Genomic DNA, 115,343 nt, shown 5'->3' on the forward strand with positions numbered 1-115,343 from the left:
CGGCGCCTCCGCTCACGACCGCCGAAGCCGCCACGAGCGCCCCGGTGACCTTGTCGAATCGTCGGATTCCGAGGAGTCGATCGAAGATCGGACACATCGTGGTGACCCCCACCGGGGTCTTCGTGATCGAGCAGTGTCCGACGGCCGGTGTGGTGACCGTCGCGAAGCGACGAGGATCGGAGCGCGTCCATGTCGACGGCGTCGATCAGGCCACGACCGTCAAGCGGATCCGGACCGCACGCAGAGCGGTCACCGGCACCCTCGGGCGGGTGGGCTCCGACGGCGTCGAGGTGCGTTGCGTGCTCATGGTCGCCGGACGGAACGAGGCGGCGATGACGAGCGATGCGATCGAGATCCTGTCACCCGAGCAACTCGACGCGACCCTCGATCGTCGGGGACCACTGGACCCTCACGCCATCTCCGAGATCGCCCGACACCTCTCCGAGCGTTTCGTCCAGAGCTGACGACGGGTCCGTCCGGCGTCGCCGACCTTCCGCGCGGTCGATCAGCCGCCGCGCTGGTAGTTGGGCGCCTCGGCGGTGATGGTGACGTCGTGAGGGTGCGACTCCTCGCGCCCGGCCGTGGTGACCCGCATGAATCGGGCCTGTCGCAGACCACCGAGGGTCGAGGCCCCCGCGTACCCCATGCCGGAGCGGAGACCACCGACGAGTTGGTACAGGACGTCACCGAGCGGCCCCGCATACGGCACCCGCCCCTCGATGCCCTCGGGCACGAGCTTCTGACTCGCGGCTCCCACGGCCGACCGGCCCGACTCGGTCTGACTCGTGGCGTACCGGTCGGCGCTGTCGCCGGTCATCGCCCCCATCGAACCCATGCCTCGGTAGCTCTTGTACCGGCGTCCGTCCATGAGTTCCATCTCGCCGGGGGACTCCTCGGTCCCTGCGAGGAGCGAGCCGATCATCACCGTCTCGGAGCCGGCGGCGATCGCCTTGACGATGTCGCCCGAGAACGTGATGCCGCCGTCGCCGATGATCGGCACGCCGAGTTGCTGGGCACGGCGCGTGGTGTGCCAGATCGCCGACAGTTGCGGCATGCCGGCGCCCGACACCACCCGGGTCGTGCAGATCGAACCCGCACCGACGCCGACCTTGATCGCGTCGGCTCCGGCCTTCACGAGTGCTTCGACGCCCTCCTCGGTCACCACGTTGCCGGCGGTGACGGGCAGCTCCGGCCAGGATCCCTTGATGCGCTCGATCGCCTTCACGACGTTCGCCGAGTGTCCGTGGGCGGTGTCGATCGACACCGCGTCGACACTCATCTCGACGAGCGCGGCGACTCGCTCCTCGAGGTCGGCTCCCACGCCGACGGCCGCTGCGGCCCGCAGACGACCACGACCGTCGCGTGATGCATTCGGGTAGTCCAGACGCTTCTGGATGTCCTTCACCGTGATCAGCCCGGCGAGGACGCCCGCACCGTCGACCAGCGGGAGCTTCTCGATCCGGTACTTCTGGAGGATCGCGCGAGCTTCGTCGAGTGAGGTGCCCACCTCGGCGGTGATCAGGCCGCTGGGCCCGTCGCGGGTGGTCATGAAGTCCGAGACCGGACGATCGAAGTCGACGCCTTCGCAGAAGCGGATGTCGCGGTTGGTGAGGATGCCGACCAGGTGGCCGTCGTCGTCGGTGATCGGCACGCCCGAGAACTTGAACCGGTTCATCAACGACTCGGCCTCGTGCAACAGGGCGGTGGGCGGCAGCGTGACGGGATCGGTGATCATCCCCGACTGGGATCGCTTGACCTTCTGCACCTCGGCCGCCTGGTCGGGGATCGACATGTTCCGGTGGATCACGCCGATCCCGCCGTGACGGGCCATCGCGACGGCCATGCGTGCCTCGGTCACCCTGTCCATCGCTGCCGAGACGAGAGGCACGGCGAGCTCGATGTCGGCGGCGAAGGTTGCGCTCGTGTCGACGGCGTCGGGGAGGGTCTCGGACCAGCCGGGGATGACCACGACGTCGTCGAACGTCAAGGCCTCGAACCGGTCGAAGAAGTCGTCGTTCACGTTGTGGTGTGCACGAGGCGTGTCGGTCATGTCGGGGGACCTTCCTGATCAGTCGTCGTCGGTGCGCACAGGGACGCGAGCACCTCGACGAGCAGCGCGTGCTCGGCGTCGTGGACGTCGGTGGCGAACTGCTCCAGTGTGCCAGAGGTGTCCACGGGAACGACCCGTGAACCGAGCGTCGGGCCGTCGTCGACGCCTTCGTCGGGGACGAGGTGGACCATCACGCCGGAGCTGGAGCGATCGCCTGCGAGCGCCTCGGCCCAGGCTCGTTCGATCGATCGGGTCCCGGGGAGCTCGCCCGGCAGTGCGGGGTGCAGGTTGACGACCACGCCGGTGAAGCGGTCGAGGAACGCCATCGTGAGGAGTCGCATCCAGCCGGCCAGCAGCACCCAGTCCGGATCGAACGACGCCACCGCGTCGGCCAGGCGCGTGTCGTACGCCTGACGACTCTCGTCGGCGTGCGCCACGACGAGTCGGGTGTCGATCCCGGCGGCGTCCGCTCGGACCAGTCCGTACGCATCGGAATCGTTGGACACGACGCCCACCACGTCGGCGCCGATGTGGCCCGCCGCGCACGCGTCGACGACGGCCTGGAGGTTGGAACCGGTCCCCGAGATCAACACGACGATCCGCGGGCGACCCATCACCCGACATTACCGACGAGCGATGGGCCGACGCATCGGACCGAACAAACCGTTCAGCCGGAATCCGTGAGCGTCACCAGCGCAGGATCGCTGCGACCCCCTGGTCGAGGAGGGCGACGTTCGGGACGACGCGTATGTCGGCATCGGTGGCGAGCGCCGCAGCGATGCACCGGTCGATCAGGCGGTCGTCGCCGCCGTCCGACGGCTCGCCGGAATCGTGAACGAGCAGGGTCTGGACTCGCCCCTCGGCGAGCGCGGACTCGACGTGGCGAGCCGAGTCGGCCCGATGCTCGATGCGTTCCTTCGCCTCATCGAGGACCGCCACGGTGTCGGAGGCGTGCACGTCGGCCACGCGCCGGACGATCTCGTCGGCCATTCCGTCGGGGTCGCCGGCGTCGATCGCCCGCACGGCCACTCGCTGCAGCTCGAGGAGTGAGACGAGCATCGACTGGGCTCGTGTCGGGCCGGTGACGAGAGTCAGACGTGCGCCGACGGACTCGACCACGGCCCGCACCGACTCGGACACCTCACGTGCGTTGTCGTCCCACGTGTTCTCGGCTCGCTGCTGGTAGCGACGCTGCGACCACCCGCCCGGATGTCCGCGATGGATGTGGGTCGTGTCGCCCTCCACCTGCTGTTGCGTGACAACGTCGCCGCCGTCGAACGCGGTGATGTCGGCCCCGGCCAGGTCGGTCTCGACGACCACGTGGGGAATCGTGCGCTGGCGGGCTTCCAGGAGGGGAGCGAGGCGGGGGAGAGGCCCGACCGACACCGACGGTCGGTGGACAGCGTCGGCGACGAACTCGTAGAACGTGGGTCCGCCACGGGGCCGGATGGCGATCAGTGCCGCTCCGTCGCCGTGGTGGAGGTCGGCGATCTCGGACTCCATCGCTCGGACGTCGTCGGACCATTCGGACGGAGCGTCACGAAGCGCACTCCCGGTCTCGACCCGGAGACGGTCGGAGGCGTCGGCCACATCGCTGCGTGCGGGAACGATCGCCGTGAGGAACGGCCCGCTGCGTTCGACGAGGTCACGAAGATCTGCGAACACGCCGCTGCGGTCGGTGGTCTGGACATCGGGGGAATCCATGATCTGAGTCGTACCCGACCACGCTCCGTGGTAAACGTACGCCTGGGAGTGACATCGACCGTGTGGTCAGCGCAGGGTGACCGACCGGTCGCCTGTCACGAGGCGCCCGATCCGCCAGGTGGTCTCCGGGATCGAGGCCTGGACCGTTTCGGCGTCGCTCTCGCTGCAGATCACGACCATGCCGATCCCCATGTTGAGGGTGCGGTACAGCTCGTCGGTCGACATCTGCGGTGTGAGTTCGCGCACCAGGCGGAACAGGGGTGGTATCGGCCACGACGCCAGATCGATCTCGGCTCCGACTCCGGCGGGCAGCACGCGTGGCAGGTTCTCGGGGAGTCCGCCGCCGGTGATCTGCGCGAGGGCCTTCACGTGACCGCTGTCGAGTGCGCTGCGCAGCGGGTCGAGATAGTTGCGATGCGGTTCGAGCAGCGCGTCACCGAGAGAGCGGTCCATCCCGGCCGGAACGACGTCCATCGGCGCCCAGGCGAACACCGTGCGCAGCAGCGAATAGCCGTTGGTGTGCGGTCCCGAGGAAGCGACGCCGATCAGGACGTCGCCGGCGGCGACGTCGGTGCGGGGGAGCAGCTCGGAGCGCTCGGCGACGCCGATCAGCGTGCCGGCGATGTCGAACGCTCCCGGTTGGTAGACCCCGGGCATCTCGGCGGTTTCACCACCCAGCACGGCGCAGTTGGCGACTCGACACGCTTCGGCCATCCCGGAAACGATCTCGGCGACCATGTCGGCGTCGAGCACGCTCGCCGCGATGTAGTCGAGGAAGAACAGCGGTCGCGCGTTCTGCACGAGCACGTCACCGATGCAGTGGTTGACGATGTCGGTGCCCACGCCGCGCACCCGCCCGAGTCGTGCGGCGAGTTCGACCTTCGTTCCGACGCCGTCGGTCGACGCGACGAGGACGGGGTCGTCGAGTTCCTTGATCGCGGCGCCGGAGAACACGCCGCCGAAGCTCCCCACGCCGTGCAGGACACCACGCCCCGACCCGACGTCGTGTGTCGACTCGACGGCGGCGCGCATCTCCGCGACCGCCCGGGTCCCCTCGTCGATGTCGACGCCCGCGTCGGCGTACGACACGAGGGCTGCACCCGGAGCGCGCCACGCGATGTCACGACGGACCTGCATCCCGTCGAAGGCGATCGCATCCATTCGCTCGTACGCGAGTCGTCGCGCCTCGGAGAGATCGTGTCCGATCCCGGTGACCGCCAACACCCTGCCGCCGGCGGCGGTCCGGTCGGGCGAGACGCCGGCATCGAACCGCAACGCCACACCGCCGGACAGGTCGTCGAACGACGTCGCCGCCTCGACACGATCGGTGATCACCGCACCGAACTGCGGCGAGTTCGGATACCCGGAGGCGGCGGCCACGACGGTGACAGCGAAGCGCGATCGAGTCACGACCGGAACGGTCGAGAGGTCGCCCTTCGTCGCCGCGAGAGCGAGTTCTGCGAGGTCGGTCTCGAGCAACGGAAGCACCGCCTGGGTCTCGGGGTCCCCGAATCGTGCGTTGTACTCGATCAGACGCGGTCCCTCGGCGGTCAACATGAGCCCGGCGTACATCACGCCGACGTACGGCGTTCCGGCTCGAGCGAAGTGGTCGATCACGGGTTGGACGAAGGTGGCCAGGAGGTCGTCGGGGTCGAAGGGCACCGGCGCCGGAGCGAATGCACCCATCCCGCCGGTGTTCGGTCCGGTGTCACCCTCGCCGATCCGCTTGTGGTCCTGTGCGAGGGGCAGCGCGACGGCCCGTGTTCCGTCACAGAGAGCCACGAGTGAGAACTCGGGGCCGGAGATCCGTTCCTCCAACACGAACGCGCCGGCCGACGCGGCGTCGATGATCGCGGCATCGGTCTCGCCGTCGGAGTCGGGGACGACGACGCCCTTGCCGGCGGCGAGCCCGTCGAGTTTGACCACGACGGGGCGCCCGAGCTCACGCCACCAGGCGCGGGCATCGTCGACGATCTGGCTCGAGGTCGACGGATCGAACCGGGCGAATACCGGACCGGGGATCCCGAGATCGGATGCGAGTCGACGGGCGTAGCCCTTCGAACCCTCCAGCTTCGCCAGTTCCGCAGTCGGACCGAAACAGGGGATTCCGCGCACCGCACACTCGTCGGCGGCGCCTGCGACCAGTGCCGCCTCGGGGCCCGGGATCACCAGATCGGTGTCGGTCGACGACGCGTCACCCAACTCGGGCGAGATCCGCACGTCGTGCCCCGATCGCCTGCACGCCCATGCGATGGCCTGTTCGCGGCCCCCGCCGCCCAGGATCAGGACACGCATCGGACGAACCCTTCGGAGACGGAGCGGTGCACTGCCGCAGACGCACGGCGTCGGCCCGGCCCCCGAGCCGGACGGGTGAATCCGAGCGTCAACTCAACACGCCTTCGAAGGCCAGTTTGGCCTGTGCGTCACCGACGGCGATCGGATAGTCGCCGGTGAAGCACGCGTTGCAGTACCCGTCGTCGGAACCGCTCTCGCGCCCGGCGACGGCGCGCATCATCCCGTCGAGGGAGAGGAATGCGAGGCTGTCGGCACCGATGTGCTCGCGCATCTCCTGGACGGACTTCTGGGCCGCCATGAGATCCCCGTCGTGGCCCATGTCGACCCCGAAGTGGCACGCGTGCGTGATCGGCGGGCACGTGATCCGCAGGTGCACCTCGCTGGCGCCTGCGTCGCGCACGAGCTTGACGAGCGGACCGGCGGTGGTGCCCCGCACGAGGGAGTCGTCGATCATGATCACCCGCTTGCCCTGGAGGTTCTCGGACAGCGCGTTGAACTTCAGGGCGACCCCGCGCTCGCGGATGTCCTGGGTCGGCTCGATGAACGTGCGGCCGATGTAGCGGTTCTTGATCAGCCCGTCGTTGAACGGGAGGCCGGTCTCGTTCGCGAACCCGATGGCGGCAGGGATCGAGGAGTCGGGCACGGGGATGACCACGTCGGCCTCGACGAAGGACTCGCGGGCGAGTTCACGCCCGAGTTGTTGGCGAACGTGGTGGACCGACTTGTCGTCCCACACCGAATCGGGTCGGGAGAAGTAGACGAACTCGAACGTGCAGCGTGCACTGTTGGTCTGCGGGGCCAGCACCTGCTGGCGCTCGATCTCGGCACCGCGCAGCGTGACCATCTCACCCGGCTGGATCTCGTCGATGTCGACGCAACCGAGCGTGGACAGGGCGCAGGTCTCGGATGCGACGGCGTGACCACCGTGTGGCAGGCGACCGACCGACAGCGGACGGAAGCCCCACGGATCGCGGACGGCGATGACCTGATCGGACGCCAGGATGACGAGCGAGAATGCACCCTTCCATGCCGGGAGCGTGCGCTCGATCCGCTCCTGCCAGGTGCGTCCACCGGCGGCGGCGAGCATCAGGGTGAACACCTCGGTGTCGCTCGTCGCAGTGAGTCCGAAGCCCTTGTGCAGCAGTTCGTCGCGTAGCGCGGTGGCGTTGACGAGGTTGCCGTTGTGGGCGACCGACAGCGGACCGTGCATCGTCTCGACGAGGAACGGCTGGATGTTGCGCTCGGCGTTCGAGCCGGTCGTGGAGTACCGGGTGTGGCCGATCGCGTGGTAGCCGGTGAGCGGCGCGAGCGCCTCGGGCGTGAACACGTTGGCGACGAGGCCGGCCTCCTTGTGCATGCGGGTGCGCTTGCCGTCGCTCACCGCGATCCCGGCCGCTTCCTGGCCACGGTGTTGCAGCGCGAACAGCCCGAAGAAGGCGAGTTGCGCCACGCCGTCGCCGTGAGGCGTGGACAATCCCAGGACGCCGCACTCGTCGTGGGCCACGTCGTCCCCGGTCGGATCGGTGGCAGTGAGCGGGTGATCGGAGACGGCGGGTACGGCGTGCACCGGGATCGAACGTTTCATGTCACTCCAGGGTCGACACCGCACGGGCGATGCGTGGTGCTGCGGGGTAGTCGGCGTATGCGAACGTCGCACCGGTGAGACGCTCGTAGGCGTCAACGTAGCGCGCGGTCGTGGCCGACCAGACTTCTGGGGGCAGGTCGGGGACGTCACCGTCGCCTCGGAAGTCCACATCGGCGAGCGCTCGACGCACGACCTCCTTGTCGAGGCTCTCGGGTTCCTCGCCGGCAGACACCCGCGCGGCGTACGTGGCGGCGACCCACCAGCGCGACGAGTCAGGGGTGTGCACCTCGTCGATGAGCAGCAGCGTGCCGTCGTCGGCCAGGCCGAACTCGTACTTCGTGTCGGCGAGGATCAGGCCCGAGGCCCGCCCACGGTCGACGCCCCGTGTGAACACGGACAAGGCCGCCGCCTGGACCCGGTCCCACAGTCCCGGCTCGACGAGCCCGCTCGCGGCGACGTCGGCGCAGGTGATCGGGGTGTCGTGCGTACCGGCTTCCCCCTTGGTCGTGGGCGTGACGATCGGCTGGGGAAGCGGATCGTTCTTCGCAAGGCCGTCGGGGAGGTCGTGCCCGTAGATCGTGCGCTCCCCGCGTGCGTACGCCGTCCACAGCGCAGTGTCGGTGACGCCGGTGATGTGCCCACGCACGACCACTTCGACGGGAAGCGGCGTGGCGCTGCGGGCGATGGTGACGTGCGGGTCGGGGATGTCGACGATGTGGTTGTCGACGATGTCGGCGGTCTGCTCGAACCACCACGCGGACAGTTGGTTCAGCACCTGACCCTTGTAGGGGACCCCGGCGATGATCCGGTCGAACGCCGACAGGCGGTCGGTCGTGACGAACAGACGCTGACCGGCGCGGTCGCCGCCCAGTGCGTACGAGATCCGGACCTTGCCGTCCCGACGGTCGGCGAGGGGAAGGTCGATGTCGGTGAGCGGTTCGATCACGGTCACCTCGGATCAGAGCTTCTTGGCGTGCGCGACGCCGGCTTCGAAGATGCGCAGGCCCAGGTGTGCGGGACCGCCTCCGCCACGGCGATGGTGTGGGTGCTGGCGCAGCACGATGTGGTTCTCGGGGTGAGGCATCAGCCCCAGTACGAGCCCGGTCGGATCGCTCACGCCGGCGATGTCGTCGACGGACCCGTTCGGATTCGTGCTGCGATATCGCAGGGCCACCTGGCCGGCGGCCGCCAACGACTCGGGATCGGGGTGGACGTAGCGACCCTCTCCGTGGGCGATCGGGCAGTGGATCGGATCCTCGATGCCCTTGGTCCAGATGCTGTTGCTGCGTTCGACGCGATCGAGCACGACCCAGCGGCAGTCGAAGTCGCCCTGCGCGTTGTGTCCGAGCGATCCGGGGAGGAGGCTCGTGCGACTGAGTACCTGGAAGCCGTTGCAGATGCCGAGCAGGGGGCGGCCTCGGTCGACGAAGTCCTGCAGTCGGTCGCCGAGCCCGAGAGTGAGGTCGAGCGCGAGCATCCTCCCGGCTCCGAGCGAGTCGGCGTAGCTGAACCCGCCGGCGACGACGGCGAGCCGTGCGTCGCCGAGATGGCTCGGGCGGTCGACGAGCGCACGCGAACTCACGATGCGGACGTCGGCACCGGCCAACTCCAGTGCCGCGGCCACGTCGTGGTCACGATTGGTGCCCGGCCCCGTGATCACCACGGCAGGAACTCGACTCATGGGAACACCTTCCGGGTGGCTCGGCTGTTGAAGGCGTCGGCCAGGTCGGACACGGCGACGGGTTCGACTCCGGCGATCGTGAGCGTCCCGGAGTCGGACACCACCCCGAGGCGGAAGGCGTCGTGGTCCATGATCCGCAGGAATGCCGGAACGCTGCGCTCCTCGACCTCCACCACCAGTCGTCCCGCCGACTCGCTGAACATCGCGGTGACGAGGTCCTCGTGGGGGAGGTCGTCGACGGTGGCGCCGAGCCGTCCGGCGATGCACATCTCGGCGAGAGCCACGGCGAGCCCGCCCTCGCTCACGTCGTGACACGACACGATCAGACCCGCCTGGATGGCGGCGTGGAGGTGGCGGTAGTGCATCGCCGCGTCGGGGTCGGGCGCTGGTGCCACGCCCGGGTCGTCGGGCTCGCCCTGCAGGAGGTCGAGGTGGGATCCGGCGAACTCGGTGTTCGTGGAGCCGATCAGCATCAGCACGTTGCCGGGACCGAGCAGGTCGGGGGTCACGCAGCGATCGGCGTCGGGCACGTGGCCGACGGCGGTGATGACGAGGGTGGGCGGGACCGCTCGGCGCTGTCCGTCGGCGCCGACGTACTCGTTGTTGAGCGAGTCCTTGCCCGACACGAACGGGGCGTTGAACATGTAGGCCGCTGCGCAACACCCGTCGACGGCGGCGGCGAGATCGCCGAGCGTCGATTCGCGACGTGGATCCCCCCACGAGAAGTTGTCGAGGAGCGCGATGCGGTCGGGGTCGGCTCCCACCGCCACGACGTTGCGGACCGCCTCGTCGACGGCGTTGAACGCCATGCCTTCGGGGTCGTGGAGGCCGTGCCACGGGTTCACCCCGATGCCGATCGCGATGCCGTGCGTGTCCAGCGGGTTCGCGAGCACAACGCCGTCGGCGGGGCCGTCGGACGCGGCGCCGATCAGCGGTCGGACCACCGTTGCTCCGAGGATCTCGTGGTCGTAGCGGTGGATCGTGGCGGCCTTGGACGCGATGTTCGGGTGTCGCAGGAGCGACAGGAGCGTGGCCGCAGGGTCCTCGACGGTGCGCGTGGTGGCACCACTGCGTTTCGGGTCGGGCATGGCCGCCTTCATCTCGCGCTGTGGTCGGCCGTCGTGGAGGAACGCGGTGTCGAGTTCGGCGACCGTCTCGTCACCGTTGCGCACGACGAGCACGCCGTCGCCGGTGAAGGACCCGATGTCGGCCCAGGCCACCCCCGCCTGTTCACAACGCTTCGCCAATGCCGAAACGCCCCGTGGTGGGACCGAGACCACCATGCGTTCCTGGGCTTCGGACAGCCACACCTCCCACGGCTCGAGACCCGGGTACTTGCGCGGCACGAGGCCGAGGTCGACGTCGGCGCCGACGCCTTCGGCCATCTCACCCACGGCCGACGACAGGCCGCCGGCACCGCAGTCGGTGATGCCGGTATACATGTCCTCGGCGCCGACGAGCACGTCGATGAGCAGCTTCTCGACGATCGGGTCGCCGATCTGCACGCTCGCGCCGGCGACCTCACCCGTGGTGGCGTCCATCGTGGCCGACGAGAAGGTGGCGCCGCGGATGCCGTCGCGCCCGGTCGCCCCTCCGAGCAGGATCACCCGGTCGCCTGCGTGTGGTCCGTCGTGGAGCGCCCGTGTCGGTGCGGCACCGATGCATCCGGCGAACACCAAGGGGTTGGTCGTGTAGGCCGGGTCGTAGAGGATGGCCCCCGCCACGGTCGGCAGCCCGATCTTGTTGCCGTAGTCGGCGACGCCGTCGATCACACCCTCCTGCACCCGACGCGGGTGCAGCGATCCGTCGGGGAGATCGTCGAGGGGAAGGTCCGTGGGCCCGAAGCACAGGATGTCGGTGATGGCGATCGGCTTGTGGGCGATGCCGAGGACGTCACGGATCACGCCGCCGACACCGGTGTTCGCACCGCCGAAGGGTTCGACCGCCGACGGATGGTTGTGGGTCTCGGCCTTGAGCGCGAGCGTGGTGCCTGCGACGAACTCGATCACGCCGGCGTTCCCGACGAAGGCCGAGCGGACGAACGGAGCGTCGATCTCTTCGGTGCAGGACCGCAGCTGCTTCATCAGTGGTTCGCGGCGGGTCGAGGAGGAACCGCCCGGTTCGGTCGCGTCGATGACGGCACGGAACGTCTTGTGGGCGCAGTGCTCGCTCCAGGTCTGCGCCAAGGTCTCGATCTCGACGTCGGTCGGATCGCGCCCGATCGACTCGAAGTGATCGCGTATCGCCCGCAGCTCCTCCGGGTCGAGGTACAGCGAACGCGACGCCCCGACGGCCGCCAGGCCCTCGTCGTCGAGACCTCGGACCTCGATCACGCGTGCGGTCACGGACGGGTCGTGGTCCTCGGCTGCCAGCGGCTCGATCGTTCCCATCGACGATCGTTCGATGATCGGGTTCATCAGCAGTCGCTCGACGAGCGCATGGACGAGGGTGTCGTCGAGGTCCTCGCGGAACTCGACGCGCAGACCGGTGGAGGCGGAGTCGACGCCGAGCCCGAGCATGGCGGCGGCGGTCTCGACGGCATCACCGGCGGTGTCGGTGACCCCGGGCAGGAAGGCGATCTCGACGGCGCGACCGGTGGGAACGGACCAGGTGCCCTTCTGGAGGAGCGGATCGACGAGGAGGCCGTGGAGCTTCTGGCGGTCCTCGTCGGTGAGATCTCCACGGACGTGGACCAGATCGGCCACCTCCACGTCGCCGACGGGCGGCAAGCCGAGTGCGGCAGCGCCGTCGCGGATTCGTCGGACGCGCGGATCGGGATCGATCGAACGGATGGTCATGCGATGCCAGACGGACACCGACGCGACCATACGGACACGAAGCCGGGCCGACGAGCCTTCGCTGGAATTGTCACAGAGCCGTCGCGCACGGAGCCGGGCACGCCTCGTCGATCGACGACCCGAGCGCGGGCCGGTTCAGAGTCCGAGGTCGACCAGTGCGGAGGCGGTGAGTGGTGCGATCTGTTCGGCCGGGGGGTACGTCGGGATCCAGGAATCTGGGCTGGTCCGCACGATGGTGATGGTCTCGGCTCCGAGTCGGGGCGGTGCGCCCGTGACCTGTCGCACGAGTCCGTTCCCGTCGATCCACAGCTCGATGTCGATCATCGCTCCCGGGGTGGCGGCAGGCGTCGACGTGTCGGCCTCGGTCGGCACGCTCTCCGTGGCCGGGGCGAGAGGTTCGACCGGCGCTGGTGCGTCCGTCGCGGTGACGGGAGCCGGTGCGGGGCCGAACAGTGCGGGATCGATGCTGAGCGTGAGGCGCCGTGTGGCCACACCCGAGATCGTCGATTCGGTGGAATCGGTGATCACGGCGCCTCCACGGACGCTGCTCGGGAGGAGTTCGTCGAGCGTGCGGACCCAGTCGGATCGCGCGAGTCGACCGTCGAGCGGGAACTGACCGCGGTCGAGGAGATACCACTCGTCGGCATCGGCACGGCGGATCATCGCGTCGTCGCCGTAGGTCAGGATCTGGAGCGCAGGGCCGTCGTCGCTGGTGATGTCGACCTGGCTCACGGCCGTCTCGAAGTCGGTGACGATCCGGTAGGTGTCGCCGGGGGACTCCGGGAGGCCGACGAGTACGAACTCGGCGGTGCGGATCGGGGCGTCGACACCGGACGCCGTCGGGAACGCCAGCGGCGCAGCGACCTCGTCGGTGCCACGCCCGTCGCCGGCGTACTCGTCGTACAGGCCGGGTCCGTAGGTGAATCCTGCCCAGCCGACGGCGCCGAGGGCTGCGACGAGCACGAGCCGACGGATGCCTCGCCCGCGTGGCTTCGTGGGCGCCTGGCGGCCCGGGCCCGGTGTGGCCAGGAACTCACTGATGTCGAACGCCGGGCCCGTCCCGGGTCCGGAGGGCGGTGCGGTCCGCACGATCGGCGCAGGGCTCGGCAGCATGGGCACGCCGAAGCCGGCAGGGACCAGGGCCACGTCCGCCGAGAACATCGTCGACGGTCCGGGAGCGACGGCGACGACCGGTGCGCTCGGAGGGGAGTCGACCACCGGCGGGGCCTCGACCGGGGGTGGAGGCGCCGTGAGCGCGCTCGGGAGCCCGATGGGCGGGGGCAACAGCACCGGCAACTCCGTGACCGGTGGAAGCAGCAGACGAACGGGTGTGTCGTCGCACGGTTCGGTGCGATCAGGCTCAGCAGTCGTCGCTTCGATGGTGGTGGACATCACAGTTCCATCGGTCGATCCGGCGGCTTTCTTGAGCCGCGCACGCGGAGCGCGCGTCGTCGTAGCAGGACGCTGCGAGTGGTGACGGGCGTCGACGTCCGGAGTGGTCGACGCCGTCGAGACCACCTACGCTCCCGTCGATGGTGGACCCGAGACCGATCGACGCCGATGCCGACGATCGATCACAGAGCAGCTCGGCCGACCGACCCACCGAGTCCGGCGGGCGGACGACGATCACGTTGATCCGCCACGGCGAGTCGATGGTCACGGTCGAGCGGATCATCGGTGGGAAGCGGACCTGTCGGGGCCTGACTCCGCTCGGCCGGCGCCAGGCCGAGCAACTCCGCGACCGTCTCGACCGGGAGGGAGCCGAGGTCGACGCGTTGATCACCACCGACTTCCCACGCGCACTCGAGACCGCCGAGATCGTGCGGCCCGCACTCGTCGGCGTCGACGCGTCACCCGAGATCGAGCAGTGGCCCGACCTCGGCGAGCACGATCCGGGTCCGGAGATCGACGGGATGACCTTCGACGCCTACGTCGAGCGGTACGGCACGCCGGACTGGGCCGGTGACCGCGACATCGACATCTTCCCCGGGGGCGAGACGCTGCGGCGGTTCCACGAACGCGTCGAGCGCGGACTCGCAGCGCTGTGCAGTGAGTTCGCAGGACGCCACGTGGCCGTCGTGTGCCACGGTGGCGTGGTCGACGCCGTGTTCCGGATCCTGCTCGGCGTCCCGATGGCCGGTGGCTTCGAGCTCCGCACCCTCAACACCGCGATCACGTCGTTCAGTGGTCCCTCGTCCACCGCAACGTCGTCTGCACCCGGTTCCTGGCGCCTCGACCGGTACAACGACGCCGCGCACCTCGTCGGGCTCCCTGCGGCGACCGTCCGGTGACCGGATGAAGTGGGTCGTCGTCGGCGCCGGCTCGGCCGGATGCGTCGTGACGCGCCGCCTCGTCGATGCGGGACACGACGTGACCCTGGTCGAGTCCGGCCCGGCGCTGCGTGCGGGAGCGGTACCCGCGTCGATCAGCGGCGCCGACAGTTTCCTGGCGCTGGCCGAGCCCGGCCGGACCCACGACGGTCTGACGGCACGTCGCATGGCGACCACACGACGCGTGCCGTACCCACGCGGTCGGGGTGAGGGTGGTTCGAGCGCAGTGAACTCGATGGTCGCACTGCGCGGCGACCCGGCGCTGTACTCGTCGTGGGGTTGGCACGATGCCGCCGACATGTTCGATCGGGTCCTCGTGCCCGTCGAGACCCCGCACACCGACGAGGTCGGTCGCCTCGCTCGCATCCTGCTCGAGGCCGACGCGCGCACCCGCTTGGCACCGCTGACCCGACGCCATGGCCACCGTGTGACCGCTGCCGAGGCGTACCTGTGGCCGGTACAGGACCGGTTCGAGGCGCGGCCGCACGACACGGTCGACGTGGTCGAGTTCGACGACACCGGCTGCGCGAGCGGGATCAGACTCGCCGACGGTACACGGATCGACGCCGATGCCGTGGCGCTGTGCGCCGGCGCGATCCACACGCCGGCGATCCTGTTGCGCTCCGGCATCACCGACCCCGATGTCGGCAGGGGTCTCACCGATCATCCGGCGGCGGCGCTCACGCTCCGGCTGCGCGATCGCTCGGGTGCGGACGGACTCTCGGTGAGTGCGCTGCTCGAGATCGACCCGGTGCAGGTGCTCGCCCTCGACCACCTCGGACCGGGCGCGCCGCCCGACATCGCAGTGCTCCTCGTGGCACTGATGCGTCCGGTCGGTGCTGCGGGCGCGGTGCGACTCGCCTCCGACGATCCCCATGTCCACCCGATCGTCGACCTCGACATGCTCGAGGACGAACGGGACGTCGCCCGTCTCTGCGATGGCGTCGAGGAGGCGATCGTACTTCTCCGCTCAGCGGCGTTCTCCGCTGCCATCGACGGGATCCTGATCGACGACGTGGGGACGCCCGTCGACGCGCTCGACGGCCGCGACGCGATCGAGTCGTGGGTGCTCCGTCGTGGCGCCGACTACGTCCACGCGGCGTGTTCGACGGCCCGAGCACTCGACGACCACGGGCGGGTCCGGGGGTGCGAACGCCTGGTCGTGGCCGATGCCTCGGCCTTTCCGATCATCCCCGACGTCAACACGCACCTCCCCACGATGATGCTCGCCGAGCGCTTCGTCGGGCACTGGCTCGACGCGGATGCCGACGCGTCCACCTGAGATGATGATGTGATGAGTTCCTACACCCTCGGTCTCCACGAAGTCGGCAACGACTGCCACGCGTATCTGCAGCCCGACGGCGGCTGGGGTTGGAGCAATGCCGGACTCATCCGCGGCGACGGTGTGTCGCTGCTCGTCGACACGCTGTTCGACCTGAAGCTGACCGCCGACATGCTCGATGCCATGCGGTCGATCACGAGCGGGGCACCGATCTCGTCGCTGGTCAACACCCACGCGAACGGCGACCACTGTTACGGCAACAGTGCGGTGCGAGACGGATGGCCGGAGGTGGAGATCATCTCGTCGAGTGCGGCCGCCGAGGAGATGCCCCACGTTCCACCGGCGATGCTGCATGCGCTCAACCAGGATCCCGGCGACGTCGGCGACCTCTTCCGGAGCTTCTTCGGCGAGTTCGACTTCGGCGGCATCGAGTTGGAGTTGCCGTCGCGCACGTTCGACGATCGTCTCGACATCGAGGTCGGGGGACGGCGCATCGAGTTGATCGAAGTGGGGCCTGCTCACACCGAGGGCGACGTGATCGTGCACGTCCCCGATGCGAACACGGTCTACACGGGCGACATCCTGTTCGTCGGCGGGACGCCGATCGTGTGGGCCGGACCGCTGTCGAACTGGATCGCGGCGTGTGACCTGATGTTGGGGATGGACGTCACCACCGTCGTCCCCGGCCACGGTCCGCTCACCGACCGTTCGGGCATCGTCGCCTCACGTGACTATCTCTCGTTCGTCGAGAGCGAAGCTGCGGGTCGACGGTCGGCGGGGATGGACGCATTCGACGCCGCTCGGGAGATCGGCGTGCTGATGGCGGCCGACGAACGCTTCGAGGGTCTCGGCGAGTTCGGCCGGATCGCCGTCAACGTCGACACCGTGTACCGCTCGCTCGATCCGGCACACGAGACGCCGGACGTCGTCGAACAGTTCCGCCGCATGGCCGAACTCGAGGCCCGTTGACCGACGACGGGACCGTTGCGGGCGACGCCCTGCGCGGCGATGTCGCCGTCATCGGCGACGGCCCCGCCGGGTCGGCCCTCGCTGCCGCTCTGCGGCGCCACGGGATCGACGCCGTCCTGGTCGGACCCGACGAGCCGTGGACGGCCACCTACACGACCTGGGCCGACGACGTCGACGGACTCGATCTGCTCGCCGGCGCCGACGTGTGGGCACACCGTTTCGGCCGGATCACGGTGCGCTTCGGCCGCACACACGAGGTGGAGCGGCCGTACGGCGTCTTCGACAACGAACTCCTGCGTCGCCATCTGCGGAGCGGCGTCCGTCACGTGACCGCGACGATCGACGACGCATCGGTCGTGGGGGCGCGTCTCGTCGTCGACGCCACCGGCTGGCCGTCCAAGATCTCCGGACCGACGGGTTCGGCCTCGGGGGAGGAGCCGGCGTGGCAGACGGCAATCGGCATCGTGCTGCCGGCCCCTCCACCCGGAGCACTCGGGGTGCCGACGATGATGGACTTCTCCGATCCCGGGGCGACGATCGTCGGGCGTGCGACCGTGCCGACGTTCGCGTACTCGCTGCCGGTCGCCGGCGGGTGGCTGGTCGAGGAGACCGTGCTCAGCGCATCGCCACCGGTCGACCCCGAGGCGCTGCTCCCGGTGCTCGCGGCGCGCCTCGACACGTCGGTCGGCGAACTCATCGACGCCGCCGTGTCGATCGAGCGGGTGCGCATCCCGATGGGGGCGCAGCCGCCCGGTCGCTCCGAGAGCGGCCCGGTACGGTACGGCGCCTCGGCCGGGATGATCCACCCGGCGACGGGGTACTCGATCGCCTCGGCGCTGTCGGGTGCGGATCGGGTGGCCACGGCGATCGCCGACCAGATCGCTCGAACGGATCCGACGGAGCCGATCGACCCCGCCCCCATCCGGCGCGCCGTGTGGCCGGACCCGTTGAGGCGCAGCCGACACCTCCACGACTACGGCCACGATGTGTTGACCGGGCTGGATCGCAACGGGATCCAACGGTTCTTCGACGCGTTCTTCGACCTCCCGGTCGACACGTGGTCCCCGTACATGAGGATCGACACGCAGCCCCGACGGTTGGCGGCGGTGATGGTGAGGATGTTCGCGGTCGCACCGTGGAGTCTGCGAGGCCGGTTGATGACCGGCGACCTCCGGCGGTTCAGCCGCTTGCTTCGGCCGTGAGCCGCGTCTTCAGTGATCGTCGGACCGCCAGCACCCAGCCGACGACGACCGCGAGCGAGAACGTGAACCACTGGATCGCATACGACAGGTGCGGCCCGTTGCTCAACTCGGGCAGTACCACCGGTTCGGGATCGCCGACGGCGATCGGCGGGTCGGACGCGATCAACTGCACGTAGACGGGCGCGACGTCGCCGGGGAACTGTCGGGCGAGCCGTTCCAGGTCGACGCGACGGATCTCGGTGAGCGGCTCACCGTCGTCGGTGTCGGTCACGCCACCGCGTTCACGTACCTCGGACAGCCTGACGTACCCGCGTCCCCGGACCGCCGTGGCGGGAGCGGCAGGGACGTCGATCCCGAGGGGGATGAACCCCCGGTTCACGATCACCGTGTCGCCGTCGTCGGTGACCGCTGCGGTGAGCACGTTGTCGCCGGCCCGGCCCCCCTGGGATTTGTTGAAGTTCAGCACCTGGTCGGGGAGGTAGGTGCCGTCGACCACGACGGGCAGCCACTCGGCCTCGTCAGGTGTCAGCGAACCGTCCTCGATCCGCGACAACACCGAGCGCAGCGACGACGGTTCGGTCTGGGAACGCTCGATGACGCGCGCGTTGAACTCCTTGCGCTCCGACAACCGATCGAGCTGCCAGAATCCGGCGAACATCATGGCGGTGATGCCGGCCACGACGACGACGTGGAAGAGGAGCCACCTCGGACGGAACAAGAAGCCGTACATCTGCACTCGACGGTATCGGCGCGTCGGCATCGGCGGGACTGCAGGTGACGAACTACGGTCCCGACGATGACGCCCGAGGAGATCACCCCCACCTGGCTCTCCGAGATCCTCGGAGCCGATGTCGTCGCTGTGCAGGCGGAACGGATCGGTGACGGCCTGGTGGGGCTCAACCTGAGGGTCGCCATCGAGTACGCCGATCCGGCGTCCACCGACGGGCTGCCGTCCTCGGTGGTGATCAAACTCCCCTCGCTCGACGAGACCAGTCGCGCCACCGGCATCGCACTGCGCAACTACGAGCGGGAGGTGAAGTTCTACGACCACATCGCGGCAACGGTGGCGATCAGGGTGCCGCACTGTCACCACGCGTCGTGGAGCGAGGACACCGGCGACTTCGTCCTGGTGCTCGAGGACATGGCACCGGCGGCACAGGGGGATCAGGTGTCGGGCTGTGGAGTCGAACAGGCGCACAGTGCCGTCGTCGAACTCGCCCAGCTGCACGGCCCACGGTGGGACGACCCGACGCTGAACGACCACGAGTTCCTCACCCGCCGTACGGGGCCCGAGGACGCGCAACAGCTCGTGGGCCTCTGGTCGATGTTCCTGCCCGGGTTCCTCGCCACCTACGAGACCTACCTCACCGAGCCCGGTGTCGCGCTGCTGCACGCGTTCGGCCCGAAGCTCGCCGCGTGGATCGACGGCCGCACGGGTCCCGCCACCGTGGTCCACGGCGACTACCGGCTGGACAACCTGCTCTTCGCGACGCCCGACGGTGGGCCGCCGGTCACGGCGGTCGACTGGCAGACTCCCGGGCACGGAGCCCCGGTCGGCGACCTGGCCTACTTCTGCGGTGCCGGTCTCGTTCCGGCCGAGCGACGTGAGCACGAGGCTGCGCTCGTCTCCTCCTACCGACAGGCTCTGTCCGCGTACGGAGTCGGCGTCGAGACCGCGTGGTTGGACGCCCAGTACCGACGCGAGGCGTTCGCCGGTGTGGTCATGTCGGTGGTCGCCAGCCAGATCGTCGGCTCGACCGCACGCAGCGAGGCGATGTTCGCAGCGATGGCGTCACGTCACGTGCAACATTGTCTCGACCTCGACTCCCTCGACGCGATCGCCTGACGACCGTCACGACCGACCAGAGAAGGACCCACCTCCCATGGAGCTGCCCGACTTCCACATCCCCCACGCCGAGAAGATCGAGTGGATGATCGACACGAACGGGTGGGCGCTGGAGCCGGTCGCCGCCGACCCCTCGACCGTCCCTCCGACCCCGGGCTACGCCTACTCGATCGGGATGCGCGAGGCGGTGGGATTCCCCGACGTCGCCGTGTTCGGTCTGACGCCGGTGGCGGCGAACGGCCTGGTCACACTGGTCGCCGATGCCTGCCGAGGCGGCACCGAGATCCCGTTGGGGGTCGAGCTCGTCGGATTCCTCGACAACGAACTGCGATGCATGTTCGCTCCGATCGACGCCGAGGTCTGGCCGACGTGGTTCGCCACGGCGATGTCGTGGTATTCGGGCTCGCCACCCGGATTCGTGCAGTTGCTCTATCCCGACCGCAACGGAGTCCTCCCGTACGAGACCGGCTTCGAACAGCGACTCGTCCTCGCGCAACCCGTCGTCGGTTCTGTGCCCGACTGAACGCACCGGGTGAGGATTTCTCGCAGATCTTGACGCCTGCGAGGCCGAGCGGTCACCCGATCGTTGCTACGTTGCGGCGACATGGACCGGCCTCGCATCACGTCGACCGGTCGGACACGCACAGGGAAACCGATCCCGACCAGGCCGGGTCTGCGGACGGGTTTCCCGCCACCGACGCCTTCGTCGAGTCCGGTGGAGGGGCTCGAGGCGCCGATCGTGTCCACCCGTGAGATCGTCGACGCCAAGCCGGTCGCCCCGCAACTCTCGATCACCACGCGCCTCCGGGTGGAAGGCGAGGACGCCGAGGCACTGTGGGAGCTGTACCGGGCGGCGATGGGCCCGCTCGATCAGGTCGCGGCGATGATCCATCTCGAGTCCCGCGAGTTGATGATGCAACGGTTCGCGGATCCGAGGATCACCAAGGTGGTGGGATGGGACGGCGTCGAGCCCATCGGACTCGGGCTGATCACCAACGACTTCTCGGCCGTCGACGACATCTCGGCGGACTTCTTCGTCAACGCCTATCCCGAGCATGCCGAGCGCGATGCGATCTTCTACGGGATGGCCGTTCTGGTGAAGCCGACGCAGCGCGGGATGACCATGTTCTCGAGGATCTACATCGAGATGTGGCAGATCCCCGCCCGGGTGGGTGGCGTCCTGATCTTCGACACCTGCAAGTTCAACCGTGACAACTTCGGCGCCGACGACATCATCGCCCACATCGCGTCCAACTTCCCGAACTCGTCGTGGTCGGTGATCGATCAGCAGACCTGGTACGCCGCCGAGCTCCCCGAACCGCTTCGCTGAGTCGTCGAGCGCGCACGCCGACCGCCCGTCGGTGTGCTGCCCGAGGCGTCAGGGTGTCGCCGTCGGTCGTCGGGTGTGTCGACGATGACGATGCTGGCGTGCTTGGCGACGGTCGAGTCGTGCATGGATCGCCGGCACCTCGTCGGCGGGGACGGGGCGCGAGAACAGGAAGCCCTGGATCTGGGTGCACCCCAGTTCGTGGAGGGCCGCGAGTTGCTCACGCGTCTCGACGCCTTCGGCGACGACGTCGAGGTCGAACGAGGCCGCCACCGCGGTGATGCACCGCACGAGCTTGTCGTTCGAGGTGTCCGAGCCGAGCCCGGCGACGAACTGACGGTCGATCTTGAGGCGGCTCACGGGCAGGTACTGCAACCCCGACAGGCTCGAGTAGCCGGTTCCGAAGTCGTCGAGAGCGAGGCGGACTCCCAGCAGACGGAGACCGGTCATCGCAGCGGCGGTGACAGCGGTGTCCTCCGTCATCACCGACTCGGTGATCTCGAGCCACAGTGCCGAGGGGGCGAGGCCGTGACGCTGCAGACAGGAGGCCACGGTGTCGACGATGTCGGACGATGCGATCTGTCGGGCCGACACGTTGACCGAGACGTAGAGGTCGTCGGCGTGGTCGATGTTGGCACGCCACCACGCGGCCTGGCGGCACGCCTCGTCGAGGACGAACGCACCGATCGCCACGATCATCCCGGAGTCCTCCGCGATCGGGATGAACTCGGCCGGGGAGATCTCGGCACCCAGAGCCTCCCAGCGCAGCAGCGCTTCGAACCCGGCGACGCACCCTCGTTCGGTGTCGACGATCGGCTGGAACCACGTGGTCAGGTTCGGTGCCTCGGTCTGGTGCCGCAGCAATCGCTCGATCTCCATGCGACGTGTGGAGCGGTCCTGCATCGACTGGTCGAACACGGTCGTCTCGTTGCGTGTGGACTTGGACTCGTACATGGCCGTGTCCGCTTCGCGGATCAGCGTCGCCGGTGTCACGTCGTCGCCGGCGCGCGCCGTGCTGACACCGATCGACGCAGTGCAGAACACCTCTCCACCCGTCAGCGCGAACGGCTCGCCGACAGCGCGACGGATGCGATCCGCCAAGGCGATCCCGGACGATTCGTCGAGTCCCTCGGCGAGCACGACGAACTCGTCGCCGGAGATCCGTGCGACGAGGTCGCGGGCGCGAACGGTCGCCACCAGACGTTCCGAGACCCGGACGAGGAGTTCGTCACCCGCGTGATGTCCCATCAGGTCGTTGACGTTCTTGAAGTGGTCGAGGTCGATGAACAGCAGTGACAGCGGCCCGTCGGACGTGTGCAGGACTCGATCGATCTGGTCGATCAACAACGACCGGGACGGGAGATCCGTCAGGTCGTCGTGTGCCGCGCGGTACATCAACTCCGCGCGCGACCGGTCGTCTCGGCTCATCGCGTGCGCGACCCGTAGTGCCGAGGTCGCGCACAGACCGATCGACAGCAGAACGGTCATCGGTGTGATGCGGCCGGGGAGGACGAGCAGGACGGGTGGGACGATCAGCGCCGACGACACCACGAGGGACCGACTGGTCGACCGGACGCGCGGCTCGTCTCGAATCGGCCGGACGACGTGGCTGGCAGAGGGGTGCATCATCGCCACGCTGATGGCGCTCGGCACGATCAGGAACGGCGCGTCGACGACGTGGGGCGCGAAATCGAGACGACCGATCTCGCCGAAGGCCCAGACCACGTCCCCGACGGTGAGGGCGAAGACCCCGACGAGCAACAGGCCGAACGCGGGGGAGCGGCCTCCGACGAAGACGAGCTGCACGGCGATCCCGAACAGGACCAGTGCACTCGCCGGATACGCCGCGACCACGAGGCGGGCCGGCAACCAGGTGTCGGCGAGCGCCAGGGTGGGCGTGAGCAGCGTGTGGTTGACGGCGAGTGCTGCGCCGAAAGCGAGCACGATGCCGTCGAGCGCGAGGGTGATGTCGCGATTCGGTCGACGTTCGCGCAGCAGCCCGAGGAAGGCGAGCCCGAACAACAAGTACCCGGGCATCGCGACGAAGTCGACGGTCAGGTCGCGCGATCGGCTCAGATCCCCGAAGTCGTCGTACGACGACAGCGAACTCGCGACGCCCCAGAGGACGGCGGTGCAGACGAGCAGGACCCACGGCCACAGCGCACGTGGACGGTTCCGAACGAGCCCGACGAGTCCGACGACCAGCGCGACGGCGATGGTGAGCGTGTAGGTCGAGTCTCCGAAGCGCCCGGTGGCGTGCACACCGATCAGTGCGACGAATCCGCACGCTGCGACCCAGCACGGACGGGCGGTCGGTCCGGGAGTCGGTCCGGGAGGCCGCTTCGGTCGCTCCGCCGCACGCGATGGCTGTGCGCCCGCACGTGTGGAGGTCGCGAAGGTCACCACTCTCCTTCGTCCGCTCCGGTGTGGACCTTGAGCGGGCACCGGTCAAAGGCCACCGGTCCTCCGCAGTCGCGCTGCTACCGTCCAGCGAGGTCACGCGCACGACGTGGCCCCGTTCACCCCATGCCTCCCGACCCCCTCCCCGTGACCGGCGCCTGGCGCGACGGCGACCCCGTCGGCCAGCGCCGCTTCTTCACCTTCGCCACCGATCGGCGGTTCGCGCTCGACTCCGGGGTCACCCTCACCGACGTGACCGTCGCGTACGAGACGTGGGGCACACTCGATTCCGACGGATCGAACGCGGTCCTGCTCTGCCACGCCTGGACGGGTGACAGTCATGCGGCCGGCCCGGCAGGGCGCGGTCACGACGAGGCCGGCTGGTGGAATGCGATGGTCGGTCCCGGCCTCCCGATCGACACCGATCGGTACTTCGTGGTCTGTGCCAACGTCCTGGGCGGCTGTCAGGGCTCGACGGGCCCGGCGTCTGCGCATCCCGACGACGGCCGCCCGTACGGATCCCGGTTCCCGGTCGTGACGATCCGCGACATGGTCCGGGCCCAGGCCCGGCTCGCCGAACACCTCGACGTCGACCGTTGGATGGCGGTGATCGGCGGGTCGATGGGCGGGATGCAGGCGTTGGAGTGGGCCGTGATGTACCCGCGGCGGGTCCGATCGCTGGTCGCGATCGCCACGTGCATGCAGGCGACAGCGCAGCAGATCGCGTGGGGTGGCATCGGTCGTCAGGCGATCCGGCTCGATCCCAGGTTCCGCAACGGCGACTACTACGACGCGCCCGACGGCGAGGGTCCGTCCGCCGGTCTCGCGATCGCACGACAGATCGCCCAGGTCACGTTCCGCAGCGACAACGTGTTCACGGACCGCTTCGGTCGCGACTTCTCCGGCCGCGCCGAGGCCGGTGACATCCTCGGCATGTGGCAGCAGTACGAGGTCGAGCGCTACCTCGAACACCACGGCAACAAGATCGTGCGCCGCTTCGACGCCAACAGCTACCTCGCGATCGGCAAGGCCATGGACCTGCACGACGTCGCCCGTGGGCGTGGCAGCCTCGAACGGGCGATGGCACGGGTCCAGATGCCGACGATGGCCGTGGGCATCTGGAGCGACATGCTCTACCCCGCGTACCAGCAGCGCCAGATCCACACAGCGGTCGAAGCAAACGGCGTCCACGCCGAATTCCACGAGATCGACTCGCCGCACGGGCACGACGCGTTCCTCATCAACGGCGATCAGATCGCCGCCCCGCTCGACCGGTTCCTCGGCGGCGTCTTCATCGCGTCCTGACATGCCCGAGGGACTCGAAGCGGAGATCTGGCGCCGCGCCGCGAGCGTGCTCGTCGGACGGCGCATCACCGATGTCTGGTGCGACCCTCGCATCTCGCCATTCGGTCTCGAAGAGATGTTGAGAGGCGCGCGGATCGACGGCGTCGACCGGATCGGCAAGGTCGTCCGTGTCGTCACCGATCGTCCGGCTCTCGACGGCGGAGTCCCGGGTGCTGGGTCGTCGGGTGGGGGCGCACTGGGTCTGCACTTCGGCATGACGGGTCGCCTCGAGATCGACGGCATCGCTCCGATCCCGCGGCTGGAGTACGCGTCCGGGGCGGACCGCCCCGAGTGGGATCGGCTCCGGGTGTCCACGCAACCGTCCTCGATGCTCGACGGCAATGCGGTTCCCGCTCTTCGGATGAACGATCCGCGACGTCTCGGTCGGCTGTCGTTCGACGAGCCGATCACGGTCGGACCGGATGCGCTCGGCCTGACGGCGAGGCAACTCCGGCTCGCTCTCGACGGGCGGACCGCGAGGATCAAGACGCTGTTGCTCGACCAGTCGGTCGTCGCCGGTCTGGGCAACCTGTGCGCCGACGAAGTGCTGTTCACCGCCGGAATCGCTCCGCACCGACGGGCGGACGAACTGGCCCGGAGCGAGGTCACGGCCCTCGCCCGGGCGTGCCGGCACCGGTTGAGGTCGATGCTGGCGGCGGGCGGATCGACCCACGGCGTGCTCTCGCCGGCACTGCGCGTCGGTCCGGGGACGTGCCCACGAGACGGGACGCCACTGGCTCGGACCACACTCGGCGGTCGCACCGCCGTGTGGTGCCCCGATCACCAGTCGTGAGTCGTTCCGGGAAGCGATCGTGGCGATCCTCTGGCAGACTCTCGCCCCAGTGCTGGTCGCATCGATGTCTTCAACAGCTCCTCGAAGTACATCGGTGATCACGGTCGCGGCGGACGTCGGTGACCCCTCGGCCACACGCACCGTGTACCTGACCGTGGTGGTCCTGGCAGCGCTGGGCGTGCTGCTGGCGGGCTTGGCGGTCTGGGTGCTGCGCCGCACCAAGCCCGAGCCCGAACTGCTCTCGCCGTTGGAGACCATGGACACCCGCAGTTGGCGCAAGCTCGACCCGGCGGCTCAGCGGCGCCTGCTCGACGAGGCACGACCTCCCGGGGCGTCGCCGCTGCGGCGCGAGGCATCGGAGCCAGCGGTCGACACGTCGTTCGCCACCGTGGCTCCCGTGGCGTCGTTCGACGACCTGTCCGAGGACCTCGCGCACGCCGACGATCCCGCGGATCCGGCCGACGACCAGGCCGATTCCCGCGGCGCCGCCGGCGTCGACGACGAGATCGACCCAGAGCGGCTCGACGAGCCCGAGGTCCGAGGGAACGCCTCCGGGCAGGGTCCGACACCGGAGGACGAGCCCGAGCCCGGCGGCGCCGAGGACGACGAGACCGAGGAGACGGCGCGGGTCGCCGTTCCCGCCGACGGCGATACCGATGACCACGACGATGCCGACGGTGACGGAACGTCCGGAGCCGACGGCGATGACGACGCCGATCACGAGGTCGACGATGCTGTTTCGATCGACCCGCTGCTCACGTCGCAGGACCGATCGTCCGACGTGACGAACTGATCGCCGCTCCTCGACGGCCACGCCACCGCCATCGACTGGCCCGACGGAGTCGCGATCGCTACGCTCCACCGCGTGGCCGAACTCGACATCGACGCAATGCTCCAACGTTTCCGTGATCGCGCTGCGGCGGTGAAGAAGCGTCCCCTCCCACCGGTGGAGGGCGAAGGACGCAAGGCCTTCATGGAGCAACAGCAGAACGACTACATGGACTATGCCATCATCGCCGACGCCGACATCGAGCTCGTCGACGGTGTGCTCACCCTGCGGATCGACCTGCGTCCCACGGGCGACTGACGCCGTCGGAGCGGTTGGGGCCCGCATGGTTCTCGAGCGATTGCAGGCGGAACACACGACGAGGTTGTCGGCTCCGCATCGGGCGGTATCATCAGGTCTCCTCGCGGATGTGGCTCAGTTGGTAGAGCGTCACCTTGCCAAGGTGAAGGTCGCCGGTTCGATCCCGGTCATCCGCTCCACGAAGGCCCCGGCGCACGCCGGGGCCTTCGTCGTTCTCGCTCCGGTCGACCACGGACGCACTGTCAGAGGTGAGCCATCGTTCGCGGCGTCACCTACAATCGAAGTCTCGCCGTCACGTCGCCCGTCGGGCGCATGAAAGGATCACGCATGGCCGCAAATTCGGTACTCACCCACCGCAATGTGGGCGTGTTGACCGTCGCGGCCGTCGCAGCACCCGAGATCGTCACCTCAGCGTGGATCGACCAGCAGCTGGCCGAGACCTACGCTCGCAACGGGTTGAGCCGCAACATCCTCGCCGACCTCGCCGGCATCGAGGCCCGCCGGTGGTGGCCCGAAGGCGTCACGTTCGAACAGGCTGCAGCGCACGCCGGCCGCAAGGCGTTGGACGAGTCGGGGATCGATCCCGAGGGTGTCGGGATGCTCATCTCCACGTCGGTGTGCAAGCATCACCTGGAACCGTCCGTCGCGTGCGTCGTCCACCACGAGCTGAGCCTGCCCACCAGTTGCCTCAACTTCGATGTCAGCAACGCCTGTCTCGGGTTCATCAACGGCATGCAGATCGCCGCAGCGGCGATCGACGCCGGCTCCATCGACTACGCCCTCGTGGTCGACGGCGAAGGCAGCCGGCACACCCAGCAGGCCACGATCGCGCGACTGCAACAGCCGGGAGCCACCTCCGCCGACGTGTTCGACGAGTTCGCGTCGCTGACGCTCGGTTCCGGTGCCGCCGCCGCCGTGCTGTGCCGCATGGACAAGCATCCCGAGGCGCACCGCCTGATCGGAGGCATCGCTCGGGGAGGAACCCAGCACAACGCGTTGTGCGTCGGCGACCTCGACCAGATGCGCACCGACTCACACGGGCTGATGCTCGCCGGGCTCGACCTCGCCGAAGCGGCGTGGAAGCACAGTGGCCACGACTTCGACTGGGAAGTCGGCATGGACCACTACATCGTCCATCAGGTGAGTCAGCGCCACACCGACCTGCTCTGCGAACGACTCGGCATCGACCCCGACCGGTGCCCGCGCACGTTCCCGCACTACGGCAACGTCGGGCCCGCTGCGATTCCGATCACGCTCGCCGAACACCAGGACCGGATCGCACCGGGCGAACGGGTGCTCTGCATGGGGATCGGTTCGGGCCTCAACACGAGCTTCACCGAAATCGTCTGGTGAGTCAGGCTCCCGACCGACCGGACGGGGCGACGTGGCGAGGATGGGGAATCGACCCCTCGTGGTCGCGGATGCTCGACGTCCCCAGCCACGACGGCACCACGCACCGATGGCACGTGCTCGACACCGGCGAGGTCGAGGGCACGGCGCCGACCGCCACGATCGTGTGCGTTCACGGCAACCCCACCTGGGGATACGCCTGGAAGTCCTTCCTCGCCGAGTTCTCGGGCCGCCACCGGGTGATCGCGGTCGACCAGCTCGGCATGGGGTACAGCGACCGTGTCGGACTCCGCCGGTACGCCGACCGTGTGGCCGACCTCGGCGACGTGGTGGACTCGCTCGAGGTCGCCACCGATTCGCCGCTCGTCCTCGCTGCGCACGACTGGGGTGGCGCGGTGGCGATGGGTTGGGCGGTGGACCACGCCGACCGGGTGTCCGCGATGGTCCTGTGCAACACCGGCATCGGCGTCCCCGAGGGACGCGGAGCGCCACGCATCATCCGCCTCGCGGCGTCACGCGCGCTGCGCGACCTCGTGTGTCGCCGCACGAACGCTTTCGTCGAAGGCACCGTGCGGCTGTCGGGGTCGCGGATCACCGCGACCGATCGACGTGCGTTCCGCGCCCCGTACCGACGCGCCGAGCACCGTGGAGCGATCGCTGACTTCGTGGGCGACATCCCGCTGGCCTCGACCGTTCCTCCCCACCCGAGCGAGGCGGCACTGCGACGTGTGTCCGATCTCCTCCCGACGATCGAGGCACCGGTGCTCCTCGCGTGGGGCGCCAAGGACATCGTGTTCGACGACGACTTCGCCGACGATCTCGCCAGACGGCTCCCGAACTCCTCGCTCCAGCGCTTCCCCGACGCCAATCATCTCGTCATGGCCGAGGCCGACGTGGCCGGAGCCGTCGACACCTGGCTCGACGATCTTCTCGGCGGGCAGGTCGAGGAACGACCCGTAGCGGACGCTCCCGCCACCTCGGTGTTCGCCGGGATCGAACGACGTCGCGACGAGCACGATCTGATCGCCGTCGCTGATCTGGCCGCTCGCGACACGATCGACTTCGCCACGTTCGCGCGCCGGGTCGACGGGGTCGCGGCGTCGTTGATCGAGCGGGGCCTGCGAACCGGCGACCGCGTCGCCATGCTCACGCCTCCCGGCATCGACCTGCTCGTGGCCGTGTACGGAGTGTGGCGAGCCGGCGGCGTCACCGTCGTGGCCGACCGCGGACTCGGGCTCTCGGGCCTCGGTGGGGCGGTGAAGTCCGCGCAGCCCGCCTGGACCATCGGACCCCGGCAGGCAGCGCTGGCGAGTTCGATCCTCCGGTGGGCGCCTCGGGGCGTCCACGTCGACGTCGGCGAACTGATGGGCGACGCCGGTGCACCGACCTCACGACCATCGCTTCCGCCTCCACCGGACGCGTCGTGCGAGGCCGCCGTGCTGTTCACGTCGGGGGCGACCGGTCCGGCCAAGGGCGTTCGGTACACGCACGCGCAACTGGCTGCGCAGCGCGACGCACTGGCGTCCACGTATGCGATCACCGACGACGACCGACTGGTCGCCGCCTTCGCTCCGTTCGCGCTCTACGGCCCGTCGCTCGGAGTTCCGACGGCACTGACCGACTGCGACGTCACGTCGCCGGGTGACCTCACCGTCGATGCGCTCGACGAGGCGTGCCGCAGCGTCGGCGCCACGATGGCCTTCGGTTCGCCTGCGGCACTGGCGAACGTGGTCGAGACCGCTCGTTCGTCGACGACTGCGTCCGCCTCCACGTCGTGGTCCGGGATCGCCGGGCTGCGTCTCGTGTTCAGTGCGGGGGCACCCGTGCCGGTCGAGATCCTCCGCTCGATGGCGCGCCTCGCCCCGGCCGCCGACATCCACACGCCCTACGGCATGACGGAGGCGCTGCCGGTTGCGGACATCACGCTGACCGGGATCGGGGCCGCCGAGGCCGATGCTGCGGGTCGGGGGTCGGGTGTTCCCGGAGTGTGCGTCGGTCGCCCGGTCCGAGGTTCCGACGTCCGTGTCGCCGCACTGGGTTTCGACGCGATCGCCGGGGTTCCAATCCCGTTGGACCCCGGGCAGACCGGCGAGATCCTCGTCCGGGCTCCGTGGGTGAGCGAGGGCTATCTCGGGCGGTGGCAGGCGCAACGCCTCGCACGGCCCGGCGCCGGGTGGCACCGCACCGGTGACGTCGGGCGACTCGACGCCTCGGGCCGGCTGTGGATCGAGGGCAGGAGCGTCCACGTCATCGACACCGTCGACGGCCCCGTCACCCCGGTACCGGTCGAACGTGCCGTGGAGCGGTCACTGGCGGGTGACGGACTGGTGACCGTGGGCCGGGTCGCCGCAGTGGGTGTCGGACCCGCCGGATGTCAGCAGATCGTCGTGGTCGTCGAGGCGTCGGTCCCGCCCGGACTCGCCCCGAGCGGTCTGACGCGTGCCGTGCGCGAGGCGGTGGGTCGTCCCGTTGCTGCGGTCCTGCGCACCACCACGATGCCCGTGGACATCCGACACAACGCCAAGATCGATCGTGCCGAGGTCGCCGCCTGGGCCTCTGCCGTCCTCGCCGGCGAGGCGCCGAGACGCCGCCTGGTCGATCGGGTTCGTCGCGTCGGGCGGAACTAGGCCCACCGTGCGCGTCTTCGTCACAGGTGCCTCGAGTCTGATCGGGGCCGGGGTCGTTCAACGACTGGTGACGCGTGGTGATCGAGTCGCCACCCTCCAGCGCCGTCGTGCGCCCGGCCTTCCCGACGTGGTCGAGCAACATCTCGGTGACGTCGCCGACGCAGACGTCGTCCAGCGTGCGATCGAGGGATGCGACGGGATGATCCACCTGGCGGCCAAGGTCGGCGTGGTGGGCGATCGGTCCGACTACGCGTCCACCAATGTCGAGGGCACCCGGAACGTGCTCGACGCCGCACGACGCCACGGGGTGCAGCGGGTCGTGCACGTGTCGTCGCCGTCGGTCGCTCACGACGGAACGCCGATCATCGGTGGGGGAGCCGACACCGCTCTGAGGCAGCACGGTTCGGCGTGGTACCCGGAGACCAAGGCGATCGCGGAAGAGCTCGCTCTCGACGCCAACGACGGCCACACGGCGGTGACGGTGATCCGACCACACCTCGTCTGGGGTCCGGGTGACACACAACTCGTCGGGCGGATCGTCGAACGCGCCGCCCAGGGACGCCTGGCACTGGTCGGCGGCGGTGCCGCGCTGGTCGACACGACCTACATCGACAACGCGACCTCGGTACTCGTGGCGGCCATCGACGCCGTCGGGCCGGGGGAGCGGTGCGCCGGGCGCGCATACGTCGTGTCGAACGGAGAACCGCGACCGATCCGCGAACTCGTCGAGGGCATCTGCCTCGCCGCCGGTGTGCCGTTCGCACCTCGTGACGTCCCACTCGCCGCCGCTCGTCGGATCGGGTCCGTGATCGACCGAGCGTGGCCGCGCCTCGGGCGAACCGACGAACCACCGTTGACCCGCTTCCTGGCAGACCAGCTGGGGACGGCGCACTGGTTCGATCCTCGGCCGGTCCGTGACGATCTCGGCTGGGCACCCGAGGTGTCGATCGACGACGGGCTGGCCGAGCTCGCTTCGTGGTTCGATCGGAGCGGCCGCAGGGGGAGTGACTCCCGCTAGAGTCAGGCGTCCTGGCGACGTGGCCGAGTGGTTTAGGCAACGGCCTGCAAAGCCGTCTACCCGAGTTCGATTCTCGGCGTCGCCTCCAACCCCTGAGCAGGGAACATCCCTGCTCAGGGGTTCTTTTCGTTCTGTCAACGTTCGCCGCTGGTGCATCGGCGGTCACCGGTGGAAATCGGGGAGGCGTCGTCAGTCACCGTTGTGCGTCGTCGGGTCGAGCGACGACTCGCCCAGGACGTTCGCGAACTCCGGCCAGTCGCTCAGGCCGTCGAGGGCGGCGATCGTGGAACGCATCGCCTCGGGCGGGATGGGCCGGGAGATCAGGAAACCCTGCGCCTTCGCACAGCCGAACTGTCTCAGCATCCTGAGCTGGACGACGTTCTCGACGCCTTCCGCGACGATGTCCACGCCCATCGAGGCGCCGAGGCCGACGACGGTGCGAACGAGGGTCCGATCGTTCTCGCTCTCGGCGAGCGCACCGACGAATGCCTGGTCGATCTTGATGCGCTGGATCGGAAGGCGCTGCAGCAGCGCCAGCGACGAATAGCCGGTGCCGAAGTCGTCGAGCGCGATCCGGACACCCGTCGCCTGGATCTGTTCGAGCACGACCCGTGCCAGTTCGGCGTTGGCCGCCATGACGCTCTCGGTCACCTCGAGCCAAAGCAGGCGCGCCGGCATCCCGGAGCGTCGCAGTGCCTCGCGCACCACGGATCCGAACTGGTGATCCGCCAGCTGGCGAGGCGACACGTTGACCGACATCGTCGTGTCCGGTGAGACGACCCCGTCGTCGATCCAGCCTCTCAGTTGCGTCAGGGCCTCGAGGATCGCCCACGCCCCGATCTCCTCGATCTGCCCCGTCTCCTCGGCGACCCCGATGAAGTCGATCGGCTGGACCATCGCGCCGTCGGGTCGCCGCCATCGGATCAGTGCCTCGAGCCCACTGACGCTGCCGTCCGCCACGTTGATGATCGGCTGGTGGAACAGGTGCATCTCGCGCCGGTCGATCGCGCCGCGCAGGGCGTGCTCGATCTCCAGGCGTTCGGTCACCCGCTCCGACATCGATGCATCGAACGCGACGATCCGGTCACGCCCCGTCGCCTTGGATCGATAGAGGGCGATGTCGGCGCGCCTGAACAGTTCGGCTGCGTCGGTCGGTTGGCCTGCGGCCATCGTCGACACCCCGCAACTCGCCGTGACGACCAGGTCACCGCCGCATGTCTCGAAGGCCTCGCGGAAGATCGAGAACAGGGCGCTCGCATGTTGCATCGCCTGGATCTCGTCGGTCGGCGTGGGGTCGAACACGAGGAACTCGTCGCCGGACGGCCTCGAGGCCGTGGCCCCGATCGAGGTCGCGGCGGCATCGAGTCGGCACGCGATGTGGACGAGGAGATCGTCGCCGACGTCGTGACCGAGCGAGTCGTTGATGTTCTTGAAGCGGTCGAGGTCGAACAGGTACAGCGACGGGCGGTGCCCGCTCTCCCAGAGATCGTCGATCGAGTCCGCGGCCGTCTCGAGCAGCGACCGCTTGTTGGGCAGGTCGGTCAACTCGTCGGTGCGGGCGGCGCGGGCCAAGTGCTCCTGTGCGCGCACCTGGGCACGAGTGGCCGTGTACAGACGGACCCCGACGAGACCCATGATCACGAACGCCGACGCGGTCCGCACGATCCGATCGACCGGCGTCGCCGCGGTGATCAGAGTCAGCAGACCGAGCGGGATGATCTGGGACACGACGACAGCCGAGAGTCGACCCGGAAGGGTGACTCGGCGGCTGTGCGGACGGTGACCCATCAGCGTGGGGGCGGTGGGATGAACGAGCCCTGCAGCGCACGACGCCACCGAGAAGATGTAGAGGACGTCGGCTGCCGTGTACGACCACGCGCCGAGGTCGCGGGCGTCGTCGAGGGCGTAGAGGACGTCGCCGACGACGTTGCACATCAGTCCGACCGAGATCGCCACCGTCGCAGGCCGTGGGCGCCCCCCTCCGAAGAGGATCACCGCGGCCAACACGATCAACGGCATCGCCGTCGGCAGGTACATGCCGTTCAGCACGACCGACACGACCGTGCGATCGGCACGCTCGATCAACGGCTGGACCAGCAGGATCCACGACACGAGCCAGGCGCCTGAACCGATGATCAGTCCGTCGAGGAGGTCACCGAGGGTGAGTCCCCCGCTGCGACGACGCACGAGGTAGGCCGCGAGTCCGATGATCACCAGCGTGGCGAGCAGGTCGATCGAGTCGGCGACGTCCTGCGCGGACGACCCGCTGATGGCATCGGCCGCGAGGGCTTCGAGCACGTAGGACGACCCGACGATGGCGAGCCCGACGGAGAACAGGCGTGGAAAGCCGTGGATCCGCCGCGCCACGAAGCCGGCCGGGACCACCGAGAGCATCATCGCCGCAGCGATCGACGTGCGTTCGGCCGGGCCGGAGAGGAGGAACAGCACCGACATGACGACGGCCGCGACGAGATACAGGCGAGCCATCACCGTCAGTCGTCGTCGACCCAGATCCATCGAACTCGCTTCCCGATTCCTCGTCTCCGTGTGACGCCGAGGCCTCGGCGCCGTTCGGTGAGTCGCAACCACGAACGGTGGCGACACCTGGGCTTTCGGCAGGACGCTGCGAGTACTGAAGTGATTTCGAGCGGCTCTCATCGTTACGATCCGGAACGAGATGTCGAACTCCACCACGACCACCGTCGTCGTTCCCGGAACCCACCTGATGACCGCACTGCTCGGCCAGCAGGATCAGTACCTCCGTCGGATCGAGCGTGAGTTCCCCCAGTTGCTCATCACCGTGCGTGGCAACGAGGTCCGTCTCGAAGGCGAGGACACGATCGGCGTCGCGAACGCCGCACGATTGTTCGAGAGCGTCGTCACACTGCTGCAGACCGGCCAGACCCTCGACGAGTCGACACTGGAGCGGATCTTCGCCATGGTGCGCGCCGACGAGAACCCGTCGGAGATCCTCGGTCACAACATCCTCAAGGGCGCCAAGGGCCGCCAGATCAAACCGAAGACCGGCGGCCAGAAGCGGTACGTCGATGCGATCTCCAACAACGTCATCACCTTCGGCATCGGTCCGGCCGGCACCGGCAAGTCGTGGCTCGCCGTCGCCATGGCGGTGCGCGCGCTCCAGGCCAAGCAGGTGCAGCGGATCATCCTCACCCGGCCGGCCGTCGAGGCGGGGGAGCGGCTCGGTTTCCTTCCGGGCGACCTGATGGCCAAGATCGATCCCTACCTTCGCCCGCTCTACGACGCGCTCTACGACATGCTCGACCTCGAGGTGGTGACCCGGATGACCGAGAAGCAGGTCATCGAAATCGCACCGCTCGCGTTCATGCGCGGCCGGACGTTGAACAACAGCTTCATCATCCTCGACGAGGCCCAGAACACGACGCCCGAGCAGATGAAGATGTTCCTCACGCGCATCGGCTTCGGTTCCCGGGTCGTCGTCACGGGCGACGCCACGCAGGTCGACGTCCCGAACGGCAAGAGTGGATTGGCGGGACTGGAGCGCACGCTCGCCGGCATCGACGACCTCGCGTTCGTCCACCTGCACGGCTCCGACGTCGTGCGCCACAAGATCGTCGCCGACATCGTCGCCGCCTACGAACAGCAGAGCGAAGCGGCCTCACGTCCGTGAGCACCGAGTCCGGGGTGCCGGTCGTCGCAGACGACGTCCGGTCGCTCGACGCGAAGGAATCGGTGCCGGTCGACCTGGAGCGCTGGTCGCTGCTCGCTTCGAGGTCGGCGGAGTCCGAAGGCGGTGTCGGTGAACTCACGTTGACCTTCGTCGACGAGGCCGAGATCGCCGAACTGAACGCCGAACACATGGGAAAGACGGGCCCGACCGATGTGCTCTCGTTCCCGATGGACGACGACTGGGTTCCCGGCGTGCCGACCCTGCTCGGTGACATCGTCATCTGTCCCGAAGTGGCCGCGACCCAGTTCACCGACCATGCGGGCACCTTCGACGACGAGATCGGACTGCTCGTCGTGCACGGCGTGTTGCACGTGCTCGGCCACGACCACGCCGATCCCGCCGAGGCGACCCTGATGCGCGGACGCGAACTCGCGCTGCTGCGCGCCCACCACTGGCACGGCCACGAACCCGCGGGATTCCGCCAGACGCACGACTGACCGAGTCGGCCCGATTCCCGCCAGCGAGCCATCCGCACGTACTGTCCCTGCGATGCAGATCTCTCTGAACGGCAAGGTCGCCCTGGTCACCGGCGCATCACGGGGCATCGGCAAGGCGATGGCCGCGACGATGGCGGCATCGGGCGCGAAGGTGATGCTGAACAGTCGCAAGCAGGACTCGCTCGACGCGGCGGCTGAGGAGATCCGCGCCGGCCTCCCCGACGGCTGTGAGGGCGAGGTCGACGTCTTCGCTGCCAACGCGGGCGACGACGACGCCGGTGAGCGAGCGGTACGCGCCACCATCGAGCGCTTCGGTGCGCTCGACATCCTCGTCAACAACGCCGCCACGAACCCGTACTTCGGCGCGACCATGGAGGTCGACAAGCCGCGTTACGACAAGACCTTCCAGGTGAACCTCGATGCGCCGATCTTCTGGAGCCAGGCGGCCTGGACCCATGCGTTCGCGGAGCGTCCCGGTGTGATCCTCAACGTGGCCTCGGTCGGAGGGCTCCGCGCCGAGTTCGGCCTCGGCGTCTACAACCTCACCAAGGCAGCGCTGATCCACACCACGCGTCAGTTGGCCTCCGAGATCGGCCCGACACGGGTGGTCGGCATCGCACCCGGTCTCGTGAAGACCGACTTCGCCGCCCACCTCGTCGACAACTTCGGCGACACGCTGGCGGCACGTCTGCCGACGAAGCGTCTCGGTGAGCCGCAGGACATCGCCAATCTGGCCACCTTCCTCGTCAGCGACGCCGCGAGTTGGATCACCGGCGAGACCTACGTCGTCGACGGGGGCGCCGGGGTGGCCGGCTCGGCCTGACGCGCGGCTCCCTGCGTTCGCACAGGGGACCCGATCACGTCGGGCGCGCAGCTCGGATCGGTTTGCCGAGTGCGGTGCGAGGAATCCGCTCCACGAGCGTGAGCCGCTTGGGAGCCATGAACGACGGGGCCGACCGCTTGACGTGGACCCGGAGTTCGTCGAGCGAGGGCGGCGGTCCGGCGGGCACGACCAGCACCTCGACGACGTGGCCCCATTCGGGGTCGGGTGCACCACGAACCAGCACGTCGCCCACGGCGGGATGGGTGAGGAGCAGTCGCTCGACCGCGTCGGGCCAGACGTTCTCGCCGCCGGTGATGATCAGATCACCACGGCGTCCCTCGACGTGCAGGCGACCGTCGTCGAGCCATCGCCCCAGATCACCGGTGGCGAACCATCCGTCGGCGTCCTTCGGATCGATGCCGCTGCGGTACTGCCGGAGCAGCATCGGGCCTCGGAGACGGATCTCGCCGTCGACGACGCGGACCTCCACGCCGTGGAGTGGCATGCCGTCGTAGACCACGCCGCTCCCCGTCTCGGTCATCCCGTAGGTGGTCACGCAGTTCTCGGGTCGATCGATCGGTGGGCGGCTGCCCCCGAGCACGATCGTCCGGAACCGTGTCGGGTCGATGCGGGTCAGCGCCGTCGAGACGAGTGACACCATCGTCGCTCCGCTGGCCATCGCGGCATCGGCGTCGAATCCCGGGTGCACGGTGAGAGCCGTGCCGGCGTGCACTGCGCGGGTGACCACGGACAGCCCGCCGACGTGTGACAGCGGGAGGCAGGCGAGCCAATGATCGGTCGGCTCGACCGAGAGACGTGCGTTGGTCGCCTCGGCCGACGCAGCCACGGCGTCATGGGTGAGCACGACACCCTTCGGGTCGCCGGTCGATCCGCTCGTCGCGATGACGAGGGCATCACCCGGCTCGACGGGTTCGCCGACCCGCATGACCCTGCACAGATCCGACCTGGCCGCGGCCGGGAGTCGCTGGTCGACCGGGAACGCAGCGTCGCCGGCATCCCAGATCCGGTGCAGTTCGCGGACGAACTCGGGGCCGCCCGGCAGGTCGAGTGCGACCAGGTGCGCCATCAGTCGGCACTCGCTGGTTGGAGTCCGATGGTCATCGGGACCATCATGGCGCAGACATGAACCGTTGGATCATCGGAGCACGTCTCCGCACCCTGCCCGCTGCCGTCGTTCCCGTCGCGCTCGGTGCAGCCTGTGCCGTGAGCGTTCCGCAGGGGTTGGGCTGGTGGTCTGCAGGGTGGGGTGACGACGGGGTCGTCGTCTCGGCCGATTCGATCTCGATCGTGTGGTGGCGGGTGTTCGCCGCACTGATCGTGAGCCTCGCGCTGCAGATCGGGGTGAACTACGCCAACGACTACAGCGACGGCGTCCGTGGCACCGACGACGTGCGCGTCGGCCCGCCGCGTCTCGTGGCCAGCGGCCTCGCTCCGGCCCGCCACGTCAAGTTCGCCGCCTTCGCGGCTTTCGGGGTGGCTGCGTTGTTCGGGCTGGCCGTGGCGCTGTCCACTTCGCCCTGGCTCCTGCTCGTCGGTGTCGCCGCGATCGCCGCCGGGTGGTTCTACACCGGTGGACCCAAGCCGTACGGCTACCTCGGTCTGGGAGAGGCGTTCGTGTTCGTCTTCTTCGGGCTGGTCGCCACGGCCGGAACGACCTACGCGGCGGTCGAGACGATCACGCCGCTCACGATCGTGATCGGGAGTGCCGCGGGCTCCCTTGCCTGCGCACTGCTGGTGATCAACAACCTGCGTGACATCCCCACCGATCGCGAGGTCGGCAAGAAGACGCTCGCGGTGCGCCTGGGCGACGTGCGGACGCGATGGCTGTACGTCGCGCTGATCGTGCTCGCATTCGCGCTCGTGGTCGTCGCGGCCTTCGACCGTCCGCTGGCATCGATCGGACTGCTGGCAGCGCCGCTCGCCGTCATGCCCGGCCGCGCCGTCCTGAAGGGAGCGAACGGGCGGAGCCTGATCGACGTGCTCGGGGCCACCGGAAAGCTGCAGTTGGCGTTCGGTCTCGCGACCACGATCGGCCTTTCGATCGGCTGAGGCGTCAACCCAGGAAGTCGGCGATCGCTGCGACGGTGGACCGCGGCTGTTCGAGGTGGACACTGTGACCGCTCGCAGGCACGACCACCAAGCGCCCGTGGTCGACGCTCTCGACGATGCGTTCGCCGAGAGCGGTGAACTTCGTGTCCCGCTCGCCGACGATGACGAGCACCGGGCAGCGGATCGCGCCGAGCCGGTCCCACAGCGGCTCCTGGGTGCCCGTGCCCGTCAGGCGCAGGCTCGACGCGAGGCCGCTCGCCGTGTTCCGCAACCGGTCGTCGCGCATCGCGGTCGCCTCGGTCAGTCCGGCGAACAACGGGTTGTCGAGCCACTCGTCGATGAATGCCGGCACGCTGCGACGGATGATGTGGTCGGCGAGTTCGTTGTCGCTCGCACGTCGTGCGGTGCGTTCGTCGTCGTCGTCGATGCCCGCCGTCGCTCCGATCAACACGAGGCGTTCGACCGAGTCCGGGTGCCGGAGAGCGGCGTGCAGTGCGATGCGGCCACCCATCGAGTAGCCCACGTACGTCGCTCTCGCGCCGACCGCGACGAGCGCATCGGCACACTGCCACAGATCCTCGCGTCGTTCGGAGGCGTCGCCGTGACCGGGGAGGTCCGGAGCCACCGCGTCGACCTCGCCGATGGACTCGACGAGGGCGTCGATGAACGGGCCCCAACTCCGCCCGGTCTGGGTGAACCCGTGCGCGAAGACGATCCGTGGGGGTCGGGTGGTCATCCTGCGTCGGCGGCGGCGAGTGCGTTGGCGGCCATCTTGCACAACACCTTGGCGAACGTGTCGGGGTCCTGGGCCCCGGGCACCGCCCATTCGTCGTTGAACACGTAGGTGGGCACGGCGGTGATGCCGTTGTCCCGCGCCTGGTCCAGTTCGGCCTGGACCTCGGCGGTTCCCCGACCGGATTCCAGGAACTGCCGAGCGGTGTCGGCGTCGGCTCCCACGTCGACAGCACAGTTCACGAGGGCGTCGACGCTCCCGATGTGCTCGCCGTCGACGAAGTACGCCTGCAGCAGTCGCTCCTTCATCGCATCCTGCGACAGCTCGTTGTCGGGCTGGTCGGCCCACCAGATCATCCGGTGGGCGAGCAGGGTGTTGGCGCGCAGTGCGCGATCCATGTGGAACTCCAGGCCATCCCCGGCCGCGGTGGTGGTGACGTGTTGGAGGATCTCCTGGGCCTTCTCGAGCCCGCCGAACTTCTTGGCGTAGGAGTCGATCACGGGACCCGCGGCACCCGGGGCCGCGGTGGGGTCCAACTGGTAGGGCTTGAAGGTGATGTCGAAGTCGACGCCGAGATCGCCGTTGGCGGTGGCGGCGGCGAGCCCGGCCTCGAAGCGTCGCTTGCCGATGTAGCACCACGGGCAGACGACGTCGGAGAAGATGTCGATCGTGACCGTCGGTCGGTCGGCGGATGTCGGGGAGGCGGTGTCGATGTCCACCTCCACCACCGTAGGGCCGGCCGCCGTCGATTCGCCGTATCGTCGTGATCGATGGCTGCCACCGACGTGACCCCACTGTCGGCGGCCTCTGCGCCCGACGTCCAGGCCACGTTCTGTTCCACGCTGGTCGATCAGTGGTTGCGTCTCGGCGTGCGCCACGCCGTCGTCGCACCCGGCTCGCGATCCACACCGATGGCACTCGCGCTGACCGAGCGCGACGACATCGCCGTGCACGTGGTCCATGACGAGCGCGTGGCGGCGTTCACGGCTCTCGGCCTCGCCGTGACGGAGCCCGGCGGGCCGCGAGCAGCGCCGGCGTTGTTGTTGTGCACGAGCGGCACGGCCGCTGCGAACTTCCTTCCTGCGATCGCCGAGGCGGGCCTGTCCGAGATCCCGATGATCGTGCTCACCGCCGATCGGCCCGAAGAACTGCGCGGCGTGGGTGCACCTCAGACCATCGACCAGATCGAGCTGTACGGCAGCCACGTCCGGTGGTTCCACGACCCCGGTGTCCCCGATGCCGCCGGCGCCGGCGAGTGGAGGACACTCGCAGCCACCGCGTTCTCCCGCTCGGGGCGGGGGCCCGTGCACGTGAACCTGCCGTTCCGAGAGCCGTTGGTCGGCGCTCCGCTCGCTCTTCCTGCGTCGATCGATGCAGGTGGTCCGGACGAGGAGGACGGACGGGTCGACCGCGACGCGTCGCTCCTCGACCGTGTCGACGCCGGGACCTGGAAGTCGGCGGTGTCGACCGCCGAACGTGGTCTGATCCTGGTCGGCGGGATGCACGGCATCGATCTCGCCGACGTGTCCGAACTGGAGGCGGCGACCGGTTGGCCGGTGGTCGCCGATCCCCAGTCCGGGCGGCGCCGTCACACGGGCGTGGCCAGCATCGACGCCCTGCTGCGCGTGGACGGTGCGTCGGAGGAGTTCTTGCCGGACGTGATCGTGAGGATCGGCCGACCGTCGGCGTCGAAGCTGCTCGCCCAGTGGACAGCACGCCCCGAGCCGCTGCTGATCCAGGTCGGCGGCCCCGGCAGGATCGACCCGTCGGGCTCCGTTGCCGCGACGTCCTCGATGCGTGAGTTGATCGATGCCGCTGCGGGCCGTCTCGTGTCGGGGGAGTGGCGGTCTGCTCTCGAGGCAGCAGGTCGCCGCGCCGATGCGGTCATCGAAGCGGAACTGGCGAAGCAGGAGGCGCTGACCGAGCCCTCGACCGCCCGGACCCTCGTCGACCATCTGCCCATCGGTGCGCAGTTGACCGTGTCGTCGTCGATGCCGGTGCGTGACGTCGAGTGGTTCGGGGGCCGCACCGGATTCGTCCACGCCAATCGAGGGGCGAACGGAATCGACGGGGTGGTGTCCACGGCGCTCGGTCGCGCGTTGGCTCGTCCGGTCGGATCACCACCGTCCTTCGTACTGATCGGCGACCTCGCCTTCGTTCACGACTCGAATGCACTCGTCGCGCTGAACCGCCGTGGCGTCGACCTGCGCATCGTGGTGATCGACAACGACGGGGGTGGCATCTTCTCGTTCCTGCCGCAGTCGACCCTGCTCGCCCACGAGCGGTTCGAAGAGCTGTTCGGCACGCCGCTCGGAACGGACGTGCTGGCGCTGGCGGCAGGCCACGGAATCGACACGTCCACGGCCGGGACGGTCGCCGAACTCACCGCCCAGATCGTCCGACCCGGACCGTGGGTGTGCCGTGTCCCGTCGGACCGCGAACGCAACGTCGAGGTGCACGACGCCATCCACGAGGCCGTTCGCCGGGCGTTCCGCGATGCCGGACGCTGATTCGCCCGCCGCCCGACGGGTACGTTGCGACCATGCGTACGCAACTGTTCATCGGTGGTGAGTGGCGAGACGGATCGGACGGCGTCACGTTCGACGTGATCGACCCGGCGACGGAAGCGATCGTGGCGTCCGTCGCCGCTGGCACGCCGTCGGATGCGACAGCGGCTTGTGAGAGCGCGTCGGCGGCACAGCCGGGTTGGGCCGCCACCGCGCCGCGTGAGCGAGCGGAGATCCTGCGGCGCGCATGGCAGCTCCTGATGGAGCGACAGGACGAACTCGCCCGACTGATCGTGCTCGAGAACGGCAAACCGCTCGCCGATGCGAAGGGCGAGGTCGCCTACGCCGCCGAGTTCTTCCGGTGGAACTCCGAGGAAGCGGTCCGGATCCACGGGTCCATCGGCACGGCTCCGTCCGGTTCGAACCGGATCATCGTCCACCATCCGCCCGTCGGGGTGGTGGTGATCGTCACGCCGTGGAACTTCCCTGCCGCCATGATCACCCGCAAGCTGGCACCCGCACTCGCTGCGGGGAACGCCGTGGTGATCAAGCCGCCCACGGAGACGCCCCTCACGGCGCTGCGCATCGCCGACCTGCTCTCGGAGGCCGGCGTGCCCGACGGGGTCGTCAACGTCGTGCCGACCACCGACGCCGAAGCCTGGTTCGACGCCGCCGTGGACCATCCGGGGATCCGCATGGTGTCGTTCACCGGGTCGACGGGGGTCGGTCGCAACCTGCTCAAACGCAGCGCCGACCGGGTGCTCAAGACCGTCATGGAGTTGGGTGGCAACGCCCCGTTCGTGGTGTTCGCCGATGCCGACCTCGACGCTGCGGTCGAAGGAGCGATGACCGCCAAGATGCGTCACTCGGCCGAGACATGTACCGCCGCGAACCGGTTCTTCGTCGAGGCGTCGGTCGTCGAGGAGTTCGCTTCCCGGTTCGCCGCCGCGATGGGAGCCGTGACGCTCGGTGTCGGAACCGACGACGGCGTCACGTGTGGTCCGCTGATCCACGCCGGGGCCCTCGATCGGGTCACGTCGCTGGTCGACGATGCGGTCGCCGCCGGCGCCCGGGTGCAGGTCGGCGGGAAGCGGAGCGACCGGGCCGGATACTTCTACGAGCCGACCGTCCTCAGCAACGTCGCCCACGACGATCCGATCACCCGCGAGGAGATCTTCGGTCCGGTGGCCCCGATCATCGCCTTCACCGACGTCGACGACATGATCGATCAGGCGAACGACACCGAGATGGGCCTGATCGGCTACGTGTTCACGTCCGACCTGGCGAAGGGACTGCGTGTGAGTGAGCGGATCCAGGCGGGAATGATCGGGCTGAACCGCGGTGCGGTCTCCGACCCGGCGGCGCCGTTCGGCGGCATGAAGCAGTCAGGACTCGGCCGCGAGGGCGCCAGCGACGGCATCTACGAGTTCTGCGAGACGCAGTACATCGCCACCGACTGGTGACGGTCGGCCGGGCTCCGGTCTCGACCGACCTAGGCGCGCACGACCGCCGAGAGCATCGCCTGGAACTTGGCCTGCGTCTCGGCGAGTTCGGCGAGGGGGTCGCTGTCGGCCACGATCCCTCCACCCGCGACCATGCGGGCCGATCGTCGGTCGTCGGCGAACTCTGCGCAGCGGATCGCCACAGCCCAGGTGCCGTCACCGTGTGCGTCGACCCAGCCCACGGCACCGCCGTACCGGCCGCGTTCGAACCCCTCCACCCGTTCGATCAGTTCGATCGCCGCGTCACGGGGATGACCACCGAGTGCCGGGGTGGGGCACAGCACGCGCACGAGGTCGATCGCCGACGGCGACGGTTGGGACAGCATCCCCTCGAGCCGGGTCCCGAGATGTTGGACGTTGGCGACCGTGACGATCGACGGCTCGGGCTCCTCGTCCAGATAGCTCACGAACGGCAGGAGTCGGTTGTGGACGTCGTCGATCACGACCCGGTGCTCGATCTGGTTCTTCGCGCTCGCCTGGAGTTCGGCGGTCAGCCGTGCGTCGTTGTCAACATCGCCCGTGCGCGGCGTGGTGCCGGCGAGTGGATGGGAGCGCACCACTGCGCCCTCGACCTCGACGAGCAACTCGGGCGATGCGCCGATGAAGCCGTCGACCGAGAACCGGTAGCTCGACGAGAACGTCGCCCGCAGTCGTCGCAGGACCGCATGGATGCTGATCGGCGAATCGGCGCCGACGCGGATCGGTCGGGCGATCACGGCCTTGGTCAGGTCACCGGCCCGCACGGCGTCGCGAGCGGCCGCGACCGCTGCGAGGTAGTGGTCGACGCTCACCTCCTGATCGAGGGTCCACCGTGGTGCGGTGGCCTCCGGCTCGACCGGGGCAGCGAGCGCCTCGGCGACGTCGGCGCCGTCGATGGCGGTCACCCAGGAGGTGCCGTCGCGCTTGACCACGCACACCGCGGGGACCAGGAGCTGGGCCGGGGATCCGGGACGGAACGGGACCACGCCCATGGCGAGCGGTGCAGCCTCGTCGACGGTCGTGTCGTGCTCGATCGAATCGAGTGCCTCGACGGCAGTGTCGGCCGAGAGCCGCACGGCGACGCCCCGACCGGCCAGGCCCACCCCACCACGCACGAACAGCACGCCGTCGTCGGCGGCGATGTCGTTCAGGTCGGGGACTTCGTCGACGAATTCCGACAGCGGGCGGGTGACGGCGCGCATGGTCGCAGCGTCAGGCGTCTCGCGTGGCGACCATCAACTGCGTGAGCCCGCCCGTCAGTTGATCGTGCGATGCGTCGCCGAATCCGGCCGAACGGAGCATTGAGCGCAACTCGGCCGGATTGGGAAGGTAGGCCACGCTCTTGGGGAGGTAGGCATACGCCGCCCCGTCGGACAGGGCTGCGCCGATCTTGGGCACGATCTTGCCGAAGTAGATGTCGTTGCCGAATCGCAGCACCCGGTTCGGCGGCGTGCTCACGTCGAGGAGTGCGATTCGGCCTCCCGGACGCACGACCCGGGCGAGTTCGGTGAAGAAGTCACCGAGATCGAGCAGGTTGCGCAGTGCGAACCCGCACGTGACGCCGTCGACGGCGCCGTCGGGAACCGGCAGTCGGAGGATGTCGGTCTGCACGAGCGGAGCGCCCGAGCGGTCGGCGGCGAGCATCCCGAAGCTGAGGTCCATCGACATCGGGCGAAGCCCCGCTTTGGCCAGATCGATGCACATGTCGCCGGTGCCACTCGCCAGATCGAGCACGGTGGAGCCCGCAGGCAGCGAGAGGTCGCGTATCGCCCGCTTGCGCCAGCGCACGTCGAGACGCAACGAGATGATGCGGTTGAGCCGGTCGTATTTCGGCGCGATCGCGTCGAACATGTCGCGTACCGCTGCGACCTTCTCCTCCCCTTCGGGGAGTTGTTCGGTGTCCCAGCGGCGCGGCGACGATGACTTCACGCGCTCAGGCTACGAGCGGAGACGGCCCCGATGACCGATCGGACCCGGTCGCGGTGAGTCTGGGTCGCGCCCGGGGCGACGAAGGCTCACCGATCGGACCCACCTGTCGGTCGGACACGGTTGCGGTGAGTCTGGGTCGCACCCGGGGCGACGAAGGCTCACCGACATCGGGGTCGCGATCGGCGCGACCGATCAGCCGGTGGAGGTTCCCGGCTCGGGTGGGGGGAGCGGCCGGACGGCCGCCTCGGTGACCTCGGTGCCGGACACGAGACGATCCAGACGCTCGACCTCGGCGCGGGCCTCGGCCAGTGCCTGCAACTTGATGTCGGCGGCGGACACCGCCGTCTCGAGTTGCGCCCTCGAGTCCGAGACGCTGATGCTGGTCACGAGTTCTGCGATCGTGGCTTCGAGGTCGACCACGTGCTGCTCGAGCGGATCGATCGCGGCGTCGCGGTGCGCGGTGGGGAGCGCCGCGGCTGCCACGAGGCGTTCGTCGATCGCCAGGGCCTCGGCCTCGATCGCATTCATCTGCGCAGCGAGACCCAGTTCCACGAACCGTGGGTTCTGGCGAGCGCCCTTGACGGCGTCGCCGAGTCGGCGGTGGAGCCTCGCTTCACGCGAATGTGCTCCGGCCCAACTCGCCGGGGCCGGGGAGGGTCGCCCGGGGACGACCTCGTTCTGCTCGGCGAACTCCCGCTTCGAGCGCACCGCCAACATGACCCCGAAGGTGACGACCGCACCGACCGCGACGACGAGCAGTGCTCCGATCAACAACCCGAACACGTCAACCTGACCCTCCGCCACCGGCTTGAACGGCGACGATCACGATGATCACGAGCAGGATCGCCACGGTCACCGCCGCGATGATCTTGACCTTGCTGTACGGACGGGCGCCGTGGACCTCGCCGGTCACGCCGTTGATGTACACCTGGAACGGCCGTTGGTCGTAGATGACGGTGAGCAGCCAGAGCGGCAACAGGATGTGCTTGTAGGTCATCTCGCGCCAGGAGATGTCCATGTGCGAGATGCGCTGTTGGTCGCCTCCGATGTCGCGGTGGATCGTGGATCGGATCTCGCCTTCCATGATCGTGGTCGCCTCACCGAGGCACTCCTCGACGTCGTTGTCGTACGTGCGCGCGAGGTGCCCCGCCGCGTACTCGGCCGAGTACGGCTTGGCGTCGTGCGTCGGCCACGGCTCGAGCTTGTCGATGCGCTTCTTCTCGAAACCCTCGTTGGCCAGGATCGGGATGTCGTCGAACGAGTTGCTCACGGCGCCACGGACGTTCGCCCACGTGGTGTAGGTCTCGGTTCGCCGGTTGTCTCCGCTGCCCACGGTGCGGGTGCGCGTCGTGCCTCGTTGGCCGCTGTACTGGGTCGTGGTGTCGGCGTCGTAGGTGAAGTACGCCATGTAGACGCTCTGGAACGAGCCGGTCCGGTTGTAGGTCTTGAACTCCGACGGTGCGAACCACCGGCCGTTGATCCACTTGTCGATCAATCCCTCGGCGGACTTGCGGTCGACGGAGAAGGGGAGGACGGCGTCGACCGGGAGTCGATCGGGAGCGGCATGGACGTCGTCGCGCTGGATGGGCGTGGCGCAGTACGGGCACTTGTCGGCGGTCAGGGTGCCCGTGAACGTGGTGTGTCCACCGCAGTTCTGACACACGACCTCCTTCTCGCCGTCGAGGAAGGTCGCGGTGCGTGCGACCTTGCCCTCACGCACGAGACGCAGCGCATCGCGCAGGTCGCGTTCACGCACCTCGCCCGTGGCCTCGGCCAGTTCGTGGGTGTTCCCGCAGTGCTCGCACTTGAGCAGTTGTGTCGCGATGTCGAAGTGCAGTTCGCCTCCGCAGGCCGCGCACGGATAGGTCCGCGACTGCTCGGTGGCGTGCTTCATCGCCAGCGACTCCTGCTCGTGGGCGTCGGAACCCCTGCGCAGCGTCGCACCGGGATCGAATCCGTCGGCCGGCGGTGCCGCCGGGGGCGGTGGAGGCTGCAGCGGAGGTGGTGGCTGGGACCCGGGTGGTACCGGCGGAGGTGAATCGCTCATGGCCTACTCGCCGGCCGGGTCGGATGCCGGCGCGTCGGGTGTGGAATCGGGCGCAGGAGATTCCGGCGACGGTGGGACCGGCGGAGGTGTCGCCGAGGTCGGGGGCATGGGGGGCGGAGCGGCGAACAACGCCTGCAGTTCGGGTACCGCCTGGGCAGGAGCCCATGCGGCCATGCCCTGCGCCCACACGAGTGTCTGACCGGTGACCTGGCCGCCCTGGATGCCCTGCTGCATCTGAGCCATGTTGTACGGGCCGCCGGGGTTGCCGCCGTGGTCCACGTGGTACATCGTCTGGCCGGGGAGCGGGGGCGGGGCTCCACCCGGGTTGACCACCACGGCCGGCTGCGCCGCAGCCGGTTGACCGATCCCGCCCATCTGGTTCGCCATCTGCCCGGCCATCGCAACGCCCATGCCCATCTGCATGATGTCGCCCATCACGCTGCCACCCTCGTTCTGGGCGGCGGCGAGCATGGCGTCGGCGGCTTGGGCCTGCTGGTACTTGTCCAGATCGACGTTCTCGACGAAGCCCGAGGCCTCCACGCCCTTGGCCACGCCACGCGTCATCGCCTGGGTGATCTCGTCGGGCAAGGAGATGTTCATCGTCATCTCGGGGATCGCGAGGCCGAACTCGTCGTCGACACGCTCCTGCACGAACTCGGCGAGGCGACCCGACAGAGCGACCTGCTGGCCCTGCAGGTCGATCGCACCGAGCCCGCTCTGGGTCACCATGTCGGAGAACGCCATGGAGATCACCCGACGGAGCAACTCCGCGATCTCCTCGACCTCGACCGCCGAATCGGTGCCGATGACCTCCTTGAGGAAGATGCCGACGTCGACGATCTTCACCACGCACAGGCCGTTCGCGCGCACCTGGACCATCTTGAAGTCGGGGTCGCGCACCGTGACGGGCTGCGGGGTGCCCCACCGGAGGTCGGTGACCGGGCGCGTGTTGATGAAGTACACCTCGGAGCGGAACGGGCTGTCGAATCCGTGCTTCCAACCCTGCAGGGTCGACAGGATCGGCAGGTTCTCGGACTTCAATTCGTAGTGGCCGGGTTCGAACTGGTCGGCCAGCGCACCGCGGTAGACGAACACCGCCTTCTGCCCCTCGCGGACGATCAGCTGTGCGCCGTTCTTGATCTCGTTCTGGTAGCGGGGGAACCGCCATGCGAGCGTCGAGCGGGAATCGTCGATCCACTCGATGATGTCGACGAGTTCGCCCTTGAGTTTGTCCATGAGACCCATCAGGTCCGCCTTTCGCACTGTTCGTTGAAGTCCTGGTCAGACCATAGATCAACGATGCGCCGAGTGCAGAGAAAATGGCGCCGGTGAGTCTGGGTCGGTGTGGGGGCGACGCAGACTCACCGCTCGAGGGCGTGTGTGTGGGTCGGTGAGTTTGGGTCGGTGTGGGGGCGACGCAGACTCACCGCTCGAGGGGGCGTGGGGCGCGAACGCGGCACGTGCGGGTACGGCGGCGACGTCGTCCTCAGACGTTCACGAGGTTGCGACGCTTCGGGCCCATCGGTAGTCGGCCTTGCCGCTCGGCGATCGCACGATCTCGTCGACGCGGACGATCGCCTTGGGCAGCTTGTAGCGGGCGATGTGCTTCTGGGCCTCGGCGAGGAGGTCGTCGTCGGTGGCCTGATGGTCGGCACGGATGCGCACGACGGCCACGACCTCGCTACCCCAACGTTCGCTCGGTCGCCCGGCCACGACGCAGTCGTAGATCGCCGGGTGCGCCTTGATCGCGGCCTCGACCTCCTCGGCGAAGATCTTCTCGCCACCGGAGTTGATGGTGACCGAGTCGCGCCCGTGCAACTCGACGATTCCCGGTCCGCCGGCACCGTCGTCGAGCAGCCGGGCGCGGTCACCCGGCACCGCGTAGCGGACACCGTCGACGACGGGGTACGTGCGAGCGGTCTTGTTCGGGTCGCCGAGGTATCCCAGCGCCAACCGTCCGGTCTTGGCGAGCCAACCGATCTCGTCGGACCCCGGCTCGAGTACGGCATCGAGGTCGGCCGACAGGACGACGTTGCCCGGCGACATCTCGAAGGTTCCGGTCGAGGCTCGCCCACCGGCGGACACGTGCGACACCTGCCCACCCGCTTCCGACGAGCCGAGGCCGTCGATCACCATGAGCGTCGGAAGGTGGGCGAGGAACTCCTGTTTGAGGGGTGCCGACAAGGCTGCACCCCCCGACAGGATCACCGCGAGCGAGCCGAGGTCGCGATCTGCGCCCGTCCGGTCGAGTTCGTCGAGGAGCGGGCGCGCGAAGGCGTCGCCGACGATCAGCAGGAAGTTGAGTCCTTCGCGCTCGACGGTGGACCAGACGTCGTCGGGGTCGAGACGTTCGGGGATCGACGGCACGAAGACGGTGCCACCACCGAGCCAGGTCCGGAATGCGATCCAGTGTCCGGCTCCGTGCATGAACGGCGGGCCGATCAGCGACCTGAGTCCAGTGGTCGCCTCGGCCACGAACCCCTCGACCGTCGTGGCCGTGGGCGAGCCGCCGAAGCAGGACCTCATCGCGTCGCCGTTGCGCCACATCACGCCCTTGGGCATTCCGGTCGTGCCACCGGTGTACAGCATGTAGAGGTCGTCGGGGCTCCACTCGACGTCCGGTCGCTCACCCGACGAAGCGGCGAGCGCATCCTCGTACCACTCGGCCCCCGGGAGCAGGTCGTTGCCGGACTCGTCGGGGACCTGCAGGATCGTGCGGATCGACGTGCCGTCGTCGAGCACTTCGGCGAGCGTCGGTGCGAACGCGGAGTGCACGACGATCGCCGTTGCGCCGCTGTCGGCGAGCAGGTAGCGCAGTTCTTCGGCGACGTATCGGTAGTTGACGTTCAGCGATGCCACACGAGCCTTGAGCGACCCGAGCATCGCCTCGAGGTACTCGTTGCCGTTGTGCAGGTAGATCGCGAGGTGATCCTGGCCCGACACGTGGCCCTCGAGTTCGCCACGCTCGGCGGAACAACCGTGACCGCGAGCGATCAGGTGGTTGGCGAGGCGCCGGGTCCGGTCCTGGACCTCTGCCCACGTGAAGCGGCGGTCCCGGAACACGAGGCACTCCTCGTCGGGCCGCGTGGCGCCGATCGCTTCGTGGACCTCGGCGAGCGAGATGTCGGGCACCGTCGTCACTCTCTCGTGTCCTTCCCGGGCGGGAGCGTGGTCGGACCCACGATCAGGAGTAGTAGCGGAAGATGACCTCGGCGACGCACGACGGCTTGGGCGCGCCCTCGACCTCGAACACGAACACCATGGTGACCTGCGCGCCGCCGTCGACGTCCTCGACGGACTGCAACGTGGCCCCCAGACGCAGCTTGGATCCGACCGGGACGGGGGAGGGGAAGCGCACCTTGCCGGCGCCGTAGTTGACGCCCATCGAGATGCCCGACACACCGAAGATCTGCGGCGAGAGCATCGGTCCGAGCGACAGGGTGAGGTAGCCGTGGGCGATCGGGCCGCCGAACGGGCCGGCGTTCGCCTTCTCCACGTCGACGTGGATCCACTGGTGGTCACCCGTTGCCTCGGCGAACGTGTTGACCTGCTCCTGGGTGATCTCCACGTAGGGGGAGTACCCGAGGTGCTCGCCCACGAGGGCCTTCATTCCGTCGATTCCTTCGATCATGCGCGTCATGGATCGCAGCTTGCCAGACTGGGCGAATGGCCGACGAAACGCACACGACCGACGAGTCGGCTCCTCCCTCCGATCCCGCGTGGCCGGCCGATGACGACGACGCCACGTTCCGTTCGGGATTCGTCACGTTCGTGGGTCGACCCAACGTCGGCAAGTCGTCGCTCGTCAATGCGATCTGTGGCCGCAAGGTGAGCATCATCAGCGACAAGCCCCAGACCACGCGCCACCGGATCATGGGGGTGTTCACCCGTGACGACAGCCAGATCGTGTTCGTCGACACGCCCGGCATCCACAAGCCGGTCACCGCTCTGGGTGCCAGAGTGAACGCCACCGCCCTGGAGAGCGTGACGCGTGACGACGAGGAGGCCGGGGTCGACGTCGTGGCGTTCGTCCTCGACGCGACCAAGCCGTTCGGCAAGGGCGACCGGTGGGTCGCGTCGAAGCTCGACCTCGCGGAGACGATCGTCGTGGTCAACAAGATCGACCGGGCCAAGCCCGGCCAGGTCCTCGCGATGCTCACGGCAGCGAGCGAGCTGGGTGCCAAGGAGTACTTCCCGGTGTCGGCGCTCACGAAGGACGGCCTGGCCGGTCTCGTCGACCACCTGACCGCTGGGCTGCCTCTCGGCCCCCGGTACTTCCCCGACGATCAGGTGAGCGACCAGCCCGAGGAGCGATGGGTCGCCGAACTCGTCCGCGAGCAACTGCTGGCCGTGACGCACGACGAACTGCCGTACTCGATCGCCACACAGGTCGTGGAGTGGGAGTGGCCGCGGATCCGCGTCGACATCATCGTGGAACGTGACAGTCAGAAGGGGATGGTCATCGGCAAGGGCGGCAACATCCTCAAGCAGGCGGGGGAGCGAGCCCGCAGACAGCTCCCCGACGGCGTGTACCTCGAACTCCGGGTGAAGGTCGACAAGGACTGGCAGCGCAAACCCGAACGCGTCGAACGCCTCGGATACTGACGTGAGCGATGTCCCGCTTCAGGGTGCGGACGTCGACACGTCGTCGACCGGGTCGGTCGTGGTCACCGGTTCTTCGACACCGACCTCGCGATCCGCGTTGACGAGCATGCTCGTGTAGTCGTCGCGCGAGACCGGTTCATCGCTCACCTGGCCCTCGTCGATCGGAACGGTCTGGCGCACCCCGTCGATGGTGAACACGGCCGTTCCGACGCCGCGCAGGTTGTTCAGGAACGTCAACACCATCTGAGCGATCGCTTCACGCTGGTCGCGTACCGCGATGCGATCGAACTGCGCTGTGTTCAACTCGATGGTGAGGATCCCGTCGGCCACGGAGGTCGTCTCGATCAGATTCGGGAGGATCTCGTTGTCGAGCAGTCCGGCATCCAGGCCGGGCCCGGCTTCGAGCAGGTCGATCAGTTCGTTCGGACTCACCGGGGCCAACACGGTGAACGGCTTGGCCGTGAGTTGGCCCCGTGAGACGAAGAAGATGTCGACGATCTCGGTGGGCGCGGGAGCTTCCGTCGTGGTCGTCGTCGTCTCCGGGGTGTCGAGCAGCGTCGTCGTGGTCGTGGTCGGTGGCACCGTGGTGGTGGTCGTCGTGGTCGTGGTCTCGTTCAACCGGTTGGGCACATCGGCGCCGTCGATCTCCTGGAAACTCTCCGGACCGGTGGGAACGCCGCAACCCGACGCGACGCCGACCGTCAGGGCGAGCGCCGCAGCCGTGGTTCGGATTCGATTCATGCTTCGGCCTTCCTGATCGGGATCTCGAACACGAATCGGGCGCCTCCGCCGGTGCGGTCCTCGACCCAGATGGCGCCACCCATCGCGATGCTGTGCTCCGACGCCAGTGCGAGGCCGAGGCCGGTCCCGATGCGGTGGCGCGCCGCACTTCCGCGAGCGAAGCGCTCGAAGATCCGATCGCGTTCACTCCGCGCGACGCCCGGTCCTCCGTCCTCGACCGCGAATCGCAGCATGCGGTTCCGCGACGGGACCACTTCGACGCGCAGCGCTCCGCCGCCGTGGTGGTTGGCGTTCTCGATCAGGTTGCCCAACACCCTCTCGAACCTCACCTTGTCGACATTGAACTCGCGTGGCGTCCGCTTGTGGACGTCGACGTCGATGTCGGGGCTGCCGAACCGGGCAGCCACCCGATGTGTGAGATCGATGATGTCGAGCGTCTCGACGTTCAGGTCGGTCGCCCCTGCGTCGAGTCGGGACAGTTCGAGCAGGTCGATCACCATGCTGTCGAACCGGCGCACCTGGCTCACGACGATCTCCAGCGCCTGCTGAGTTCGTTCGGGAATGTCCTCGCGACGGGCATCGAGCACCTCGACGGCTGCGGTCAGCGCCGTGATCGGTGAGCGGAGTTCGTGGCTCACGTCGGAGGCGAACCGCGCCTCGCGCTCGAGTCTGGTCTGGACGGCATCGGCCATCTCGTTGAAGGAACTGGCCAGCCGGTCGAGATCGGGGTCGCTCTCGCTGTCGAGGCGGGTGTCCAGACCGCCGGACGCGATGTTCTCGGCGGCGTCGGCGACTCGGCTGAGCGGGCGGAGCAACCGGCGACTGGTCGAGAAGCCGAAAAGCGTCGCGAGGACGAGCGTCCCGAGCCCGCCCAGCGCGAGGGCGGTCAGGAGGGCCGTGAGCGTGGACCCTTCGTTGTCCGCCGGGAAGGCCTCGAAGTAGCCGGTGTCGTGGCGGCGGATGTAGACGCCGACGACGACGAACACGGCGCCGTCGATGCTCGTGAACTCGAGCCCGGATTCGCGCGAGCGGACCTGGTCGACGAGTTCGGCCGGCAGGTCCGAGAAGGAGAGGATCTCGGTCTGGGCCCGGGTCGAGTCGCGTTCGGGGTTGCTGAGAACGGCGAATCCGCCCGGCTCGGTTCTGAGCACGTTCTCGAAGTACAGCCCGATGTTCACCTCATCGGGGGAGAGGAGCATCGAATCGAGCTGTTCGGCGACCAGTGACGCGTTGTCGAAGGCCTGGTCCTTGGCCGACGTCGTCCTCTCCTCGAGCAGGTTGTTGCGGGCGAAACCGTAGGTGACGCCGATCAGCACGAGACCGGCGAAGAGTGCGATCAGGGCGAAGAAGAGCGTGACCCGGGTCCGGAGTCGAAGTGAACGGTCGCGGGCCACGGGGTCAGTGTTGCAGAGGGGAGCGGAACTCCGGGAGCGTCGCCGACCGGCGTGTCGCTTCGGGGAGGGGTTCACCCGCTGCCGGTGAGGTACCAGGGGGAGGGAGGTACCTCACCGGGGCAGCGTGAACAATGAACATGTAACCCCTCGTCTGTGACGGGCACCCACCGGTCATGTGCGCTTCGTGTAACGAAGATCGATGTGGCGCGCCGGCCTCGGCGCATGCCGCAACCAGGGGATACGTCGGAAGCGACGGATTTCGACGTCGTCGTCGCGAGCGCCTGAGTTCGACCACGACTCGATGGTTCGTCTCGCGACCGCAACAGAAGGACGTGACGGCCACGAGCGACCTACAGTCGTGTCGACATGGAATCGCTGCTGTTCATCGAAGACGACGACGCCATCCGCCTCGCGCTCTCCCTGGCGCTCGAGGACGAGGGGTATTCCGTACGCGAGGCACCCAACGGCACGGAGGGACTCGCGTCGTTCGACCGCCAGCCGGTCGACCTGGTGCTGCTCGACCTGCGCCTCCCCGACATGTCGGGCTTCGAGGTGTGCCGGGCACTGCGCTCGAAGAGCATCGTGCCGATCATCATCATCACCGCACAGACCGACACCGTCGACATGGTGGCGGGTCTCGAAGCCGGCGCCGACGACTACGTCACCAAGCCGGTCGTGCCCAAGGAACTCGCTGCGAGGATCCGTTCCCTCCTGCGGCGCGTCCACCTGCAGGACACCCCGCAGCACCCGCAGGCGTCCACCTTCGGTGACGTCGAACTCCGCCGGGAGCAGGGCATCGTGTTGAAGGGCGGTGCCGAGTTGAACCTCACCAAGACCGAGTTCCGCCTGTTGTGCGAATTCGCCGACCACGCCGGCGCCGTGCTGTCGCGAGACCAACTCCTCGAACGGGTGTGGGGGTACGAGTACCTCGGCGACTCGCGGCTCGTCGACGCCCACGTGCGCCGCCTGCGCGTCAAGATCGAGGATCAGCCCGACGATCCGCAACTCATCGTCACCGCACGAGGAGTGGGCTACCGCCTGATCGCCTGATCGCCTGATCGAGGACGAGGCCGGGGCCTCGACCCGCGTCGGCTACTTGGCGTAGAGGGCGTCGATCTCGTCGGCGAAGGTGGCGAGGATGCCGCGCCGCTTGAGCTTCGACGTCGGTGTGAGGAGTTCGGTGTCGGGCATCCATTCGGCGCCGAGCACCTTGATCTTCTTGACCGACTCGGCACCGTTGAAATCGGCCATCGCCTCGGCCAACCCCGCTTCGACCTCGGCGACGACCTCGGGGTTCTGCGCCATCGCCTCCATGGTCGCGTCGTCGCCCTCGAGGCCGTGTTCTGCCGCCCACGCTGCCGACGCATCGGGGTCGAGCACGACGAGCGCCGCCACGAACGGCTTCTGCTCGCCGACGGCACAGGCCTGCCCGACGAGCGGGATCATCTTGAGCGCCGCCTCGAGGTTCGCCGGGCTGATGTTCTTGCCTCCGGCGGTGATGATCAATTCCTTCTTGCGGTCGACGATCTTGAGGTAGCCGTCGTCGTCGATGACGCCGATGTCGCCGGTGTGCACCCAGCCCTCGTCGTCGATCGTCTCGGCGGTCTTGTCGGGCAGACCCAGGTACCCCTCGAACATGTTGCCGCCGCGTGCGAGGACCTCACCGTCCTCGGCGATCTTCATCTCGACGCCGGCCGCGGCGCGCCCGACGAATCCCGGCTTGGCCGCAGCCGACCAGGACAGGACGGCGGTCGTCTCGGACATCCCGTAGCCCTCGGACAGGGGAACGCCGATGGCCCGGAACCACTCGAGGATCTCGGCCGGGATCGGGGCCGCCCCCGAGATGCCGATCTCGACCTCGTCGAGCCCGATCAGCCCGCGCACCGTCTTGAACCCGACCTCGTCGAGGAAGTTCCAGGTGGCGATCTCCTCGTCGGTGGCCGTGCCGTCGGTCATCTTCTCCATGATCGGGATCGCCGCGGCGACGCCGTCGGCGAACTGCTTCTCCTTCTCGGGATCGGCGGACAACGCCGCGTTCACGCCGGCGTACATCTTCTCCCACACCCGAGGGACGCCGATGAACACGTTCGGCTTCGTCTCGCGCACCACGGCGGGCATCTGGGCGGTGTCGGGGCAGCAGTAGACCTTCGTCGCGAAGTCGACCATGTAGTAGTGGCCGAGCAGGCGTTCCATCACGTGCGCCATCGGGAGGTACGAGACGTGGCGCTTGCCGGCGAAGTCGTCGATGTCGGTCTGGGTGCGCATCGACTCACCCACCGATTCGAGCGTCCATGCGACGTTGCTGTGGCTGAGCATCACGCCCTTGGGAGGGCCGGTCGTTCCCGAGGTGTAGATGATCGTGGCGATGTCGGACAACTCGGAGTTCGCGGCGGCGGTCGCGAGCTCGGCGGGCTCGGCAGCGATCATGTCGCTGTACTTCACGATGTCGTCTCCGGCGCCGTCGCTCTCGATCAACACGATGTGCTCGATCGTGGGGATCTTCTCCCGCACCGCCTCGAAGCGACGCAGGAATGCATCGTCTTCGAGGATCGCGACCGAGGCCCCGCAGTCGTTGATCAGGTACTGGATCTGGTCGGGCGCCGAGGAGTTGTAGATCGACACCGGTGTCGCGCCGCAGAAGAGCACGGCGAGGTCGATCGCGTGGAACTCCTGACGGTTGCGGATCATCATCACGACCTTGTCGCCCTTGCCCACGCCGAGGTCCTGCAGCGAGGTGACGAGGCGGGCCGCGTCGTCGGCGAGCTCGTCGAGGGTCCTGGAGACCCAGTCGCCCGCCGAGTTCTTCCAGTTGACGACCTCGACCGAACCGTTGCGTTCGACGTTCTCGAGGAAGCGTTGCGGGAGGTTCCTTCCGGCCATCCGTTCGTACAGGTCTGCGCTGGTCGTCATGTGCCCATTGTCTCACGCGAGTCGCAGGGTGGTGCAAACCCTCCCCGACCGAACGGCGGTGGTGGTCAGCCCGACGCGAGGAAGTCGACGACGGCGTCGGTGAAGACGTCGTTCTTGTCACCGGCGATCATGTGGGCGGCGTCCTTCACGTCGACGTACCGGGCGTGGGGCACCATCTGCAGGAACGCGTCGACCTCGTCCTGGGTGACGAGGTCGGAGAGCCTGCCGCGTACCAGCATCGTCGGCAGCGTGAGACGACGGGCGATCCCCACGAGTTCGTCGTGGTGTCGATCGCGGGCGTGCTCGCTGCCGGGGGCGCCGCGCACCGACAGGAACGCCGGGTCCCAGTGCCAGAACCAGCGACCGTCGCGCTGGCGCAGGTTCTTCGCCAACCCGGACAGATCGGTCGGACGGGTGCGGTGGGGCTGGTAGGCCGCGATGGCGTCGGCCGCCTCGTCGAGGCTGGCGAAGCCCGCGTGGGCCCTGTCCGCCATGAACTCGAGGATCCGGCTCACCCCCGCCGCAGCCGGTCGTGGCGTGATGTCGACGAGCGTCAACGAGGTGAACCCGCCCGGTCGGGCGTCGACCGCGTGAAGGCCGGTCATGCCACCGAGCGAGGCTCCCACCCAGGCCGTCGGTGCCCCGACCCAGTCCACGACGGCCAGTGCGTCAGCGGCGTACGCACCCATCGAGTAGTCGCCATCGCTCGACCAGTCCGAGTCACCGTGGCCGCGCAGGTCGATCGACAGGACACGATGCCCGTGCGCGGACAGGGTCGCGGCGGTGCCGCCCCACGAGTGACGGGTCTGGCCGCCTCCGTGCGCGAGCACGACGGCCGAGCCTGTTCCCGGCCAGTGATCGACGGTGAGCACGACTCCGGACGGTGTGGCGATCCGCTCGGTCCGTTGCTCACGCATCGAAGCTCGACCAGTCGACTCGGCGCTTCTCGCGGAAGGCCGCCATGCCCGCCGCAGCCTCTCGGCCGCCGAACAACTCGTCGGACAGCGTCCCCATCCTCCGGAAGGCCGCATCCCGGTCGAGGGTCGGGACCGTGCGCAGGAGGGCCTTGGTCTCCCTCACCGCTCGGGGCGCACCGGCACGGATCCCGTCGAGCAGTTCGCCGACCTGGGAGGCGACGTCGTCGGTGACGTGGGTGACGAGGCCGATCGATCGGGCCTCGGCGGCGTCGAACGTCTCGCCGGTCAGCATGGCGGACGCGATCTTCCCGGGTGGGACACGTCGCAGGATCGGCACGGAGATGATCGCCGCCGCCACACCGATCCGGACCTCGGTCAACGCGAACGTCGTGCCGGTCGCGACGACGACCAGGTCGCACGACGCCATCAGCCCGATCCCCCCGGCGCGCACGGCACCGTCGACTGCCGCGATGGTGGGCCGGGCGGTGTCCATCAGTCGTTCGAGGACGGACACGAAGGGACCCGAATCGGCGGGCTCGTCGGAACGCTCCTTGAGATCGGCTCCCGCGCAGAACGCCGGCCCTTCGTGACGGAGCACGATCGCCCGGGCGTCGGATTCCTCCGCGATGTCGATGCCGGAATGCAGCTCGGTGAGCAGTTGGCGCGAGAGCGCGTTGCGGTTGTGCTGGGAGTCGAGGGTGAGCGTGACCACCCCGTCCGACGTCTCCTGGTGGACGAGTTCGGCCATGGCGCCGACCGTAGTCAGCGGGCGGTCAGCCGATGCGATCGCGCCAGGTGTGGCGCGGTGCGAATCCGACGAGCTGCTTCGCCTTGTCGTTGGCGTAGAACGTCTCGTACGTCCCCATCTCGCGTCGGCGCGCAACGCCGGCGTAGAACCGGTCGGCGATCTCGTCGCTCGGGAGCGCGACCGACGTGTCGTCGTTCGCGACGTTGAAGACCTGGTAGCCGAGTCCGTCGGTGCGCAGACAGCGGTCGACCATGTGGCCGAGGTCGCGAGCATCGATGTACGCGAAGATGTTCCTGCGCCGGAGCGCCGGGTCCGCGACGTAGGCGGGGAAATCGGTCTCGTACTCGTGGGGTTCGATGACGTTGTTGATCCGCAGTCCGTAGACGTCGATGCCCGATCGGGCCTGGAACGAGCGGGCGGTGGCCTCGTTGACGACCTTGGACATCGCGTAGCTGTCATGGGGCACGGTGGGGTGGTCCTCGTCGACGGGGACGTAGTCGGGGCGAACCTCGCCGTCGGCGAAACAGACGCCGTACGTCGTCTCGGAACTCGCGAAGATCACCTTCGGGATGCCGAGCTTCACGGCGGCCTCGAGCACGTTGTAGGTGCTGAGTGCGTTGACCCGGAACGTCTCGTTGTCCGGGCGCACGAGGATCGCCGGGATGGCCGCGAAGTGCACGACGGCGTCGTAGCGCGGCACTCCGGTTCCGGACTCGAGTTCGTCGAATCCGGCGTACGCCGAGAGTGCGTTGAAGACCTGTCCGGAGTCGGTGAGGTCGAGACGGAGGTCGGCGACGTCGGGATGACCGAGCGGCACGAGGTCGCCGTTGACCACTCGATGGCCCTGCTCGACGAGGTGCGGGATCGCGTGACGCCCCGCCTTGCCACTGCCACCGGTGAAGAAGACGCGCATGGGTCGATCGTAGGGTCGCCCGGCGGCGGCGGCAGGTTCGTGTCGCGAGCCGACGGCTAACATCGCGTGCGTGACCGAGCTCAAGAACGACTTTCCCGCCGGCGTCCTCACCGGAGAGGCGGTGAACGAGGTCTTCGCACTCGCCAAGGACCAGAAGTTCGCTCTTCCGGCTGCGAACTGCATCGGCACCAACTCGATGAACGCCGTGATGGAGACGGCGGGCAAGTTGAACAGCCCCGTCATCGTGCAGTTCTCCACGTCGGGCTCGGCGTTCGTCGGCGGCAAGAACGTGCCGGTCGACGGCTCCAAGGCGTCGATCCTCGGGTCCGTGGCCGGCGCCCGGCACGTCCAGACCATGGCCGAGGCGTACGACGCCCGCGTGATCCTCCACACCGACCACTGCCCGAAGAAGAACCTGCCGTGGATCTCGGGCCTGCTCGACGTCGGCGAGGAACACTTCGCCCAGACCGGAGCGCCGCTGTTCAGTTCCCACATGCTCGACCTGTCCGAGGAGCCGATGGAGGAGAACATCGACATCTGCGTCGACTACCTGAAGCGCATGGAACCGATGGGCATGACGCTCGAGATCGAACTCGGCATCACCGGCGGTGAGGAGGACGGGGTCGACAACTCCGACGCCAACCCGGAGGACCTGTACTCGAAGCCCGAGGAGGTGGCGTACGCCTACGAGCGACTGCTCGAGGTCAGCCCGAACTTCACCATCGCAGCGGCGTTCGGCAACGTGCACGGCGTGTACAAGCCCGGCAACGTCAAGCTCACCCCGACGATCCTGCGTGACGCCCAGGCACACATCGCCGAGAAGTACGGCACCGAGTCGGACAAGCCGGTGAACTTCGTGTTCCACGGTGGTTCGGGCTCGACCGCAGCCGAGATCGAGGAGGCGCTGAGCTACGGCGTCATCAAGATGAACATCGACACCGACCTGCAGTGGGCGTTCTGGGACGGAGTGCGCGCCTACGAGGCCGACCGGCACGACTACCTGCAGGGCCAGCTCGGCAACCCCGACGGAGCCGATGCCCCCAACAAGAAGCACTACGACCCGCGGGTGTGGCTGCGCAAGGGTGAGGAAAGCTTCGTCGCCCGCCTCGAACAGGCCTTCGCCGAACTGAACAACGTCGGAACCCTCGCCTGACGACCGATTCGATCGTTTCCCCGTGACCCCGGGAGAGGCCGCCATCGCCGCGGCCGCCGGTCTCGCTGCCGGACTGATCAACGCAGTCGCAGGCGGCGGGACACTCGTGTCGTTCCCGGCCCTCGTGGCGCTGGGCGTCCCTGCCGTCGCCGCCAACGTCACGAACACCGTGGCACTCGTCCCCGGCTACCTCGGCGGTGCCGCTGCTCAGCGCAGGGATCTCGTCACCTATGCGACGCGTCTGAGGGCGTTGACCATCGCAGCGGCCATCGGTGGGTTGATCGGGTCGATCCTGCTCGTGAACACGTCGGACGACGTGTTCCGCGTGCTCGTCCCGTTCCTGATCCTCGCCGCCTGCGCTCTGCTGGGTTTCCAGGACCGGATCAAACGGTGGTACTCGAGTCGGCGACCGTCCGCGCAGGACGCGGAGCGGCGACCCGTCCTGCTCGTCGCTGCCGTGTTCGTGGGGGCGATCTACGGGGGCTACTTCGGAGCGGGACTCGGGATCATGCTGCTCGCGATCCTCGGTCTGGCGCTCGACGACCCGCTGCCGCGCATCAACTCCCTGAAGACGGCGCTGTCGCTCGTGATCAACGTGCTCGCCGCCTGTTTCTTCGTGTTCAGCGGCAAGGTCGACTGGCCGTTCGCCGCCATCATCGCCGTCAGCAGCCTCGCCGGCGGGGTCATCGGTGGGCGACTGGCCGGACGTCTGGACCCGCGCATCCTGCGCACCGTCGTGATCACCTTCGGCGTGATCGTCGCCGTCCGCTTCTTCGTGACCTGACCCGACGCCGACCTGCGGCGGCGGCCGCAGGGTCCGACCCGGTCCGACCGCTCAGGCGGTGATCTTCCTCAGGAACGCTTCGACCTCGGCGCGGTGACGGGTGCGCTTCATCGGGGGGAGCGCCTTCACGATGTCCCACCGGTAGTTCGCCGTGCCGAGTCGCGGGTCCATCACGGCCACCACGCCGGTGTCGGTCGACGAGCGGATCAGGCGTCCGGCTGCCTGGGCGAGCATCATCGATGCACGTGGGATGTCGATCTCGCTGAACGCCGTCCGTCCGAGATCCTCACGCCGCGCCGACAGCAGCGGATCGTCGGGACGCGGGAACGGGATCCGGTCGATCACCACGAGCGAGAGCGTCTTGCCCGGCACGTCGACCCCTTGGAACAGGCCGGCCGTGGCGAACAGACACGTGGCGTCGTCGTCGGCGAACGCCTTGACGAGCGCCGTCTTGGGGAGGTCGCGCTGCGTGAGGATGGGGTTGTCGAGGCGCCCTCGCATCGCCTCGGCGGCTTCGTCCATCGCCCGGTAGCTCGTGAAGAGTGCCAGCGTGCGCCCGCCTGCAGCGCGGATCAGGGCGTCGAGTTCGTCGTTCGCCTTCGCCCGGAAATCCGGCGAGTTCGGATTCGGCAGGTGGATCGCGCAGTACAGCATCGAGTTCGACTCGTAGTCGAACGGGCTCCCCACGTCGTGGACGTCGACCCGCTCGGTGGCGATCCCGAGCCGGTTCGCCAGTGACGACGGGATGGTCGCACTGGTGAGGATCGCCGTGCGTTGCTTCCAGACCGCTGCGTCCATCGTCGGACCCACGTCGAGCGGGGCGACCTCCAACCGTGGTGAGTCGCGGGAACCCGAGACGAAGGTGACGTAGCCCTCACGACCCTCGATCGCGATGTCGAGTTGCTGGATCGAGCGACCGGTCATCGTCTGCGCCCTCAGCTTGCGCTGCTTCGCGTCCTCGTTGGTCGTGTCGATCGCGAGGAGTTCCTCGTTGGCCGACGCGAGCGTCATCCGAGCATGCGCCAGCGGTTCCTGGATCGAGTCGGGGAGTGGACTGCTCAACCGTTCGCCGACGTGTTCGGACAAGGCGTCACGCAGGGTCTCTGCGAGGCTCGCGACGTCGCCGGTGGTGGCGGGATCGTCGAGGATCTTGCGGATCGTGGCGGACAGGGCGATGAATCGGCCCGGTGAGATCTCGGCTCCCACCGTGTCGCTCATGATGTCCTCCAGCACGTGAGCCTCGTCGAAGATCACGACCTCGTGGTCCGGCAGGATCGCGTTCTCCGACGCCACGTGCAGGCCGTACAGGTGGGTGTTGACCACCACCACGTCGGCCTCCTTCGCCGCACGACGCGCTCCCTCGGCGAAACAACCCGCACCCTGCGGGCACTGCTCGGCGCCTGGGCACTCGTCGGAGCCGACGCTGACCGCACGCCACGCGTTGTCGGTCGGCGTCCAGTCGAGTTCGGCCACGTCGCCGGTCGGCGTGGTGGCGGACCAGTCGGCCAGCTTCTTGATCTCGGCCTTGGTGTTGACCGCCATGGTGTCGAGTTCGAGCGCGCCCTGGTCGGGGTTCGCCATCTCGCTCAGCCGCTGGAGGCACACGTAGTTGCTGCGCCCCTTGAGGACGGCCCAGTCGAAGTCGATGCCGAGGTGCTCACCGAGGAACGGCAGGTCCTTGGTGGCGAGTTGGTCCTGGAGCGCCTTCGTGGCGGTCGCCACCACGACCGTCGACCCCGAGGCGAGAGCGGGGACGAGGTACGCGAGCGTCTTGCCCGTGCCGGTGCCGGCCTGCACGACGAGGTGCCGCTCGTTCGCGATGGCCGCCTCGACCAACGACGCCATCTCGTGCTGCCCCGCGCGCACCTCGCTCCTGGCGAGCGCCGCGGTGACGGTGTCGAGCGCTGCGATCGTGTCGATGGCGGGCCGGTCGGACGAATCGCCGCTCATGTGGGGGCGTTCATCGGGCGACGACCAGGTCGAGCGCCGCGTCGAGTTCGGCGGCGTCGAAGTCGGGCCACGGCGCGTCGGTGAAGTAGATCGCCGCGCCGGCGGCCTGCCAGAGCAGGAAGTTCGACACGCGACGCTCGCCGCTGGTGCGCACGAGGACGTCGACCGGCGGCAGGTCGGGGAGGTAGAGGTGCTCCGAGATGGACTCGGTGGTGATGCCGGCGGGCGAGGAGCGTGCCTGCTCGACGGCGCTGACGAGTTCGGATCGGCCTCCGTAGTCGAATGCGACCGTGAGCATCATCCCGGTGTTGTCGGCGGTGTCGGCGATCGCCTTGCGGATCGCGCGCTGCACGTAGCGCGGGGTCCGTGCCTCGCGTGAGTCGAACGGCCGCCCGATCCACCGGATCCTGACGTTCAGTTCGTTCAACTCGGCGACCCGTCCGAACAGCTTCTCGTGCAAGCCGAGGATGTGGCGAACCTCGGGACGGGGTCGACGCCAGTTCTCGGTCGAGAAGCCGAAGACGGTGAGGTGGCCGATGTCGCGCTGGACGGCCACGCGGACGAGTCGGGCCAGGTTCTCCTCGCCCTCGGTGTGGCCGTCGGTGCGAGGCAGGCCGCGTGACCCGGCCCATCGTCCGTTGCCGTCCATGATGCAGGCCACGTGGAGACCGCGTCCGCGGCTCGACCCACCGGGTCTCGGGTCGTCTGCTTCGATCGGCACGCCGTCGACGCTACTGGTTCGTGAATCACCCGACGGGGCACGGATTCGCCGGTGGAGCGTGGAATGATGGTGACGTGCCGATCACCCCCTCCACGGACGCGCCCACCGCGACCGATCCGGACGCGGCCCCGGTGATCGACCCGACACAGCAGTTCCTGCGCCACGTGATGATCGTCGGCGGCACCCTCGGTGACTGGGACGACCTCGGCGTTCAGCGGTGGGATCAGCGGGTCACCGAACTCGGCGTCGTGGCCGCGAACGCCGGCGCCTCGTTCCTCACGTTGCGGGCCTTCGAGGACGGCGTCCGACCGAGCGACAGCACCCGCTGGGAACGCAAGGTCGACACGTGCCACGTGATCATCGACCCCTGCGGCGACGGACGGGCGCGGTTCGCACAGGCGATGGCCGAGCTGCCGGCCGACGAGCCGATCAACGAGGCCACGGTGTCGGAGATGCTGTACGCGCCGGCCGACTACGAGCCGGACCTGATCGTCGTGCTCGGCGAGCCGACCCGACTTCCGCCGTCGCTCGTCTGGGAACTGGCGTACGGCGAACTGGTCTTCCGGCCGATGGCGTGGCACGAACTGTCGACCGAGCACCTCGTCGAGGCGATCGCCGACTTCGCCCGCCGCGAGCGTCGCTTCGGCGGACTCGACGACTCCGACGAGTCCGTCGGCTGACGCGTGGGCTGCTGTCGAACGGCGTCGCCACGATGAGCGGCCTGTACCACGACGTCGGCGTCGTGCTACGCACCTACAAGCTGGGCGAATCCGACAAGATCGTCGTCATCCACACGCTCGAGAACGGCAAGGTGCGTGCGGTCGCGAAGGGCGTCCGCAAGACGCGATCCAAGTTCGGTGCGCGGTTGGAGCCGATGAGCCACGTCAAGCTGCTGTTGTACCGCGGCCGTGAACTCGACATCGTGAGCCAGGCCGAAGCGGTCGAGTCCCTGTCGCCGATGCTGTCCTCGCTCGACCGCGCGTCGCAGGGCCTCGCGGCCGTCGAGGCCGTCGACCAGCTCTCGCTCGAACGCGAACCGAACGCAGCGCTCTACCGCAGCGCAGTCGGCGTGCTGCGCACGATCGCCGCGACGCCGTCGCCGCTCAACGTGCCCGCCTTCTACTGGAAGTTGCTGGCTCGGGAGGGTTTCCGGCCCGAGCTGCACTCGTGCGTGCGCTGCGAGGAATCGGAGCCGGCGGTGCAACTCGTCGCATTCGACCTGTCCGAGGGCGGTGTCCTGTGCCGGTCGTGTCGTTCGGGGCAGGCGATCAGCACACCTGCGCTGGGTCTGCTGCGCGACATCCTCGGTGGACGTCTGCAGCACGCGCTCGACCAGGAGGAGTCGTCGGTGACTCACGAGGTGTCCGCCCTGGCCACCAAGGCGCTGGAGTACCAGATCGAACGTCGGTTGAAAGCCGTGGCGATGTTCGAGGTCCACTGACCGGCTCACGTGTGGTCCGGCAGGCCGCCCGGCGTGTGGTCGGTAGCTTGCGGGGGTGACGACGAGCAGCGACCCCGGCGACGACGTGCGACGCCGCCTGCTCGACGCGATGGCCGTCCTGCACGACGTGACCGAGGCTCCCGAACTGCTCGACGAACTCGACGCACAGGACAGGGCGGCGTTCCTCAACGCCGCGGGTGACGTGTTCTGCCCGGACCCCGAGATCCGACGCCGCCGGACCAAACTGCTCCAGAAGCGACGCCGCAGCGAACGCATCAGACGCGACGACGAGACGCTCGAGCAGACCGGCATCCGCACGCTGCGCAGCAAGCCGGTGTTCGCGACACCCGACGTGTTCGCACCGACCGGGTTCGACCAGACGACCGTCGACGACGATCCCGACGCTGCCCCGTTCCGGGAGAGCACCGAGGAGCAGCACTGCTACGTCTGCAAGTCGCTGTATCGCGAGATCCACCACTTCTACGACCAGCTCTGCCCGTCGTGTGCGTCGACGAACTACGCCAAGCGCAGCGAACTCGCCGACATGACCGGCATGGTCGTACTGCTGACGGGTGGCCGCGTGAAGATCGGCTACCAGGCGGGCATCAAGCTGCTGCGCTGCGGCGCGGAGCTGATCGTCGCCACGCGCTTCCCGCGCGACGCAGCGCGCCGCTACGCGGCCGAGCCCGACTTCGCCGACTGGGGGGATCGCCTCGAGGTGTTCGGCCTCGACCTGCGGCACACGCCGAGCGTCGAGGCGTTCTGCTCACACCTCGCGCTCAGCCGGAGCCGACTCGACGGGATCGTCAACAACGCCTGCCAGACGGTGCGGCGGCCGCCGGGGTTCTACGAACACATGATGGAGAACGAGACCGCGTCGCTCGCGTCGCTCCCCGACGAGGTGCTGCAACTGGTCGGTTCGTACGAGACACTGCGCAACCGTCGCGTCGAACTGGACGCACCGGGACGCGCCCGTTCCGTCGCCACCACCGACTCGGCGGGCGATCCCGCCCGCGACCTGGTCGGCTTCACACACGCCGCGGAACTGTCCCAGGCCGTCCTGCTCTCCGACGACGCGATGTCGGGCGACACGCTCTTCCCGACGGGGCAACTCGATCAGGACCTCCAGCAGATCGATCGGCGTGGACGGAACTCGTGGCGACTGCAACTGCACGAGGTGTCGTCCGTCGAGTTGATCGAGACACAGTTGGTCAACGCGATCGCGCCGTTCGTGATCAACGCCCGACTCAAGCCGCTCATGCAGGCCACCCCGGGGACCCACAAGCACATCGTGAACGTCTCGGCGGTCGAAGGGCAGTTCTACCGCCGACGCAAGACCACCCGTCACCCGCACACGAACATGGCGAAGGCAGCGCTGAACATGATGACGCGCACGTCGGCCACCGACTACCACGACGCGGGGATCAACATGAACAGTGTCGACACGGGGTGGGTCAACGACGAGGACCCAGCGGACATCGCAGCGTCGAAACGTACCGAGCACCGGTTCCATCCGCCGCTCGACATCGTCGACGGTGCGGCTCGCATCGTCGACCCGATCATCGACGGTCTGAACACCGGCACCCACGTGTGGGGGCAGTTCCTCAAGGACTACGCACCGACCGACTGGTAGTTCCGTTCGCGACTTCTCGGCCCGATCGGGAACCGGTTGTGCGTTCGTGGCGTCCAACGTGGCATGAGACACAGCAACGTGAACAGAACGCTGGCGGCTGTCGTGGCCGTCGGCACCATCCTCGCGGCGTGCGGCAACGACGACGACTCGGGGGCCGACGAGTCGTCCACGGAGATCGAATCCGGTCGTGACGGTGCGGCGCAGGACGCAGAGGGGGACCTCGTCGAGACCGCCGACACGCAGCCGCCGACCGGCGTCTTCGAGGACGACACGGACGCAGCCGACACGGACGCTTCCGACGAACCGGCGACGACCGACGCCATGGCGGAGGCGACCGAGGATGCGGGGGGCGACACAGCGCCGGAGTCCGAAGGCGGCCTCGACTCCGGCGAAGCAGCCGATCCCGCCGACGATGCGGAGGCACCGCTCGACGACTCCGAGGTCGACCCCGACGACACCGGCGACCGATCCGGCGACGAAGCCGGCGACGACTCGGAGGGAGGACTCTTCGAGGAGGACGGGCCCGCACCCGAACCGAGCACCGACGCCGAGGACCGTCTCGACGACAACCGCTTCGAGGACTACGGCTACCGCGACTTCGTCGAGGCTGCCACCGACCCGTTGTCGACCTTCGCACTCGACGTCGACACGGGTTCCTACTCGGTGGGTCGCCGATTCCTCGCCGAGGGCTCCCTGCCCCCACGGGAGTCGGTGCGCCCGGAGGAGTACGTCAACGCGTTCGACTACGACTACGACGCACCACGCGACGGTCTCGAGATCGGTGTCGACGGCGGTCCGTCTCCCTTCGACGAGGACAACGTCCTGGTCCGCATCGGAGTCCAGGGCGAGGTGGTCGACGCCGACGACCGTGGCGACGCGACACTCACGTTCGTGATCGACACGTCGGGCTCGATGGACCGCGACGATCGGCTGGGCCTCGTCAAACAGTCGCTCACGATCCTCGTCGACGAACTGGAGGATGACGACCGTGTCGCGATCGTCACCTACAGCGACAGCTCCGGCATCGTGCTGGAGCCGACCCGGGTCAGCGACCGCGACACGATCCTCGACGCGATCGACGGGCTCGAGTCGGGGGGCTCCACCAACCTCGAGTCGGGCCTGCGCGAGGGGTACGAACTGGCACGTAACGCCTTCAACGAGGGCGGCATCAACCGGGTGATCATCGCATCGGACGGCGTGGCCAACGCCGGCATCACCGATGTCGATGCCCTGGGCCGGTTCATCCGGGACGACGCCGACAACGGCATCGACCTCGTCACGGTCGGCTTCGGTCTCGGAAACTTCAACGACGTCCTGATGGAACAGCTCGCGGACAACGGCGACGGCTTCTACGCCTACGTCGACACACTCGACGAAGCCGAGCGACTGTTCGAGGACGAGCTGACGTCGACGCTCCTCACCGTTGCGAAGGACGCGAAGATCCAGGTCGAGTTCGACGACCGGTTCGTCGATTCGTATCGACTGATCGGCTTCGAGAACCGTGGCGTGAGGGACAGCGACTTCGACAACGACGCCGTCGACGCCGGCGAACTGGGAGCGGGCCACCAGGTCACGGCGATGTACGAGATCCGCCTGGTCGACGGCGTGTCGCTCGGCGACCGCGCCGAACTCGGCATCGTGGCGCTCCGTTGGGAGGACCCCGACTCCGGTGAGGTGACCGAGATCGACGAGGACATCGATCTGCGTGACATCGAGGAGCGGTGGACCGACACGCCCGACGACTTCCAACTCGCCACCGTGGTCGCCACCTTCGCCGAGAAGATGCGCGACAACCCCTACGCCGACGACGTCGACATGGACGACCTCGCCGTCGAGGCCGGGCGCATCGCCGACGAGATGGACAGCGACGACGTCGACGAGCTGGCCCAGTTGGTCCGGGATGCCGCCGACCTGACCTGACCGGCCCCGGTGAGTCCTCCTCGCTCCCAGGGCGACGCAGACTCACCGATGATGTGTCCGCCCGCGTTGCGGTGAGTCTTCCTCGCTCCCGGGGCGACGCAGACTCACCGCAACGTACCGGGCGGGTGGGGGCGGCGGGCCGTAGCCTTGCGGGCTGTATGGCTGCCACCGACCTGGAACAGATCGTCTCGCTCTGCAAGCGCAGAGGCTTCGTGTACCAATCCGCCGAGATCTACGGCGGGTTCCGCTCGACGTACGACTACGGGCCCCTGGGTTCGCTGCTCCTGCGCAACGTCAAGGAAGCATGGATCCGTTCGATGGTGCAGCAGCGCGACGACGTCGTGCTGATCGACGCGGCGATCCTCAGCCCACCCCAGGTGTGGCAGGCATCGGGGCACCTCGCGAACTTCTCCGACCCGTTGGTCGACTGCACCAACTGCAAGAACCGGTTCCGACTGGACAAACTCGACGACCCCGACATCTGCCCGGAGTGTGGGGCCGAGAAGAGCTTCACCGAGGCACGCGAGTTCAACTTGATGTTCAAGACCCAGGCCGGCCCGGTGGAGGGCTCGGGCGCCGACGCCTACCTTCGTCCGGAGACGGCGCAGGGGATGTTCACCAACTTCGCCCAGGTGCTCCAGACGAGCCGCAAGAAGCCGCCGTTCGGCATCGCCCAGGTCGGCAAGTCGTTCCGCAACGAGATCACCCCGCAGAACTGGATCTTCCGGACCCGCGAGTTCGAACAGATGGAGATGGAGTTCTTCGTCCCGCCCGAGGAGTCCGAGCAGTGGTACGAGTACTGGTGCAACGAACGCCTGAACTGGTATGTCGAGCACGGCATCCCCGCCGACATGGTGAAGCTGCGACCACACGACGACGACGAACTGTCGCACTATTCGACGGGCACGTCCGACGTCGAGTTCGAGTTCCCCTGGGGCTTCGACGAACTCGAGGGAATCGCAAAGCGCACCGACTTCGACCTCAAGGCGCACGCCGCCGTGTCGGGCCAGAAGCTCGACTACTTCGACCCGCAGACCAACGAGCGCTACGTGCCGTACGTGATCGAGCCGGCCGCCGGAGCCACTCGCACGATGGCGGCGTTCCTCCTCGCGGCATACGACGAGGAAGAGGTCAACGGGGAGACCCGCACTGTCCTGCGTCTGCACCCCCGGCTCGCCCCCTACAAGGTCGCCGTGCTGCCGTTGAGCAAGAAGGACACGCTGACGCCGTTGGCCCACGAGATCCGCGCGCTGCTTAGCGAGCGGTACATGGTCGACTACGACGAGACCCAGAACATCGGCAAGCGCTACCGGCGCCAGGACGAGATCGGCACGCCGCTCGCGGTCACCGTCGACTTCGACTCCCTCGACGATCACGCAGTCACCGTGCGCGATCGCGACACGATGGAGCAGGTGAGGGTTCCGATCGACCAACTCCTCGCCACGGTGACCGACCGACTCGGCTTCTGACGCGCACGCGGAGTCCGACCCCGTCTCACCGACGACGGTGTCCGGCAGCGTGCGGCTGGGTACGGATCCGGCATGGCGACGTCGCAGATCGAACCGGAACGCTGTCGTGCACTGAACGAGGCCACTCCGAACGCCGACGGGCGCTACGTCCTGTACTGGATGCAGGCCTCGATGCGCGCCGAGCACAACCCGGCGCTGGAGCGGGCGATCCAGATCGCCAACGACCACCGAGCGCCGCTCGTTGTCGCATGCACCGTCGTGACCGACTACCCGGAGGCCAGCCCGAGGCACTTCGCATTCATGCTCGCCGGCATGGGTCAGGCGCTGCAGGCGATCGAACGTCGAGGAGCCGGCGTGGTCGTCCGGTCGGGTGACGACCCGGCGCGCAGCATCGTCGACCTCGCAGCGGAGGCGATCGAGGTGGTGCTCGACCGTGGGTACCTGCGGCACCAACGGAGGTGGCGGTCGGCGGTCGCGGACGCGGCGCCGTGTGCGGTCACGTACGTCGAAGGCGACGTGGTGGTGCCGATCGACGAGGCCTCGGACAAGCAGGAGACCGCCGCTCGGACCCTTCGGCCCAAGATCGAGAAGAGACGGGACGACTACATCGTCGAGTTGGCCACGACCGCGCTCGACGACACGAGCGGCGTGCGTCTCGACACCGACGTGGAACTCGGTGAGTTCGACGACATCGGTGCGCTGCTCGTCACCCTCGGGCTGGATGCCGACGACGCGCCGCAACCGGTCGACTGGATCACGCCGGGCACGGCGGCGGCAAAGGCGTTGTTCGCCGAGTTCGTCGAGCGGATCGACGACTACCCCGACGACCGGAACCGCTACACGCTGGACCGGACGTCGATGATGTCGCCGTACCTCCACTTCGGCCAGATCTCGCCCGTGTGGCTCGCCCACCGGATCAGGGAGGCCGGTGGTGACGGTGCAGGTGAGTACCTGGAGGAGTTGATCGTGCGTCGCGAGCTGGCGTGCAACTACGTCGAGCACTGCGCCGACCACGACTCGTTCGCCGGCCTACCGGGCTGGGCTCGAACGAGCCTGGAAGCGCACGAGGACGACGAACGCGAGAGCGTGTACACCGCAGCGGAACTCGAGAACGGACGCACCGGCGACGAGGTGTGGAACGCGATCATGGAGGAGATCCGTGAGCGCGGCTGGGTCCACAACCAGTTGCGGATGTACTGGGGCAAACAGATCGTCCGGTGGACGAACACACCCCGACATGCGTACCGGACGCTGCTCGACCTGAACAACCGGTGGTTCCTCGACGGGCGCGACCCGTCCTCCTACGCCAACGTCGCCTGGTGCTTCGGCCTCCACGACCAGGGGTTCCAGGAGCGCGACGTGTCGGGAAAGCTGCGGCCCTTCACGACCGCCGCACTGAAGCGCAAGGACGACCTGTCTGGTTGGATCCACGACCGGGAGCCGACGGACGACCGCGGGGCATCCGGACGGCCGGCTTCGGCAGGCGAATGCGGGGCCGGCGCGGTCGGTGGGTAGCGTGCGGGCATGAGCAAGGTCGCCGTCATCGCCAAGATCACCGCACTCGAAGGCAAACGTGCAGAACTCATCGAGGCCATGGGCCCGATGATGGATCACGTCGAGGCCAACGAGCCCGACACCCTCACCTACATCCTCACCGAGGACACGGGTGACGAGAACGTGATCTGGATGTACGAGGAGTACGCCAGCCACGAGGCCCTCGCCGCCCACGGTACGAGCGAGGCCATGAAGGAGATGGGAATGGCGCTGCGCCCACTCGCCGGTGGCCGTCCCGAAGTCACCGTCCTCAACCCCGTGCGCGGCAAGGGCCTCTGAGACCCGCCGTGAATGGCCTCCGCCTCGGCACCACGAGTGCCGCATGAGCGGCACGTACCTCGACAAGATCGTCGAGCACCATCGAGCCGCGGCCCGCGAGGATCTGCGCTCTCTCGACCGACTCGTCGAGCGCGTCGGTGACCTCGACCCGTGTCGTGGCTTCCGCGCCGCGCTCACGGGCCGCGAGCAACTCGGGGTGATCGCAGAGATCAAGCGACGATCGCCGTCCAAGGGCGCGTTGGCGCCCGATCTCGACGCCAGGGACCTGGCTCGTGCGTACGAGCGCGGCGGGGCGGCGTGTCTGTCCGTCCTGACCGACGTCGATCACTTCGGCGGTTCCGTCGACGACTTGCAGACCGCCCGTGCGGCGTGTTCGCTCCCCGTGCTCCGCAAGGACTTCACGGTCAGTGAACTGGACGTGGTCGACACGCGGCTGATGGGCGCCGACTGCCTGCTGTTGATCGCTGCGGCGATCGACAAGAAGCAACTGGTGGCGTTCTGCCAGCTCGCGAAGGAGATCGGACTCGACGTGTTGGTCGAGATCCACGACGAGGGCCAGCTGGACGTCGTGCTCGCGGCCGATGCGACGTTGATCGGTGTCAACCAGCGCGACCTCGAGACGTTCGAGGTCGACCACGAACGGGCGGTGCGCATGGCCGACGTGATTCCCGGTCACGCCATCAAGGTGGCCGAGTCCGGAATCCGCCACGGTGCCGACGCGAGGGCATTGGAGTCGGCGGGGTATCAGGCGGTGCTGGTGGGGGAGATGCTCGTGACCAGCGAGAGTCCTGCAGACGCGATCGCCGAACTCATCGGCTGATCAACCTGCCCGCTTGGCGCGCTCTCGTCGCACCTGGCCCACGAGAGCCCGTTGGTACAGACCGGCGGGGAGGCGCGACACGATGTCGAACAGCACGGCATCGGGCCCGATCAGGGCGCGACGCCGGTTGCGTTCGACGGCGCGGAGGATCTGACGGGCCGCCTTGTCGGGTGTCGTGCGTGCGAGCTTGTCGAACTCCTGCACGAAGTCCTCCGGGCTCGCACCGGTGGCGATCATCGACTCGTCGGTGCGTGCGTTGCGGGCGATGTTGGTCTTGATGCCGCCCGGGTGGATCGTGGTGCACGACACTCCGCACGGATCGATCTCGAGCTCCATCCGCAACGCGTCGGTGAAGCCGCGTACTCCGAACTTGGATGCGTTGTAGGCCGACTGCGACGGGATGCTGATCAGCCCGAAGACGCTGGAGATGTTGACGACGTGCCCGTCACCCGACGCTTTCAGGTGAGGGAGGAACGCCTGGGTCCCCGACACCACACCCCAGAAGTTGATGTTCATCAGCCATTCGAAGTCCGCGAGTGACTGGCCCATCGCCGATGCGCCGAGCGCGACTCCGGCGTTGTTCACGACCAGGTCGACTCTGCCGTGGTCGGCGACGACCTGGTCGGCCCAGGCGAACACGGCGTCGCGATCGGCCACGTCGAGCGCCGTGGGCGTGACCCGCACACCGGAACGTTCACAGCGCAGCACGGTCTCGGCAAGACCGGCTTCGTCCACGTCGCCGAGCGCCAGGTGGCAGCCGCGCGCTGCGAGCTCCACGGCGAGTGCGCGGCCGATCCCCGAACCGGCGCCCGTGATCGCGGCGACTCTGCCGGAGAAGTCCTTCACGCTTCGTCCCAGGCGTCGAGGCCGGCCTCGACCCGTTCGATCAGCGTCTCGAGAACGGCGACGCGGGCCCACTTCTTCTGCTCGCCGGAGATCAGGTTCCACGGTGCCGCAGCGTGATCGGTCCGCTCGAACATCTCCTCGGTGGCCTCGTCGTACTCGCTGCGCTTGTCGCGATTGCGCCAGTCCTCATCGGTGAGCTTCCAGCGGCGCAGAGGATCCTGTGCTCGATCCTCGAAGCGCTTCAACTGCTCGTCGGCGCTGACCTGCAGCCAGAACTTGACGATGATCACACCCTCCTGCGCCAGGTCGCGTTCGAAGTTGACGATCGAGTCGTAGGCGCGGGTCCATTCGGCTCGGCTGGCGAAGCCCTCCACACGCTCGACGAGCACCCGCCCGTACCAGCTCCGGTCGTACACGCACATCCCGCCCCGACCGGGCGCCTTGGACCAGAACCGCCACAGGAAGTGGTGGCGCAGCTCACGCGAACTCGGTGCTGCGTAGCTGTAGACGCTGTAGTGGCGCGGGTCGAGATGTTGGACCATGCGCTTGATCGCCCCGCCCTTGCCTCCCGCATCGGAGCCCTCCATCACGACGAGCAGGCCCGGCCCGAGGTCGCCGTCGTTCGTGTGGCCGCCGAGCCGCAGCCGGAGCTCCAGAAAACGCTGTTGTGCAGCGGCGATCCGCTCGTCGTACTCGCTCGAGGAGAGACGAGCGGTCATGTCGATGTCATCGAGGCGTCCCATGCACGCGCGACCCTAGACGTGAGAGGTTTCGGCGTCCCGATCCCACGTGGTCCACGACTGCCTGGGGTACCGTTCGTCCCACCATGTTCGTGAAGATCTGCGGCATCACCAACGAAGACGATGCACTGCTCGCGGTGGCGATGGGGGCCGACGCGGTCGGCTTCATCTTCGCTCCGTCGCAGCGCCAGATCGCCCCGCAGAAGGTGTACGACATCACGCGTCGACTGCCGCCCGAGATCCTCACGGTCGGCGTGTTCCGCAACGAGGTGCCGTCGCGGGTGATCGAGATCGCCGACCGGGCGGGTGTGAAGGCGGTGCAACTCCACGGCCGTGAGACCCCCGAGCAGACCAAGCAGGTCGCCGCCCGGTTCCGATGGGTGATCAAGGCGTTCGCGGCCGGTGACGACGAGCTGCCGGTCGCCGACCAGTACGGAACCGACATGATCCTGATGGATGCGCCCGACCCCGGTTCGGGAAAGGTGTTCGACTGGAACCTCGCCGGTGACGCACCGTCGCAGATGAAGTTGATCCTCGCCGGCGGGCTCACCCCCGACAACGTTGCGGGCGCGATCAAGGAGGTCGAGCCGTGGGGGGTCGACGTCGCCACGGGCGTGGAGAAGGAGCCGGGCCGCAAGGATCCGATCGCCCTGATGCGCTTCATCGAGAACGCGAAGGAGGCAGCGCCCGAGCAATACCTGGGCGAGGACGAGGGCCCCTACAACTGGGACTTCGAATAGGTCAGATCGGGACGGTGCTCGGAACCCCGAGAACTTCTGTCATTCCCAGCGAAACCTTTCCGTCGGGCGGACCGGTGGCACACTGGCGTCGTGTACGACTACGTGATCGTCGGTGGTGGCTCTGCCGGATGTGCGCTCGCCAATCGGCTCAGCGCCGACCCCACCCACGAGGTGCTCCTGATCGAAGCGGGTCGCCGCGACTGGAAGTGGGACGTGTTCATCCACATGCCCGCCGCACTCGCGTTCCCGATCGGGAGTCGCTTCTACGACTGGAAGTACGAGTCCGAACCCGAGCCGTACATGGGTGGTCGCCGCATCCACCACGCCCGGGGCAAGGTGTTGGGTGGATCGTCGAGCATCAACGGCATGATCTTCCAGCGGGGCAACCCGATGGACTACGACAAGTGGGGCGCGATGCCCGGCCTGGAGAACTGGGACTGGGCGCACTGCCTCCCGTACTTCAAGCGGATGGAGAACACGCTGGCCGGTCAGGACCCGAACCAGGACGGTCTCCGCGGTGACGATGGGCCGCTCGCCCTGGAGCGGGGGCCGGCGGACAGCCCGCTGTTCGCCGCGTGGCTCTGCGCCGGGGAGCAGGCCGGGTTCCATCGCAGCGACGACGTCAACGGGTACCGCCAGGAGGGCTTCGCACCGTTCGACAAGAACGTGTCGCGCGGGCGTCGGCTGAGTGCTGCACGCGCCTACCTCCATCCCGTCCTCGACCGTCCCAACCTGACGTTGATGACGCGCGCCCAGGTCGACCGGGTGCTGTTCGAGGACCACGACGAGCCCACACGTGCGACCGGAGTGGCCGTGCGCAGGCTCGGTGTGGCCGGCCGGTTCGGCCGGAGGCGTGCCGAGAACGTCCGGGCGAAGGAGGTGATCCTCTGCGGAGGAGCGTTCAACAGCCCGCAGCTCCTGCAGTTGTCGGGAGTCGGCGACCGCGACCACCTCGAATCGCTCGGGATCCCGGTCGTCGCCCACGTCCCGGGTGTCGGTGAGAACCTACAGGATCACCTCGAGGTGTACATCCAGTACGAATCGAAGCAGCCGGTGTCGATCCAACCCCATCTGGCGCACTGGAGGAAGCCGTGGATCGGGCTGCAGTGGCTGTTCCGCAGAGGGCCCGGAGCGACGAACCACTTCGAGGCCGGAGCCTTCGTCAAGAGCAACCCCGCCGAGTCGTACCCGAACCTGATGTTCCACTTCCTGCCGATCGCGATCCGCTACGACGGGTCATCGCCGGGTCGACCCGACGGCTCGGGCTCCGAGATCGAGCACGGGTACCAGGTGCACGTCGGACCGATGTACTCCGATGCCCGAGGCACCGTGAAGATCACCACCCGCGACCCGAAGCAGCATCCGGCCGTGCTGTTCAACTACCTGTCGACCGAGCAGGATCGCCGGGAGTGGATCGAGGCGGTCCGCACGGCGCGCAGGATCCTCACGCAGCCGGCGTTCGACGACTTCAACGCCGGCGAGATCTCGCCGGGTCCGTCCGTGGAGACCGACGAGGAGATCATGGACTGGGTGGCCGAGGACTCCGAGACGGCGCTGCACCCGTCGTGCACGACGCGAATGGGTGCGCACGACGATCCGATGTCGGTGGTGGACCCCGACACGATGAAGGTTTGGGGGACCGAGGGACTGCGCGTGGTGGACGCCGGATGCATGCCCAACGTCAGCAACGGCAACACCTACGCGCCAACGATGATGATCGCAGAGAAGGCGTGCGACCTCATCCTCGGCGTGGAACCGTTGCCGCCCGACCACACTCCGGTGTACCGCAGCGCCGCCGTCGAGGGCGGTCGTCGGTGACGTCGGCGGCCGCGGATCACGGCTCGGGCCGTCGGTGCGCGCCGCTCCTGGATCTCACCAGTACTCCTCGAAGTGGATGTTGCCGGGAGCGTGGCGACGATCGACGGTGAAACCCCGCTCGCTCAGGAGTTGCACCACGCCGACGGTGTCGGGGAACTTCAGCTCGCCGTCCTCGTCCTCGGGGATGCCGATCATCGCGGGATTGCCGCACAGGAAGACGTGCGTGGTCTCCGGTGAGAGCGTCACGCCCAGTCGGGAGCTGAAGTCGTCGTCGCGGATCAGGTCCTGGAGGTAGCGCTTGGGCACCCCCGGTTCACGCGTCGGCATCGGCAGGTAGTGGTAGTTCGGGTAGCGGGATTCGAGTTCGCGGTGCTTCTGCTCGTAGCCGAGGTCCTTCGACTCGCGCACGGTCACGGCCGAGATGATCGGCCCGGTGTGCCCCTTGCGCAGGAGTTCGACGATCATCCCGTTGTGCGGAGCCTCACCCGTTCCGGTCGAGAAGAAGACGATCTCGGCCTTCGGATCGGTCACCGGCTTGAGCGTGTACCGACCGGCCACCTTCGGGCCGAGGTAGATGCGGTCGCCGACCTGCTTGAGCGCCAGACGAGGCGTGAGTGCCGGGGTGTTGTCCTCGGTCGGCGGGACGAGGACGATGTAGAACTCCAACTGGTCGAGACCGTTGTCGTCGGTGAGATAGCCGTGCTCGTCGAACATCCGAGAGGAGATCGAGTACGACCGCCGGATCAGCTTGTCCCATCGCTGCTCGGCCTCCGGATCGGGAGCGTCGTCGATCCGTTCCTCCCAGAAGCCCAGGCCGAGCGAGGCGTACTGGCCGGGAAGGTACGAGGTGTCGCCGTGGTCGGGCCGGACGCGCAGGACCCACAGGTCGGAGTGCGTCGGCTCGAAGGCGGTGATGGTCGCGTTGTAGTGCTCCTGGCGCAGTTCCTCGATCGCCCCGGTGTGCTTCGTTCGGCGCGTGAGCCCCGAGGCGACGGGCTCGACGTCGAGTTCGGGGAACAACGCCTCGGCCATCGCCACGCCGACCTGCCAGCCTGGAGCCGTGGTGGCCGGAGCGTCGACGTCGGGGTCGCCGATGAACCAGAGTCGACCGGAGTCGATGGCGGCGTCGCTCGCGCCGACGTCACCCGGGCGGAACATGCTGCGACCCGGTGCGAACACGACCTGGTCGAACTGCAGGTCGGGTGTGCGGCGGTCACCGAAGTCGGCCATCGGAAAGCCGTCGACCAACGTGAACTGCTTCGGGGTGGAGCGGTACAGCAGCGTGGCCTGGCGCTCGCGCTCGAGTTTGCGCAGCACGCTCGCACCGGCGGGTGACAGCAGGGACGGGTCGAGGCCACTCGCCGCGAGGACGACGCGGTTGCCGGTGTCGGCGAACTGTGCGCACAACTCCACGGCGTGGTCGGAGAGTCCGACGACGAGCACGTCCTCGTCGGCGAAGGGGCCGGCGGCGCCGATGTGGATCCGGGGGCTGTCGGGCAGGCTGATCGGAGGCGTCCAGTCGGTGTCGACGTGGCGATCGGCGACGAGCACGGCACGGGTGCGATAGCTGAGTCGGTTCGTGTCGACGACGAGGTGAGCGTCGCCGAGGACGTCGATCGAAGTGACGGTCTCACCGAACCCGACGTCGAGTTGGTTCGGCCCGATCAGGTCCGGCAGAGCGACCTTCGACGCCGACTCCAGGACGCGTACCCGCTGCAGTCCGGAGCGCAACGACGAGATCGCCACCGACAGACCGCCGGCGGAACCACCGATCACGATCAGGTCGTAGACCGTGGTTGGCGTGGTGTCGTTGGCTCCCATCTGCACAGCGTGCCAAATCGGTGGCGTTCACGTCCCATCCGCTGACGGAGCGGATCGAGTGTCCTGACCCGATGGGCGACGTGGCTCAGGCCTGGAGCGCGTCGACGGGGTAGGCGACGACGAGCCCTCCGGCGAGCTGGTCGGTGCGTGCGGCGGCGTCGATGTCGTCGGGTTTCGACCGTCGGGGGTCGACGCCGTCCACGACGAACACCGCGATGGTCCCCATCGTGCACGCCGCTGCGAAGAAATCGGGTCCGTCGTGGGTGTCCGACGCCAGTGCGACGTCGGCCAGGTGGAGGTCGAAGGCGAATCGGTCCAGCACCACGGCGACGGAGGGATCGGCGGGGACGGGACTGCACGGGTATGCCGTGACCCGGCCCAGGCGCGAACGCACCGCCCCGAACGACATCGGGTTGCCGTCCACGTCGGTGACGGATTCGAGCGGGACGACGACCTCGGCTCGTCCGTCGAGGACCGAGGTGCGCGACCCCGGACGTCGACGCCGAGCCATGGGTGCCGGACCGGCCGGCGTCAGTTCTGCTCGGACTTGAGGCGGATGATGTTCAACGCAGACCCGGCCTGGAACCACTCGACCTGTTCGGGGCTGAACGTGTGGTTCGCCGCGAACTCGAAGGTGTCGCCGTCGGGCTTGGTGACCTGGACCGTGACCTGCTCGCCGGGAACGGGAGGGAGCGTGAGGATCGAGATCCGGTCGTCCTCCTCGATCCGGTCGTAGTCGGCCGGGTCGGCGAAGGTGAGCGGCACCATGCCCTGCTTCTTCAGGTTCGTCTCGTGGATCCGGGCGAAGCTGCGGGCGATCGCCACCAGACCCAGCCGGAATCGTGGCTCCATGGCGGCGTGTTCACGGCTCGACCCTTCGCCCATGTTCTCGTCACCGATGACGACCCACGGCTGCCCGGCCCGGTGGTACGCCTCGGCAGTGGCGGGGAACCGTGCCACCTCGCCGGTGAGGACGTTCTTGCCGTAGCCGACCTCGTACTCGGTCCCGTCGGCCTGGCGGAAGGCGTTGACGGCACCGAGGTAGAGGTTGCCCGAGATGTTCTCGAGGTGGCCGCGGAACTTCAGCCACGGACCGGCCATCGAGATGTGGTCGGTGGTGAACTTGCCCTGCGCCTTCACCAGCACCGGCAGGTCGCGGAACTGCTCGTCGGGGACCGGAGCGAACGGTTCGAGCAACTGCAACCGGTCGGAGTCGGGTGACACGATGACCTCGATGTCGTCACCCCCGGTGGCGGGCGGCGCGGTGAACGTGTCCTCACCGCGGTCGTAGCCGGCGTCGGGCAGGACCTGACCGACGGGTGCGTCGAGGCGGACCTCCGTGCCGTCCGGGGCGGTGATGGTGTCGACGGTGGGATCGAAGTCGAGCCGACCCGCGAGAGCGATGGCCATCACCGTGTCGGGCGACGTGACGAAGGCGAGGGTGTTGGCCGAGCCGTCGTTGCGCTTCGGGAAGTTGCGGTTGTACGACGTGACGATCGTGTTGATCTCGCCGGTGATCGACTCGGGTCGGCTCCACTGGCCGATGCACGGCCCGCACGCGTTGGCGAGCACGGTGGCTCCGACCGCTTCGAGGTCGGCGAGCAGGCCGTCACGCTCGATGGTCGCGCGGGTCTGCTCCGACCCGGGCGTGATCATCAGGTCGATCTTCGCCATCAGCCCGTGCGCCGAGGCCTGACGGGCGATCGATGCGGCGCGGGTGATGTCCTCGTAGGACGAGTTCGTGCACGAACCGATGAGGGTGGCCGACGGCACGAGCGGCCAGTCGTTCTCGCGGGCGGCTGCGCCGACGCCCGCTGCACCGACCCGGTGTGCCAGGTCGGGGGTGTGCGGCCCGTTGATCAGCGGCTTCAGTTCGTCGAGGTCGATCTCGATCAGTTGGTCGTACAGCGCACCGTCGTCGGGACGCAGGTGCTCCGCGACCGCATCGGCGGCGGCGGCGAGGTCGGCACGGAACGTGGCCTCGAGGTACTGGCGCATGTTGTCGTCGTAGCCGAACAGGCTGGTGGTGGCGCCGATCTCGGCACCCATGTTGCAGATCGTTCCCTTGCCGGTCGCCGAGATGGAGTCGGCGCCCGGGCCGTGGTACTCGACGATCGCGCCGGTGCCGCCCTTGACCGTGAGTTGGCGTGCCACCTCGAGGATGACGTCCTTCGGGCTGGACCAGTCCGAGAGCGAGCCGGTGAGCTTGACGCCGATCACCTTGGGCCACTTGACGTTCCAGGGGAAGCCGGTCATGACGTCGACGGCGTCGGCGCCACCGACACCGATGGCGACCATGCCGAGACCGCCGGCGTTCGGCGTGTGGCTGTCGGTGCCGATCATCATGCCGCCGGGGAAGGCGTAGTTCTCCAGTACGACCTGGTGGATGATGCCCGAGCCGGGACCCCAGAAGCCGATGCCGTACTTCGCCGACACGCTGCGCAGGAAGTCGTAGACCTCCTTGTTGGTGTCGACGGCGACACCGAGGTCGATCTTGGCGCCGACCTTGGCCTGGATCAGGTGATCGCAGTGCACGGTGGAGGGAACCGCCGCCTCGTCGAGTCCTGCGGTCATGAACTGGAGGAGTGCCATCTGGGCCGTTGCGTCCTGCATCGCCACGCGATCGGGATGGAAGTCCGCGTAGCTGTCGCCGCGCACCAGTTCCTGGTTCTGCGGGTCGGTCAGATGGTTGATCAGGATCTTCTCGGTCAGCGTGAGCGGACGTCCGAGACGCTCGCGTCCGAGAGCGACGTTGTCGGCGAGGGTGGCGTAGACGGCATCGACGATCTCGATGGGGGTGGTGGCGGTCGCTTTCATGCACACCAGCATGCCATGTAGACAAGTAGAGTACAAGTTCATGACGAGCGACTTCTCCGGTTCCACTCCCGAGTGGGTCGGCATCGACCACGTCCAGTTGGCGATCCCCGTCGGCGGCGAGGACCTGGCTCGCTCCTTCTACGTCGACGTGCTCGGTCTGACGGAGATCCCGAAGCCGGCGGTGATGGCGGCGCGAGGCGGCGCATGGTTCGAAGCGGGTGAGGTCCGGGTACACGTCGGCGCCGAAGCGGACTTCGTGCCGGCACGCAAGGCTCACCCGGCACTGACCGTGAGAGGGCTGGAGCAGTTCGTCGAGTCGAGTGGACTCGATGCCACCTGGAACACCGAGATCGAGGGCCTGGTGCGCTGCCACGTCGACGACCCGTTCGGCAACCGGATCGAACTGATCGACACGCCCCGGTGTCCGACACCCGCAACACGCTCGAAACAGGTGGGGGAGTCGTCGTGAGGCGGATCCGGTACCAAGAGATCGCCGAGGCGTTGCGCGAACGGCTGGCCGATGCGCCCGTCGGGTCCGTGCTCGCCTCGGAGTCCGAGATGTCGGCGGAGTTCGCGGCCTCGCGGGTGACCGTGCGGCGCGCACTCGAACTCGTGCGTGACGACGGGTTGATCGCGGCCCGCCAGGGTTTCGGCTGGTACGTCGCCGGCGAACCGGTGCGCCAGTCGCTCGAGACGCTGGGAACGATCGAATCGCAGGTGGAGGGCGTCGGCAAGATCTCGGAACGAAAGATCGCCGAGTTCGCGTTCGAGGACGCCCCCGAGCGGGTGCGCAAGGTGCTCGGCGTGACCGACGTGCTGCGCGTCAAGCGCATCAATCTCGCCGACGGAGAACCGTTCGCCGTCGTCACCGTGTGGTGCCCCGCCGACCTCGCCGCGACGTTCTCACGACGCGACGTCGAGCGGCGTCCCTTCTACGAGTTGCTCGACATCGAGCTGCGCGGAGCGACCCAGACCATCGGCGCCGACCTCGCCTCGGCATCGGACGCAGCGCTGCTCGGTGTACCCGAGAGGGCACCCGTACTGCGGTGTCAGCGCGTCACCACCGATCACGCCGGTCGGGCGGTGTTGGTGAGCGAGCACCTGTTCGCCGCACACCGCACGGAGTTCGTGGTCGAACTGCCTCAGGCGGAACCGAGCATGACGCCGAGCGGACTCCGTCTCGTCGAGTAGCAGCCGTCCGATCCGCCCACGCACCGTGGACGACGGACGCGCCGGGTGCTCATCGACGCCTCATTCTTGCTTGTGAGGTTAACTGTTGCTCAAGATCGATGACGCAGACTGGACTCTCCGGTGGCCGGACTGTTGACTGCGTTCATGACTACAGGGCGGTCCGAACCAGGTGGCGGGCCGTGCCGTCCCCCGGCGACGTCGCTCGGGCGGACGGTCTGAACGCATGGCGAGCGTGGGCGACGGGGCGCAACTGACGCGACCGACTCTCACCGTCGTCGCTCTCACCGCACTGCTCGCCGGTGTGGCGGGGACGGCGTTCGTGCGCGACGGCGCGTGGGATGCCGTGATGCCGTCACCGTGGTGGATGCCGGTCGCGATCGTCGTGTGCTTCGCCCTGACGGAGCGGTTCTCCTTCTCCTTCGAATACCGACGCGAGGCCATCTCCTTCACGATGTCGGAGGTGCCGATGGTGCTGGCCCTCGTCTACCTGGGGCCGGCCACGGCGGTGATCGCCCGGACGGTCGTAGGAGTCGCGATGGTTCTGCGATCACGACGAACGCCGCTGCTCAAGGTGTCGTTCAACGCCGCACTGTTCGCCTTCGAGACGGCGTTCGCGTTCGCCGTCTGTTCGTGGGTCATCGACCGGGTCGGCATGTCCGATCCCACGTTGCTCGTCGCGGTCGCGGCGTCGGCGACGATCACGACCGTGCTGGGCGCCGTGGCCGTCCACCTCGCCATCGCAGCGTTCGAGGGCGGGCTGCTCCGTCGAATGGCAGCCGAACTGCCGATCAGCATCGCGACGGGCACGCTCGGTGCTCTCGTCGCCGTCGGTTGCGTCGCACCGGCCTTCATCCGCGCCGAGTTCGTCCTCTTCTCCGCCCTCCCGGTGGTCGCGGTGTGGACGGTTCTGGTGCGACACGGTCGCCTCGCCCAGCGCCACCGGGACCTCGAGTCCATGCACGGCTTCGCCGGAGCGATCGGCCGTTCGCTCGACATCGACGATCTCGCCGACGTGACCCTCGCGCAGGTCCGATTCCTGGTGCGTTCGGAACGTGCGACGCTGATCGTGTACGAGCGGAGCGGCGTCGCCGGTCTCGTGTGGACGGACGGTCCCGGCGGACTCCGTGCCGGCGGCACCGACGACCTGGAACGCTGGACGCCTCTGCGCAGCATCGCCGGAGCGCAGTGGGTCACCGTCCACGACGACGGCCGGGTCGAACCCGCAGCCCACGCGGAGACCGACACGGCAGCCGTCCCGCTGTGCGACGCGAACGGCCCGCTCGGCCTCCTCGTGGTGTCGGGGCGTCTCGGGGGACCACCCGGCTTCGAACCCGACGACGTCGACCGCCTGTCGATGATCGCGTCGCAGCTGGAATCGCAACTCGCCAACGCGGTGGCCCACGCCCGCATGGAGTTCGCGGCGTCGCACGACGATCTGACGGGAGAATGGAACCGGGCGGCGTTCGATCGTCTCGTGACCGACGCGCTCGTCACGCCGAGTTCGGGTGGCGTCCGCGCTGCGATGATGATCGACCTCGACAAGTTCAAGGAGGTCAACGACACCCTCGGCCATCACATCGGCGACGTCGTGCTGAAGGAGTTCGCCGCCCGCATCCGGCGCCTCCTCACGCCCGAAGACGTCTTCGCCCGCTTCGGCGGCGACGAGTTCGCGCTCTACGTCGAACGGACCGACCCGCTCGAGATCCGCCGCCTGGGGGAACGGATCCTGGGCGAGTCGTACACCGCCATCGGAATCGAGGGACTCGACGTGGTGGTGACCTCGAGCATCGGGATCGCGGCCGCACGGGGTGACGATCGTGACGCCGCGGCGTTGCTGCGTCGCGCCGACATCGCCATGTACACCGCCAAGCAGCAACACGCAGGATGCGAGTCCTACAGCGAGGGAATCGATCGTCGGACGCCCGAGCGACTGACACTGCTCGGCGATCTCCGACAGGCGCTCGATCGTGGACTGCTCGTCGTCCACTACCAACCCAAGGTGGATCTGGTGTCATCAGCGGTGGTCGGAGTCGAAGCGCTCGTGCGCTGGCAGCACGAGACCCGCGGGTGGGTGCCGCCGGAGGACTTCATCCCCCTAGCCGAGGAGAGCGGTCTGATCAGGATGCTCACCGACCAGGTGCTCGGCAGCGCTCTGGCGGAGTTGCGCCGCTGGCACGACGACGGGTTCGACCTCACGGTCGCGGTCAACCTCTCGACGCTCGATCTCCTCGACGAGCTGCTGGTGGACCGGATCGCGCGTCACCTCGAAATGACGGGGCTCCGACCGGAGAACCTGGTCCTGGAGATCACCGAGTCCTCGCTCATGGTCGAGACTCCACGCGTGATGGCGACGATCCAGCAACTGGACCGACTCGGTGTGGGCCTGTCGCTCGACGACTTCGGCACCGGGTTCTCGTCTCTGAGCTACCTCCGTCGCCTGCCCGTGACCGAACTGAAGATCGACCGGAGCTTCGTGGGCAACCTGCTGCTCGACCCTCAGGACGAGGTGATCGTGAAGTCGACCATCGACCTCGGCCACAACCTGAACCTGCGGGTCGTGGCCGAGGGAATCGAGAACGGTCCGATCTTCGAGCGGCTGCGACTGCTCGGATGTGATCTGGGTCAGGGATACGGGATCTCGCGTCCGCTGCCGGCGGACCTGTTGAGCCGATGGCTGGTGGGATGCGAGTTCGCCACGTCGGAGCGGGTCCGAGCGATGCCCGGGATCGTGGAGACGAGCGCCTGACGCCGACGTGACCCGTCGCGGAGGTCTCCGACGATGGTCGTAGCTTGACGGCCATGAAGATGTGGGACAGCTTCCGGTCGGTCGCCCGGTTCGCGCCGATCGAGTGGGACGCGACCAGCCGGCGCCTGGCCAAGGTGGCATCGGTCGACGACCTCCGACGACTGGCGAAACGGCGACTTCCCGCCGGAGTGTTCGACTACATCGACGGAGGGGCCGAGGACGAACGGACCCTCGGCGCCAACTCGTCCGACTTCGCCACCGTCGAGTTCCGGCCCCGCGTGATGCGTGACGTGTCGCGACTCGACACGTCGACCACGATCTTCGGCACACCGGCGGCCATGCCGGTGATCCTGTCGCCGACCGGCTTCACCCGCATCGCCCACTCGCAGGGCGAACTCGCCGTCACGCGCGCCGCCGCACGGGCGGGCGTCCCGTGGTCGCTGTCGACGATGGGGACCCGCTCGATCGAGGAGTGCGCCGAGGCCAATCCGACGGGGGAGAAGTGGTTCCAGATCTACACCTGGAAGGACCGTGGCCTGGTCGAGGAACTGGTCGGTCGCGCACGGCGCGCCGGGTACGGCGCAGTCTGGCTCACGGTCGACACCGCCGTACTGGGTCGGCGCGAGCGAGACGTCCGGCGGGGGATGACCCTGCCGCCCAAGCTCGGACCCGCGACCCTCGTCGACGGCGCCATCCACCCGGGGTGGACGTGGGACTTCCTGCAGGGAGGGCCGATCACATTCGCCAACATCGTGGGCCGGCACGACGAGGACGGCTCCACCGCGATCACGCTCGCCGACCACGTCGCCCGGCAGTTCGACCAGGCGCTGTCCTGGGACGACATCGACTGGCTGCGGTCGATCTGGGACGGCCCGATTGTGTTGAAGGGCATCCAGACCGTGGCCGACGCGAAGCAGGCGGTCTCGATGGGAGTGGCCGGGATCGGACTCTCCAACCACGGTGGCCGCCAACTCGACGACGCACCCACGCCAGTGTCGCTGATCGAACCGGTGCGCCAGGAGGTCGGCGACCAGGCGACGATCATCTGCGACGGCGGCATCCGGCGCGGGAGCGACATCGTCAAGGCGATCGCCCTCGGTGCCGACGCCGTGTCGCTCGGTCGCCCCTACTTCCTGGCGCTCGGTGCGGCGGGCGAGGCCGGCGTGGACTGGTTGCTCGACTTCCTGCGCTCCGGGATGGAACGCACGATGGCGCTCACCGGGTGCCGCTCAGTCGCCGAGATCGACCGCGATCTCGTGGCCTGGAAGCGCTGACGGAGCGATCCGTCACCACTCGTCCCAGTGCAGGACCGTGTCGAGCGGGAGCCGGTCGGCCGGCTTGAAGTCGGTCCCGATGGTGTATGCGATCGGGAACAGGCCCGCCTGTGTGACCTGATCGTGCGGGATGCCGAGGATCTCGGCGGCCTCCGCGTCGCCACCGTCCATCAGGTGGATCGTCGTCCATGCGGAGCCCATCGCCCGTTCGCGCAGTGCGAGCATGAAGCTCCAGACGGCCGGCAGGATCGACCCCCATGCCGACGCCGCCTGGAACGCCGGCGCACGGTCCAACTGACCGGTGATGCACGGGATCATCATCATCGGAACGCGGTGGAAGTTCTCGACCAGGTGCTCGGCGGACGAGGTCACCCGGCCCTTCTGGTCGTAGCGGGGATCGCCGGGCTGGTACTCGTTCGACGCTGCCATGCCGGCGTACTTCTGGAAGTTGCGTGCGTAGATGTCCGCGAGCGCCTGCTTCTTGGCGGCATCCTCCACGATCACGAACTGCCATCCCTGGCGGTTCGAGCCGGTCGGCGCCTGCAGTGCGATGTCGAGACACTCCTCGACCACCGAGCGCTCCACCGGGCGCTCGAGGTCGAGTCGCTTGCGAACGGACCGCGTGGTCGTCAGGACGTCATCGGCGGACAGATCGAGATGCATGGAGCGAGCATCGCAGTCCGACCGCCTGGATCAGAAGTTGGAGTCGTCGGCCGAGGCAGCCCAGATGAACAGCGCGGCGACGGCGATCGCGAACAGCACGACGAGGATGATTCCGATCAACCCCAGGATCCATCCAGCCTTGGCCATGCCGCGGTTCGACCACGCACCCGGAGCCGCATCGATCTCCTTCTGCGACGACCGACCCAGGAAGAACGCGATCGGAGCCATGAACAGCGTCGGGACCCCGTAGCACGGGAGCATCGCGAGGCCGACGATGCCGACGATCATCGACGCGGTCGCCTTTCCGTTCGACTGGGCCACGGGCCCGAACCCTGCCTGGCCGTACGGCTGATAGCCCTGCGGCGCCTGCTGTGGGTGCGACGTCGGCGGGTACGTCGGCTGGCTCCCGTACGCCGGTGGAGTCGGGTAGCCGGTGCCTCCGGGCGCCGGTGGAGGGGCGGCCCCGCTGTTCCCGTCGGAAAACCACGGGTTCTGATCGTCGCTCACGTCCAAGGTTGTAGCACGGCCTCGTCGGCACGCATCGCCGTCTGACAGGATCGCCACATGTCAGCACGCGTCTCCATCTCGATCCACGGCGGCATCGCCGACGTCCAGCTCACCCGCTCCGACAAGCGCAATGCGCTCGACCCGGAGATGTTCCTGGCCGTCGCCGAGGCCGGTGAACGGCTCAAGACCGAGCCGGGGGTACGCGTCGTGGTGCTGTCGGGCGACGGCCCGTCGTTCTGTGCTGGGCTGGACATGAGCAGCATGCAGGCGATCGGCGACTCATCGGACGGCGGCGATGCGAAGTCGACGAATCGGGACGGCAATCCGGGCCAGATGGCCGATGGCCGGATCACCCACCTCGGCCAGCAGATCTGTTGGGTCTGGCAGGAGGTGCCCGTGCCCGTGATCGCCGCGGTCCACGGCCACGCACTCGGCGGCGGCCTCCAGCTGGCGCTGGGCGCCGACATCCGCATCGCCCACCCGGACACGAAGATGTCGGTCCGCGAGGTGTACTGGGGACTCGTGCCCGACATGACCGGCACGTTCATGCTGTCCAAGCTGGTGCGACCCGACATCGCCCGCGAACTCACCTACACCGCCCGTGTCTTCTCGGGGACCGAGGCGGCCGAACTGGGCCTGGTCACACGGCTGAGCGACACCCCGTACGACGATGCGATGGCGCTGGCCACCGAGATCGCGGCGCTCAGCCCGGGTGCCGTGCGCGGATCCAAGGCGATGTTCAACGCGCTGGATCACGACGGGGCCGCCGAGGCGTTCGCGAACGAGCGCCGCGTGATCGGCGAGCAGATCGGGTCGGCGAACCAGAAGGAGTCGGTGGTGGCCAGCTTCGAGAAGCGAGCTCCCGTCTTCGCCGACGTTTGAGCATCGGTGGCGCCAGACTGATCGCATGCTGATCGAGCAGATCCGAACCGACCTGGTCACGGCCACCAAGGCGAAGGACACCGTCGCCCAACGCACTCTGCGCTCGGTGATCGCCGCGGTGCAGGAGGCCGAGGTGAGCGGCGACGAAGCCGTCAAGCTCGACGACGCCGGGGTGCAGGCCGTCGTGAAGGCGCAGGTGAAACGACGGATGGACGCCGCCGAGGCGTTCACGTCGGGCGGTGCGACCGAGCGCGCCGACGCCGAACGGGCCGAGATGGCGATCCTCGAGGGCTATCTGCCGGCCGCGCTCGGCCAGGACGAACTCGATGCGATCGTGTCGTCGGTGTTCGCCGAACACGGTTTCGCCTCGCCGTCCGACATGGGTGCGGCGATGAAGGCCGTCAACGCCGAGGTCGCAGGACGAGCCGACGGCCGCACGGTCGCCGACCTGGTGAAGTCCCGCCTGGCCTGATCCGCCGGATCACGGCGCAGCGATCACGAGGGAACGATGGCGTCGTCCGGCGCCTCCAGGCTCTAGGCTCTCCACGTCGCCTCAGTGTCGAGGCACCCGCCGTCCGGTCAGAGTCGACCTCCGGCCCTGCGAGCAGATCAACGTCGATCAGCCGCAGCGTTCGTTCCGACCCCTCCGGGCCCGCGCCCGGACTCATCTTTCGAGGATGTGCCCGATGACGATCAACCCCAGCGCCGTCCCTGTCGACGCCGCGCCGTGCGCCGCGCCGTGCGCCACGACGACGCCCGGGAACCGGCCTCCCGGCCCGATCGGACTGTACGACCCACGCAACGAGCACGATTCGTGCGGCGTCTCCTTCGTCGCGAACCTGCGCGGTGTGCGTTCGAACGAACTGGTCATGACCGGGTTGACCGCCCTCACCAACCTCGAACACCGTGGCGCCACCGGCGCCGAGCCCGACACCGGCGACGGGGCAGGCATCCTGCTCCAGGTGCCCGACGCGCTGTACCGGGCGGTCGTCGACTTCGAACTCCCCGCCGCGGGTGCCTATGCGACCGGCATCGCGTTCCTTCCGGCCGATGCGGTCGCGCGGGAGAAGGCCGAATCGGGGATCGATGCGGCGATGGCCGACGTCGGTCTCCGGGTGCTCGGCTGGCGCGACCTGCCGGTGAACCCCGACTGCCTCGGCACGACGGCGCGTCGCGTGATGCCGACGTTCCGCCAACTCTTCGTCTCCGACCCGGCCGGCGCCACCGACATCGACCTCGACCGCAAGGCGTTCGTCGCCCGCAAACGCATGCGTCGCGAACTCGTGGACGAACTCGACACCTACTTCGCGTCGCTGTCCTCGCGCACGATCGTCTACAAGGGCATGCTCACCACGCCGCAGCTGAGCCAGTTCTTCGCCGACCTGACCGATCCACGCATCGAGTCGGCGCTGCTGCTCGTGCACTCCCGGTTCTCCACGAACACCTTCCCGGCCTGGCCGCTGGCGCACCCCTACCGATTCGTGGCGCACAACGGCGAGATCAACACGGTGCAGGGGAACCAGAACTGGATGCGCGCCCGCGAGGCGATGCTCCAGAGCGACCTGCTGCCCGGTGTCGACCAGGCGTTCCCCATCTGCACCCCCGGTTCGTCCGACACCGCACGCTTCGACGAGGTGCTCGAACTGCTGCACCTCGGCGGGTACCCGCTGCACCACGCCGTCATGATGATGATCCCGTCGGCGTGGGAGAACGACACGACGATGAGTCAGGAACTGCGTGACTTCTTCCGGTTCCACGCGTCGATGATGGAACCGTGGGACGGTCCCGCCAGCGTCACCTTCACGGACGGCAAGGTGATCGGTGCGGTGCTCGATCGGAACGGGCTGCGCCCCAGCCGCTACTGGGTGACCGACGACGACCTGGTCGTCATGGCCTCCGAGGTCGGCGTGATCGACATCGACCCGAGCAGGGTCGTCGCCAAGGGCCGCCTCCAGCCCGGCAAGATGTTCCTGATCGACACCGACGCAGGGCGGATCGTCGCCGACGACGAGATCAAGGCGAGCCTCGCGAGCGAGCATCCGTACGGCGAGTGGCTCGAGCAGGGGATGGTCTCACTGGCCGATCTCCCCGAACGCGAACACATCGTCTTCAGTCACGACAGCGTTCTGCGACGCCAGCAGATGTTCGGCTACACCCACGAGGAACTCAAGATCCTGTTGGCACCGATGGCGTCGAAGGGCATGGAGGCCCTGGGCTCGATGGGCACCGACACGCCGCTCGCCGTGCTCTCCGAACGACCCCGCCTCCTGTTCGACTACTTCAAGCAACTGTTCGCACAGGTGACCAACCCGCCGCTCGACGCGATCCGCGAGGAGGTCGTCACGTCGGTGTCGTCGACCGTCGGCCCCGAGGCGAACCTGTTGTCGCCCGGGCCCGAGAGCTGTCGCCAACTGGCCTTGCCCTATCCGATCATCGACAACGACGAACTCGCCAAGATCATCCACATCGACGACGACGGTGAGCACCCCGGCCTGCGGGCCAAGGTGCTGTCCGGTCTCTACCGGGTCGAGGACGGAGGTGCCGGTCTCGCGTCCGCGATCGAGCGCATCTGCCAGCAGGCGTCGGACGTGATCGAGAGCGGCGCGCGCATCCTGGTGCTGTCCGACCGCAACGCCGACACCGTCGACGCCCCGATCCCGTCGCTGCTCCTGACCGCCGCGGTCCACCACCACCTCGTGCGCACGAAGCAGCGCACCATGGCCGGCCTGATCGTCGAGACGGGCGACGCCCGCGAAGTGCACCACATGGCACTGCTGATCGGTTACGGAGCCGGAGCGATCAACCCGTACCTGGCCTTCGAGTCGATCGAGGACCTGATCGCCGAGGGCATGCACGACATGGGCGACCTCGACCCGCAGCAGGCCATCCGCAACTACATCAAGGCGGCCAACAAGGGCGTCCTGAAGGTGATGTCGAAGATGGGTGTGTCGACCGTGGCGTCGTACACCGGTGCACAGATCTTCGAGGCGATCGGTCTGGGTGACGATCTGGTCGACACCTACTTCACCGGCACGATCAGCAAGCTCGGCGGGATCGGTCTCGACCAGATCGCCCGAGAGGTCCAAGCCCGCCACTGCGCCGCGAACCCGCGACGCCCCGAGGAGCGCGCCCACCGCAAGCTCGAACTCGGCGGCGAGTACCAGTGGCGTCGTGAGGGCGAGCCGCACCTGTTCAACCCCGAGACCGTGTACAAGCTGCAGCACTCGACGCGCAGTGGTCGCTACGACATCTTCAAGGAGTACTCGGCGACCGTCGACGATCAGTCCAAGAAGCTGATGACCCTGCGCGGACTGTTCGACTTCGTCGACGACCGGGCGCCGGTGCCGATCGACGAGGTGGAACCCGTCAGCGAGATCGTGAAGCGCTTCTCCACCGGGGCGATGAGCTACGGCTCGATCAGCGCCGAGGCCCACGAGACGCTCGCCATCGCGATGAACCGGCTGGGTGCCAAGTCGAACACGGGGGAGGGCGGCGAGGACGCCGAACGGCTCTACGACCCGGAGCGTCGCTCGGCGATCAAGCAGGTGGCGTCCGGTCGTTTCGGAGTCACGTCGGAATACCTGACCAACGCCGACGACATCCAGATCAAGATGGCCCAGGGCGCCAAGCCGGGCGAAGGCGGCCAACTCCCCGGTCACAAGGTGTACCCGTGGATCGCCAAGACGCGCCACTCCACGCCGGGCGTCGGCCTGATCAGCCCGCCACCACACCACGACATCTACTCCATCGAGGATCTCAAGCAACTGATCCACGACCTGAAGAACGCCAATCCGTCGGCACGTATCCACGTCAAGCTCGTCGCCGAGACGGGCGTCGGCACCGTCGCCGCGGGTGTGTCCAAGGCGAAGGCCGACGTCGTGCTGATCTCGGGCCACGACGGTGGGACGGGAGCCAGCCCCCTCACCTCGCTCAAGCACGCTGGCGGGCCCTGGGAACTGGGTCTCGCCGAGACCCAGCAGACGTTGATGCTCAACGGCCTCCGCGACCGCATCGTCGTCCAGGCCGACGGCCAGATGAAGACCGGTCGTGACGTGGTGATCGCCGCACTGCTCGGTGCCGAGGAGTACGGCTTCGCGACCGCACCCCTGGTGGTGTCGGGCTGCATCATGATGCGCGTCTGCCACCTCGACACGTGCCCGGTGGGCGTGGCCACCCAGAACCCGGTCCTGCGCGAGCGCTTCTCGGGTCAGGCCGACTTCGTGGTGAACTTCATGCAGTTCGTCGCCGAGGAGGTCCGCGAGATCATGGCGACCCTCGGCTATCGCACGATGGACGAGATGATCGGCCACGTCGAGTGCCTCGACACGCGAGCCGCCGTCGACCACTGGAAGGCTTCGGGCCTCGACATCGGGCCGGTGCTCATGGTGCCCCAGAATCCGTACGGCCAGACGATGATCCAGTCGGTCGGTCAGGACCACGAACTCGACGTGGCCCTCGATCAACAGTTGATCGCACTGTCGCAGGCCGCCATCACCGACGCCACCCCCGTCTCGATCGAACTTCCGATCCGCAACATCAACCGGACCACGGGAACGCTCCTCGGCCACGAGGTGACCAAGGTGTGGAAGGGCGCCGGGCTGCCCGACGGGACGATCGACATCACGTTCACCGGCTCGGCGGGCCAGAGCTTCGGTGCCTTCGTGCCGAGCGGGATCCAGATGCGGTTGATCGGCGACGCCAACGACTACGTCGGCAAGGGCCTCTCGGGTGGACGTCTGATCGTGCATCCCGACCCGACGGCGTCCTTCGAGGCGGGAAGTCAGGTGATCGCCGGCAACGTCATCGGCTACGGCGCGACGGGAGGCGAGATCTTCCTCAGTGGCATGGTCGGCGAGCGATTCTGCGTGCGCAACTCGGGCGCACTGGCGGTGAGCGAAGGCGTCGGCGACCACGGATGCGAGTACATGACCGGTGGCCGCGTCGTCGTGCTCGGGCCCACGGGCCGCAACTTCGGTGCCGGAATGTCCGGCGGCATCGCCTTCGTGTACGACCCCGGCGGCGAGTTCTCCGATCGCGTGAACTACGAGATGGTCCAGCTGGAGGAGATGAACGACGGGGAGCGGGCGTGGCTGCACGACACGATCCTCCGGCATCGCGAGTTGACGGGATCCCAGGTGGCGGACCGCATCCTGTCGTCGTGGGGGAGCGAGGTCGACCACTTCCGCAAGGTGATGCCGACCGACTACAAGCGGGTGCTCACCGTCATCGAGCAGTCCGAAGCCGACGGCCTCGACGAGACCGAGACCGTCGCCAAGATCATGGAAGCAGCGAGGATCTGACCGATGGGCAAGCCGACAGGATTTCTGGAGTTCGGGCGCAACACGCCGGAGCATCGACCCGTTGCCGTGAGGCTCCGCGACTGGAAGCAGGTGTACGAACCGTTTCCCGCCGAGGAGTTGAACCACCAGGCCGCTCGCTGCATGGACTGCGGCATCCCGTTCTGCAACAACGGCTGCCCGCTCGGCAACCTGATCCCGGACTGGAACGACCTCGTCTACCGCAACCAGTGGCAGGACGCGATCGAGCGACTGCACGCCACGAACAACTTCCCGGAGTTCACCGGGCGCCTGTGTCCCGCACCCTGCGAATCGGCCTGCGTGCTCGGGATCAACCAGGACCCCGTGGCGATCAAGAGGGTCGAGGTCGAGATCATCGACCGGGCCTTCGCCGAGGGATGGGTCGAGCCGCACAGGCCGTCGGTGCGCACCGGCAAGAAGATCGCGGTCATCGGTTCGGGCCCGGCCGGCCTGGCCGCCGCCCAACAACTCACGCGAGCCGGACACGACGTCGTGGTGCTGGAGCGTGCCGATCGCATCGGTGGACTCCTGCGCTACGGCATCCCCGAGTTCAAGATGGAGAAGCGCCACATCGACCGCCGTCTCGCTCAGATGGAGGCCGAAGGCACCGAGTTCCGCACCAACGCCGGCGTCGGCGAGACCGTCGACATGGAAGTGCTGCGCGCGTCACACGACGCCATCGTGCTGGCCTGCGGGGCGACCCAGTGGCGTGATCTGCCGATCCCCGGCCGCGATCTCGACGGGATCTTCCAGGCCATGGAGTACCTGCCGCCGTCGAACCGCGTGCAACTCGGCGACATCGACCGGAGCCCGATCGACGTGAACGGCAAGCACGTCGTGATCATCGGCGGAGGCGACACGGGAGCCGACTGCCTCGGCACCGCTCATCGTCAGGGCGCTGCCTCGGTGACGCAGTTGGAGATCATGCCGATGCCTCCCGGGCAACGTGCTGCCGACCGCAACCCGTGGCCGCAGTTCGCCATGGTCTACAAGGTCACCTCGGCGCACGAGGAAGGCGGCGAACGCCTCTACTCGGTGAACACCGAGGAGTTCATCGACGACGGCAACGGCAACGTGCGGGCGCTGCGCCTCCACGACGTGGAGATGGTCGACGGCCGCTTCACGAAGATCGAGGGAACCGATCGCGAGATCCCCGCCGACTTCGTCTTCCTGGCGATGGGCTTCGTCGGGCCCGAGAAGGGCTCGTGGCTCGACGAGATGGAACTGGAGTACGACGAGCGCGGAAACGTCGCGCGTCGTGACGACTACATGACCAACCAATCGGGTGTGTTCGTGGCCGGCGACATGGGTCGCGGACAGAGCCTGATCGTGTGGGCGATCGCCGAAGGTCGCGCGGCTGCCGCCGGGGTCGACGAGTACCTGATGGGCGAGACCCGCCTGCCGGTGCCGATCCTGCCGACGGCACGCCCACTGATGTGAGCCCCCGGTCACGTCCACGGGCGTGATCGACAGCACGTTCGGGTGCCACACCTCGTGCGCTTGCACGTCGTAGGCTCGACACCATGCGTACGACTACTTCTCACCGGATCTCGGCGGGTCTGGCACCGCTGCTGGCCGCGGGGCTCGCGTTGAGTGCGTGCGGTGGCAGCGACGGTGAAGCCGCGTCGTTGCCCACGGTCACGCTCGAGGCGGGAGCGACGAGTTATGCGACGTTGCCCCCCGCCACCGTCGCGTCCGAGGTCGTCGACGGCGCAACGACGACCGTCGATCCGACCGCCGTCCAGGACTACGAGGTCCAAGCGGGCGACTACGGGTTGAAGGTGGCCAACGACTTCGGCGTGTCGATCGAGGACCTCGAGGCGGTCAACGGCTGGTCGGATGCGGGCAGGGAGTTCCCCTTCCCCGGCACGATCATCAAGATCCCCGCCGGCGCAACGCCGCCGTCGGCCACACCCGCCGAGACCCCCACGGCCACACCCGCCGAAGGCGGAACCGAGACCGAGACCCCGGCCACCGGAACCGAGACCCCGGCCACCGGCACCGAGCCCGAGACCACCGGCGAGGCGATCCCCGAGGTCGGCGACAACTGTGACCCCGGCAGCTACGTGATCGAGGAGGGTGACACGAGCCGCTTCCGCGTGGCGGAGAAGTTCGACGTGACCGTCGAGGCCATGGACGCGGCGAACACCGGCACGAACGGCTACGACGCGTTCTACCCCGGTCTCACGATCGTCATCCCCGGCAAGGACGACTGCTGACGCTCAGAGCTGGTCGAACACGAAGTTGATCTGCTTCACCGTCTCCATGGTGGCACTTGACGCGACCGAGTAGCGGTGCCCCGGGAACAGGATCGTCTCGTCGGGTACCCGTGCGAGGCGACGCAGGCTCTCGCCCATCTGCGCCGGGTTCGATCCGGGCAGGTCGGTGCGACCGCACCCCTCCAGGAACAACGTGTCGCCTGCGACGAGACGGCCGTCCACCAGGAAGCACTGGCTGCCGGGTGTGTGCCCCGGCGTGTGCAGCAGGGTGATGTCGATCCCGCCGACGCTCAACACGTCGCCGGAGTCGTGACCGACGAGATGTTTCTCGGACACGTGGGTGGTCTTGCACACCCACTCGGACTCGGCGGACTGGATGTGGATCGGGCAGTCGACCCGTTCGAGCAGTGTGGTGATGCCCTCGATGTCGTGACCCATCATCGATCCGCCGACGTGATCGGGGTGGTAGTGGGTGGCGAGGACGCCGGTCACCGTCATGTCGTCGGCTTCGAGCACGTCGACGATCTCGTTCACCGCGTAGGCGGGGTCGACCACGACGCATTCCCCGGTGGACCGGTCACCGATGGCGTACACGAAGTTCACCATCTGAGTGGCCAGCGCGTCGCCGGCGGCGAAGTCCTTGCCCGAGAGGAGTTGGCGGAAGTAGAGCCGATCGTCGTTCGTTGACACAGCGGTCAGCGTACGCTTGGGCACCATGTCCGACCCGATCGAACCCACATCGAACCGTCTCCGGACGATCCGAGACGGCGTGATCGAACTCGACGGACTGGACCTGAGCGTGACTGCATCGGGACGCTCGTGACCCACTCCACACTCGAATCGCTCACCGCCGGCCAGGCGATCGTCTTCGGCGGAAACCGCGTCACGACCGTCCCACCGGAACTTGCTGCGGCGTTCGCCCCCGGTGACCGCCTCGTCGTCGTCCAGGACACCGGCGATCTGTTGCACGTCCCCGCCACCGAACACCTCGTCGTCAACACGGCCGTGAGCGAGGCGCTCGCCGGATTCGCCGGTCTGGCACGGTGCACCGAGCAGCAGATCTCGGCCTTCTTCGCCGGCTTCGCGCAGCGCCTGGCCGACGAGGCAGCCTTCGCTCCGATCGCCGCGGCCAACGACGCCGACGTCGTCGCGGCACGGGCCGACGGGCGTTCGACGACTCGCCTCGAACTCACGGCGTCCATGCGTCGGGACATGATCGACGGGCTCGGCGTCTGGGAACGCGCCGCGTCGGGACGCGACGGACTCGTCGAGTCCGTCGAACACGACGGATGGCGACTCGACGCACGACGCGCACCGCTCGGCGTCGTGGCCTTCGTGTTCGAGGGCCGTCCGAACGTGTTCGCCGATGCCTGCGGCGTCCTGCGCAGCGGCAACGCCGTCGTGTTCCGTATCGGATCCGATGCGCTCGGAACCGCTCGTGCCATCGTCGAACACGCGCTCGTGCCGGCGTTGGACGACGCTGGGCTACCGATCGGCGCGGTCCGACTCGTCGACTCCCCGTCGCGCAGCGCGGGGCATGCCCTGTTCAGCGACCAGCGGCTCGCGCTCGCCGTGGCCCGTGGATCGGGACGAGCGGTCGCACAGCTCGGGGCGGTCGCATCCCAGGCCGGCATTCCCGTCAGCCTGCACGGGACGGGCGGCGCCTGGATGGTGGCGGGTGAGCACGCCGACGCCGATGCACTGACCGCAGCCGTGACCCACTCGCTGGATCGAAAGGTGTGCAACACGCTGAACTGCCTCGCCGTCGTCCGGTCGCGAGCCGACGAGTTGGTGCCCGCTGCGCTCGCCGGCCTCGATGCTGCGGCCTCGGGTCGTGGCACCAGCGGACGCCTGCACGTCGTCGAGGGCACCGAGCAGCACGTACCCGCCGATCGGTTCGACACGACGTTCACGATCGAGCGCGCCGGGGGGCTCGTCGAGGAGCCCGCCGCGTCATGGCTGGCCGAAGAGGGCCTGGCCACCGAGTGGGAGTGGGAGAACAGCCCCGAGATCACGCTCGTCGTGGTCGACTCCGTCGAACACGCGGTCGCGCTGTGCAACCGCTACAGCCCGCACTTCGTGGCGACCTTGATCAGCCACGACGCCGACGAGCACGAAGAGTTCTACGCGTCGGTCGATGCTCCGTTCGTCGGCAACGGCTTCACCCGCTGGGTCGACGGCCAGTACGCACTCGACAGGCCCGAGTTGGGCCTGTCCAACTGGCAGAGCGGCAGGATGCTCGGACGCGGAGGCATCCTGTCGGGCGACAGCGTCCACACGGTGCGCTACCGCGCCGAGGTGACCGACGTCGGTACCCATCGCTGACATGGTGAACCCGCCACCACCCGCGAACGTGGCACCGGACCGGGCGCCGTGGCCGCCGCCGTCGACGCCGATGGGCGTGGTGTTCGCACCGCCGCGCGACCCGCACCCGACGTTGCCGCTCGCCGCCGGAGTCGGTGCGATCGTGGTGCTCGTCGTCTCCCTGCTGGGTTCGAAGGTCGTGCTCGACCTGATCGTCGACTTCGAGTGGCCGGTCGTGGTCTACGTGGCGCTGCTCGGGGTGCTCGGCTACGGCCCGTCGGTGGCGTGGTGGTGGTTCTCCATGACGCGGTGGGGGAGCGGGAACCGTGGCCACGACGTGGGCTTCACGCCCCGCTGGTCGGACCTGGGCTGGGGCCCGCTGATCTGGCTCGCCACCATCGGCGTCCAGGTGGCCGTCGCCACGATCGTGCTCGCGCTCGACGTCCCGCTCGCGAACAACACCGACGACGTGGGGGAGTTGGCGACCGACCGCACGTATGCGGTGGCGATCGTGATCACCGCTGTCGTGGCCGCGCCGCTGGTAGAGGAGCTCGTGTTCCGCGGAATCGTCATGCGCAGTCTGCTCTCGGTGACCGCCGCCCCCCTGGCCGTGGTCGGGCAGGGGGTGCTCTTCGGCGTGGCACACGTGGACCCGGTGCGCGGCGTCGGCAACGTCGGCCTGGCGATGGTGCTGTCCGCCGTGGGCGTGTCGTTCGGCGTCGCCGCCTACCTGCTCCAGCGGATCGGTCCCACGATGGTCGCACATGCGATCTTCAACGGGATCGTGATGATCATCCTGCTGTCGGGCATCCGTGACCGACTGCTCGAGAACGATCCCGACCCCTTCGACCTCGACACCGCTCCGGCGGGGTCAGTCCTCGAACAGGTCGCGGTTGTCGATCAGGCGCACGTCGTCGAACCACACCGCGGTCGCGATCCTCACCCGGCCGGGTGACCGCACGCCGAATCGTGTGACCTCGGTGAGGTCGTCGGCGTCGAACACCGTCGTGTACTCCCACCGCGCGGACGGCTCCGCGAAGACGACCGACCTCGCAGCGTCGACCGCATCGGCCGGGGTCCCCGACCGGGCGGCGGCGACCGCCGCGTCGAGCGACCGCGGGACGACGACCGCCGCATCACGCTGAGCAGGCGTGAGTCGGACGTTGCGACTGGACTGGGCGAGTCCGTCGGAGTCGCGCACGATGGGGTGGCCGACGATCTCGATACCGGTGTCGAGATCGGCCGCCATCCGAGCGATGATCCTGAGCTGCTGGTAGTCCTTCTGACCGAAGATGCCCACGTCGGGTCCCACGGCTCCGAACAGCTTGCTCACCACCGTGGTCACCCCTTCGAAGTGACCCGGACGTCCCGGTCCTTCCATGAGGTCGGCGAGAGCACCGGGCACCACCCGCGTCTGGAATCCGCGCGGATACATCACGGCGGCGGTCGGCGCGTAGACCGCCGCCACGCCCGCCGACGCACATGCGGCAACGTCGTCGTCGATCGGCCGGGGATATGCGTCGAAGTCGGTGTCCACGTTGAACTGCAACGGGTTGACGAAGATCGACACCACGACGTCGTCGCACCGCTGCGTGGCATCGGCGACCAGCCGCAGGTGGCCGTCGTGGAGTGCTCCCATGGTGGGCACGAACCCGATCGTGCGGCCTCTGCTCTTCCGGGACATGGACCACGCGCGCATCTCGTCGGGCGTCGTGATCGTGATCATCGCACGGAGCGTAACGATCGGCGTCGTGGCGGTCGTCGTTTCACACGTCCAGCCGACGTGTGTAATCTGGCACGACTGTGACGGGGTTGGGGGATCTGCTTGCGCCGTTGCGCCAACGCGAGTGCCTGATGTTGTTCTGTGCACACGTCGCCTCCGGGCTCGGCGACTGGGCCGGTCGACTGGCGCTGAGCGTCGTGGTCTACCAACGGTCGAACTCCGCGCTGTGGGCCGCGTCGGTCACCGCGGTCTCGCTCCTTCCATGGGTCGGCCCCGGCCAGGTGATCGCCACCTTCGCCGACCGGCTCGGACGGGTGACCATGATGGTCGGCTGCGACGTCGCCCGGGCCGTGCTGTACCTCGTCCTGCTGATCACGATGCCGTTGCCCATCGTGTTGTGCGTCGCGTTCCTCGCCGGCCTGCTCGCACCTCCGTTCGCCGCAGCCCGCTCGGCTGCGATGGTCGACGTCATCGCACCCGACATGTACGGAAAGGCGTTGAAGCTGTGGGGCGCGACGTTCCAGTTCGAGGCGATCGTCGGGTTCGCTCTCGGAGGGGTGGTGGTCGCCACCGCGGGTGTCGACACCGCCATCACGCTGAACGCCGCGACGTTCCTGATCTCCGCCGTGCTGCTCACGCCACTGTGGAAGTCGAAGGCGTCACGTGTCCACGGTGCACCGCAGGCCGGGCTGGCCGGACTGCGATCGGGGATGCGGGTGTGGCGGTCGGACCCGCACCTCCAACGTGCGCTGGTGCTCTTCGTCGGCCTCGGCGCCTTCTCCGTGGTGCCCGAAGCGCTCGCGGTGGCATTCGTCGCCGAGACCGACCTCCCCGACGTGTTCGTCGGCCTGCTCATCGCCGGTGGGGCCGCCTGGTCACTGGTGGTGATGGCGCGGCTCCCCGACCTCGACAGCGACGACGAACTGCTGTTCACGGCCGGTCGTCGCACCGGCAGGTACGGGTCGGCCGCGGCGATCCTGTTCGTGGTCGTCGCAGGGGCGACGGGGGCGATCGGGTGGTTCGGCGCCGGCGAGGCCGGAACCGTGCTGATCGCCGTGGCGGCGCTGGTCTCCTATGCGGTCGCGGGCGGCCTGGACGCGGTCGGGGTGCCCACCAACCAGGTGGTCGGACGTCGCCTGCCGGTCGAAGGTCGCACCGCTGCGATGTCGGTCGGAATGGGTGCCGCGTACAGCGGACAGGCGCTCGTGATCCTCGTCGTCGGAGCGATCGCCACGGTCGTGCCCGTCGTCGTGGTGCTGGCAGGCTCGATGGGGACCGCTGCCGCACTGTCCCTGTGGCTCACGCGGGGAGCATCGGTTCCGGCGGCCGCCCTCAGCCCGGAGACCTGATCACCCGACCAGGTCGCGCCACGCGGGATCGTCGCCGATCGTCGATGCCTCGACGATCGCATGCGTGCACGCAGCGGCGAAGACGTCGGCACCGGCACGCAGCAGCGAGTTCAACGCGGTGACACGGGCAGCGGGTTCGTCGGGCAGGACGACGTCACCGGTGGCGAGGCAGAAGATCGTGTCGCCGTCGGTCATCCCGTGAGCGGGCCGGATCGCCCGTGCGAGCCCGTCGTGGGCGACCGACGCGACCTTGGACGCCTCCGACTTGTCCAACCGCGCGGAGGTCGCGACCACACCGATCGTCGTGTTGAGGCGAGGCCCCGGCTGCTTCATCGCCTCCAGGACGGCTCGGCGTCGAGCGGCCGATGGTCGCCTCAGCCCGAGACCCGACGACTCCCACGGCAGAGCGGTCGCCGGATCGATCGCCGACCCGATCGAGTTGACCACAGCGACGGCGCCGACCATCACCTCGCAGTCGCCCACGGCCACCGTCACGCTCGCCGTGCCGACTCCGCCCTGGAGTCCACCCGCCCGAGCGCCGGTGCCCGCACCGACCGAACCCCAGGCCGGCGTCCGACGTCCGGCCAGGGCCGTCCGGGCGGCCCGTTCCCCGAACGAGGCGTCGGGGCGATTCGCGAACCTCCCGCCTCGACCGAGATCGAAGATCACCGCAGCAGGAACGACCGGCACCACCCCCTCGCCGATCGGGAACCCGAGTCCCGCCGTCTCGAGGACCTGCATCACCCCGTGGGCAGCCGCGAGGCCGAAGGCGCTGCCCCCGGTGAGGGTGACCGCGTGGATCGTGCGCACCAGGTTCTCGGGTCGGAGTGCATCGGTCTCGCGAGTGCCAGGACCCCCGCCACGCACGTCCACCCCCGGGGTGGCACCGGCTCCGACGGTGACGACCGTGGTGCCTGTCTGCCAGCCGGCAGCCGTCCGCTGATGGTGCCCCACCCCGACGCCGGACACGTCGAGGATCGATCCGAACGGCGTGCTCGACTCGATCCGACCGCTGGACCCCACGTCAGCCCCAGAGCGTGCGGATGTCGGGTTCGGGATCGTCGACCACGCCGGGGAACGGACCGATCCGCTGCGTCGCCCGCCGGTCGACGTCGAACGGCGGCCACCCGGGGTCGCCGTGTTCGGCGAACTCGAGCAGGGCCGAGGAGAACTGGTCGGCAACGGCCTGGCGATCCTCGCCCAGCCCGGTGAACATCTCGGCACCCTGCGCGTCGAGCGTGTCGAACGCGTACGGAAGGTCGAGTCCGTGACAGCATCCGAGCACGCCGCCCCAAGACGTGGACGGTTGGTCGAACGTGTACATCCACGTCGACGCGCCGGCCTGACATCGAGCTTCGGCCAGACGCTGTGCCGGGCGGCGGAACGTCTCGTCGGTCTGCATCGCCGACACCAGCGCGCTGGCATCGGTGCCCGGTCGGAGCTCGCGGTACACGTCGATCGCTTCGGCCGAACGGGATCCGAACCTCGCGGCGAACTCGCGCTGCACGTCGGCCTCGCCCCACCCGGACCGCGTCGGGTCGAACGCCGTGAAGAGCAGCATCTCGTCCCGGTTGGCGCCGACCACGACCGGGCGAGGGTCGCGCGCCGCGACGTCGAGGATCGACGTGGGGAACACCGGGGCGGCCCCGGCGGGGGAGAAGGCCCGCATCGAGGCGTCCACGGGCACGGACTGCTGGGCCGCGAGCAGTTCGTCGACCGACAGCGAGGCCAGGTCGGACGAGTCGCCGCCCGCACCGACAGCCTCGAGGAACGCCTGCTCGAACCGGGCGGCGGTCCCGGCGTCTCGAAGTTGCAGGAGCGACGGGCTCATCGCCCAGACGCGGTGGAACAGGTCGTCCGCTTCGGGAGCGGCCAACAGTGAGACGACCGCCGAGCCGCCGGCTGACTCGCCGAAGATCGTGACGTTGTCCGGCGCGCCGCCGAAGTCCGCGATGTGGCGCTGTACCCATCGCAGCGCCGAGATCTGGTCCAGGGTGCCGAGGTTGCGGTCGCCGAGGAACCCCAGGGCGCCGAGGCGATAGTTGATCGTGACCACCACCACATCGCCGCCGCGGGCGAGAGAGGCCCCGTCGTACCAGGGCATCGATGCCGTGCCCGTGACGTAGGCACCACCGTGGACGAACACCAGGACGGGTCGCGCTCCGGCATCGGACGCCGGCGTGACGACGTTCAGGAAGAGGCAGTCCTCGCTCATCGCGAGGCCGCTGGCGCCCAGCAGTTGCTCGAGCACTCCACCCACCTGGGGTGCCTGTGCACCGAACTCGGTGGCATCGTGCCGATCGCCCCATCCGACGACGTCGACGGGCGCCGCGAATCGCTCCGCCGTGGCGAACCTCAGCCCCCGGTATTCCGTCGAGCCGCCACGATCGATCCCTCGGATGTCCACGTTCGGAACCTACAGCGACCCCGTAACGTTGCGGGGTGCTCGAGCGAGACCCCGTCCCGAACACGGCGGTGCGGCGCCTCCTCACCGGCGTCAAACGAGCCGCAGGCGAAGGCGTGCACCGCGGGTGGGAACTGGCGATCGAACTCGGAGCCATCGGGCCCGACACCCGTCGCGGCAAGCGGTTCGGTCGGTTCGGACGCAACAGCGTCATCTGCTTCCCTCCCAACACGCTCTTCAACGAGCAGTACATCCACATCGGGGAGGGCACGTTGTTCGGTCCGCAGATCACGCTCTCGGCCGGGATGGTGCCCGGACAGTCGATGGTGACCGACCCTGTGATCTCCGTCGGCGACCGGTGCCTGTTCGGCAAGGGGAGCGGCATCGTCGGCCACCTGGAGATCCGTGTGGGCGACGACGTGTGGACCGGTCACCACGTCTACATCACCGACCAGAACCACGGCTACGACGACCTCACCCTGCCGATCTCGCAGCAGGTGATGCCGGAGAAGCCGGTGACGATCGGCGACGGCTCCTGGCTCGGACACGGCTCGGTCGTCCTGCCCGGAGCCCAGATCGGCAGACACGTCGTGGTCGCGGCGAACAGCGTGGTCACCGGCACCCTCCCCGACAACTGCGTCGCAGCCGGCGTGCCCGCCCGCGTCATCAAGCAGCTCTGACGCCGACGCGATGAGCCTCAGCCGAGCACGCCGCGGCGCGGCGGGGAGCAGCTCTTCATCTCGTTGTCCGCTGCGAACGTCTCGAGGCGTTCGGTGATCGGAACTCCCTGGACCGCCGTCTCGGTGAAGGGCACCTCGTTGCCCGCGCGGTACTCGGCGGCGTAGTCGTAGCGGTCCTGGATGAGGGTGCGCCAGTCGGCGATCCAGTCGGGGACGATCGCTGCGCCCTTCGGATCGTCGGGAAGGTCACTCGCGAGTTCGTCGATCATGGCGGCGTAGAGATCCGTGCCCTCCTCGATCAGGTCGGCGCGCACCTGGAGGTCGGGGCTCGCCTGGAGGTCGAGACGACGCACGGCGAGCTGCACCGGTGCGCAGACCTCCTCGGCGTTCGCCGCCCACGCCCGGTCCTCGAACTTGTTCACCGAGGTCTTGTCGATCAGGAACAGCGCCCAGAACCAGAACGCCGCGAAGGCGAGAAGTCCGACGACGACGAGCAGACGACGGAACGTGAAGCTCCGGTCCTGCGCCTCGATGCCGTCGTCACCCTCGGTTCGGCCGCCGTCGGGACTGCGCTGCGTCGTACCGTCAGGTGTCACCACACCATCGGACGTTAGAGGCTCGTGCCGCTGGTAGACACCCGCCGTGGCCGAGAGTGACGCATACCCCGAGCCGCCGAGCGGCTCGCGTCTGCGTCGCAACCTGCGCCTCATCGGTTCGATGCTCTCGCTGCATCCCCGCCAGTTCACCCTCTCGTTCGTCGGTGCGGCGGTGTTCGCCATCGCGACCGTCACCTCCAGCTTCGCGATCCGCTGGGTGATCGACCACGTCGTCCTGCCTCGCTTCGAGGACCCACCGGGTTCGGGTCCGGTGACGACGGCTGCGGTCGGGACCGGCACCGTCGCGATCGGTGTCGCGATGATCATCGGGATCGGCCTGATCCGTGCGGTCGGAGTCGTCTTCCGGCGCGCCTACGCGTCCGAAGGCATGTGGCGCGTCGCGGAGACCTACACGAACCAGGTGGTCGACCGGCTCGTACGACAACCACTGTCGTGGCATCGTCGACATCCCGACGGCGACCTCGTCGCGCGGGCGGGCGTCGACACCGAGTCGACGGTGAGTGTCATCGCTCCCATCCCGTTCGCCTCCAGCACCGTGCTGATGATCGTCGTGTCGACCGTGTGGTTGTTCCTCATCGACATTCCGCTCGGCATCGTCGCGGTGACCGTGTTCCCGCTCGTGGTGGTCACCAACGTGGTGTACGAGCGGGCCGTGTCGGAGCACTACACGCGAGCCCAGGCCCAACTCGGCGAGTTCTCCGCAGGGGTGCACGAGAGCTTCGAAGGCGTGCAGTTGGTGAAGGCGTACGGCGCCGAGACCCGCGAGACCGAACGACTCACCGTGCTCGCCGACCACGTGCGGGTGTCGCGTGTCGAGGCGGTGACGCGGCGCAGCATCTTCGATGCGCTGACCGACATGATCCCGGCGCTCGCCAACATCGCGCTCGTCGTGCTCGGCGCGATCCGTGTGGACTCGGGCGACCTGACCGTCGGGGAGTTCTCGAGCGTGATCTTCCTGTTCACCCTGCTCGTCCTCCCTCTCCGCTTGATCGGGTACGCCCTGTCCGAACTGCCCCGGTCGATGGCCGCGTGGATCCGCATCCAGGCCGTCGTGAACGAGGCGATCGAGGCCGACCCCGAGCGTGCCATCGGCCGACCCGAGCCGGGGGTCGGGGTGCGCCTCGACGCCGTGCGCTTCCGTCACGAGGCGTCGTCGGATCCCACGTTGTCCGACATCGACCTCGAACTGCCCATCGGCTCGATCACGGCGCTCGTCGGGCCCACCGGGTCGGGCAAGTCGACGCTCGCCGACATCGTGCTCGGCCTCGTCGCCCCCACCGCCGGACGGGTGTCGTTGGCGGGCGGCCCGCGCGCCATCGTGTTCCAGGAGGCGTTCCTCGTCGCGGGAACGGTGCGTGCGAACGTCGCGTTCGGATCCGACGTGGACGACGATGCAGTGTGGGCGGCGCTGCGACTCGCTGCGGCCGACGACTTCGTGCGCGAGTTGCCCGCGGCGCTCGACACCGTCGTGGGGGAACGTGGCATCAGCCTGAGCGGGGGCCAGCGTCAGCGTGTCGCACTCGCCCGGGCGCTGGTTCGTGAGCCGGTGATCCTCGTGCTGGACGACACGACGTCTGCGCTCGACCCCTCCACCGAGGCGCTGATCCTCGACCGCCTCCGCGCCTCCCTCGACGCCACCGTCCTGCTGATCGCGTCGCGCCCGTCGACGATCGCGCTCGCCGACGACGTCGTCTTCCTCGCCGACGGACGCATCGCCGGACACGGCAGCCACAGCGAGTTGCTGGCCGACGTCGCCGAGTACCGCGAGATCGTCGAAGCGTTCGAGGCCGATCGCGCCGGTGCGCCATGAGCGTCGGATTCACCTCCAGCGTCGACACCGACGAAGGTGCGGTCTCGACGATCCGGCGCGGGCTGGCCGCGGCGCCTGTTCTGCGCAACGGTCTCTGGATCACCTTCCTGCTCGCCGCCCTCGGATCGGCCGGTCGGGTCGTGGTGCCCATCCTCATCCAACAGGCGATCGACAAGGGGATCGTCGGCCAGGCCACCGGGGAAGGCGTCGACGTCGCCGTGGTGGTGCGTCTGGCCGCGGTCGGCACCGTGGCCGTGCTGATCTCGGGCGTGGCGTTCCGTCAGGCGTCGTATCGCCTGAGCGTGCGCAGCGAGCGTGCGCTCTACGACCTGCGCGAACGCCTGATCGGCCACATCCACCGGCTGAGCCTGGCCGACCACGGCGAGGAGCGCCGTGGTGGCCTGGTCGCCCGCGTCACGAGCGACATCGAGACCTTGGCGCAGTTCTTCCAGTGGGGCGGGATGTCGTGGATGCGCAACTCGGCGCTGATGGTGATCGTGTCGATCGTGATGCTCGCCTACGACCCACTGCTCTCGTGCGTCGCGTTCGTGGTGGCCTTCCCACTCGCCATCGTCCTGCGAGCGGTCCAGCACCGACTCGTGGTCGCCCACGGCGAGGCCCGCGAGCGCAACGGCGAGATGCTCGGCGCGATCGCCGAGGTCGTGTCGGGGGCTGCCTCGATCCGCGCCTACGGGGCGGGGGAGCACATGAGTGGCATCGTGCGCGAGGCCACCGACCGCAAGGCCCGTCAGCAGATCCGCGCCGCGTGGTACGGAGCGTTCCTCTTCCCGTCGGGTGAGGTCTTCTCCGTGTTCACCGTATCGGCCGTGGTCGTGGTCGGCGTCTGGCGGGGAGACGCCGGCGGCCTCACGGCCGGTGCCGTGGTCGGGTTCATCTTCCTCACGTACCGGTTCCTCGAACCCATCTCCGAGTTCACGGAGATCATCGACCAGACCCAGACCGCCGTGGCCGGCCTGCGACGCGTGCTGTCGGTGCTCGACATGCCCGTCGGGCCGCCGGCCCCCGCCGAGCCCGTCTCCCTCCCCGCCGGCTCGCTCGACATCGACATCGACGACGTCACGTTCCGCTACCCGAACGCCGCCGTCGACGTGTTGCGCGACGTGTCGATCGCGATCCCCGCGGGCCAGCAGGTGGCGATGGTCGGAGCCACCGGGTCGGGCAAGAGCACCCTCGGCCGGCTCGTCGCACGGTTCGCCGACCCGACCGACGGACGGATCTCCTTGGGAGGGGTGGACCTCACCGAGGCCGACCCCGGCGAACTCCGGCGGCGGCTCGTCGTGGTGTCCCAGGAGCCCTTCCTGTTCGACGACACGATCCTCGCCAACATCGGCTTCGCACGCCCGGAGAAGTCTGCCGACGAGATCGCCGCGGTGATCGCCGACCTCGGAGCCACCGAGTGGATCGACGCTCTCGACGACGGCATCCACACCCGGGTCGGGGAGCGCGGTGACGGGCTCTCCGCCGGGGAGCGCCAGTTGATCGCACTGGTGCGCGCAGGGCTCGCCGACCCCGACGTGTTGATCCTGGACGAGGCGACGTCGTCGGTCGACGCGCTCACCGAGGTCCGCATCGCCCGCGCCCTGGAACGTCTCGCTTCGGGTCGCACCACCATCGCCATCGCTCACCGTCTGTCGACGGCGGCGCGTGCCGACAGGGTGCTGGTGCTCGAGGACGGCGTCCTCGTGGAGGACGGTCACCACGACGACCTCGTCGCCGCCGACGGCGTCTACCGCCGACTCCACGACGCCTGGATCAGCGCGACGTCGGTCTGATCCGGGCCGCCTCACGCACCCGGGGCGGTGGAGGAGTCAGGACTGGGCCATGCCGAACGGGCGTGGTCCGTTGACTTCGAGGACCGAGCAGTCGAGGTCGTCGAAGCGGAGTTCCTCGACGGCCTGGAACACACGACGCTCGCCGCCCGGAACGTCGGAGACCACGGCGTCGACGGTCGTGTCCTCGTCGAGCGACACGACCACGGTGTAACTGCGCTCTCGATCGTCGAGGTTCGTGATCGCGCCGGTCACCCGCGTCGTGCCGTCCACGTCGACGCACTCGGTCAACTCGACCTCGTGGGGACCGGGGTCCTCGAAGTCGGCGATCGACCGGACGATCACCACGCTCAACCAGATCCCGACTCCGCTCAGGAGGATGCCGCACACCCCGGTCACGATGCCGACGGTCGCCGCACCCCGAGCGGACTCCACTCCGCGGCGGCGCCACCCCACGACGACGGCGACGATCCCGAAGACCGCTGCGACGAAGGAGACGAACGGGATCCATCCGGTGCTCAGCGAGATGATGCCGAACACCATCGCGAGGGCACCCGATCGACGGTCCGGACGCCGCGTCGGAATCGGCGACACGCCGCGCTCGCCGTCGGTGGCGACGTCGCCGGTCCACTCCGAACCGTTGTGGTAGCGGAACTCGTGGTCGCCGACGGGGTCGGGGAACCAGCCAGCCTGCACCGCGCCACGTTACGGTCCGCTCGGTAACTTGGAACGGTGGAGATCGTGTTCGTCCGTCATGGTCAACCGGAGTGGGTCCGTGACGGGCTCAACGTGGGGAATCCTCCGCTCACCGAACTCGGTGTCGCCCAGGCGGAGAGGATGGGGGCGGCGCTCGGTCGGGAGTCGTTCGACGAGGTGTTCTGCTCTCCCCTCGTGCGTGCCCGCCAGACCGCCGCACCGTTGTTCGCCGCGTTGAACCGTGACGAGACGATCGCACCGTGGTTGGAGGAGATCGGCGATCCGGCATGGCACGGTACGCCGCAGGAGAAGGCGCAGGCCGCGTACGCGGAGCTCACGGCCCGACCCGTCGACGACCGCTGGCACGGTCTCGAAGGTGGCGAGTCGATCCGCGAGTTCACCGCCCGGATCCGCGCGGGTGGCACCGAGTTCTGGGCCGAGCGCGGTGTCGAGCGCACCGACGCCGACCTCCCGATCTGGAAGATCGCCGAGCCCGGCAAGCGAATCGCGCTGGTCGCCCACATCGGCACGAACTCGGTGGCGATCGGCCACCTCCTCGGGCTCCAACCCACGCCGTTCGAGTGGGACCGCTTCGTGCTCGGCCATGCGTCGATCAGTCGTCTCGAAGCGATCCCGGTGCACGACGGCTACCACTTCAGCCTGACCAAGTTGAGCGACGTCGAACACCTCGGACCCGATCAGCGCACCCGCTGACGCGTACGTTCTCGCGGATGAGCGACGTGCGCGAGATCGATCCCGACAAGCTGAAGATGTACAACTTCGACGTGTTCACCCACCTCAGCGGAGCGGTGACCGCCGGCATGATCCACCTCGGCGACAAACTCGGACTGTTCACCGCTCTGGCCGGGGCCGGCGAGGCGATCACCACCCGGCAACTCGCGGACTCGGTCGGCCTCGACGAGCGATGGGTACGCGAGTGGGCACACAACCAGGCGGCGGCGCGGATCATCGAGGTCGACACGTCGGTCTCGCCCGAACTGTTCTCGCTGTCGCCCGAGGCCGTCGCGGTGCTGGCCTCGCCCGATCACGTGGCGTACGGAATGGGGATGTTCCACCGCTTCCCGCAGACCATCGGTGCGCTCGAACACATGCCCGAGAGCTTCCGCACCGGGCTGGGGCACGACTACGACAGCCACGGATGTGAGGGTGCCGTCGGCATCGAGAAGAGCTTCGAGCCGTGGATGCGCCACCACCTGCTCGACACGGTGCTGCCGGCGCTCGATGGTGTCGTGGAGCGCCTCGAGTCGGGCGCCACCGTGATCGACATCGGTTGCGGTGCAGGTGGTGCCGTGCTGATGATGGCCGAGCGGTTCCCGAACTCGACCTTCGTCGGCTACGACATCTCCGAACGAGCCCTCGAACGCGCCGCCGAGCGACTCGCCGAGAGCGGTGTCGGCAACGCCCGCTTCGTCGATCCACGCGCCGAGGCCATGCCCGCCGACGGCTTGTGCGACCTCGTCACCACGTTCGACTGCATCCACGACATGACCAGGCCGCAGGAGATGATGCACTCGATCCGCTCCGCACTCGCCGACGACGGCACGTGGCTGCTCGTGGACATCAAGGGACGAGACACGTTCGCACAGAACGTCGAGAAGAACCCGATGGCCGCCCTGATGTACGGCATCAGCGTGTTGTCGTGCATGAGCTCGGCACTGTCCGAACCCGACGGCGCCGGACTGGGCACGCTCGGCCTGCCGGCATCGAAGGCACGGGAGATGTCCGCCGCCGCCGGATTCGGGCGGTTCCGTCAGATGGACGTGGATCATTCCGTCAACAGCTTCTACGAAGTGCGCGTCTAGCTTTCTGCGATGAGCAACGACTGCACCCTCGACGACGTCAAGGCGTTCGCCACCGACCTGAGCCCATGGGCGCACCTCGCCACCGTCGGTGCCGACGGTGAGCCCGACGTGGTCCCCGTCCACCCGTGCTGGGAGGGCACCACGTTGTGGAGCATGGTCGGCGCCACCTCGGTCAAGGCCCGCAACGTCGCCCACAACGCCAAGGTCGCACTGCACTGGCAGGTCACCGAGAACGGCGACGGCGTCGAGGTGTGGGGGACCGGCGAACTGTTCGCCGACATCGAGACCAAGAAGCGTCTGTGGGACGGTGTGTTCGACTACGACCTGAACGCCTTCGCCCCCGGCGGGCCGGAGAACTCGCCCGACACGGCGTTCCTCGCCGTCACGCCCACCCGAGCGTTGATCCTGAAGCAGTACGGCGTGGGCGGCATGCAGCGATGGAGCGCTTGAGCACGCTGAGCCGGTCGATCGTCGGGCACGTTGCGATCATCACCGGAGCGGCGAGCGGCATGGGCCGGGCGACGGCCCGTCTGTTCGCCGACGAGGGCGCCCGGGTCGTCGTGGCCGACCTGGGTGTCGGTCGGGTGGAGGCCGTGGCCGACGAGATCCGTGCGGCACACGGACCCGACGCCGCGTTGACCGCAGTGACCGACGTGTCCGACCCGCTCCAACTCGAGCGACTCGTCGCGGTGACCGTCGAGTGGGCCGGTCGGCTCGACGTCGTGGTCAACAACGCCGGTGTCTCGGTGCTCAACTCGCCGTTCATGGACGAAGCCGACTTCGAGTCGAGCTGGTCCCACACGCTCGACGTCAACCTGACCGCTCACGCTCGCCTGGTGCGACTCGCCCTGGCGCACCTGCTCGAGTCGCCGGCCGGGCGCATCGTCAACATCGCGTCGACCGAGGCGCTCGTCAGCACTGCCGGCCTCGGCGCCTACGCCGCCACCAAGGCGGGTGTGATCGGCCTCACCCAATCACTTGCGGTCGAGCTGGGTCGCCACGGCATCACCGTGAACGCCATCTGTCCCGGCCCGATCGACACGGCGATGACCGCCGGGATCGACGACGAGTCCAAGGCCACCTACGCACGCCGGCGGGTCCCGCTCCGTCGTTACGGCCTGCCCGAAGAGGTCGCCCACATGACGCTCAACCTGTGCCTGCCGTCGTCGAGCTTCGTCAACGGCACCCACATCCCCGTCGACGGCGGCATGAGCATCCGACACACCTGAATCAGGCGGGCCTCACCCTCGGGCAACGTAGCCGTCGAAGATACCGGTGAGGCCGGTGGGATCGTGGCGGCCGACGGCGAACGCCTCGAGCACGCCGAGTCCCTCGTGGACGCCGACGGCTCCGGACGTGGTGGCCTTCACGAGCGTCTGGACGTGGACGTGTTGAGGGGCGGTCATGTCGTCGACCGGAAGGTCCCAACGGTCGCCGCCGACCTCGAGTTCACCCTTCCACACGCCGTGGCCCCATTCGGGGTGGGTGTAGCCGATCCCGAGCATGTGGAAATCGAAGAGCGGCTCCAGCGTGATCGTCGACGGCTCCCCACCGAACGGGATCATCTCGATCTCACACGACGCAGGTGCACGAGTTCCCGGGCGCCACTCGATCGTGTAGTCGACGGCGCGCATCGCCTCGGCGGGTTCGGGTACCTGACTGCCGGTCGCCACGAGCGACACGAACCCGGAGTCGTGCCAGCGACGGCCGTCGAAGTACTCGTTGACGTCGAAGTGCGTCGAGAACGACTCGAAGTTGAGCGGCGCCCACAGCCAGTAGAACTGCGGGTCGGCGACAGGAGCACCCACCGGGCCGCGCTCGCCCACGGTGCGGATTCCCCACGATCGATCCCGCGACCCGAAGGTCTCACCCGGTGCGAGGTCCGTCAACTCGCCGTCGATCTCGATCCAACCCTCCCAGCCACCGAACTGGGTCATGCGCGTCGAGTCCATCACCGTGCGCTGGCCGACCTGGTGGAAGAAGTGCGGCTCCTCGATCGGCGCCGACCGGCGGACGAAGGTCAGTTCGCAACGGATCCCGTGCTCGGGAGCCTCCACCGTGATCTGCAGTGCGTTCAACGGCTCGAGCACCTCGACCTGGATCGGCCCGACCGTGTTGGCCTCGGAGCGGTCCGTGGGCGCTCGACGCGATGCGTGGACGTTGATCTGGCGGGCGTCAGCGGTCCCACCGTCCACCACGACGCTGAACGCCGCATCGGCCACGTGACGGTTCGGGTAGAGACCCATCGCGGCCGCGAAGTACAGACGCGTGTCGCGCGTGTAGCCGTTGAAGAAGTAGCGGTCGTAGTGGTTGAGATCGCTCGACCCGGTCCGGGCAACGGGGTGTGACGTCTGATGGATGGGAAAGTCGTCGAACGAACTCAGCACCCGACGGACCGTAGTCCTACGCTGGCGGTCGATGACGTTCAAGCGGTACCGCCAGCTGGCCATCGTGACCACCGTCGGGATCTGTGTGCTCGTCGTGGCGGGCGGAGTCGTCCGTCTCACGGGCAGCGGGCTGGGCTGCGACGACTGGCCGAACTGCAACGACGAGCGGTTCATCGACGTCTCGACCGGTCACGCGGCCATCGAGCAGTTCAACCGTCTGCTCAGCGGCCTGATCGGGCTGCCGACCCTGCTTTTGGCGATCGTCTCGTTCCGCGCCGCACCCAGGGGGAGTGGCCTGCGCTGGCCCGCCCTCGGCGTGCTCGCGACCGTGCTCGCGAACGGAGTGGTCGGCGGCATCGCGGTGCGCGGCGACCTCCACCCGGCTCTGGTGCAGTCGCACTTCCTGCTCGCGATGCTCTCGATCGCCTTCGGTCTGATCGCCATCCGCGCATCGACCGGGTTCGCCCTCGACTGGTCGCGGTGGACCGTGTCGGACCATCGCGGCCGTCTCGTCAGCGCACTGGTCGCGGCCACCGCAGCGGCCCTCGTCACGGGCACGGTCGTCACCGGCGCCGGTCCGCACGCAGGAGAGGAGGACGTTCGCCGCTTCGGTTTCGACATCGGCACGGTCGCCCGCGTCCACAGCGTCACCGTGATCGTCGCGGTCCTGACCGGCGTGGCCCTCGCCTGGCTCGCCGCCCGGCAGCGAGACCACGGGTTCCAGAACCTGCTGTCGACCTGGCTGTTCGTCGCGCTGGTCCAGGGTGCGATCGGATACACGCAGTACTTCACCGGAGTGCCC

Annotated in this window: 99 protein-coding genes and 2 tRNA genes (2 of these 101 only partly in view); 57 read left to right on the plus strand and 44 right to left on the minus strand. The window is 68.4% G+C overall.

Annotation, left to right across the window (positions count from 1 at the left end):
- Positions 1–464: the final stretch of a hypothetical protein gene (locus ABJK40_RS18595; RefSeq protein ID WP_348510369.1), read on the plus strand. Its footprint begins 790 nt before the window's first position; the window shows 464 of its 1,254 coding nt (coding positions 791–1,254); its start codon lies beyond the left edge, outside the window; its stop codon occupies positions 462–464.
- Positions 465–505: 41 nt separating this feature from the next.
- On the opposite strand, the gene guaB is transcribed toward ABJK40_RS18595, so the two are convergent.
- The 9 genes from guaB to ABJK40_RS18640 all read right to left on the minus strand — a co-directional run bounded on the left by guaB (position 506) and on the right by ABJK40_RS18640 (position 13,505).
- Positions 506–2,050, minus strand: coding sequence for an IMP dehydrogenase (guaB, locus tag ABJK40_RS18600; protein ID WP_348480166.1), 1,545 nt, complete (start codon positions 2,048–2,050; stop codon positions 506–508).
- Complete coding sequence (gene purN, locus ABJK40_RS18605; RefSeq protein WP_348480167.1) at positions 2,047–2,664, minus strand: phosphoribosylglycinamide formyltransferase; 618 nt, start codon at positions 2,662–2,664, stop codon at positions 2,047–2,049. The genes guaB and purN overlap by 4 nt, the downstream gene beginning before the upstream one ends.
- Positions 2,665–2,737: 73 nt before the next feature.
- Positions 2,738–3,754 (minus strand): Vms1/Ankzf1 family peptidyl-tRNA hydrolase, encoded by a 1,017-nt coding sequence (locus ABJK40_RS18610; protein WP_348480168.1) that lies wholly within the window; start codon positions 3,752–3,754, stop codon positions 2,738–2,740.
- Positions 3,755–3,820: 66 nt separating this feature from the next.
- The gene (gene purD / locus ABJK40_RS18615) at positions 3,821–6,049 is read right to left on the minus strand and encodes a phosphoribosylamine--glycine ligase (RefSeq protein ID WP_348510370.1); all 2,229 of its coding nucleotides are present in this window, start codon (positions 6,047–6,049) and stop codon (positions 3,821–3,823) included.
- 88 nt (positions 6,050–6,137) lie between these two features.
- Positions 6,138–7,634 carry an amidophosphoribosyltransferase gene (gene purF, locus ABJK40_RS18620; RefSeq protein ID WP_348480170.1) on the minus strand — a complete coding sequence of 499 codons (1,497 nt, stop codon included), beginning with the start codon at positions 7,632–7,634 and terminating at the stop codon, positions 6,138–6,140.
- 1 nt (position 7,635) lies between these two features.
- On the minus strand, positions 7,636–8,586 hold the full coding sequence (locus tag ABJK40_RS18625) for a phosphoribosylaminoimidazolesuccinocarboxamide synthase (RefSeq protein WP_348480172.1): 951 nt from the start codon (positions 8,584–8,586) through the stop codon (positions 7,636–7,638).
- A 6-nt stretch (positions 8,587–8,592) separates the two neighbouring features.
- Positions 8,593–9,315 (minus strand): phosphoribosylformylglycinamidine synthase subunit PurQ, encoded by a 723-nt coding sequence (locus ABJK40_RS18630; protein WP_348480173.1) that lies wholly within the window; start codon positions 9,313–9,315, stop codon positions 8,593–8,595.
- Positions 9,312–12,131, minus strand: a complete 2,820-nt coding sequence (gene purL / locus ABJK40_RS18635) for a phosphoribosylformylglycinamidine synthase subunit PurL (RefSeq protein ID WP_348480175.1) — start codon at positions 12,129–12,131, stop codon at positions 9,312–9,314. The genes ABJK40_RS18630 and purL overlap by 4 nt, the downstream gene beginning before the upstream one ends.
- A 117-nt stretch (positions 12,132–12,248) precedes the next feature.
- Entirely contained in the window at positions 12,249–13,505 is a 1,257-nt protein-coding gene (locus tag ABJK40_RS18640) for a hypothetical protein (RefSeq protein ID WP_348480176.1), read from the minus strand.
- A 140-nt stretch (positions 13,506–13,645) separates the two neighbouring features.
- Here ABJK40_RS18640 and ABJK40_RS18645 point away from each other — a divergent pair, with 140 nt between their 5' ends.
- From ABJK40_RS18645 to ABJK40_RS18660, 4 genes are read left to right on the plus strand one after another with little or no spacing between them, the layout of a single operon-like run.
- The gene (locus ABJK40_RS18645; RefSeq protein WP_348480177.1) at positions 13,646–14,404 is read left to right on the plus strand and encodes a histidine phosphatase family protein; all 759 of its coding nucleotides are present in this window, start codon (positions 13,646–13,648) and stop codon (positions 14,402–14,404) included.
- Positions 14,405–14,408: 4 nt separating this feature from the next.
- Positions 14,409–15,725 carry a GMC family oxidoreductase gene (locus tag ABJK40_RS18650; protein ID WP_348480178.1) on the plus strand — a complete coding sequence of 439 codons (1,317 nt, stop codon included), beginning with the start codon at positions 14,409–14,411 and terminating at the stop codon, positions 15,723–15,725.
- Positions 15,726–15,737: 12 nt separating this feature from the next.
- Positions 15,738–16,694, plus strand: a complete 957-nt coding sequence (locus ABJK40_RS18655) for an MBL fold metallo-hydrolase (RefSeq protein WP_348480180.1) — start codon at positions 15,738–15,740, stop codon at positions 16,692–16,694.
- The gene (locus ABJK40_RS18660) at positions 16,691–17,896 is read left to right on the plus strand and encodes a lycopene cyclase family protein (protein WP_348480181.1); all 1,206 of its coding nucleotides are present in this window, start codon (positions 16,691–16,693) and stop codon (positions 17,894–17,896) included. The genes ABJK40_RS18655 and ABJK40_RS18660 overlap by 4 nt, the downstream gene beginning before the upstream one ends.
- Here ABJK40_RS18660 and ABJK40_RS18665 read toward each other — a convergent pair.
- On the minus strand, positions 17,874–18,626 hold the full coding sequence (locus tag ABJK40_RS18665; protein ID WP_348480182.1) for an SURF1 family protein: 753 nt from the start codon (positions 18,624–18,626) through the stop codon (positions 17,874–17,876). The genes ABJK40_RS18660 and ABJK40_RS18665 overlap by 23 nt on opposite strands.
- Positions 18,627–18,692: 66 nt before the next feature.
- Between ABJK40_RS18665 and ABJK40_RS18670 the strand changes: the two genes are divergently transcribed.
- The 3 genes from ABJK40_RS18670 to ABJK40_RS18680 all read left to right on the plus strand — a co-directional run bounded on the left by ABJK40_RS18670 (position 18,693) and on the right by ABJK40_RS18680 (position 21,072).
- Complete coding sequence (locus tag ABJK40_RS18670; RefSeq protein WP_348480183.1) at positions 18,693–19,742, plus strand: phosphotransferase; 1,050 nt, start codon at positions 18,693–18,695, stop codon at positions 19,740–19,742.
- A gap of 37 nt (positions 19,743–19,779) precedes the next feature.
- Complete coding sequence (locus tag ABJK40_RS18675; RefSeq protein ID WP_348480184.1) at positions 19,780–20,265, plus strand: DUF4262 domain-containing protein; 486 nt, start codon at positions 19,780–19,782, stop codon at positions 20,263–20,265.
- A gap of 216 nt (positions 20,266–20,481) precedes the next feature.
- Positions 20,482–21,072: a hypothetical protein gene (locus ABJK40_RS18680; RefSeq protein ID WP_348510371.1), complete on the plus strand. Its 591-nt coding sequence runs from the start codon at positions 20,482–20,484 to the stop codon at positions 21,070–21,072.
- A 48-nt stretch (positions 21,073–21,120) separates the two neighbouring features.
- Here the strand turns inward: ABJK40_RS18680 and ABJK40_RS18685 are convergent, their stop codons facing one another.
- Entirely contained in the window at positions 21,121–23,472 is a 2,352-nt protein-coding gene (locus tag ABJK40_RS18685) for a bifunctional diguanylate cyclase/phosphodiesterase (protein WP_348480187.1), read from the minus strand.
- A 123-nt stretch (positions 23,473–23,595) separates the two neighbouring features.
- Between ABJK40_RS18685 and ABJK40_RS18690 the strand changes: the two genes are divergently transcribed.
- The 9 genes from ABJK40_RS18690 to ABJK40_RS18730 all read left to right on the plus strand — a co-directional run bounded on the left by ABJK40_RS18690 (position 23,596) and on the right by ABJK40_RS18730 (position 31,776).
- Positions 23,596–24,774, plus strand: a complete 1,179-nt coding sequence (locus ABJK40_RS18690; RefSeq protein WP_348480188.1) for a homoserine O-acetyltransferase — start codon at positions 23,596–23,598, stop codon at positions 24,772–24,774.
- 1 nt (position 24,775) lies between these two features.
- Complete coding sequence (locus tag ABJK40_RS18695; protein WP_348510372.1) at positions 24,776–25,606, plus strand: DNA-formamidopyrimidine glycosylase family protein; 831 nt, start codon at positions 24,776–24,778, stop codon at positions 25,604–25,606.
- 94 nt (positions 25,607–25,700) lie between these two features.
- The gene (locus tag ABJK40_RS18700) at positions 25,701–26,399 is read left to right on the plus strand and encodes a hypothetical protein (RefSeq protein WP_348480191.1); all 699 of its coding nucleotides are present in this window, start codon (positions 25,701–25,703) and stop codon (positions 26,397–26,399) included.
- A 72-nt stretch (positions 26,400–26,471) separates the two neighbouring features.
- The gene (locus ABJK40_RS18705; protein ID WP_348480193.1) at positions 26,472–26,693 is read left to right on the plus strand and encodes a hypothetical protein; all 222 of its coding nucleotides are present in this window, start codon (positions 26,472–26,474) and stop codon (positions 26,691–26,693) included.
- A gap of 103 nt (positions 26,694–26,796) precedes the next feature.
- Positions 26,797–26,872, plus strand: a tRNA-Gly gene (locus ABJK40_RS18710).
- 148 nt (positions 26,873–27,020) lie between these two features.
- Entirely contained in the window at positions 27,021–28,046 is a 1,026-nt protein-coding gene (locus ABJK40_RS18715; protein WP_348480194.1) for a 3-oxoacyl-ACP synthase III, read from the plus strand.
- Positions 28,043–30,670, plus strand: coding sequence for an alpha/beta fold hydrolase (locus ABJK40_RS18720; protein WP_348480195.1), 2,628 nt, complete (start codon positions 28,043–28,045; stop codon positions 30,668–30,670). The genes ABJK40_RS18715 and ABJK40_RS18720 overlap by 4 nt, the downstream gene beginning before the upstream one ends.
- 7 nt (positions 30,671–30,677) lie before the next feature.
- The gene (locus tag ABJK40_RS18725) at positions 30,678–31,688 is read left to right on the plus strand and encodes an NAD-dependent epimerase/dehydratase family protein (RefSeq protein WP_348480196.1); all 1,011 of its coding nucleotides are present in this window, start codon (positions 30,678–30,680) and stop codon (positions 31,686–31,688) included.
- A 13-nt stretch (positions 31,689–31,701) separates the two neighbouring features.
- Positions 31,702–31,776 (plus strand) — tRNA-Cys (locus ABJK40_RS18730).
- A 101-nt stretch (positions 31,777–31,877) separates the two neighbouring features.
- Here ABJK40_RS18730 and ABJK40_RS18735 read toward each other — a convergent pair.
- Positions 31,878–34,205, minus strand: a complete 2,328-nt coding sequence (locus ABJK40_RS18735; protein WP_348510373.1) for a bifunctional diguanylate cyclase/phosphodiesterase — start codon at positions 34,203–34,205, stop codon at positions 31,878–31,880.
- Positions 34,206–34,365: 160 nt separating this feature from the next.
- Between ABJK40_RS18735 and ABJK40_RS18740 the strand changes: the two genes are divergently transcribed.
- From ABJK40_RS18740 to ABJK40_RS18750, 3 genes are read left to right on the plus strand one after another with little or no spacing between them, the layout of a single operon-like run.
- Entirely contained in the window at positions 34,366–35,337 is a 972-nt protein-coding gene (locus tag ABJK40_RS18740; protein WP_348480198.1) for a PhoH family protein, read from the plus strand.
- On the plus strand, positions 35,334–35,834 hold the full coding sequence (gene ybeY, locus ABJK40_RS18745) for an rRNA maturation RNase YbeY (protein ID WP_348480199.1): 501 nt from the start codon (positions 35,334–35,336) through the stop codon (positions 35,832–35,834). The genes ABJK40_RS18740 and ybeY overlap by 4 nt, the downstream gene beginning before the upstream one ends.
- Before the next feature lie 52 nt (positions 35,835–35,886).
- Positions 35,887–36,657, plus strand: coding sequence for an SDR family oxidoreductase (locus tag ABJK40_RS18750; RefSeq protein ID WP_348480200.1), 771 nt, complete (start codon positions 35,887–35,889; stop codon positions 36,655–36,657).
- A 34-nt stretch (positions 36,658–36,691) separates the two neighbouring features.
- Here ABJK40_RS18750 and ABJK40_RS18755 read toward each other — a convergent pair whose 3' ends face one another.
- On the minus strand, positions 36,692–37,744 hold the full coding sequence (locus ABJK40_RS18755) for an AMP-binding protein (protein ID WP_348480202.1): 1,053 nt from the start codon (positions 37,742–37,744) through the stop codon (positions 36,692–36,694).
- Between the two features lie 56 nt (positions 37,745–37,800).
- Here ABJK40_RS18755 and ABJK40_RS18760 point away from each other — a divergent pair, with 56 nt between their 5' ends.
- Complete coding sequence (locus tag ABJK40_RS18760; RefSeq protein ID WP_348480203.1) at positions 37,801–38,727, plus strand: 1,4-dihydroxy-2-naphthoate polyprenyltransferase; 927 nt, start codon at positions 37,801–37,803, stop codon at positions 38,725–38,727.
- Between the two features lie 4 nt (positions 38,728–38,731).
- On the opposite strand, the gene ABJK40_RS18765 is transcribed toward ABJK40_RS18760, so the two are convergent.
- Complete coding sequence (locus tag ABJK40_RS18765; protein ID WP_348480204.1) at positions 38,732–39,463, minus strand: alpha/beta fold hydrolase; 732 nt, start codon at positions 39,461–39,463, stop codon at positions 38,732–38,734.
- On the minus strand, positions 39,460–40,179 hold the full coding sequence (locus ABJK40_RS18770; RefSeq protein WP_348480205.1) for a DsbA family oxidoreductase: 720 nt from the start codon (positions 40,177–40,179) through the stop codon (positions 39,460–39,462). Before ABJK40_RS18770 ends, ABJK40_RS18765 begins: the two co-directional genes overlap by 4 nt.
- A 51-nt stretch (positions 40,180–40,230) precedes the next feature.
- Here ABJK40_RS18770 and menD point away from each other — a divergent pair, with 51 nt between their 5' ends.
- Complete coding sequence (menD, locus tag ABJK40_RS18775) at positions 40,231–41,970, plus strand: 2-succinyl-5-enolpyruvyl-6-hydroxy-3-cyclohexene-1-carboxylic-acid synthase (protein WP_348480206.1); 1,740 nt, start codon at positions 40,231–40,233, stop codon at positions 41,968–41,970.
- A gap of 32 nt (positions 41,971–42,002) precedes the next feature.
- A complete protein-coding gene (locus tag ABJK40_RS18780) occupies positions 42,003–43,430 on the plus strand; it encodes an NAD-dependent succinate-semialdehyde dehydrogenase (RefSeq protein ID WP_348480207.1) in 1,428 nt (475 codons plus the stop codon).
- 29 nt (positions 43,431–43,459) lie between these two features.
- Here ABJK40_RS18780 and ABJK40_RS18785 read toward each other — a convergent pair whose 3' ends face one another.
- The 7 genes from ABJK40_RS18785 to ABJK40_RS18815 form a co-directional block, all read right to left on the minus strand.
- Positions 43,460–44,650 carry an isochorismate synthase gene (locus ABJK40_RS18785; RefSeq protein WP_348480208.1) on the minus strand — a complete coding sequence of 397 codons (1,191 nt, stop codon included), beginning with the start codon at positions 44,648–44,650 and terminating at the stop codon, positions 43,460–43,462.
- A gap of 10 nt (positions 44,651–44,660) precedes the next feature.
- Entirely contained in the window at positions 44,661–45,377 is a 717-nt protein-coding gene (locus ABJK40_RS18790) for a ubiquinone/menaquinone biosynthesis methyltransferase (protein ID WP_348480209.1), read from the minus strand.
- 192 nt (positions 45,378–45,569) lie between these two features.
- Positions 45,570–46,160 carry a hypothetical protein gene (locus ABJK40_RS18795; RefSeq protein WP_348480210.1) on the minus strand — a complete coding sequence of 197 codons (591 nt, stop codon included), beginning with the start codon at positions 46,158–46,160 and terminating at the stop codon, positions 45,570–45,572.
- 1 nt (position 46,161) lies between these two features.
- A complete protein-coding gene (locus ABJK40_RS18800; protein WP_348480211.1) occupies positions 46,162–47,424 on the minus strand; it encodes a hypothetical protein in 1,263 nt (420 codons plus the stop codon).
- A 3-nt stretch (positions 47,425–47,427) separates the two neighbouring features.
- Positions 47,428–48,669 carry an SPFH domain-containing protein gene (locus ABJK40_RS18805; protein ID WP_348480212.1) on the minus strand — a complete coding sequence of 414 codons (1,242 nt, stop codon included), beginning with the start codon at positions 48,667–48,669 and terminating at the stop codon, positions 47,428–47,430.
- Positions 48,670–48,918: 249 nt separating this feature from the next.
- On the minus strand, positions 48,919–50,565 hold the full coding sequence (locus tag ABJK40_RS18810; protein ID WP_348480213.1) for an acyl-CoA synthetase: 1,647 nt from the start codon (positions 50,563–50,565) through the stop codon (positions 48,919–48,921).
- Between the two features lie 43 nt (positions 50,566–50,608).
- Positions 50,609–51,064, minus strand: a complete 456-nt coding sequence (locus tag ABJK40_RS18815; protein WP_348480215.1) for a MaoC family dehydratase — start codon at positions 51,062–51,064, stop codon at positions 50,609–50,611.
- A gap of 26 nt (positions 51,065–51,090) precedes the next feature.
- Between ABJK40_RS18815 and era the strand changes: the two genes are divergently transcribed.
- Positions 51,091–52,029: a GTPase Era gene (era, locus tag ABJK40_RS18820; RefSeq protein WP_348480216.1), complete on the plus strand. Its 939-nt coding sequence runs from the start codon at positions 51,091–51,093 to the stop codon at positions 52,027–52,029.
- An 18-nt stretch (positions 52,030–52,047) separates the two neighbouring features.
- On the opposite strand, the gene ABJK40_RS18825 is transcribed toward era, so the two are convergent.
- Positions 52,048–52,770: a hypothetical protein gene (locus ABJK40_RS18825; protein WP_348480217.1), complete on the minus strand. Its 723-nt coding sequence runs from the start codon at positions 52,768–52,770 to the stop codon at positions 52,048–52,050.
- On the minus strand, positions 52,767–54,164 hold the full coding sequence (locus ABJK40_RS18830) for a HAMP domain-containing sensor histidine kinase (RefSeq protein WP_348480218.1): 1,398 nt from the start codon (positions 54,162–54,164) through the stop codon (positions 52,767–52,769). The genes ABJK40_RS18825 and ABJK40_RS18830 overlap by 4 nt, the downstream gene beginning before the upstream one ends.
- A gap of 366 nt (positions 54,165–54,530) precedes the next feature.
- Here ABJK40_RS18830 and ABJK40_RS18835 point away from each other — a divergent pair, with 366 nt between their 5' ends.
- Positions 54,531–55,214 (plus strand): response regulator transcription factor, encoded by a 684-nt coding sequence (locus ABJK40_RS18835; protein WP_348480219.1) that lies wholly within the window; start codon positions 54,531–54,533, stop codon positions 55,212–55,214.
- Positions 55,215–55,256: 42 nt separating this feature from the next.
- Here the strand turns inward: ABJK40_RS18835 and ABJK40_RS18840 are convergent, their stop codons facing one another.
- The 4 genes from ABJK40_RS18840 to ABJK40_RS18855 form a co-directional block, all read right to left on the minus strand.
- Positions 55,257–57,074 (minus strand): AMP-dependent synthetase/ligase, encoded by a 1,818-nt coding sequence (locus ABJK40_RS18840; protein ID WP_348480220.1) that lies wholly within the window; start codon positions 57,072–57,074, stop codon positions 55,257–55,259.
- 65 nt (positions 57,075–57,139) lie between these two features.
- Complete coding sequence (locus ABJK40_RS18845) at positions 57,140–57,991, minus strand: alpha/beta hydrolase (RefSeq protein WP_348480222.1); 852 nt, start codon at positions 57,989–57,991, stop codon at positions 57,140–57,142.
- Entirely contained in the window at positions 57,984–58,739 is a 756-nt protein-coding gene (locus ABJK40_RS18850; RefSeq protein ID WP_348480223.1) for an enoyl-CoA hydratase-related protein, read from the minus strand. The genes ABJK40_RS18845 and ABJK40_RS18850 overlap by 8 nt, the downstream gene beginning before the upstream one ends.
- 25 nt (positions 58,740–58,764) lie before the next feature.
- Complete coding sequence (locus ABJK40_RS18855) at positions 58,765–59,652, minus strand: NAD(P)-dependent oxidoreductase (RefSeq protein WP_348480224.1); 888 nt, start codon at positions 59,650–59,652, stop codon at positions 58,765–58,767.
- Between the two features lie 70 nt (positions 59,653–59,722).
- Here ABJK40_RS18855 and fbaA point away from each other — a divergent pair, with 70 nt between their 5' ends.
- Positions 59,723–60,805, plus strand: a complete 1,083-nt coding sequence (gene fbaA / locus ABJK40_RS18860) for a class II fructose-bisphosphate aldolase (protein WP_348480225.1) — start codon at positions 59,723–59,725, stop codon at positions 60,803–60,805.
- Positions 60,806–60,827: 22 nt separating this feature from the next.
- The gene (locus tag ABJK40_RS18865) at positions 60,828–61,589 is read left to right on the plus strand and encodes a sulfite exporter TauE/SafE family protein (RefSeq protein ID WP_348480226.1); all 762 of its coding nucleotides are present in this window, start codon (positions 60,828–60,830) and stop codon (positions 61,587–61,589) included.
- A gap of 51 nt (positions 61,590–61,640) precedes the next feature.
- Here the strand turns inward: ABJK40_RS18865 and ABJK40_RS18870 are convergent, their stop codons facing one another.
- Positions 61,641–63,539, minus strand: coding sequence for an ATP-dependent DNA helicase (locus ABJK40_RS18870; RefSeq protein ID WP_348480227.1), 1,899 nt, complete (start codon positions 63,537–63,539; stop codon positions 61,641–61,643).
- Between the two features lie 10 nt (positions 63,540–63,549).
- A complete protein-coding gene (gene uppS, locus ABJK40_RS18875; protein WP_348480228.1) occupies positions 63,550–64,260 on the minus strand; it encodes a polyprenyl diphosphate synthase in 711 nt (236 codons plus the stop codon).
- Between the two features lie 74 nt (positions 64,261–64,334).
- Between uppS and ABJK40_RS18880 the strand changes: the two genes are divergently transcribed.
- The 8 genes from ABJK40_RS18880 (at position 64,335) to trpC (ending at position 73,376) form a co-directional block, all read left to right on the plus strand.
- Entirely contained in the window at positions 64,335–64,940 is a 606-nt protein-coding gene (locus ABJK40_RS18880; protein ID WP_348480229.1) for an undecaprenyl diphosphate synthase family protein, read from the plus strand.
- Between the two features lie 32 nt (positions 64,941–64,972).
- Positions 64,973–65,701 carry a DNA repair protein RecO gene (gene recO, locus ABJK40_RS18885; protein ID WP_348480230.1) on the plus strand — a complete coding sequence of 243 codons (729 nt, stop codon included), beginning with the start codon at positions 64,973–64,975 and terminating at the stop codon, positions 65,699–65,701.
- 109 nt (positions 65,702–65,810) lie between these two features.
- Positions 65,811–67,334, plus strand: a complete 1,524-nt coding sequence (locus ABJK40_RS18890) for an SDR family oxidoreductase (RefSeq protein WP_348480234.1) — start codon at positions 65,811–65,813, stop codon at positions 67,332–67,334.
- A 78-nt stretch (positions 67,335–67,412) separates the two neighbouring features.
- Entirely contained in the window at positions 67,413–69,254 is a 1,842-nt protein-coding gene (locus ABJK40_RS18895; RefSeq protein WP_348510374.1) for a von Willebrand factor type A domain-containing protein, read from the plus strand.
- Positions 69,255–69,412: 158 nt separating this feature from the next.
- Positions 69,413–70,723: a glycine--tRNA ligase gene (locus ABJK40_RS18900; protein WP_348480991.1), complete on the plus strand. Its 1,311-nt coding sequence runs from the start codon at positions 69,413–69,415 to the stop codon at positions 70,721–70,723.
- A 72-nt stretch (positions 70,724–70,795) separates the two neighbouring features.
- Positions 70,796–72,238: a deoxyribodipyrimidine photo-lyase gene (locus ABJK40_RS18905; protein ID WP_348480990.1), complete on the plus strand. Its 1,443-nt coding sequence runs from the start codon at positions 70,796–70,798 to the stop codon at positions 72,236–72,238.
- Positions 72,239–72,247: 9 nt separating this feature from the next.
- Positions 72,248–72,556, plus strand: coding sequence for a putative quinol monooxygenase (locus tag ABJK40_RS18910; RefSeq protein WP_348480989.1), 309 nt, complete (start codon positions 72,248–72,250; stop codon positions 72,554–72,556).
- 43 nt (positions 72,557–72,599) lie between these two features.
- Positions 72,600–73,376: an indole-3-glycerol phosphate synthase TrpC gene (gene trpC, locus ABJK40_RS18915; RefSeq protein WP_348480988.1), complete on the plus strand. Its 777-nt coding sequence runs from the start codon at positions 72,600–72,602 to the stop codon at positions 73,374–73,376.
- On the opposite strand, the gene ABJK40_RS18920 is transcribed toward trpC, so the two are convergent.
- Positions 73,377–74,222, minus strand: coding sequence for an SDR family NAD(P)-dependent oxidoreductase (locus ABJK40_RS18920; RefSeq protein WP_348480987.1), 846 nt, complete (start codon positions 74,220–74,222; stop codon positions 73,377–73,379).
- Positions 74,219–74,965 carry a UDP-galactose-lipid carrier transferase gene (locus ABJK40_RS18925; RefSeq protein WP_348480986.1) on the minus strand — a complete coding sequence of 249 codons (747 nt, stop codon included), beginning with the start codon at positions 74,963–74,965 and terminating at the stop codon, positions 74,219–74,221. Before ABJK40_RS18925 ends, ABJK40_RS18920 begins: the two co-directional genes overlap by 4 nt.
- 83 nt (positions 74,966–75,048) lie before the next feature.
- Here ABJK40_RS18925 and ABJK40_RS18930 point away from each other — a divergent pair, with 83 nt between their 5' ends.
- Both ABJK40_RS18930 and betA read left to right on the plus strand, forming a co-directional pair.
- Positions 75,049–75,702, plus strand: coding sequence for a phosphoribosylanthranilate isomerase (locus ABJK40_RS18930; protein WP_348480985.1), 654 nt, complete (start codon positions 75,049–75,051; stop codon positions 75,700–75,702).
- Between the two features lie 90 nt (positions 75,703–75,792).
- Positions 75,793–77,520: a choline dehydrogenase gene (betA, locus tag ABJK40_RS18935; RefSeq protein WP_348480984.1), complete on the plus strand. Its 1,728-nt coding sequence runs from the start codon at positions 75,793–75,795 to the stop codon at positions 77,518–77,520.
- 54 nt (positions 77,521–77,574) lie between these two features.
- On the opposite strand, the gene ABJK40_RS18940 is transcribed toward betA, so the two are convergent.
- The 3 genes from ABJK40_RS18940 to ABJK40_RS18950 all read right to left on the minus strand — a co-directional run bounded on the left by ABJK40_RS18940 (position 77,575) and on the right by ABJK40_RS18950 (position 82,158).
- Positions 77,575–79,341 (minus strand): hypothetical protein, encoded by a 1,767-nt coding sequence (locus ABJK40_RS18940; RefSeq protein WP_348480983.1) that lies wholly within the window; start codon positions 79,339–79,341, stop codon positions 77,575–77,577.
- An 85-nt stretch (positions 79,342–79,426) separates the two neighbouring features.
- Positions 79,427–79,852: a hypothetical protein gene (locus tag ABJK40_RS18945; RefSeq protein ID WP_348480982.1), complete on the minus strand. Its 426-nt coding sequence runs from the start codon at positions 79,850–79,852 to the stop codon at positions 79,427–79,429.
- Between the two features lie 20 nt (positions 79,853–79,872).
- The gene (locus ABJK40_RS18950; RefSeq protein ID WP_348480981.1) at positions 79,873–82,158 is read right to left on the minus strand and encodes an aconitate hydratase; all 2,286 of its coding nucleotides are present in this window, start codon (positions 82,156–82,158) and stop codon (positions 79,873–79,875) included.
- Positions 82,159–82,198: 40 nt separating this feature from the next.
- Here ABJK40_RS18950 and ABJK40_RS18955 point away from each other — a divergent pair, with 40 nt between their 5' ends.
- The 4 genes from ABJK40_RS18955 to ABJK40_RS18970 all read left to right on the plus strand — a co-directional run bounded on the left by ABJK40_RS18955 (position 82,199) and on the right by ABJK40_RS18970 (position 87,369).
- Positions 82,199–82,627: a glyoxalase gene (locus ABJK40_RS18955; protein ID WP_348480980.1), complete on the plus strand. Its 429-nt coding sequence runs from the start codon at positions 82,199–82,201 to the stop codon at positions 82,625–82,627.
- Complete coding sequence (locus ABJK40_RS18960; protein WP_348480979.1) at positions 82,579–83,349, plus strand: GntR family transcriptional regulator; 771 nt, start codon at positions 82,579–82,581, stop codon at positions 83,347–83,349. Before ABJK40_RS18955 ends, ABJK40_RS18960 begins: the two co-directional genes overlap by 49 nt.
- A 223-nt stretch (positions 83,350–83,572) precedes the next feature.
- Complete coding sequence (locus ABJK40_RS18965; protein WP_348480978.1) at positions 83,573–86,095, plus strand: EAL domain-containing protein; 2,523 nt, start codon at positions 83,573–83,575, stop codon at positions 86,093–86,095.
- A gap of 53 nt (positions 86,096–86,148) precedes the next feature.
- The gene (locus tag ABJK40_RS18970; RefSeq protein ID WP_348480977.1) at positions 86,149–87,369 is read left to right on the plus strand and encodes an alpha-hydroxy acid oxidase; all 1,221 of its coding nucleotides are present in this window, start codon (positions 86,149–86,151) and stop codon (positions 87,367–87,369) included.
- A 12-nt stretch (positions 87,370–87,381) separates the two neighbouring features.
- On the opposite strand, the gene ABJK40_RS18975 is transcribed toward ABJK40_RS18970, so the two are convergent.
- Together ABJK40_RS18975 and ABJK40_RS18980 are read right to left on the minus strand one after the other, a co-directional pair.
- On the minus strand, positions 87,382–88,032 hold the full coding sequence (locus tag ABJK40_RS18975; protein WP_348480976.1) for a nitroreductase family protein: 651 nt from the start codon (positions 88,030–88,032) through the stop codon (positions 87,382–87,384).
- Positions 88,033–88,062: 30 nt separating this feature from the next.
- Positions 88,063–88,539, minus strand: coding sequence for a DUF4190 domain-containing protein (locus ABJK40_RS18980; RefSeq protein WP_348480975.1), 477 nt, complete (start codon positions 88,537–88,539; stop codon positions 88,063–88,065).
- A 57-nt stretch (positions 88,540–88,596) separates the two neighbouring features.
- Here ABJK40_RS18980 and ABJK40_RS18985 point away from each other — a divergent pair, with 57 nt between their 5' ends.
- The 5 genes from ABJK40_RS18985 to ABJK40_RS19005 all read left to right on the plus strand — a co-directional run bounded on the left by ABJK40_RS18985 (position 88,597) and on the right by ABJK40_RS19005 (position 96,958).
- On the plus strand, positions 88,597–89,421 hold the full coding sequence (locus tag ABJK40_RS18985) for a crotonase/enoyl-CoA hydratase family protein (RefSeq protein WP_348480974.1): 825 nt from the start codon (positions 88,597–88,599) through the stop codon (positions 89,419–89,421).
- A gap of 25 nt (positions 89,422–89,446) precedes the next feature.
- Positions 89,447–89,893 carry a GatB/YqeY domain-containing protein gene (locus tag ABJK40_RS18990; RefSeq protein WP_348480973.1) on the plus strand — a complete coding sequence of 149 codons (447 nt, stop codon included), beginning with the start codon at positions 89,447–89,449 and terminating at the stop codon, positions 89,891–89,893.
- Between the two features lie 214 nt (positions 89,894–90,107).
- Positions 90,108–94,721, plus strand: coding sequence for a glutamate synthase large subunit (gene gltB, locus ABJK40_RS18995; protein ID WP_348480972.1), 4,614 nt, complete (start codon positions 90,108–90,110; stop codon positions 94,719–94,721).
- A gap of 3 nt (positions 94,722–94,724) precedes the next feature.
- Positions 94,725–96,179: a glutamate synthase subunit beta gene (locus ABJK40_RS19000; RefSeq protein ID WP_348480971.1), complete on the plus strand. Its 1,455-nt coding sequence runs from the start codon at positions 94,725–94,727 to the stop codon at positions 96,177–96,179.
- A gap of 83 nt (positions 96,180–96,262) precedes the next feature.
- Positions 96,263–96,958, plus strand: a complete 696-nt coding sequence (locus ABJK40_RS19005) for a LysM peptidoglycan-binding domain-containing protein (RefSeq protein WP_348480970.1) — start codon at positions 96,263–96,265, stop codon at positions 96,956–96,958.
- A 3-nt stretch (positions 96,959–96,961) separates the two neighbouring features.
- On the opposite strand, the gene ABJK40_RS19010 is transcribed toward ABJK40_RS19005, so the two are convergent.
- The gene (locus tag ABJK40_RS19010) at positions 96,962–97,648 is read right to left on the minus strand and encodes an MBL fold metallo-hydrolase (protein ID WP_348480969.1); all 687 of its coding nucleotides are present in this window, start codon (positions 97,646–97,648) and stop codon (positions 96,962–96,964) included.
- Positions 97,649–97,777: 129 nt separating this feature from the next.
- On the opposite strand from ABJK40_RS19010, the gene ABJK40_RS19015 reads away from it, so the two are divergent.
- Positions 97,778–99,283 carry an aldehyde dehydrogenase family protein gene (locus ABJK40_RS19015; RefSeq protein ID WP_348480968.1) on the plus strand — a complete coding sequence of 502 codons (1,506 nt, stop codon included), beginning with the start codon at positions 97,778–97,780 and terminating at the stop codon, positions 99,281–99,283.
- 1 nt (position 99,284) lies between these two features.
- Positions 99,285–100,217, plus strand: coding sequence for a type II CAAX endopeptidase family protein (locus ABJK40_RS19020; RefSeq protein WP_348480967.1), 933 nt, complete (start codon positions 99,285–99,287; stop codon positions 100,215–100,217).
- On the opposite strand, the gene panC is transcribed toward ABJK40_RS19020, so the two are convergent.
- Positions 100,134–100,988, minus strand: coding sequence for a pantoate--beta-alanine ligase (gene panC, locus ABJK40_RS19025; RefSeq protein WP_348480966.1), 855 nt, complete (start codon positions 100,986–100,988; stop codon positions 100,134–100,136). The two genes, ABJK40_RS19020 and panC, sit on opposite strands and share 84 nt — an antisense overlap.
- Positions 100,989–101,074: 86 nt before the next feature.
- On the opposite strand from panC, the gene ABJK40_RS19030 reads away from it, so the two are divergent.
- A complete protein-coding gene (locus ABJK40_RS19030; protein ID WP_348480965.1) occupies positions 101,075–102,334 on the plus strand; it encodes an MFS transporter in 1,260 nt (419 codons plus the stop codon).
- On the opposite strand, the gene ABJK40_RS19035 is transcribed toward ABJK40_RS19030, so the two are convergent.
- On the minus strand, positions 102,335–103,357 hold the full coding sequence (locus ABJK40_RS19035; RefSeq protein ID WP_348480964.1) for a P1 family peptidase: 1,023 nt from the start codon (positions 103,355–103,357) through the stop codon (positions 102,335–102,337).
- A gap of 1 nt (position 103,358) precedes the next feature.
- Positions 103,359–104,741: a carboxylesterase family protein gene (locus tag ABJK40_RS19040; RefSeq protein ID WP_348480963.1), complete on the minus strand. Its 1,383-nt coding sequence runs from the start codon at positions 104,739–104,741 to the stop codon at positions 103,359–103,361.
- Between the two features lie 35 nt (positions 104,742–104,776).
- On the opposite strand from ABJK40_RS19040, the gene ABJK40_RS19045 reads away from it, so the two are divergent.
- Complete coding sequence (locus ABJK40_RS19045; RefSeq protein WP_348480962.1) at positions 104,777–105,418, plus strand: acyltransferase; 642 nt, start codon at positions 104,777–104,779, stop codon at positions 105,416–105,418.
- A 17-nt stretch (positions 105,419–105,435) separates the two neighbouring features.
- Here ABJK40_RS19045 and ABJK40_RS19050 read toward each other — a convergent pair whose 3' ends face one another.
- A complete protein-coding gene (locus tag ABJK40_RS19050) occupies positions 105,436–106,014 on the minus strand; it encodes a hypothetical protein (protein ID WP_348480961.1) in 579 nt (192 codons plus the stop codon).
- A gap of 46 nt (positions 106,015–106,060) precedes the next feature.
- Here ABJK40_RS19050 and ABJK40_RS19055 point away from each other — a divergent pair, with 46 nt between their 5' ends.
- Together ABJK40_RS19055 and ABJK40_RS19060 are read left to right on the plus strand one after the other, a co-directional pair.
- A complete protein-coding gene (locus ABJK40_RS19055) occupies positions 106,061–107,845 on the plus strand; it encodes an ABC transporter ATP-binding protein (protein WP_348480960.1) in 1,785 nt (594 codons plus the stop codon).
- Complete coding sequence (locus ABJK40_RS19060) at positions 107,842–109,638, plus strand: ABC transporter ATP-binding protein (RefSeq protein WP_348480959.1); 1,797 nt, start codon at positions 107,842–107,844, stop codon at positions 109,636–109,638. Before ABJK40_RS19055 ends, ABJK40_RS19060 begins: the two co-directional genes overlap by 4 nt.
- Positions 109,639–109,674: 36 nt before the next feature.
- Here ABJK40_RS19060 and ABJK40_RS19065 read toward each other — a convergent pair whose 3' ends face one another.
- Complete coding sequence (locus tag ABJK40_RS19065) at positions 109,675–110,331, minus strand: DUF2510 domain-containing protein (RefSeq protein WP_348480958.1); 657 nt, start codon at positions 110,329–110,331, stop codon at positions 109,675–109,677.
- Between the two features lie 36 nt (positions 110,332–110,367).
- Here ABJK40_RS19065 and ABJK40_RS19070 point away from each other — a divergent pair, with 36 nt between their 5' ends.
- From ABJK40_RS19070 to ABJK40_RS19085, 4 genes are read left to right on the plus strand one after another with little or no spacing between them, the layout of a single operon-like run.
- On the plus strand, positions 110,368–111,045 hold the full coding sequence (locus ABJK40_RS19070) for a histidine phosphatase family protein (RefSeq protein WP_348480957.1): 678 nt from the start codon (positions 110,368–110,370) through the stop codon (positions 111,043–111,045).
- A 17-nt stretch (positions 111,046–111,062) separates the two neighbouring features.
- The gene (locus ABJK40_RS19075; RefSeq protein WP_348480956.1) at positions 111,063–112,154 is read left to right on the plus strand and encodes a methyltransferase domain-containing protein; all 1,092 of its coding nucleotides are present in this window, start codon (positions 111,063–111,065) and stop codon (positions 112,152–112,154) included.
- Positions 112,155–112,163: 9 nt separating this feature from the next.
- Complete coding sequence (locus ABJK40_RS19080; protein ID WP_348480955.1) at positions 112,164–112,604, plus strand: pyridoxamine 5'-phosphate oxidase family protein; 441 nt, start codon at positions 112,164–112,166, stop codon at positions 112,602–112,604.
- Positions 112,592–113,383: an SDR family NAD(P)-dependent oxidoreductase gene (locus tag ABJK40_RS19085; RefSeq protein ID WP_348480954.1), complete on the plus strand. Its 792-nt coding sequence runs from the start codon at positions 112,592–112,594 to the stop codon at positions 113,381–113,383. Before ABJK40_RS19080 ends, ABJK40_RS19085 begins: the two co-directional genes overlap by 13 nt.
- 12 nt (positions 113,384–113,395) lie before the next feature.
- Here ABJK40_RS19085 and ABJK40_RS19090 read toward each other — a convergent pair whose 3' ends face one another.
- Complete coding sequence (locus tag ABJK40_RS19090) at positions 113,396–114,541, minus strand: hypothetical protein (RefSeq protein ID WP_348480953.1); 1,146 nt, start codon at positions 114,539–114,541, stop codon at positions 113,396–113,398.
- 31 nt (positions 114,542–114,572) lie between these two features.
- Between ABJK40_RS19090 and ABJK40_RS19095 the strand changes: the two genes are divergently transcribed.
- Positions 114,573–115,343, plus strand: partial view of a COX15/CtaA family protein gene (locus ABJK40_RS19095; protein WP_348480952.1) — the 5' portion only. Its footprint extends 144 nt past the window's final position; the window shows 771 of its 915 coding nt (coding positions 1–771); the start codon lies at positions 114,573–114,575; its stop codon lies off the right edge, out of view.

This window comes from Ilumatobacter sp. (assembly GCF_039969435.1).
Taxonomy (GTDB): domain Bacteria; phylum Actinomycetota; class Acidimicrobiia; order Acidimicrobiales; family Ilumatobacteraceae; genus Ilumatobacter_A.

What these genes read in the sequence shown, in the direction of transcription:
- guaB (WP_348480166.1), bottom strand. Translation starts at nt 2,050, where the DNA reads ATGACCGACACGCCTCGTGCACACCACAACGTGAACGACGACTTCTTC.
- purN (WP_348480167.1), bottom strand. Translation starts at nt 2,664, where the DNA reads ATGGGTCGCCCGCGGATCGTCGTGTTGATCTCGGGGACCGGTTCCAAC.
- ABJK40_RS18610 (WP_348480168.1), bottom strand. Translation starts at nt 3,754, where the DNA reads ATGGATTCCCCCGATGTCCAGACCACCGACCGCAGCGGCGTGTTCGCA.
- purD (WP_348510370.1), bottom strand. Translation starts at nt 6,049, where the DNA reads ATGCGTGTCCTGATCCTGGGCGGCGGGGGCCGCGAACAGGCCATCGCA.
- purF (WP_348480170.1), bottom strand. Translation starts at nt 7,634, where the DNA reads ATGAAACGTTCGATCCCGGTGCACGCCGTACCCGCCGTCTCCGATCAC.
- ABJK40_RS18630 (WP_348480173.1), bottom strand. Translation starts at nt 9,315, where the DNA reads ATGAGTCGAGTTCCTGCCGTGGTGATCACGGGGCCGGGCACCAATCGT.
- ABJK40_RS18640 (WP_348480176.1), bottom strand. Translation starts at nt 13,505, where the DNA reads ATGTCCACCACCATCGAAGCGACGACTGCTGAGCCTGATCGCACCGAA.
- ABJK40_RS18645 (WP_348480177.1), top strand. Translation starts at nt 13,646, where the DNA reads ATGGTGGACCCGAGACCGATCGACGCCGATGCCGACGATCGATCACAG.
- ABJK40_RS18650 (WP_348480178.1), top strand. Translation starts at nt 14,409, where the DNA reads ATGAAGTGGGTCGTCGTCGGCGCCGGCTCGGCCGGATGCGTCGTGACG.
- ABJK40_RS18655 (WP_348480180.1), top strand. Translation starts at nt 15,738, where the DNA reads ATGAGTTCCTACACCCTCGGTCTCCACGAAGTCGGCAACGACTGCCAC.
- ABJK40_RS18665 (WP_348480182.1), bottom strand. Translation starts at nt 18,626, where the DNA reads ATGTACGGCTTCTTGTTCCGTCCGAGGTGGCTCCTCTTCCACGTCGTC.
- ABJK40_RS18670 (WP_348480183.1), top strand. Translation starts at nt 18,693, where the DNA reads ATGACGCCCGAGGAGATCACCCCCACCTGGCTCTCCGAGATCCTCGGA.
- ABJK40_RS18675 (WP_348480184.1), top strand. Translation starts at nt 19,780, where the DNA reads ATGGAGCTGCCCGACTTCCACATCCCCCACGCCGAGAAGATCGAGTGG.
- ABJK40_RS18690 (WP_348480188.1), top strand. Translation starts at nt 23,596, where the DNA reads ATGCCTCCCGACCCCCTCCCCGTGACCGGCGCCTGGCGCGACGGCGAC.
- ABJK40_RS18695 (WP_348510372.1), top strand. Translation starts at nt 24,776, where the DNA reads ATGCCCGAGGGACTCGAAGCGGAGATCTGGCGCCGCGCCGCGAGCGTG.
- ABJK40_RS18715 (WP_348480194.1), top strand. Translation starts at nt 27,021, where the DNA reads ATGGCCGCAAATTCGGTACTCACCCACCGCAATGTGGGCGTGTTGACC.
- ABJK40_RS18735 (WP_348510373.1), bottom strand. Translation starts at nt 34,205, where the DNA reads ATGGATCTGGGTCGACGACGACTGACGGTGATGGCTCGCCTGTATCTC.
- ABJK40_RS18740 (WP_348480198.1), top strand. Translation starts at nt 34,366, where the DNA reads ATGTCGAACTCCACCACGACCACCGTCGTCGTTCCCGGAACCCACCTG.
- ABJK40_RS18750 (WP_348480200.1), top strand. Translation starts at nt 35,887, where the DNA reads ATGCAGATCTCTCTGAACGGCAAGGTCGCCCTGGTCACCGGCGCATCA.
- ABJK40_RS18755 (WP_348480202.1), bottom strand. Translation starts at nt 37,744, where the DNA reads ATGGCGCACCTGGTCGCACTCGACCTGCCGGGCGGCCCCGAGTTCGTC.
- ABJK40_RS18760 (WP_348480203.1), top strand. Translation starts at nt 37,801, where the DNA reads ATGAACCGTTGGATCATCGGAGCACGTCTCCGCACCCTGCCCGCTGCC.
- ABJK40_RS18765 (WP_348480204.1), bottom strand. Translation starts at nt 39,463, where the DNA reads ATGACCACCCGACCCCCACGGATCGTCTTCGCGCACGGGTTCACCCAG.
- menD (WP_348480206.1), top strand. Translation starts at nt 40,231, where the DNA reads ATGGCTGCCACCGACGTGACCCCACTGTCGGCGGCCTCTGCGCCCGAC.
- ABJK40_RS18780 (WP_348480207.1), top strand. Translation starts at nt 42,003, where the DNA reads ATGCGTACGCAACTGTTCATCGGTGGTGAGTGGCGAGACGGATCGGAC.
- ABJK40_RS18785 (WP_348480208.1), bottom strand. Translation starts at nt 44,650, where the DNA reads ATGCGCGCCGTCACCCGCCCGCTGTCGGAATTCGTCGACGAAGTCCCC.
- ABJK40_RS18800 (WP_348480211.1), bottom strand. Translation starts at nt 47,424, where the DNA reads ATGAGCGATTCACCTCCGCCGGTACCACCCGGGTCCCAGCCACCACCT.
- ABJK40_RS18805 (WP_348480212.1), bottom strand. Translation starts at nt 48,669, where the DNA reads ATGGGTCTCATGGACAAACTCAAGGGCGAACTCGTCGACATCATCGAG.
- ABJK40_RS18815 (WP_348480215.1), bottom strand. Translation starts at nt 51,064, where the DNA reads ATGACGCGCATGATCGAAGGAATCGACGGAATGAAGGCCCTCGTGGGC.
- era (WP_348480216.1), top strand. Translation starts at nt 51,091, where the DNA reads ATGGCCGACGAAACGCACACGACCGACGAGTCGGCTCCTCCCTCCGAT.
- ABJK40_RS18825 (WP_348480217.1), bottom strand. Translation starts at nt 52,770, where the DNA reads ATGAATCGAATCCGAACCACGGCTGCGGCGCTCGCCCTGACGGTCGGC.
- ABJK40_RS18835 (WP_348480219.1), top strand. Translation starts at nt 54,531, where the DNA reads ATGGAATCGCTGCTGTTCATCGAAGACGACGACGCCATCCGCCTCGCG.
- ABJK40_RS18840 (WP_348480220.1), bottom strand. Translation starts at nt 57,074, where the DNA reads ATGACGACCAGCGCAGACCTGTACGAACGGATGGCCGGAAGGAACCTC.
- ABJK40_RS18845 (WP_348480222.1), bottom strand. Translation starts at nt 57,991, where the DNA reads ATGCGTGAGCAACGGACCGAGCGGATCGCCACACCGTCCGGAGTCGTG.
- ABJK40_RS18850 (WP_348480223.1), bottom strand. Translation starts at nt 58,739, where the DNA reads ATGGCCGAACTCGTCCACCAGGAGACGTCGGACGGGGTGGTCACGCTC.
- ABJK40_RS18855 (WP_348480224.1), bottom strand. Translation starts at nt 59,652, where the DNA reads ATGCGCGTCTTCTTCACCGGTGGCAGTGGCAAGGCGGGGCGTCACGCG.
- ABJK40_RS18870 (WP_348480227.1), bottom strand. Translation starts at nt 63,539, where the DNA reads ATGAGCGGCGATTCGTCCGACCGGCCCGCCATCGACACGATCGCAGCG.
- recO (WP_348480230.1), top strand. Translation starts at nt 64,973, where the DNA reads ATGAGCGGCCTGTACCACGACGTCGGCGTCGTGCTACGCACCTACAAG.
- ABJK40_RS18890 (WP_348480234.1), top strand. Translation starts at nt 65,811, where the DNA reads ATGGCCGTCCTGCACGACGTGACCGAGGCTCCCGAACTGCTCGACGAA.
- ABJK40_RS18900 (WP_348480991.1), top strand. Translation starts at nt 69,413, where the DNA reads ATGGCTGCCACCGACCTGGAACAGATCGTCTCGCTCTGCAAGCGCAGA.
- ABJK40_RS18905 (WP_348480990.1), top strand. Translation starts at nt 70,796, where the DNA reads ATGGCGACGTCGCAGATCGAACCGGAACGCTGTCGTGCACTGAACGAG.
- ABJK40_RS18910 (WP_348480989.1), top strand. Translation starts at nt 72,248, where the DNA reads ATGAGCAAGGTCGCCGTCATCGCCAAGATCACCGCACTCGAAGGCAAA.
- trpC (WP_348480988.1), top strand. Translation starts at nt 72,600, where the DNA reads ATGAGCGGCACGTACCTCGACAAGATCGTCGAGCACCATCGAGCCGCG.
- ABJK40_RS18925 (WP_348480986.1), bottom strand. Translation starts at nt 74,965, where the DNA reads ATGGGACGCCTCGATGACATCGACATGACCGCTCGTCTCTCCTCGAGC.
- ABJK40_RS18930 (WP_348480985.1), top strand. Translation starts at nt 75,049, where the DNA reads ATGTTCGTGAAGATCTGCGGCATCACCAACGAAGACGATGCACTGCTC.
- ABJK40_RS18940 (WP_348480983.1), bottom strand. Translation starts at nt 79,341, where the DNA reads ATGGGAGCCAACGACACCACGCCAACCACGGTCTACGACCTGATCGTG.
- ABJK40_RS18945 (WP_348480982.1), bottom strand. Translation starts at nt 79,852, where the DNA reads ATGGCTCGGCGTCGACGTCCGGGGTCGCGCACCTCGGTCCTCGACGGA.
- ABJK40_RS18950 (WP_348480981.1), bottom strand. Translation starts at nt 82,158, where the DNA reads ATGAAAGCGACCGCCACCACCCCCATCGAGATCGTCGATGCCGTCTAC.
- ABJK40_RS18955 (WP_348480980.1), top strand. Translation starts at nt 82,199, where the DNA reads ATGACGAGCGACTTCTCCGGTTCCACTCCCGAGTGGGTCGGCATCGAC.
- ABJK40_RS18965 (WP_348480978.1), top strand. Translation starts at nt 83,573, where the DNA reads ATGGCGAGCGTGGGCGACGGGGCGCAACTGACGCGACCGACTCTCACC.
- ABJK40_RS18970 (WP_348480977.1), top strand. Translation starts at nt 86,149, where the DNA reads ATGAAGATGTGGGACAGCTTCCGGTCGGTCGCCCGGTTCGCGCCGATC.
- ABJK40_RS18975 (WP_348480976.1), bottom strand. Translation starts at nt 88,032, where the DNA reads ATGCATCTCGATCTGTCCGCCGATGACGTCCTGACGACCACGCGGTCC.
- ABJK40_RS18985 (WP_348480974.1), top strand. Translation starts at nt 88,597, where the DNA reads ATGTCAGCACGCGTCTCCATCTCGATCCACGGCGGCATCGCCGACGTC.
- ABJK40_RS18990 (WP_348480973.1), top strand. Translation starts at nt 89,447, where the DNA reads ATGCTGATCGAGCAGATCCGAACCGACCTGGTCACGGCCACCAAGGCG.
- gltB (WP_348480972.1), top strand. Translation starts at nt 90,108, where the DNA reads ATGACGATCAACCCCAGCGCCGTCCCTGTCGACGCCGCGCCGTGCGCC.
- ABJK40_RS19000 (WP_348480971.1), top strand. Translation starts at nt 94,725, where the DNA reads ATGGGCAAGCCGACAGGATTTCTGGAGTTCGGGCGCAACACGCCGGAG.
- ABJK40_RS19005 (WP_348480970.1), top strand. Translation starts at nt 96,263, where the DNA reads ATGCGTACGACTACTTCTCACCGGATCTCGGCGGGTCTGGCACCGCTG.
- ABJK40_RS19020 (WP_348480967.1), top strand. Translation starts at nt 99,285, where the DNA reads ATGGTGAACCCGCCACCACCCGCGAACGTGGCACCGGACCGGGCGCCG.
- panC (WP_348480966.1), bottom strand. Translation starts at nt 100,988, where the DNA reads ATGATCACGATCACGACGCCCGACGAGATGCGCGCGTGGTCCATGTCC.
- ABJK40_RS19060 (WP_348480959.1), top strand. Translation starts at nt 107,842, where the DNA reads ATGAGCGTCGGATTCACCTCCAGCGTCGACACCGACGAAGGTGCGGTC.
- ABJK40_RS19075 (WP_348480956.1), top strand. Translation starts at nt 111,063, where the DNA reads ATGAGCGACGTGCGCGAGATCGATCCCGACAAGCTGAAGATGTACAAC.
- ABJK40_RS19080 (WP_348480955.1), top strand. Translation starts at nt 112,164, where the DNA reads ATGAGCAACGACTGCACCCTCGACGACGTCAAGGCGTTCGCCACCGAC.
- ABJK40_RS19085 (WP_348480954.1), top strand. Translation starts at nt 112,592, where the DNA reads ATGGAGCGCTTGAGCACGCTGAGCCGGTCGATCGTCGGGCACGTTGCG.